Raw genomic sequence first — 113215 nt, 5'->3', positions numbered from 1 at the left:
GTGGGCTGGCGCTCGCCGAGATAGTCGCGCGTGACCTCCGCGACGGGACGGCCGCTGCCCTCCGCCATCCCCGCAATCTTGTTCAGGATGGCGGGCGTCGGCAGCGTGCCGGGGCAGAGAGTGTTGCAGGTGATGCCGCTGCGCGCCGTCTCGATGGCGACGGCGCGGGTCATGCCTGCGATCGCCGTCTTGGTGGTGACGTAGTCGATGCGGTTCTCGACCGCACGGCTCGAATAGATCGAGCCCATATTGATGATCCGGCCCCAGCCGCGCTGCTTCATCGCCGGCAGCGCCAGGCGGATGAGGTGGAACGGCGCCGACAAATTGACGGCCAGCGCCTCGTCCCAGCGGTCGGGCGGAAACTGCTCGATCGCGGCGAAATGCCTGACGACGGCGTTATTGACGAGGACGTCGATGGCGCCGCAGCGGTCGCGCAGATCCGTCATCATGGTCTCGATCGCTTCGCGGCGCGACAGGTCGGCGCCGGCTGCGATCGTCTCAATGCCGAAGCGGGCGCGCAGATCGTCTGCAGCCTGCTTCGGCTGAGCGAGGTCGTGCAGGACAATGTTGGCGCCCGCGCCGGCAAGGCCTTCCGCGACCGCAAGGCCGAGGCCTGCCGTCGCACCGGTCACGAGCGCCCATTTACCCTTCATCGCGAACCTGCTCAGCTACTTCTTGTCGAGCTCGGCGAAGACTTCCTTCGCGTTGCGGAAAGCATCGACGCCGGCCGGCACGCCGCAATAGATCGCGACCTGCATGAAGACCTCGCGGATCTCCTCCTTGGTCGCGCCGTTGGCGAGTGCGCCGCGGACATGAGTCTTGAGCTCGTGCGGGCGGTTGAGCGCGCACAGCATCGCGAGGTTGAGGAAGCTGCGCGTCTTTCGCGTCAGGCCCTCGCGGCCCCAGACGTAGCCCCAGCAATATTCCGTGGTGAGGTCCTGCATTGGGCGGTTGAACTCGTCGGCCGACGCGATCGCCTTGTCGACGAACTCGTTGCCGAGCACGCTCTTGCGGATTTCGAGGCCGCGGTCGTAGGTCGCCTTGTCCATTGTGGTCTCCGTTTCTTGTGGGGCGGATGTCAGCTTTTTGGCCAGAACGGCTTCGCCAGCGCGAGCTCCGGCGGAAACACCGTCACCGGCACGCCGGATTGCCACTGCACGATGGTCATGCCGGCGCCGACGCGGCGGCCCTTCTCGTCGAACTTGATCTCGCCTAGCGGATAGTATTTCGAGGGGCCGCCATCCATGGTGCGCAGCGCTTCGCCGACGGCGACCCGATCGGCTTTGCCGGCCTTTTCCAGCGCGTCCTTGATCACCCACATGTCGCCATAGGTGGAGATGGCGTTCTGCGTCATCCACGGCTCCTTGTAGCGGGTCTTCAACTCGGCGATCAGCGCCTCATGGCCCTTGGCGCCCCAGCTTGCGACGCAGGTCAGGACGCCCTGCAGCAGTTCTGGGCTGACGGTCTGCAGCATGTCCGGTTCGGCGATCGCGATGCCGAACGAGATCGTCGGGATCTTGCCCTGACCGAGGCCGAACTCGTTCATCTTCTCGAGCAGCAGTTTTGCGTCCGAGATCACCGTGGGCAGGAAGAACAGCAGGTCCGGCTTGGCGGAACGGATTTTCTGCACCAGCGAGGTCGCGTCGGCGAGCGGCGGCGTAAACGTCTCGTCGACGATCAGCTGCAGCTGGTTCTCCGCCAGCAGGCCCTCGCGCATGGCCTTGGCGGAGGCGATCGAGGCGCCGGTGTTGTCGGTGAGGATCGCGACCGTCTTCGGCCGCTTGCCCGCGGCCGTCTCCGCCAGCTTGATGATCTGCGGCAATGCTTGCCGTGCCTGCGACCCCGCGGTGGCGGCGGTCTGGAACACGTATTTGAACCCACGCTCGGTGATCAGGTCGGAGTAGGAGAGGGTGAGCATGGGCAGGTTGGCGCGCTCGGTCACCTCGGTGACCGCGAGCGTGAACGAGGACAGATAGGCGCCGCTGGCCGCGACCAAGTCGGTCTCCTGCGCCACCATGCGCTGCGCGGCGTTCTTGGCCTTCTCGGTGGTGTCGCCGGAATCGAGCACCACCAGCTTCAGCTTGGCGCCGCCGAGCGCCTTGACGCCGCCTTGCGCGTTGATGTGGTCGATCGCCATCTCGGCGCCCTCGCGCATCACCGTTCCCGGGCGGGCGTAGAGCCCGGAGATCGGCACCAGCAGGCCGACCTTCACCTCGGCAGGCTGCTGCGCCCAGGCAGCGCGGGATGCGATCAGCGTGCCGGAGGCGCCGGCCAGCAATGTTCGGCGAGAGATCGTGGTCTTGCTCTTTGCAGTCATGACAATTCTCCTCCCTGAAAAACCGCGCGACGCTTCAGGATTTTTTCGGCCAGAACGGCTGCGCCTGCGCGAGCTCGGGCGGATAAACGGTGACAGGCACGCCCGATTGCCATTGCACGATGACGACGCCGGCGCCGACGCGGCGGCCCTTCTCGTCGAACTTGAGCTGGCCGCCCGGGTAATATTTCGACGGGCCGGCATCCATGGTACGGAAAGCCTGCGCGACCGCATTGCGATCGGCCTTGCCGGCCTTCTCCAGCGCTTCCTTCATCAACCACATGTCGCCATAGGTCGAGATGACGTTCTGCGTCATCCAGGGCTCCTTGTATTTGGCCTTGAGCTCGGCGATCAGCGCCTCGTGGCCCTTCGAGCCCCAATTGGCGACGATGGTCATGATGCCCTGTACGGTCTCCGGGCTGACGCTCTGCAGCATATCGGGCTCGGCGATGGTGATGCTGAAGGACACGGTCGGGATCTTGCCCTGGCCGAGCCCGAACTCGCTGATCTTCTCGAGGCCAAGCTTGGCGTCCGACACGGCATTCGGCATGAACAGCAGCAGGTCGGGCTTGGCCGAGCGCACCTTCTGGATCAGCGGCGTCGCATCTGACAGCGGCGGGGTCCAGACTTCCTCGACGACGAGCTGGAGACCTTCCTGCGCGAACAGCTTCTCCTTGAGCGCCTTGGCGGTGGCGACCGAGGTCGCGGTGTTGTCCATCAGCATCGCCACGGTCTTTGGCTTCTTGCCGGAGGCGTTCTCGGCGAGCTTCATCAATGTCGGCAGGCCGAGCTCGGACTGGCGGCTCGCGGTCGCGGCGGTCTGGAAGATGTATTTGAAGCCGCGGTCGGTCAGAAGGTCCGAGTAGGACAGCGTCAGCACCGGCAGTTCGGCGCGCTCGGTCACTTCCGTGACCGCGAGCGTGAAGGATGAGAGATAGGCGCCGGTTGCGGCGACGAGGTCGGGCTCCTGTGCCACCATGCGCTGCGCCGCGTTCTTGGCCTTCTCGGTGGTGTCGCCGCAGTCGATCACGACCAGCTTCAGCTTGGCGCTGCCGAGCGCCTTGATGCCCCCCTGCGCGTTGATGTGCTCGATGCCCATCTCGGCGCCCATCTTCATCACCTGGCCGGGGCGGGTGTAGATGCCTGACAATGGCACGATCAGTCCGACCTTGATTTCTGCCGGGGCTTGTGCGCGCGCCACACCGGCGAGGCCGACGGCGGCGGCACCGGACAGCACGGTCCGGCGGGTCAGTCCGTTCGCCATCTTGCCTTTCGAAGTCTTGCTCATCTTGTTTGCTCCCAATTCCCTGTTTTTTCTTGGTCGTCACATGCCGAGATAGGCTTTGCGCACGCGGTCGTCGGCGCGCAGCGTGGCGTTGTTGCCCTGGAGCACGACGTGGCCGGCTTCGAGGACATAGCCGTGGTCAGCGGATTCCAACGCTTCCGCAACGCGCTGCTCGACCAGCAGCATGGTCAGCCCGGACTGGCGGCGGATATCGATCAGCCGCTCGAAGATGAAGTCCGCGGTCGAGGGCGCAAGTCCCATCGAGGGTTCGTCCAGCATCAACAGCTTCGGCGAGGAGGCGAGGCCTCGGCCGATCGCGAGCATCTGCTGCTGGCCGCCGGACAGCGTGCCGGCGAACTGGTTGCGGCGTTCCTTAAGCACGGGCAGCCAGTCGAAGATGCGCTCGATATTGGCCTGCCAGTCGCGGCGGCCGCTCTCCGTCATTGCACCCATCTCCAGGTTCTCCATCACGGTCAGTGACGGGAAGACCTGGCGTCCCTCCGGGACATGGGCGATACCGAGATGGGCGCGCTGCGGCGGCGGCACCGCGAGCAGATCGACGCCGTCGAAGGTGATCGATCCGCTGCTCGGCTTGACGATGCCGGAGATGGTCTTGAACAACGTGGTCTTGCCGGCGCCGTTGGGGCCGACGATCGCGACGAACTGACCTGCGCCGACATCGATCGACACGTGGTTCAGGACGGGCTTCGTCGAATAACCTGCGCTCAATTCCTCAATTCGCAGCATGGCCCACCCATTTCTTGCCGAGATAGGCCTCGATCACCCGACTGTCGCGCGTCACGACTTCGGGCAGGCCCTCGGTGATGACGGCACCGTGGTCGAGCACGAGGAAGCTGTCGACCAGGCGGACCATGGCCTGCATGGTGTGCTCGATGATCGCGATGGTCATGCCGTCGCGCGCGAGCTGCTGGATCACGGCGACGACTTCGTCCGCCTCGCCATGGCCGAGGCCCGCGAGCGTTTCGTCGAGCAGCAGGATGCGCGGCTGGCCGGCAATCGCGCGGGCCAGCTCCATCAACCGAAGCTCCTTGGTGGAGAGCTCGCCGGCGACACGGTCGGCGACGGCGGAGAGCCCGACGCGGGCGACCGCATCGGCCGCCAGCTTGCGGGCTTCGTCGTCGGTGCGTGCGCGCACATAGGCGCCGACCACCACATTGTCGAGGATCGACATGCGCAGGAAGGGCCGCATCACCTGGAAGGTGCGGCCGATGCCGGCCTCGCAGATCACGTGCGGCCGCTGGCCCGACATGTTGCGGCCGTCGATCAGCACCTCGCCCTGGCTAGGCTTCAGGAAGCCGTTGAGGAGGTTGAACAGGGTGGTCTTGCCGGCGCCGTTGGGTCCGATGATGCCCAGGATCTCGTTCTTGTGCAGCTTGAAGCTGACATCCTGCACGGCCTTGAGGCCGCCGAAGGAGCGCGACAGGTTTCTCACCTCGAGCATGACTTCGCCCTTGGCGGCGCGTTGCCGCGCGGCCGGCTTCAGCGTCGTGACGTTGGCGACAGCTTCCGCTGTATCGCTGGCCGAGGCCTTGGGTGCCGTACGCCTGCGCAGGAGATCGCGCAGCTTCCAGAACAGCCCCTCCGGCGCCATCAGGATGACGCCGACGATGGCGAAGCCGAAGATCACGCCCTGGATGCCGGGAAAGCGCGCGCCGGCTTCGGCGTGCAGGATCTCGGCGAGGGGGATCAGGATCACCGAGCCGATCACGGGTCCCCAGACCGTGCCGACGCCGCCGAACATCGCAACCGTCAGCGCCTGCGCCGACACCAGCATGCCGAACACCGATTGCGGCGTCACGACCAGTAGCACCTGGGCGTAAAAGCCGCCGATCGCGGCGGCGATCGCGCCGCTCAGCGTGATCGCGCGCAGCTTCCAGGCCAGCGTGTTGATACCGGCGGCCTCGGCTGCGGCCTCGTTCTGCTTGATCGCGAGCAGCGCCATGCCGAAGCGGGAGCGCTCGATCCATTGCGTCAGCATGATGGTGCCGAGCATGATGGCGAGGCCCAGCAACGTGTAGACGTGGGGATCGGTGAACTGCATGAAGGCGATCGGCGCGTCGCGCTTGATCGGAAGCGTGACCTCCTGGAAGCCGAGCCATTCGAACACGTAGAGAATGGCGAGCGGATAGGCGAGCATCGCCAGCGCGAAATAGTGGCCCTGCAGGCGGAAGGTCGGAAAGCCGATCAGAAGCCCGGCGATGCCGCCGAGCACAGCCGCGATCGGGATCAGTAGCCACGGCGAAATGTCGAAATAGATCTGGCCCAGCGCGGTCGCATAGGCGCCGATTCCGAAGAAGGCGGCGTGGCCGAACGAGATCAGACCGGTATAACCGCTGAGCAGATTCCACGACAGCCCGAACACCGCCCACACCGGCACCAGCGTCAGGATGAGCTGGTAGTAGGAATTGGTGACGCCGAGCGATACGACCGCGTAGGCAAGCGTGAAGAGCAGGGGAGGCAGAAGGGAGCGCATCCGGAGCATGGTCACGTCCTCTCCACCATGCGTCCGAAGAAGCCTTGCGGACGGAAGAAGATGATGAGGAGGAAGACGGCGAAGATCGCGGCGTTCTGCAGCTGCGTCGGCAGGATCAGGGTCGACATTTGCTGCACGAGACCGATCGTCATGCCGCCCCAGAACGCGCCGATGATGCTGCCCATGCCGCCGAGCACGACGCCGGCATACATGACGATGACGTATTCGAGTCCGACGAAGGGGTGGAACGGATAGTTGGTGGCTAGCAAGCCGCCGGCAATCGCGGTGATCCCGCAGCCGAGCGCGAAGGCGGTGCGGTGCGCGCGGTCGACGTCGATGCCCATATAGGTCGCCGCGGTCGGATTGTCCGCGGCAGCGCGTAGCGACTTGCCGATCCGGGTGCGCGTGATCAGGAGCGAGAGCAGGACCATGATCGCGAGCGACACGACCATGTCGATGCTGCGCGCCTTGTTGAGGAAGATGCTCATGTCGAAGAAGGGCCCGAGCTCCCAGGCCGAGCTCGACAGCGGCGTGCGGATCGAGGCCAGCACCGAGCCGAACACGATGAGGCCGCCGTTCTGCAGGATCAGCGCGATGCCGAGCGTGAGGATGAGCTGGGCGTAGTGGCCTTCGCCTTCGAGCGAGGCGGTGCGCGTGCCCGAGACGTGCGAGATCAGGGCCAGATGCACGAAATAGCCGAACACGGCGAGCACCGGCCCGGCCAGCAGGATGGCGACGAACGGCCCGACCGTGTTGCCGAACAGCGCCTGGACCCCGGCCGCGGTGAAGAGATAGAAGGCGGTGTACATGCCGAGCATCATGAAATCGCCATGGGCGAAGTTGATGACCCGCATGACGCCGAAGATCAGGCCGAGCCCGACGCACATCAGGCCGTAGACGCCGCCGATCAGAACGCCCGCGGCGAGCGCTTGCAAGAATCCTTCCATCAGCCCGGCCTCCGCGCAGCTGACGATCTCAAGCTGGTCTCCACCTCGACCATGTTTCCCCCATCTTCTTCGGCATTTCTCATGATGCCGATCGTAAAGCCCGTTCCGTTGCGTCCAGGCGGCACTGCGCGGCGATCACGCTGGCGTCGCCCAAATGTTCGCAGTCGCCGATAAGCTGTTCGAGCCGGTCCGCGCGGTCCTCGCCGAGAACCCGTGCGGCGGCAGCGCGGAAGCGCGCGCGGACATCCGAGGGCGTCGCGGCGATGACGTCGGGCAAAGCGTGCCGGATGGTCCGGCCGTCGCGCAGCCGCACGCTCACCTCCGCGCCCTGCTTGCCCGGGAAGGCGGCGGTGAAGCCGGCATCCGCCTTCAGCTCCGTGACCGCGACCAGGCGGATAATGTCGGCATCATCGAGCCCAGCGTAGTTCTGTTCCTCGATCTCGCCGCGCGCCAGCGTCGCCGCCACGCTGAACGGGATGCTCATCTTGGCTTGAAGCGCGTTGCGATAAGGGCCGAGGGAATCGCAGCCGGGATAGCGGACCGCGGCATCCGGCGCGCGGATGACGACACGATCGATCTCCTGGGGGGTGGTGAGCTCATGCGCGACGCGAAGCGCGGCTTGCGCGGCAGTCTGGGCGAAATTGCAGGCGGGGACCGGCTTGTTGTAGACCGCCATGATCTCGCACGCGCCGTTCGGGAACAGCGCGATGCCGTCAGGCGCGGCCTGGCGGCGGTAGGCGGCGAACAGGCCGGCTTCGCCTTCGATGATCGTCTCGGAGCCGAACGCCCCGGCGGCGGCAAGGCCGATGGCCCTGATCGCGTTGCCGGCGGCAAAGCCGGGATGGAAATACATGTCCGAGCCGCCGGCATGCGGCCATTCGTTGAGGCCGCCGCAGGTGTTGGCCGCGATCGCGATGGCGCTGGTGGCCTGGTCCTCGGACAGCCCAAGCGCATAGCTTCCCGCGAGTGCCGCGCCCAGAGGGGCCACGAGGCTGGTCGGGCGATAGAGACGCGCGAGGTCGGAGGTCAAAAGCGCGCGGCCGATCCGCGCGCCGGTCTCGTAGCCGACGATGGCAGCAGCGAGCAGCCTGGCGCCGTGCAGCGGCACCTGCTCGGACAGTGCAAGCAGAGCCGGCCAGATCACGACGCCGTGGTGTGCGATGCTGGCGGCATGCATGTCTTCGCGCACCAGGCCGTGCCCCATCACGGCGTTGGCGAACGCGGCGTCGGCCGGCGAGAAGAGCTGCGCGTTGCCGATGATGGTCGCGCTGCCGCCGACATGCGCGATCGCAACGGCCTGACGGCTCCAGGGATGCTGCCCGGCCTCGAAGGCACAGGACATGAAATCGAGCAGGCAGAGCTTGGCCTTGGCGACGACGTCCGGTCCGAAATCGCCGAGATCGACGGCAAGCGCGCGCCGCGCCATCTGGCGCGCGAGCGATACCTTGCCTGATCCGGTCGAGCCGATCGTCATCGCGGGTTTCTCTCCCTGACGGCTTGCGCGATCAGCCGCGCATCTCCACTCCGGCCCACTCCTCGAGCACTTTGGCGATCGAGGTGAAATCGGATGAAGCACCGTATTTGGCGTTGGTGATGGCGAGCATCTGCCGCACCACCGCGCCGCAGACCATTGGCACGCCCATAGCCTCGGCCTCGTCCACGCAGAGGCGAACGTCCTTGTAGGAGAGGCCAGTGGTGAAGCCGAAATCGAACGTGCCGGGCAGCACCGCGCGGGGGAATTTGTCTTCGGAGGCGCTGTTGCGGCCGCTGCTGGCATTGATGATGTCGATCAGCACCTTGGCGTTGACGCCGCCCTTGACGCCCATCGCGACGGCCTCCGAGGTGATCACGAGAGCCGCCGCCGCCATCAAGTTGTTGGCGAGCTTGGCGGTCTGCGCCACGCCCGGCTTGTCGCCGGTGTAGAACAGCTTGCCGAAGTTCTTCAGGATCGGCTGCACGGTCTCGTAGGTCGCCTGCGGGCAGGACACCATCACGGCCAGCGTGCCGTTGACCGCGCCCTTGATGCCGCCGCTCACGGGCGCGTCGACCAGCGTCATGCCCTTGGCTTTCAGGCCCTCCGCGACCAGCTTGGCCGCGCCAGGACCCGAGGTCGACAGGTCAACGACGATCTTGGCGCGGTTGCCGCTGCTGATGCCGTCCTGGCCGAGCGTCACCGCCTTGACGATGTCGGGCGTCGGCAGGCTCGCGAGCACGATATCGGCGCGCGAGGCGACGTCGGCCGGCGATTTGCCGAGCAGCGCGCCGCGCTTGACCAACGGTTGGGTGGCCTCGGCCTGCGTGTCGTAGACGACGAGCGAATAGCCCGCGTCCATCAATCGTCCCGCCATGGGGCCGCCCATGCGGCCCGTGCCGATCACGCCGAGCGTTTCTCCCGCCATCGTTCACTCCCTGTCGCGCAGATCCCGTGACGGGGCCCGCCTTCTTGATCTTGTCGGTCGTTTCGCGATCGCGCTCGTCGGCCGCAATCGTTGCGGCGAGGGCATCCCGCGCCAACGGGGCCGATTGTTATGATTGTCAGACAAGCTGTCAAGCATAACATTTGGGGTCGACAGTTTGCCGCGGATCGGCATAAGGTCGAACAAAACGAGGAAGACGCCCCGCGTGCCGCAAGATTCGATTCCGAGTGTGAGCAGGACGCTCGCTGATTTCGTCGCCGTCTCATCCTGGGTGGAGGTGGAAGGGCAGAGTCTGGAAGCGCGGCGGTCGATCCTCAATTTCTTCGCGACGGCGCTGCTCTCTGCGCGCGATCCTGTGGTCATTGCCGCGATGCGTACCTTGTCGCCGTTCAGCGGCACGGCGACCTCGACCGTCATCGGCCATTCGGAGCGGATGGATGCGATGTGCGCGTCGTTCCTCAACGCCGTCTCAGCCAATCTGCTCGACTTCGACGACACTCACCCCGACACGATCATTCATCCGGCGGCACCGATCGCAGCGCCCTTGCTGGCGCTGGCGGAGGCGCGCAGAACTTCGGGGCGCGAGGTGCTGACGGCGTTCATTCTCGGTGTCGACGTCGAGTGCCGGATCGGCAATGCGGTGTCGCCGCATCACTACGCGCGCGGCTGGCACATCACCTCGACCTGCGGAATTTTCGGCGCGGCGGCGGCGTGCGCGAAGCTGCTGGGCCTTTCGGAAGATGGGATTGCGAACGCGATCGGAATTGCGGCGAGCCAGTCGGCCGGCAATGTCGAGAATCTTCCGAGTGCTGCCAAGAATGTCAGCGTCGGCAACGCGGCGCGCAACGGATTGTTCGCCGCATTGCTGGCGCAGCAAGGCTATGAGGCCGCGCCCCTTGCCCTCGAGGGTCCGCTTGGGTGGGCGCGCACCATGGGAGACGAACTCGACCGCACGCGGCTGTTCGATGGTCTCGGCAGAACCTGGGAGATCGCGAAAAATACCTACAAGCCGTATCCCGCCGGCATCGTGTTTCACGCGGTGATCGACGCCTGTCTGCTGTTGCGCGAGCGAGTTGGCGGGCGCGTCGACCAGATCGAATCGGTGATCGTGCAGGGCTCGGCGCTGCTGCTGGCCCGCGGCGACCGCCCGGTCAACAACGCGCGCGATGCGCGCGTCAGCATCCATCATTGTGTGGCGTGCGGACTCTTCCTCGGAAGGGCCGGTGTCACCGAGTTCGAGCAGGAGACCGTGATCCGGCCCGATATCGCGCGATTGCGGGAAAATGTGAGGGCGGAGCTCGACCGCGAGATGCCCGACGGCGCCGCGCGTGTCACATTGCGCTTGTCGACCGGCGAAGTGCTCACCGAGACCGTCATTTCGCCGCGCGGCAGCCAGGCCGCGCCGCTGTCAGATCGCGACATCGAGGCGAAGTTGCGTGACGGCGTGCGCGCGGGCCGCAGCGGCTGGGACGCGGACCGTGTCATCGATGCGATATGGCGGCTCAATGCGGCCGATGACGTCGGCGCTCTCCTGCGATCGCTTCGGCCGCCGCCGGCATCGCACCACGCTACTTCAAACTAAAGCTCTCAAGACCTGAAAGGGACGATCATGAGCAAGACCGAACTGTTCGAAAAGGGCCTCAAGGTTCGTAAAGAGGTGCTCGGCGAGGACTACGTCAACAAGTCGATCGCCGGAGCCGATGAGTTCACGCGCACCATGGCGGAATGGTCGACCGAGTTCTGCTGGGGTGCCTTGTGGACGCGGCCCGGTGTCGACCGGCGCACGCGCTCGATCGTGAATCTGGCCATGCTCGGCGCGCTGAACCGTCCGCACGAATTGAAGCTGCACGTCAAGGGCGCCCTGAAGAACGGGCTGACCAAGGAGGAGATCAAGGAGATCCTGCTCCAGGTCGCGGTCTATTGCGGTGTGCCCGCAGGCATCGACGCCTTCCGCAACGCGCGCGAGGCCTTCAACGAGGTCGACGCGGCCGGCTCCTGAGCAATTGTCCCATGGCCGCCCCGGACTACGAACTCTTCGCCATCCGCTACGCTACGCGCGATGCCCAGCGCAGCGAGCACTTCATCGGCGGCGACCCGCATGACGGGCCGATGCCGATGGACTACTTTATGTGGCTGGCGCGGGGAGGCGGGCGCACCTTCGTCATCGACACCGGGTTCAACTCGGACGTCGCCAAGCAGCGCAGGCGGACTTTCCTGCGCTGCCCGGTGGAGACGCTGCGCGCTTTCGATGTCGATCCTGCCGATGTACAGGACGTGATCCTCACCCATCTGCACTACGACCATGCCGGCAATTTCGACCGGTTTCCGAACGCTCGGTTTCATCTCCAGGAGCGCGAGCTCGCCTACGCGACCGGCCGCTATATGCACTATCCCCGGCTGTCGCATTCCTTCGAGGTCGAGGATATCTGCGGGATCGTGCGGCTGAACTATGCGCGCCGGGTTCTGTTCTACGACGGCGACGCCGAGATCGCGCCCGGGCTGACGGTCCATGCGGCGGGCGGACATTCCGCCGGGCTGCAATTCGTCCGCATCAACACCCGCCGCGGCCCTGTCGTGCTCGCCTCCGACGTCAGCCACTTCTACGAGAACATGACGAGCGAGCGTCCGTTCACGACGGCGTTCCATATCGGCGACATGCTGGCCGGCTTCGACAAGCTGCGCGCCGCGGCGCCCAGTGCCGACCATATCGTTCCAGGTCACGATCCACTCGTCATGATGCTTTATCCGGCGCCGCGCCCGGATCTGGCCGGGATCGCGGTTCGCTTGGATGTGGCGCCGTCCGGGCCTGTTCATTCCTAGGACGGTGAGAGGACCACGCGCCCCCTCCTTGTCGAGCGTCTCTCCCAGGGTGAGGGACACATCTTTCGCTACTTGGCTCCGAAAGGATATCGATTGCTGGAGCTAGCCCAAATTTGCCCATGACGCATTGGAGCGTTAGACCTTGATCGAGATCTGGTCCGGTGTCGCCAGCGAGACCCGCGCCATCGTCGGCGCGGCGAGGGCGGTCGCCCCGCAAATTGCGGTTGCCTGCACCCGCAAGAACGTGTCGGGCACCAAGCGATTTGCAGTGGCGGCCGTCAAAGCGGGTGGTGCCGCCATGCATCGGCTCGGCCTGTCCGAGACCGTGCTGGTGTTTCCCGAGCACCGCGCCTTTCTCGGCGAACTGCCGCTGTTCCAGGCGGCCGAACGCTTGCGGCGGGCGGCACCGGAGAAGAAGCTCGTGATCGAGGTCAAGACGGCCGATGCCGCCCTGGCCGCGGCCGTCGCCGGCTTCGACGTGATCCAGGCCGAGAAGTTTTCGCCAGCCGAGGTCGCCGCCCTGGTCAAGCGCATCGCGTCCATGGCCTACACGCGCGCCCGTCCGATCATTGCTGCGGCTGGTGGGATCAATGCGGCGAACGCTGCGGCTTATGCCGAGGCCGGCGCCGATGTCCTGGTCACCTCATCGCCCTATCTGGCAAAACCCAGGGACGTGCAGGTGCGGATCGTGGCGACCGACGCAGCCGTGGTCCAGCCATGCCAAAGCCTCAACACGGAGGCGCCGATCGCCCGAATCCAGAGTCGAGCCTGATCCAGATCAATCCGGCGCGCACCCGATGGTCTATCTGTCGGTCGTATCTTGGAAAGACCACGACATGACCGACAAGCCGATCGATTGGACGCCGGATCTCACGCTGCCGACCTCGAAATCCACCGTGCAGCACTTTACCGCAAATGCCGGAGGCGACCGACTGGAGATCGACGCCACCCCTTGGGGCGAGGCCGATCTCACCGTCAACGGTCGATCGATCGCTCACATCGAGACGGCACGGAGCGCCGGGGATGCGTTTCGGGCGCTCGAGACGTTCGCTGAAGATTTCGAGGCCGGCAAGAAGGCTCGCGGTGATCGGCGCCTTGATCAGGCGATCGAGGATGACGAGGTTCGCCAACGGCTGGGCCTGACGCGCCTGGGAACCCGCACCTAGGAACCATCGCGCCGCGCACGAGTTGGCCGGTCGGGCAGGACGAAATCACGAGGCCGACCGTGCAGGAAGACGTGCGCGTGCGCACGACCGCGCAGATCGCGGGGCATCCCATTCATCCGATGCTGGTGCCGATACCTATGACGTGCTTCGTCGGGGCGCTCTTGACCGACATCGCCTATGTCGCCAGCGCCGAGATCATGTGGGTGAATTTCTCCGCTTGGCTTCTGCTCGCTGGCGTCGTCTTCGGCGTGCTGGCGGCGATCGCGGGCCTAACCGATTTCCTCGGCAACCGGCTGGTGCGGGCGCAGACGCCGGCCTGGCCGCATCTGATCGGAAATGCCGTGGCGCTGATCCTCGCGATCGTCAACACGCTGATCCATGCCCGCGATGGCTGGACCTCGGTGTGGCCGACGGGGCTCGTTCTGTCGGTGATCACGGTGCTGATCCTGCCCGTCACCGGCTGGCTCGGCTGGGCCATGGTCTATCGCCACGGCGTGGGAGTTGCGCGATGACATCGACGCTTACCCGCGCGCTGTTGTGCTCCTCGCTGCTGCTTCTGGCCGCCTGCGACGACGGCAGCGGCGATCCCCAGGCGCAGATCGGTGCCAACCCGAAGCTTCCCGACATCCAGCAATATCTGCTGCCGCCAGTCCACATCGCGCGCATTGTCGGCTGGAAGCAAGGCGAGACGCCGACGGTGGCGCAGGGCCTGCAGGTCAAGGCCTTCGCCACCGGCCTGCAGCATCCGCGTTTCCTCTACGTGCTGCCCAACGGCGACGTGCTGGTGGTGGAATCCAAGGCCCCGAAAGGGGCTGCGATCAAGCGGCCGAAGGAGCTCATCATGGGATTCATCGAGTCCTGGGCGACCTCCGGCGGCAACGATTCCGGGCCGGGTAACCGCATCACGCTGCTGCGTGACGGCAATGGCGACGGCGTGCCGGATACGCAAAGCGTCTTCCTCGACCATCTCAACTCGCCGTTCGGCGTCGCGCTGGTCGGCAACGATCTCTATGTCGCCAATACCGATGCGATCGTCAGATATCCCTACGCCGAAGGGGATACCAGGATCACCGCACCGGGCACGGTGCTGACGCCGCTGCCGGGCGGGCCGATCAACCATCACTGGACCAAGAGCCTGGTCGCCAGTCCGGACGGCTCGAAGCTCTATGCCGGCGTCGGCTCCAACAGCAACATCACCGAGAAAGGCATGGAGGCCGAGCACAACCGCGCCGCGATCCTCGAGGTCGACCGCGCCAGCGGGCGCTGGCGCATCTTCGCAAGCGGCCTGCGCAATCCGAACGGGCTCAGCTTCGAGCCGCAGACCGGCGCGCTGTGGACGGTGGTGAACGAGCGCGACGAGCTCGGTCCCGATCTCGTCCCTGATTACATGACGTCGGTGAAGGACGGCGGCTTCTACGGCTGGCCCTACAGCTATTTCGGCCAGCACGTCGATCCCCGCGTCAAGCCGGAGCGGCCCGATCTCGTCGCCAAGGCGATCGTGCCGGACTATGCCCTGAGCTCGCATGTCGCGCCGCTCGGGATGGTGTTCAACACTGGCTCCGGTCTGCCGGCCGCCTATCGCGGCGGCGCCTTCATCGGTGAGCACGGCAGCTGGAACCGGCAGGTGCTGAACGGCTACAAGGTGGTGTTCGTGCCGTTCAAGGACGGCAAGCCGAACGGACCGGCGCAGGACGTCGTGACCGGCTTCCTCAACGGCGACAACCAGGCGCGCGGGCGCCCGGTCGGCGTTGCCATCGACAAATCAGGCGCGCTGCTGGTCGCAGACGACAGCGGCAACACGGTGTGGCGCGTGACTGCCACGCATCCGCAGCTGACGCAACGTTAAGCCCGCCGGCGCGTTATCGGGGCAGACGGTTTCTGAAACTCAGGAGTTCGACATGGGCCTTGCTCAATATGCCATCGTGCCGGTGAAGGATGAATGGGGCGTGCTGCACGACGGCGACGTCAGGAACACCTATGCCACCAAGGAAGCTGCATTCGAGTCCGCAGTTGCCGCGGCTTCTCTCGCGCTGCGTGAGGGACATGAAGTCCAGGTCAGCGTGCCCGGCCGCGAGGCTGGCGGCAACGCGCTCGGCGTCCAGGACAACGCGTAAGAGGGACAACGCTTGAGAAGGAGACGCGATGACCAAGCCCCGTGAGCCCAACGGCGTCGAGCCATCCCGCTCCGCGGACGACATCCAGCGCGAGCAGCTGGGTCCTCGCGGCGTGCCCGGTGCGCCGGATCCGGCCAGGATGACCCCGCAGCGCGACAAGAAGACCCCGAAGCACGTTGATCCCGGCCACACTGCGTGATGCCGGCAGGCAAGCTCTCAGCTCTTTGAATCCGGCGCGCAAGACACCGCAGCGCTTCACGCTCGACTTACACGGCCGCGGTAATATCGGTCTGTGCAAAGTCATCGCCGACATAGAGCAGCGCGCAGCCATTCTCCTTGGCGACATCGTAGGCGAAGCAATCGCCAAAGTTGAGGCCCGCAGGATGGATTCCTCGGCCCCAGCGTGAGTAGATCTGCGCTACGCGCTCAGCGGAGGCTCGGGTCACCGAAATCACGTTGAAGCCGAGGTTTGCGATCAGATTCTGCATCTCTTCGTGCACGCCGCGGCGCGCAGCGACGATCAGGCTCTCGGCAGCGGTGGCGGCAGAGATCAGGATTTCGTCAGCGGTCTCCAGGGCAGCGATGCAGGCATTGGCTTGCGGCTCGTCGAGCACGATCGCCATCAGTGCCGACGTATCGACCGCGATCATTCCGGCAGTCCGTCGTCACCATAAAGAAAGTCTTGGCTGCGGGCCGCATCCGGGCCGGGAAGAGCTTTGGCTGCGCCGTTCTTGCGCGCAGCCTCGAGCACCGCGCGGCGGGTCGTAAGGTCCGGCGGAAGCTTGATCGGAACGAGCCGCACCGCAGGATGTCCGTGTCGCGTCAGGATCACCTCGTCGCCGGCTTCTGCCCGGCGGACGAGATCGGTCAATTGTCCCTTGGCCTCGGTGACGGAGACTCGCATCTCATTGTCCCTTTTGAACTTTCCATAAAATGGACCAGAGAATAGTCCGTGTCAATCGGGCGGCGCTTCCTGGCTCTGCGAATGCGGCTTCTTCCCATTCGGAACTTACATTCCTCGATCCTGCGATCTGCCGCTAAGAGATGTGAGCCGCGCGATCTGAGCCCGGCAGGCAGGCGACCTCCGGAATGCAATTCTTGAAATCTGACGGCAGGCTGATCGGTGTCCTGCTGGTGCTTGCCATCACGCAACTGATCGGATGGGGCACGATCGGGCTTCCTGCCATCGTCGGGCGCGATCTTGCCGCCGATCTCGGCATGAGCCTGCCGGCGGTGTTCGCCGGGACCTCCGTTCTCTACGTCGCGATGGGCTTGTGCGCGCCGTGGCTCGCCGCTTCGTTTGCGCGCCATGGCGCCCGGACGGTCATGATGGTCGGCACCATCGGCACCGCGCCGGGCTTTCTGCTGCTGTCCCTCGCGCGCGAGCCGATGCTGTATTTCGCCGCCTGGATCGTCCTCGGCGTCGCCGGCAGCGCCACGCTGTCGACCGGCGCCTATATCATGCTGAACGAGATCGCCGGGCGGCAGGCCAAGAACGCGATCGGGGCCTTGATGCTGGTGACGGGCCTGTCCAGCAGCATCTTCTGGCCGACCACCGCATTCCTGAGCGGCCACCTCGGCTGGCGCGGGACGTGCCTCGTCTATGCCGCGATGCTGCTCGTCGTCAGCCTGCCGCTTTACGCGTTCGTCGCGCCGCGCCGGAAGATCGTGGCGGATGATGCCGGCGAGCCGGTCAAGTCGTCACCGCCGCCCGCGATTTCAAGGAGCACGTTCGGCCTCGTCGTCACCGCGATCACGCTCAACGCCTTCGTCAATTTCGGCATCAGCGCCATCCTGATCGAGCTCTTGCGGGCCGAGGGGCTGGCGCCGGCGCAGGCACTCGCCTTCGGCTCGATGCTGGGCGTGATCCAGGTCAGCGCCCGCGGGCTGGATCTGCTCGGCGGCGGGCGGTGGGACGGGATCACGACCGGTCTCGTCGCCGGCACGGCGCTGCCCGCGGCCATGCTGCTGCTGATGCTGAGCGAGGGCGCGACCTGGGCGGTCGCGGCCTTCATCCTGCTCTACGGCGCCGGCAGCGGCGCGATGGCGGTGGCGCGGGCCACCATCCCGCTCGTGTTCTATGATCAGGCCGAGTTCGCCAAGGCGATGTCGATGATCGCGCTGCCGCTCAATCTCGCCTCCGCCATCTCGCCGCCGCTCCTCGTCGGCCTGCTCACGCAGTTCGGCAGCCGCGGCGCGCTCGGTCTCACCCTGGTATTTTCCTGCGCCACGGTGCTGATCCTGGTCCTGCTCGGACGGCGACGGCCGCGGGCGGTGGCGGCGCCCGTCACCTGAACGGATATTCGCGGCGCGGAAAGTGCTGATGGCAATCCCGTCGTGCCCGGCAGCAGATGGCCGCATGCCGCCAGTGCAGTGCTCAGGGCGCCAAAATGGTGGTATCGGCAGGAGCGCGGGCCGCTTCGGGCGGCCGCGCCAAAGATCAGTTCCCCGGAGGAAATCGACATGTCGGCCTTGCCGCTCTCAGGCATCAAGATCCTTGACCTCACCCGCGTGCTCGCCGGGCCCCTGTCGGCGCAGATGCTGGGCGATCTCGGCGCCGAGGTCATCAAGATCGAGCGGCCGGGCACCGGCGACGATGCGCGCGCCTTCGGCCCGCCTTACCTGACCGACCCCGAGGGCAAGGCCAACAACAACAATTCCTTCTACCTCTGCGCCAACCGCAACAAGAAGTCGGTCACGGTCAACATCGCCAAGCCCGAGGGGCAGGCGATCATCCGCGAGCTGGCCAAGGACGTCGACGTCTTCATGGAGAACTACAAGGTCGGCGATCTCAAGCGCTACGGCCTCGACTACGAGACCATCAAGGCGATCAACCCCGGCATCATCTATTGCTCGGTGACCGGCTTCGGCCAGACCGGCCCCTATGCGCCGCGCGCCGGCTATGACGCCATCCTGCAGGCCATGGGCGGCCTGATGAGCGTCACCGGCCATATGGACGGCGAGCCGGGCGAGGGCCCGATGAAGGTCGGTCCTTCGATCGTCGATTATATGACCGGCATGAACACCTCGATCGGGATTCTCTCCGCGCTGTACCATCGCGACGTCAATCACGGGCAGGGTCAGCACATCGACGTCTGCCTGTTCGACACCGTCATCGCGTCGCTGTCGCACTGGTTGCAGATCTACCTCGTCAACGGCAAGACGCCGCCGCGGCGCGGCACCTGGGGCAATGGCGGCATGCCGGCCGGCGTGTTCCGCTGCACCGACGGCGAATTGATGTTGGTGGTGGGCAATGATGGCCAGTTCCGAAAGACCTGCGCCGTGCTCGGCGAGCCGGAGCTGGCGAACGATCCGCGCTTCCTCAAGAACAACGACCGCGTCGTGCACGGCAAGGAGATCATGGCGATCTTCGCCGGCCTGTTCCTAAAGCAGCCGGTGGCCTATTGGCTGGAGAAGCTGGAGGAGGCCGGCGTGCCCTCGGGCCCGATCAACAATTTCGAGCAGGTGTTTTCCGATCCGCACGTGCAGTCGCGCGGCATGCGGGTCAAGACGCAGCACAAGTTCGAGCCCGAGCTCTCGCTGATCCGCAACGCGCTGACCCTCTCGGGCACCCCCATCACCGAATACCGCGCTCCGCCTCTGCTCGGCGAACACACCCAGGAGGTGCTCGGCGGCAAGCTCGGTTTTGACGCCGCGAAGATCGATGAGCTGAAGCAGCAGGGGATTATTTAGGGCGCCGTGCTGCGCTACCACGCGTAGCGCAGCGAGCCCTGGGCGGAGACGCCGCGTGCGCTCCCTCCCAATTCTCCGTTCAGCTGTGCGCCGAGCGTCACGTTGTTGACGAAGCGAAGCTCGGCGCCGGAGGACAGCAGGGCGGAATCCTTCGGCGCTGCCGCGCCGTAGACGGTGAAGGTCGATCCGGGCAGTGCCTGGAACACCTCGCCCACGGCCCGCTCGGTATTGGTGTCGTGCACCCATGCGAACTGCGAACGCAGGGACAGCGTTGCATCCGTGCCAAAGGCAACTGTCTTGTCGAACCGGCTTCCGAGCTCGGTCCGAAGCGTGCCGGTGCTGCGCGAGGCATAGGCGAGCGCGAATGCGCCCGTTCCCGATGCCGAACTCTCGCTGTAAGCCGGCGTGGAGAAGCTTTGTCCCTGCAAGGCGGCATAGGGAGTGATGCCGACGAGCTGCGTCGACATTCGGTAACCCGTCTCGATGCGTCCCGCGAAGGTCTGCCCGTTGACGCGCGCATTGAGCTGGTCGACGCCGGCGAGGTTGACACTGCGGTTCGTGCTGATGCCGTTCCAGGCATAGGCCAGCGCGGCGGACAGATAGGCAGCTCCGGCCTTGTGCGTGCCATAGGCGCCGATCTGAAACACGTCGCTCCGCCCGTTGCCGAGGCCGTTGCTCAGGCCCCAGTTCGTGCCGCCGCCACCCAAGGCGAATCCCAGCACCGTGTCCGCGCTGGCCCGATAATCGACGCCGGCAACCACGCCATAGGTTCGCGGCGTCACGTCATGCGAGCCGAGGACAACGCCTTCGCCGTTGACCTTGCCGGTGCTGCCATAGCTCCCGCCCCACACGGCCCAGCGTCGATCGATCGCGGATGCGGGGTCTCTCGAGGCGCGGGCCGGGGAGATTGCCGCATAGGCCGACGCAAATGCGGGCGGAAGGCGGGGTTCTTCGGTATAGCCGATGGCGCCGCCATGTGCGCCCTGGCCGCCGAAGGCGGAGCGGCCGGTGTTGGTGAGAAGCGAGACGAAGCCGTTCATGGACTGGAAGGCGGTCGTTGCAGCGCCCGTCGCCACCTCGCCGGACAGGCTGTCCAGCGCGGACGCGAGCGCAGGGCCCGTGAGCGAGAAGATCGGCGCGAAGCCGCCGGCGGGCGCGCCGCCGTTCAAGGCAGCGTCGATGCCGCCCGCCACGTTGCGCTGGTTGATGGTCCCGTTGGGGAGCGCGTCGGCGAGGGCCACCCGGTCCACCGTGATGAAAACATCGTTGGCGTCGTAATCGAGATGAGCCTTGATCGAGCCGGACAGGTCCAGTCCGCTGAACGTGCCGCTGAGGCCGCCGGTCGCCGTCAGGATCACGAAGTTCTGACCGACCACGAAGCCCCCGCCGAGCTGGACCGCGCGCACGATGCCGCCGGTCAGCGTCGCCGTGCCGTAGACGACCGTCTTGTCCGCTCCGCTGGAGGCCAGCTTGACCTGGTAAATGCCGCCGAGGCTAAGGTTTCCATCGATCGTGACGGTGCCCGTAGGAACGAAGGTGCCCGTGCTGGTGAATGCCAGCGTGCCGCTGTTGAACTGGGTGCCGTTGCCGGCGTTCAGGATGCCGGTGTTGGAAAAGGTCGTACTTCCAGCTCCGAAATAGTTGATGCCGGTCGTGTTCCAGGTCCCGGCATTGGTGATCGTATTGGATCCGTTCCCGAGCGAGATCAGGCCGTAGATGCTGCCGCTGTTGGTGATGGTGACGGGCTGCGAGCCGCTCGTGGCGAGGATCGCCGAGCGCGTTTCCGGCGCAGCCAGCGTACTCGCGATGATGCCGCCGGCGGCGTTGTCGATCGAGATCGTGCCCGTTGAGGTGGCCCGCACGACTGCGTCAGAACCGGCGCCGAACAGAGAGCCGCGATTGGTGATGGTCGAGGCACCGGAATTGGCGGTGCTGACGATGGCCGAGCCGTTCGTCGAGCGCACCACTCCGTTCGTTGCGATGGTGACACTTCCGTTGCCGCTCGACGCGGCACGGATGGCGGTCAGCGTCGCGTAGACGTCGGCCGTCGTGATGTCGATGGTGCCGGCGCTGGTGTGGGCGAGAATGCCGGTGCCGACGATCGGCGTGGCGGCAAGCCCGATCGAACCGCCGGTCTGGTACACCGTGGCATTGCACGTGCCTTGCTGATCCAGACTGAGACCGCCCTGTCCGAGATCGGTCGAGGAGAGCAGGGTGCCGCCGGTCATGTTGAAGGTGATGTTGCCCGAACCGCCGCCGTAGAGCGTAACCGCCGACGAGCGGCCGGACTGTGTCCCGCCCGTCACCGTGATGGTCTGGTTGCCGCTGGAGAAGTTGCTCGTCGAAATGGCCGCGCCGCCGCCGGCAGTGATGTCGTGTCCGGATGTAACGTTCACGGAGCCGGAGCCGCTCTCCACGATCGAGATGCCGAGGCCTGCGGCAGTGATGCTGGCGCCCGGCGTGATAGTGAAATCGTCCGAGCCGATCGCCAGCAGGCCGATTCGAACATTGCTGATGACCCCCGTCCCTGTGACGAAGACGCCACCGGTGCCGTTGCTCGCGAGGCTGATCCCGATATTGTTGCCGCCCGATCCGCCGGGACCCGTGATGGAGCCGGTATGATTGATCGTGACCGTGCCGGCGTTGGCACCATGGCCGACCTCGATGCCAGCGCCGCTGGGGTCGGTGTAGACGATGTCGCCACTGCCGCTGACCGTGATGTTTCCCGCCCCGCTGTTCGCAGTGGACGCAAAGACCCCGATGCCCGTGCGACCGGTGATCGCCGCGTTCCCGTCGACCAGTATGTCGACTGCTGCCTGGGACTGCAGCAGGACGCCGTAGCCCGAGCCGAGCGATCCGGTATTGGTGACCGTACCGTTCACATGGGCTGTGAGGGCGCCGGTCGCGGCACTGTCTTGCGAGAACAGCATCACACCGGCGACTGTGGTCGCGCCGACGACGCTCGTTGTCGAGCTGTCGTAGGTGATCGGACCGGTGCTGGAATAGAGTGCGATCGCGCCGGTGTTGAAGATCGAGGTCTGATTGACGGCGCCGTTGTTCGTGAACGTGATGCCCGCGCCGTTCTGCGATGTTTCGATCAAGAGACCGTAGCCGCCGACGGTGACGCCGTTGGCGATCTGGCCGGTGACGTTGCCGCCGGTGGTGAATTGCTGGGTGTCGTCGTTCGACGACGGGGTGGCTGCGTCGGTGTTGGTGTTGTGGACGGTCACGGTGTCGACGGTGCACGACACGGTGTTGGGAGACGAGGTGACGTCGCAATTGGCCGCAGCCGGGCTGGCGCTCCAGATCGTCGCCAGCGCCGTCATCGACAGCAGCGCGCCGGAGGGCCGGAAGCGCGAAACTTTATCTCTGTATACCAACGCGTCTCTTCCCTCTAATCCCACGGTACCGGAGGCTTGTGACCGGCCGGGTGAATCCGGGGCGACAACACAACACCGGAGGGACGGTCGCCATCGTGATTCGACGAACCGGGCCAAATCGTCGATGAATCGGCCTCGGGTTGGGGGACAAGGCAGCGCGCCCGGGATATCTTCCGGCTCAGGCTGTGGTGGATGATCGGGATGCGTTACTTCGGTTGGCCTGACGCGATGAGGGGGCAGCGCTCATGGCTCCTGGGAATCGTCGGCCTCTGCCTGCTGACGGCTCTTGGCACGCTGGTGCGCATGGCCCATTTTCAGGACTTCCAGCGGGCCTTCGTGATCAGCTTGCTGGTCGATCCGCTGACGCTGCCGCTCGCGCTTGCGTTCCGGCCGGTGCTCTTGCGCAGCACCTTCGAGGCCGGCTCCGACGTCGTCAGGACCATTCTCGTTAACACGCTGCTGTGCGTTGGCGCTGCGTTCCTGTTGACCTGCTGGGTCAGGTTGGTGACGGCGGTCACCGGCTGGCCTGTGCCGAATTGGGGGCCCCTCCAGTCGTGGGTTGCACCCTGGGTCTACTACATCATCGTGTTTGCGAGTTGGAGGTTTGCGCAGTTCTGGACCGCCGCGGAGCTTGCCGTCCACCACCAGAAGCAGCGCGTCATGGCAGCCGAGTACGAGGCTCTCAAGGCAGAGCTCCGTCACTTGCGTCATCAGCTCGATCCGCATTTTCTGTTCAACGCGCTGAACGGCATAGCCGTCGAGATACCGGATCGTCCTGACGCTGCGGTGGGTATGGTTCGTGAGCTGGCGGCCTATCTGCGCTATTCGCTCGATCAGCGCGACCGTACCGTCACCTCGCTCGCCTCTGCGCTCGACGCGGCTCGTTCCTATCTCGAACTGCAGAAGGCGAGGTTCGGCCCCGAGCTGGACTACAGGCTGGAATGCAGCGAGCCGGCGCGCCGGCTCATGGTGCCGAGCTTTCTGCTGCAGCCGCTGGTGGAGAATGCCGTCAAGCATGGCCTGAATACCGGGCGCGCGCCCGTCGATATCGCGATCCGGGCGGCGGTCGGTGATTGCGGCCTCCAGATATGTGTGACTGGCCCGGGGCTGTTGAGGCCCGACTGGGAGGTGGCCGGCAGTCCGGGCGTCGGTCTGTCGGTGCTGAACCGGCGGCTGCAATTGCACTATCCGGGCCGGCACGAATTCAGCCTGCGCCAGATCGGCGACACGGTGACCGCCGGACTGCAACTGCGGGGTGAGCCGTGCTCCGCGTAGCGATCGTCGATGATGAGGCCCTGGCCCGGCGTGGAATGCGTCGGCTGCTCGGTGGGTACAAGCAGCTTGAGATCGTTGGCGAAGCCGCTTCGCTCAAGACTGCCATGGAGCTGATACGCGCCGAACGGCCGGATGCGCTGTTCCTGGACATCGAAATGCATGGCGGCAGCGGGTTCGATCTGCTGCAGGATCTGCAGGAACGGCCCGACGTCGTCTTCGTCACCGCTCACGATCGCTATGCCGTGAAGGCCTACGACTTTTCCGTGCTGGACTATCTCTTGAAGCCGATCGATCCGGAACGACTGGCCGAGGCGGTGACGAAGCTGGAAAAGGCACGAGCTTCACGGCAGGCTCTTCTCAGGAGTCAGGCGCCCGCGCTTCGTCTCAGGACCAACACGCGGACGTTGATCCAGCGCGTCGATTGCATCGCCGCGATGCGTGCCGAGGGCGATTACACGCGCGTGTTCGTGGCGAACAGTCCGGCCATCCTCGTCGGACAGTCGCTCGGCAGGTTCGAGGCGCAGGTACCGACGCCTCCTTTCCTGCGCATCAACCGGTCCCTGATCGTCAATACCCACCGGATCCGAGAGATCGAGACCGTCGATCGTGACACCATGCACATCAGTCTGGACGGTTGTGCCGAGGCGTTCGTGGTCGGCCGGGCGACAGCGGCGAGGATCAGGAAACTCTATCCCGGACCGACCACGACCTGATCCCGGCCGCCATCCCCAGATAAGTCCGGTCCGTAGTCGCACCGGCTTCCGCTTTGAGCGCGACTCTGATTCGATCTCTCCACGGAGTTCGGGGAGGGAAGTGCATGTCCTACACGATCGGGTTTCAGGCCAAGAACCAGAAGTCCATTCTTGCAACCGAGGCGGCCACCGCCAATCAGGCCGTCGCCATCATTGCCGCGCTGCGGCAGAGCGCCGACGAAATAAAGTTCATCCGCTCGCCGCAGGAAGGCGAGATGGGCATCGAGATGCTGCTGCTGCTCGCCAAGGAAGAGGCCGAGGAGATGCCGCAGCGGGCATAGCTCGCCTAGCAATTATTCTTCGATCAGATAGACGACATCGCCTGACGTGAGGTGAATGACGCTTGCTTCACCTCTCCCCGCTTGCGGGGAGAGGTCGGATCGCTCCTGCGATCCGGGTGAGGGGGTACAGGTCTCCCGAAGACCGCACGTGTGGAGAGAGGCCCTCACCCCAGCCCTCTCCCCGTAAGAACGGGACGAGGGAGCGCACCGCGAATGCGGCTTCCAGTTCCGTTCCGTCAACGCCCATCCGCGCTAACGCGCCGCCACCTTTGATGGCGCCTTCGACTCCGCCCGCCCCGCCGTCAGTGCCATCGTCGCCACGCTGACCACGCGGGCAACGACGTCCTCGACGTCGTCGAGGTCGCATTTGCCTTCCGACAATTTGGTCAGCCGCTCGCTCTCGCGGATGGTGTGATGCGCCATCGCGAGCGCGAAATTGAGGCCCCAGTAGATGTCGACGTCGCTGCGCTCGGGCAGGGCGCGGCGCATGGCGCCGGCGAATTTCCGCAGATGGTCGATCTCGCGGTTCTTGATGCGGCGGATCGGCGGCACGGATTCGATCGAGGCGCGGATCATGAAGCGCGCCGCGGTCGAGCGCTGGTTCTCAGGGCCGAGGCAGCCGCGCAGCGTCGGCCCGACCAGCGCGCGCAGGATCACCTCGATCGGCGCGCGGCCGCCGCCTTGCTCTTCCGCCGCCTTCAATTCGCGCAGCCGCTCGCGGTTGGTGGCGATCGAGCGGGTGACGAATAATTCCGCGATCAATTCGTCCTTCGAGCCGAAATGATAGTTCACCGCGGCGAGGTTGACGCCCGCCTCCGCGACGATGTCGCGCAGCGTCACGTCGCTGAAGCCGCGATCGGCATAGAGCCGTTCGGCGGCGGTCAGAATGGCAGACCTCGTATGATCGCTGGCCATGGTTCTTTTCCCGTCATTCCGGGGCGACGCGAGGCGTCGCGTCCGGAATCTCGCACCACATTTCGAGATTCCGGGTTCAGCCCTGCGGGCTGCCCCGGAACGACGTCGTGAGCGAGGGAGTTGCAATTCAAACGCTTGTATGAAACTATCGTTTGAAGGCCGGACATGTCAATCCGCAATCGGGACTCGTTCGCAACTCGAGCCTGGTTCCGAAGCGTCCGCGAGCCCGCGCTTGCGGGCCGCACGCAACGGGAGGACAGTCCGGCGCAAACAGCCCGCGAAGCAGCAGGCTCGCACAAGAGAGACGAGGAGCGTCCCATGGATTTCGATCTGTCCCCCAAGCAGAAGGAATGGCTCGACCGCGTGCGGTCCTTCATGGCCAAGCACGTGCGCCCGGCGGTGCCGATCTACGACCAGCAGGATCACAGCGGTGAGCGCTGGAAGGTGATCCCGATCCTGGAGGACCTCAAGAAGAAGGCGAAGGCCGAAGGCCTCTGGAACATGTTCATGCCGCCGTCCGAGCATGAGGACGACGAATTCCGCGGCGCGGGACTGACCAATCTCGAATACGCGCTGCTGTCGGAGGAGATGGGCCGCATCAGCTGGGCCTCGGAAGTGTTCAACTGTTCCGCGCCCGACACCGGCAACATGGAGGTGTTCATCCGCTACGGCAGCAAGGAGCAGAAGCGCAAATGGCTGCGCCCGCTGATGGACGGCGAGATCCGCTCGGCCTTCCTGATGACGGAACCGGCGGTGGCGTCCTCCGACGCCACCAACATCGAAACCCGCATCGAGCGCGACGGTGACCACTACGTCATCAACGGCCGCAAATGGTGGTCGTCCGGCGTCGGCGATCCCCGCTGCAAGATCGCGATCCTGATGGGCAAGACCGATTTCAAGGCGGCCAAGCACCAGCAGCAGTCGCAGATCCTGGTTCCGCTCGACACACCCGGCATCAAGGTTGAGAAGATGCTGCCGGTGTTCGGCTTCGACGACGCCCCGCACGGCCACGCCCAGGTGCTGCTGGAGAACGTGCGCGTGCCGAAGGAGAACATCCTGCTCGGCGAAGGCCGCGGCTTCGAGATCGCGCAGGGCCGGCTCGGTCCCGGACGCATCCATCACTGCATGCGCACCATCGGCAAGGCCGAGGAGGCGCTGGAGAAGATGGTGAGGCGGCTGTCCTCCCGCACCGCGTTCGGCAAGAAGATCGTCGAGCACTCCGTGTGGGAGCAGCGCATCGGCGAAGCCCGCACCAACATCGAGATGACGCGCCTGCTCTGCCTCAAGGCCGCCGACATGATGGACAAGGTCGGCAACAAGACCGCGCAGGCCGAGATCGCCATGATCAAGGTCGCAGCGCCCAACATGGCGCTGAAGATCATCGACGAGGCGATCCAGGCCTTCGGCGGCGCCGGTGTCTCGGACGAGGCGGGTCTTGCCAAGGACTACGCCCACATCCGCACGCTCCGTCTCGCCGACGGTCCGGACGAGGTGCACAATCGCGCCATTGCCAGACTTGAGGTTCGGAAGTATGCCAACTCTCCCAATCACTAAGCGGGGGAGCCCTGCGGTGCTCCTGACTTGAAGAAACGACGGGACATGATCCAATTTCGGTAACCGCTTGACGCAAGTGCGTCAGCGGTTACCGATTAGGATCATGTTCGGACTGAAGAGGGAGCGTCATCGTGGCTGACGGCGTCAGGAAAGACGAAGAGTTTTCGGGCACCAAGCCCGTCGAGGAGCGGCATCGTTTCGACGAGCTGCGCCTCGAAGCGTGGATGCGCGAGCACGTCGAAGGTTTTGAGGGGCCGCTGGTGGTGCTCCAGTTCAAGGGCGGTCAGTCCAACCCGACCTATCGCCTCAACACGCCAAACCGCTCCTACGTGATGCGCCGCAAGCCGTTCGGCAAATTGCTGCCGTCGGCGCACGCGGTCGATCGCGAATACCGGGTGATCGCGGCGCTCGGCAAGCAGGGCTTTCCGGTCGCGCGCGCCTATGCGCTGTGCCAGGACGACGGCGTCATCGGCGCCGCCTTCTACATCATGTCGATGGAGGAGGGCCGCGTGTTCTGGGATCCGACGCTGCCGAGCCAGACGCCGGACGATCGCCGCAAGATATTCACCAGCAAGATCGAGACGCTGGCGAAACTCCACATGTACGATCCCACCGCGATCGGCCTCGGCGACTTCGGCAAGCCCGGCAATTATTTCGCGCGCCAGATCGACCGCTGGACCAAGCAATATCGCGCCTCCGAGACGCAGCACATTCCGGAATTCGAGAAGGTCGCCGAATGGCTGCCAAAGACGGTGCCGGAACAGGCGCGCGTGTCGATCGTGCACGGCGATTATCGCCTCGACAACATGATTTTCCACGCGACGGAACCGCGCGTGCAGGCCGTGCTGGACTGGGAGCTGTCGACGCTCGGCGATCCCATGGCCGACTTCACCTATCTGCTGATGCAGTGGATCATGCCGGGCCTTGACGGCGCCGATCTCAAGGCGCTCAACATCCCGAGCCTGGAAGAGGCGGCGCAGATCTATTGCAACGTCACCAAGATGACGGTGCCTGATCTCAACTGGTATTTCGCCTACAATCTGTTCCGTCTCGCCGGCATCACCCAGGGCATCGCAGGCCGCGTCCGCGACGGCACCGCCGCCAACGCCAAGGCGCTGGAATCCGCCAAGCGCACTGTGCCGCTGTCAAAGGCGTCATGGGAATACGCGCAGAAGGCGGGCGCGGTGTAAGACCAACGAAGGCGCGGCTGATGGCCGCGCCTTTCGCTTTCAGGAGTTCGTCATCCCGCACATTCGCTGTCATTGCCCGCGAACCGTCACTCAGCCTGTCACAGGAATTCACCTCGGAACCGCGCGCATGATCGACCACGCCACCCTCATTGCCTACATTCTGATCGTTCTCGGCTTCGTCTTCATTCCTGGCCCCGCGACGCTGCTCACGATGGCACGGGCTGCAAGCTCTGGAACGAAGGTCGGCATTGCCACGGGCGCCGGCATTGCTGCGGGTGACGTGATCCACACCAGCATGGCGATTGTCGGCCTTTCCGCCATCATCGCCACTTCGGCGCTGCTGTTCAGCCTCGTCAAATATGCGGGGGCGGGCTTCCTGATCTACCTCGGCATTCGCGCCATGATCGATAAGGCGCCGATCGGCCTTGATGGCGGCGCGCCGGCGATCACTGCGGGCCGCGCATTCCGGCAGGCCATGCTGACCGAGGTGCTCAATCCCAAGACGGCGCTGTTCTTTCTTGCCTTCCTGCCGCAGTTCGTCCGGCCGGAGCACGGTTCGGTCACCATTCAACTAGCGATACTCGGCATCGTCTTCGTGCTGCTCGGCTTACTTAGCACCGTCGTATTTGCCGTCGGCGCCGGCCGTCTCGGCAATCTCCTGCGCCGCCATCCGGCCGTCGTGAAATGGCAGGGCAAGGTGGTCGGGACCATCTATTGCGCCGTCGGCGTCCGGCTGGCGTTGCAGGAGCGCTGAGGCGTCGCGCCCGCGCTCGCTTCCGTGGGGTGGGCAAAGACGCGTAGCGTCGTGCCCACCAGCTCTCCGTGATCGCAGCGAATCGGTGCGCTCTTCGCGCTACGGCGGACAAGCCGCTTTGCCACCCTACGGCAACCTATGCCGCGGCCTTCGCACAATGCGCGATCAGTCTCTCCACGAAGCCTGCGCATTTCTCCAGTTCGGCCATCTCCACGAACTCGTCCGGCGTATGCGCCTGCGCGATCGATCCCGGGCCGATCACGACGGACGGGATATCGGCCATGCTCGCGAACAGGCTCGCCTCCGTGCCGAAGGCGACTTTGGCGTGGTCGTTGCGTCCGGCGAGGCTCTTGGCCAGCGTGACGATCGCGGCGTCCGGCTCGGTGTCGAGGGCGGGATAGTCGAGGATCTCCTCGAAGCCGATGCCGCAATCGGGATGCCGCGCCTTCATCGCCGGCTCGAGCTCGGCCTTGGCCCAGGCGACGATCGCATCCGTGACCTGGCGCGACTCGCTGATGCCGATGCCGCGGCATTCGAACTCGACCGCGCAAGTGTCCGGCACGATGTTCAGTGCGGCGCCGCCGTGGACGATGCTGGTGAGCAGCGTCGAATGCGGAACGTCGTAGAGGCTGTCCGTCGCGCGCGCGGCCGCAAGCTGTTCGGCACGGCGGCGGATCTCGACGATCAGATCGGCGGCGTACTCAATCGCATTGACGCCGTCGGGCGCGATCGAGGAATGGCGGGCAAGGCCGCGAAAGGTAGCGCGCACGCCGTGCTTGCCCTTGTGGCCGATGATCACTTTCATCTCGGTCGGCTCGCCGATGAAGGCGCCGATCGGCCTGATCTTCTTTTTCGCGACGACGCCGAGCATCGGCCGCACGCCGACGCAGCCGATCTCCTCGTCATAGGAGATCGCCAGGTGAATCGGCGTTGCAAGCCTGGCCTCCACCATCTCGGGCACCATGGCGAGGCACACCGCGACAAAGCCCTTCATGTCGGTGGTGCCGCGGCCGTAGAGCTTGCCGTCGCGCTCGACCAGCTTGAACGGATCGTGGCTCCAGTCCTGGCCCACGACAGGGACAACGTCGGTATGGCCCGACAGCACGAAGCCGGGACGGTCCTCGGGGCCGATCGTGACCCATAGCGAGGCCTTTTGCCCGGTCGGGTCGACGATGCGCTCGCCCGTGATGCCGAAGGAAGCGAGGTAGCTCTCGATATGTGCGATCAGCGGCAGGTTGGTGCGGTCGCTGACGGTGTCGAACGACACGAGGTCGGCGAGGAGTTTGCGAATACGGTCGGGTCTTGAGCTCGGCATTGTCTCATTCTGTCAGGGGATATGGAGCACGGAATGCTTGCAGGAACCATACCAACGCGATGGCGGGATGGGCAAATCAACATCTCGACCGTCATTCCGGGGCGATGCGCAGCATCGAGCCCGGAGACCATCGGCCCGCATCATCTGCTGCGAAATGGATTCGGGGTTCGCGCCTTCGGCGCGCCCCGCAATGACGACGGAGGCTACCAGCCCTTGCGGTGCCCGACGGGCGAAACACCCGAGCCCTAGGTCAACCGGCGCGGGCGAAAATATTCCGCTTTACCGAAATTCGGAAATGACGTATGTGTCGCGCAACCCGGCCCAAGGAAGAGGGCGTATCGTGATCGTCACGAACGCGGGCCGGGCGGCGGTGGACGCCGATGGCATCGGCGCGAAGGGTTCTTGCAGGGCGGGCAACCGTGAGCAAGGCCATCGCGCACACGACCGGTGCGATCGGCGTACGGCAAAATCGTGTGGTCCTGGCGCCCGGGGTCTGTGCGCCAAGTGTTGCGGTGATGTGGCGGCCCGACCGGGCCCGCGCATCGATCGTCCGCAAGGCGACGGGGGCAATAGTGCAACGCTCCCCGGGGAGAGCACGACATAAGCCGTTCCAACCACTGCGCAGGGAAGGCCGGGATGTCCCGGTTGCCCTATTCTCCGCTATGCGCAGCACACGCAGTCTGCTCTTGGCATGGCGGTCCACGGGAGCCACCGGCTCCCGGCCTTCCCTGCGCCTTCTTTCAATTCAGAGGGCGAAGCGATCAGGCAAAGCTCGGGCAAGCAAGCCGCGAGGATGCGATCCCATGTCAATCATTCACCGACGCTCGTGCCCCGGACGCAGCGCAGCACGAAGTGATGCGCTGCAGAGCCGGGGCCCATGTATCAGCGAGCGCTGCGGCTCGCCGGGTCCCGGCTCTGCGCAGCAGCGCAAGAGCGCTGCAGCGCGTCCGGGACACGAGACCTGGGCTAGACCGGCTTGCCCGTATACGGCATTGACGCGGTGAGGCCGCCATCGACCGGGAAGGCCTGGCCGTTGACATACGAGGCCTCGTCGCTGGCGAGGAACAAGCCCATCGCGGCGAGCTCGTGCGGCTGGCCGGGGCGCTGAAGCGGGTTGAGCTGGCCGATCTTGCCCTGCGTGCCGCGCTCCTTGGCGCGGTCGAAGATCGGCTTGGTCATGCCGGTCTCGATCAGGCCTGGGCACACCGCGTTGATGCGCACGCCGGTGCCGGTGAGCGAATAGGCGGTGGTCTGCACCAGGCTGATCACGCCCGCCTTGCTCGCCGCATAGGGATGCCCGCTGGCGCCGGCCTTGAGGCCGGCGACGGACGCGGTCAGCACGATCGCGCCCGACTGCTGCTTCACCATGTGCGGCATCGCATGCTTCACCGCGAGGAACGGCCCGATCAGATTGATGCGCAGGATCTCCTGCCAATGCTCCACGGTCTGCTCGGGAATCGGAACGAGGCCGCCGGAGATGCCCGCATTGGCCCAGATCACGTCGAGCCGGCCGTGCGTCGTCACGGCCTTGTCGATGACGGCAATGACGTCCTGTTCGGAGCCTGCGTCCGCCATCATTGCCTCGGCGACGCCGCCCGCTTTCTTGATTTCGTCGACGGTCTGCTTCACCGCCTCGGTGCGGTCGACCGCAATCAGCTTTGCGCCTTCCTTGGTGAAGAGGTGCGCGGCCGCGCGGCCGATACCGCTGCCGGCGCCGGTGATGATGACGGATTTGCCTTGCAGGCGGCCCATGCGTTTCTCCCTTAGGTGTCTCGCACGACGCTTGCCGCGCGACGGAATTTCAAACAAGATTTCAAACGGTAAAGTGTCTTGAGACGCGTTGCCTACTCACGTACAGCGACATCAAACGAGATGGAAGGGTTTCGATGGCAGGTGCAGACAAGCCCGATGTGGTCGTCACGCGATGGTGGTGGGTCCGTCACGCGCCGGTACGCAACGACGGCGGCAATATCTACGGGCAGAGCGATATCGCCTGCGACACCAGCGATACCTACGTGTTCAACGCGGTTGCCAAGGTGCTGCCACGCACGGCGGTCTGGTATTCGAGCAATCTGCAGCGCACGCATCAGACCGCCGAGGCGATCTGGGCGGCCGGCTTTCCGCGACCCGCATCGATGAAATGGGAGACGGACCTCGCCGAGCAAAATCTCGGCCGCTGGCAGGGCATGAACCGCGCCGCCTTCATCGCCAGCCGGCCGGTCGGCTCGAGCTGGTTCGCCGACGTCAACGAGCCCGCGCCCGGCGGCGAGAGCTTCATGGACCTCTACAACCGCACGCGCCGCACCATCGAGCGCATTACCAGCGAGGCTGGTGGGCAGGACATCATCGCGGTTGCGCATGGCGGCACCATCAAGGCGGCGATCGGCCTCGCGCTCGACGGTCAGGTCGAGCGGGCGCTGTCCTTCGACATCGACAATTGCTCGATCACGCGGCTGGATTATTTTGCAACTCCCGAGCTCAAGGTCTGGCGGCTGCCGATGGTGAACCAGCAGCCCTGGATCGCCGACGACGCGCACGCAGCGATGCATCAGCCGGCGGGACCTGAGGTCAAGAAGCTCGCTTGAGTTCAACCGCCGTTCCGGAACGGTCCGCAGAAAAACCGTAGAATCAGAAATGGGGCGGCTTAAATCTCACTCGCAAGGCCTACGATCCCGCAACTGGTCTATGATCTTCAATCACGCCGTAGATGGGGGGGCACGATGACACAAGATCAAGCTTACTCAGCGATGTTTATCTTTCTTGAAGAAGCTTGGAAGAGGACTCAGTCTGATGGTCTAGCCGAGATTCTTGGAGGTATGTCGCTCCTTGAAGATGGGACCCCAGCTGATCCAGCCGTTGTTGAAGATTGGAAGTCTGCTGTAGTGCGAGCTTTGGGTGGCGAAAGTGCTGGGCGCTTGGTGCTGTCACAAAAATTGGCATAAGGCAGGTTGCCGCAGAGAGGGCGTCGGGGTTGCGGCGCAGCAAGTTCCCTTGAGCCGAGCGTCGGTACCTACAACTATGCCGCGCTTGGTCGACCCGAAATCTCGAAATGAATACAAAGATCAATCATTGGGAGGAAACACATGACCTTGTTCGACATGAAGGGGAAAGTCGCCGTCATCACGGGATCGACGCGCGGCATCGGGCTTGCGATCGCCGAGCGCATGGCCGAGCATGGCGCCAAGGTCGTGATCTCCTCGCGCAAGGCCGACGTCTGCGAGCAGGTCGCCAAGGGCATCAACGACAAGTTCGGCAAGGGCACCGCGGTCGCGGTCGCCGCCAACATCTCGTCGAAGGAGAACCTGCAAAACCTCGTCGATGAGAGCAACCGCGCCTTCGGCAAGATCGACGTGCTGGTCTGCAACGCCGCCTCCAACCCGTATTACGGTCCGCTCGCCGGCATCTCCGACGATCAGTTCAGGAAGATTTTGGACAACAACATCGTCGCCAACAACTGGCTGATCTCGATGGTGGTGCCGCAGATGATCGAGCGCAAGGACGGCTCGATCATCATCGTCTCCTCGATCGGCGGATTGAAAGGCTCGACCATCCTCGGCGCCTACGCGATCTCGAAAGCCGCCGACATGCAGCTCGCGCGCAATCTCGCCTGCGAATACGGCCCGCACAACATTCGCGTGAACTGCATCGCGCCCGGCCTGATCAAGACGGACTTCGCCAAGGCGCTGTGGGACAATCCGGAGAACCTGAAGGCCTCGACCTCGCGCTCGCCGCTGCTGCGCATCGGCATTCCCGACGAGATCGCGGGCGCGGCGGTGTTCCTGGGATCGAAGGCCGGCGACTTCATGACCGGCCAGACCATGGTGATCGACGGCGGCGCGACGATCAGTTGACGCTGAGCTCTCGTGTCCCGGACGCGGTGTGGCACGCAGTGCCGGTCCGCAGAGCCGGGACTCACAAAGCCAAGGGCGAGATTGCAGAGGCATGGGCCCCGGCTCTGTACCGTTACGCGCTGCGTCGCGTCCGGGGCACGAGCGAGACCTCACTCCACCGCCGCGTAAACCAGATCCCGCACCAGCGTCCGCGTGTAGTCGCGCTGTGCCGGCCCCTGGCTCATGAACACCGCGAACAGATCCTCCTTCGGATCGATCCAGAAGAACGTGCCGGCGATGCCGCTCCAGAAATACTGGCCGACGCTGCCGGGGAACGGCGCGATGCCGGCCTCGCGGCGCACGGCGAAGCCGAGACCGAAGCCGTGGCCGGGCGAGAGCAGGGTGCCGTTGGTCTGAACGTGCGGCCCGAGGTGATCCGACGCCATCAGCTCCAGCGTCTTGCGCCCGATGATCCTGTTGCCGTCGAGCGTGCCGCCGTTGCGCAGCATCAGGCAGAAGCGAGCATAGTCCATCGTCGTTGAAACGAGACCGCCGCCGCCCGACTCCATCACCGGCTGCTCCAGCATGTTGAACAGCGCGACCTTGTCGCCGGTCCACGGATCGGCCGCGAACGGCTCGGCGAGCCGGCCGGCATTGGCCTCGGAGGTCGCGAAGCCGGTCTCGGCCATCTGCAGCGGGGCGAGCACGCGCTCGGTGAGGAAGGCGCCGAGCGACTTGCCGCTGACGACCTCGATGATGCGGCCGAGGATGTCGGTGGAGCGGCTGTAGTTGAACTCCGCACCGGGCTGGCAGACCAGCGGGAAGCTCGCCACCAATGCGGCATGCTCGGCGTTGCTGATCTTGCGGCTGCGGACGCGGGACTCCTGATAGAGCTTGTGCACGGGGCCGTCGCCCTGGTGCTCGTAGGTGAGGCCTGAGGTGTGGCGGAGCAGGTCCTGCACGGTCATGGGCCGCGCCGGGGGCACCAGCTCCAGCTTGCCGTCCTTGACGATGCCGACCTGCTGGCTGGCGAATTCCGGGATGAACTTGGCGACGGGATCGCTGAGCAGGAGGCGGCCGTCCTCGACGAGCGCCATGACGGCGACCGACACGATCGGCTTGGTCATCGAGAAGATCCGGAAGATCGAATCGCGGGCCATCGGCGCAGCGGCCGCCGGGCTCTGCTTGCCGAGCGCCTCGAACCAGCCGACCTGGCCGCCTCTCGCCACCAGCACGGTGATCCCGGGAACGGTTCCCTTGTCGATCTCGCGCTTGAAGGCGTCCGACATGGCCTGCAGGCGCGGACGCGACAGCCCGAGCGTCTCCGGGCGGGCCTCCGGCAGGGGCGGGGTCGATGGCGCGACGGTGGCCTGTGAGGCGGCTGAAGCGGTCGCTGTGGCGGTCATGGGCACTCCCGGTTGTTTCTTGATTATCGGCAATGGACTGTGGCCCAGAAGCCCCGGCACAAACAAGCGAAGCCGGCGCGGTTCACCCTTGCAAACCGGCCGCTCTCTGTGCTTGAAAGCGCGCCTGATCCCAAGGCGACGCGGGGTCTGTAGGAGTGTAGCTCAATTGGTAGAGCACCGGTCTCCAAAACCGGGGGTCGCAGGTTCGAGCCCTGCCACTCCTGCCAGATAATTCAATGGCTTAAGCGGCTCTTGTCTCGACAGAGGCCGACCTGGACTTCAGCCCTCGCCCAAATGGGTCAACCTCCCCAAGATTCCGGCAAAGCGATTGTTGACGATGGCCGTGATCGATGTGCCCGCGTGCACCTCGTCCAGGGAGCAGGGTGAGCTGGTGCCCCGAGCGAGGCCCGCCGGCTCCGGCGGGCCTTATCCATGCGGACGCTTGCCCTAGTAGCGGTCGTAATAGCCTGGCGGGTACCTGTGCCGGTGCGGCCGGTAATAACCCTCGGGGGCATAATGTCTCGGCGTCGGCCTCACATAGAGGCCGGGGGCGTGCTGGCCGTTGGGATAGCAATAGCCGTTCGAATAGTTGAAGTCATAGCCCCGCGGACACCAGCCGTTTCTTCCCGGGAACTGGACTTGTTGAACCAGAGGCTCCTGGGCGGGCGCGGCCGATACTGGTCCAAGGGTACTCATCGCCAGCACCACGGCTTGAATAAGCACAGTTTCTCTCCCTCTTTGGTCGATCCTGTAACGAAGGGCCAGGACGCGAGTTCCGGTAAGGGAGCTTATAGCGCCCTCACGCGCAACGGCTGTTGAACGGTATATTCACCTGCCGTTCAGGCGAGGAGCGCGGGCGAGGCGTCGCCTAGCGCGCCGAGACCCGCCCTGCGCCGCGGGGAACCTGGCTGAGATCGACGTCCCGGATGGGAACGCGGCGCAGCAGCGAGACGATGGTGCCGCCGAGCTCGAAATAGGTGCGCAGCCGCAGTGCACGGGATGACCCCTTCAGCTCCGCGTTCAGGCTCACGGGCACCTGCACGTAGCTGAGGCCGAGCTGGAGCAGCGAGATCAACGCGCAGATCTGATAACCGTAGCCGTCGGTCTTCACCGCGATCTGGCGCAGCCATTTCACGGGGTAGACGATCATGCTGTGGTAGTCGGACAGCCAGAAGCCGAACAGGCAATTCAGGATGAACCGCAGCGAATGCGACTGCAGCGAGCGGTTGACCGATCGGTCCGATTGGTTGTCGCGATGGGTAATGACGAGGTCGGCGGCGCCCGCCGCCTTGAACATCCGGGCAATACCTTCGTTCTGGAAGGCGTGATCGCCGGGAATGAGCGTGATGGCTTCGAATTTCGCGCGCGACAGGGCGTATTCGAAGCCTGCACCGACGCCCCGCCTTTCGGCGTTATGCTGCACGATGATGCGCGGATCGCCGGCGGCGAACTCGTCCATGATCGCGCCGGTGGCATCGGTGCTGCCGTCGTCGATCAGGAAGATTTCGAAGTCGTCGAGCAGCTCGCAGGCGAGCGGCAGGACGCCGCCAATGGTGTCGGCGATCTTGTCCTGCTCGTTCAGAGCAGGGATGACGATGGTAAGCCGCTTTGCCGCCCTGGAAGGTGTCATCTCTAGCTGCCTGTTGCCGGCCCCTTTCGACCGGCGGCCCCCAAACGCAACTCTAGGTCATAAGGCCTGGGCGAACAATAAGGCCCCCGCAGATTAGACCTGCACAACCGGCACGAAGCCGGTGATGTGTGTATTTCCCGCAACTAGTCGGAAAAATCGTAAAGACTGGTGTCGCCGATGCCGAAAGCGCGGCGCAGCCACCCGACGCGGGCTGCCATGGCCTGGCCGGCCGCCGTCGCAGCGAAGTGCGAGTCGAGCGGCTCGACCAGGCCGCCATCGACCAGGTTCCCTATTCGTCCCTGGAACAGAGCTGGAACCTGCCGTTCGGCGATGTCCGAAATCGGTGCGCTCCGCAGCGGCCGGTCGACGAGACCAAGCAGAATCTCCAGGGACACCGATTTGTACACTGCGCCAAAAGCGAAGACGTAAGCCATGACGCAAAACCCGAAGATCGACGCAGCGTCCCAATACCTGAATTGCGCGACGACGAAGATTCCGAGCACGACGCCCAGACCATGCGTGACGATTGCGGCGATCGCGAGCAGGGTTACGGGTGCAACCGTCCAACCGCGCGCGCGGGCTACCAGCTGCAAGGCGGGCGACAGCAGGGCGAAGCTAACCGCGGCGAGGAGTCCGACAATGAAGGACATCGCGGTCGCTCACCCAAGCCCGGTCGACAGGCGAACCAACTTGACGAGGCGCGCGACGGCGACACCTTTTGCCGTCGGAGCCAACTTGCCGTCCGCGGCGATCACCAGCCTCGCACCGACCAGGAGCTTCAGGCGATTGTGCGTGAAGGTGCCGAGATCGCCGCCTTGCATGTAGGCCACCGCCCATTGCTCGAGGGTCAGTGGACGGTCGGCCTTGACCAATGCCGTGAGCAGCGTCAGCGTGAAGCCCCAGGCCAGCAGGCTGAACAGGATGTAGAAAAACATCATCGCAGTCGCCAGCAGGAACAAGCCGCCAAGCACGTCGTCGAAATGGCGTTGCCCGGGAAGCGCGATACAGGCGATCGCGTAAAAGGCCATGATGCTGAGGCAGCCGAGCCGGAAGCGGCGACCTGATCCGCCGGTGGCGGCGATGCGCGCATAGCACAGCAGCAACAGCGGCAGCGCAAGACTGAGACCAATCGCAGCGGCTTGCGCGGGGCCCGGTACCATGTTCATTGCGGAAAATCGTCCCGGACGCCTCTCGGTCCAGCCAGTGCGAAGTTCTATAGGAGGTCGCATTTTTCCGGTCAAGGGAGCCCGTCGGCGCGCCCTTGCGGACCTCACCCGGGCGTGCGAATCCTTGTCGCGATACCGTTCCTCCCTCCGAGATGCCCCATTGCCGCGTGCGATCGTCGTCCTCCTTGCCGTTTTGTTGGCGGCGCATGCACCGATGCTCCTGAACGACGGTCTCTTCATGGACGATTGGCTGGTGCTCAAGCCGCGTCCGGACTATTTCATCGATATCGACTTCCTGCTGAACGGCGCCGGTCATCCGATCTTCTACAGCTACGACAAGTTCGCGAACTGGACGGGAGCACCGGTCGCGGTGATGGTCTCGCTGGCATTTGCCGGGATCGTCTTCGGTGCGACCTCGCTGGCGTTGACCGCAAGGCGTCTCGGTCTGCTCGACCGCGCCGAGGCGGTCGGTTTCGCGTTGAGCGTCTGGACCTATCCCGGCTACCAACTCTGGGCCGGCAAGGCGAACGCGGTCTACGTTTTCAGCTTCGGACTCCTGTTCGTCGGGGCCTGGTTGTTGACGCTGGCCTTCAGTGCCCGTGGTCCGCGGCGTGTGCTGCTTCGCCTCGCCTGTGCGCTCGCGTTCCTGCTCGGTTTCGCGCTCAACTCCACGATCGTGCTTTTTGCCTTCGTGATGCTGGGCCTCTTCGTTGCGATCTGGCGTGGCGGCAACGCGGCGGACGGCTTCGTTCGCCGCACCTGGCTCGCAGGCTGGCGTTGTGCCGCAGGTTATCCGGAGTTGATCGCGCTTCCCTTGATCTACTGGGGCACGCTCAACATCTGGTTCAAGCGGATGGGCGTGTACGCGCAGCACTATGACGCGCATTTCCCGGCTCTCGGCGAATTGGCGAGGGGATGGTGGGCATTTTTCGTCGCGGGTTACCGGGACGTTATGGCGAATGCGGTGCGCACGGCGATCACGGTCCCGACGCTTTTCATTGCGGCGGCGGTGCTCGCCGGAATCGCTGTGCTGCTGCTGCGTTCCGACACGAAGCCGGCTGCATCCAGGCTCGCGATCTTTCTGCCGCTCGTGCTTGCCGTCATGCTGTTCCTCGCATTGGCATCGCCCTATCTGATCGCCGGCCTGCGGCCGTCGTCCATGCATTTCTACGAGAGTCGTCATCTGCTGATGTTCGGCGTGCCGTCGGCGCTGGCGTTGCTCGCAGTCAAGCGGCTGGTCGAACGCTGGACCAGCCCTCGCTTGGCCTTTGCGGCCGTATTCGGGGCGGGGCTGATCGTGTCGATCGGCATGCTGTGGACCAACTACATCTTCATGCAGGCGAGAACGCTGAAGCAGGAGGCTCTGGCGCGCGATCTTGCCGGTCGGGCCCAGCCCGCGGCGACGGTCTATGCGCTCGACGACGGTTTCTTCGATTACCCCTCACGGCATGTGCCGTTCGGCCTCGCCGAAGTCACCGGCATGCTCCGCCTTGCCTGGGGAAATCAGCCATTTTTTGGATTTGCACTGCGCGCCGAACGGCCCGACATCCTGCGCAGCATGGACCAGGCGCGCAAGGCTCCGGGAAGCGCCTTCCATCATTTCGATCCGTCAGGACCGCAGGCGACGATCTCCTTCCAGCCGGGGCCGGGTGCAGCACCGAACCCGGTCCTGGTGCGGAAGTACTATGCGTGCCGCCTGCTGGCGCGTTGCGACGTTCCGGAGTTCCTGGCGCAGCTCGCGCAGGTCACCATCAAGCTTGGGCCGATCACGGGGATCCTGCCGATCGAGAAGAATGCCGCGCCTGAAGCGCGATGAGGATGATTCAGCCGCCAGCCCACTGTTTCCAAACCGTTTCCGCAAGCGCGATGTCGGTGACCGAATCCGCGCCGGAGGCCAGCGGTGTACCGTGCGTGGCGACATCGGAAACGAAGGCATCGGCCTGACGCCGGAAGGCCCAGCTCGCACCACCCGTCAACCGCGTGCGTTGACCGTCGCGATCGACAACCACCTCCGCCTCTTGCGCGGCAAAGGGTGGGGGCAGCTCCAGCGTCACCGCGCCGCGTTCGAACTCGATCGTCAGTCCCTCGCGCCAAGCTCCGTCCGACCCGCTGACGAGATCGAGCGTGCAGGCGGTGCCGTCGAAATCGAGAACGATGCGCCCGGCCCCCGAAGCCTCGATCGCGCTTGCGGCGACCGCGGGCGACGATCCCAGAAAATAGCGCGACAGGTTGATGATGTGGCTGAAGACGTTCAGAAAGTTGTCGTAGCCGGGACGTATCGCGCGCGGCATCCAGTCGGGGCCGTCCTGCCAGAGCTCGATTCCGTCCGGCCGCGCTTCGCCGGTCATCACGAAATTATCTTGCGACCGCCCCGTGTCGCCGCCGAAGCACCACCCCTTTGCCCGGACGATGCGTCCGAGCGAGCCGTCATGACGCAAGCGCGTCAGCACCTCAAGCGCCCGTGCCACGCCGGCGTCGTGACGCTTCATGTAGCCGATGCTGTAGACGAGGTTTTGCCGCCGTGCGGCTTCGGCCAGCGACATGGCCTGGGCGGTCGTGTAGGCCATCGGCTTTTCAGAGAGCACGTGCCGGCCGCTGTTGAGCGCGTCCAGCACGATCGGGCCAGTGGCACGGCGCTTGGTCACGACCACGACGGCGGATACCGCGCTATCGGCGAGCAGCTCCCGGTGCGAGCCGTAAGTTCGCGAGATGCCGAATTTCTGCGCGGCCGCAGCCGCCAGATCCGGCCGGAGGTCTGCGATCGCGACGACGCGACAAGCGGGATTGGCGGCGAAATTGGCGAGATGGCACATCTGGCCGATCATGCCCGTTCCGATGATGCCAATGCCTGGCCTCAATGGCTGCGCTCCCTCAGCGCTTCCGGATAGCGAGGAAATGCGCCGGCTGTCCCCAGATGTTGATGAATGCAGAATCCGAGCGGGCGAGGGCGGCGACGGCGGAGACGTCCCGTCGCCCGATCGCAGCAAAGATGCGATGGAAGCTGTCGAGAGTAGCCGTGATGGCTTCGATGTCGGCCGCGTCGTCGGCGAGAATGTCCGTGGTGCCGATCGTCTCGCGCAAGGAGGCAAGGCCCGCGACGACGCGCGACAGGCTTTCGCCGAAGGGATCGTCGATCATTGCATCGACGTCACGAACCAGCATCTCGATCGACGCGGAGATCGCCTGCACGGCATCGGCCTTGCCGACCAGATAGAGCTTTCGCCCGCCGAGGAAGCTCAGGCGGCTGCGATCGAGATGGCGCGCGGCGCGACGCAGCCTCTCGTCACCGGGCAGAACCTTCTTGTGCCAGTAGATGTCGAGGCTGTCGCGGTAGGCCGGCCATGCCGAATGGACGTCGAATCCCCTGTCGTGCGCGGCCGTGCACAACGCGGTCGCATCGAGGAAGTAGCGATGCCGGACGAACGGATTCTCCAGCACGTCCATCAGCCAGGATTCGAAGCTGCGGGTGTGCGGAATGCTGTTCCACTTCGCCTCGAACAGCATCTTCGCCGTATCGAGGGCGGCGTGACCGGTCAACGCCTTGCCCGCCGCATGCATCGCCTTGAGCGCGAGCTCGAAGAAGCCGCCATAGCGCTCGTAGTAGGAGACGACGGCGTAACCGTCGGGATTGAGCAGGCGGTGAAAGACGGCAAGCCACTTTTCGCTCGGCTGCACGGTGTAGATGAAACCCTCGGCATCGATGATGTCGAAACGGCGGTCGCTGCTGAAGCCCTCGACGTCGGCCAGCGCGAGTTCGCGAAGACGTCCGGTCAGGCCGAAACGGGTGAAATAGGCCTCGATCTTCGGGTGCGCGAGCCGGTTCGGTTCGGCGAGCGTCATGTTCGCGCCCCAGCCGGCGAACACCAGCGCATTCTCGCCGGAATCGGGGCCGAACTCGAGCACCTCGGCATCGCGGAACAGTCGCGGCGGCAACACCAGCTTGTCCGAGAACAGCTCGCGCCGCTGGGTGGCATAGGCCTCGAGCTCGCTGGACGATTTGAAGTTCCCGAACGTCGGCAGGACGTCCTGACGTTCGTAATAGTTGAAGAGCTTGTCGTCAGCCATGCCGCGACCCTGCGGCCGCCTCGAGACGATCGAGCTCGCTCCAGATGTCCGAGGGCGCGAAAATCGAGACGATCTGCAACGGCCGCTTCACGCTCTCGCGCAACCGGCTGCTGACCTTGGCTTCGTTCTCCTCGTTCACGGCGAGAAGACAGACCAGCGGCCCGGACTTGCCTGCGAGCTCCTCAGGCGCACGGATCGGAATGCCGGTGCCCGGCAGGAACAGTCCCTGGCGCTCCTTCTGGTCGTCGACGGAGAGATCGACGAGATCGGCCAGCTCGTGGGCGTTGGTGAAGGTGCAGGCGCGGCAGCCGGCGCCGTAGATGGCGATCTCCGCGCCGTTGGCGCGGGCCTTCGCCAAAATCGGGCGGAGACGCGCGCCATACTCTCTCGCGCGCTGACCGAATTTCTCGCCGACGCCGGACGGCGCGGGCGGCGGCGTCACTGCGCCCTTGGCACGGCGGGCCGCGACCGCGAGGCTGCCGCCGCTGAAATTGTATGTCTTCACCGACACTGCCTCGAAACCGTGGCGCGCCAGCAGGGCGAGGAGGGTCGGTTCGGTGAAATAGCTGACGTGCTCTTCCCAGAGCACCGAGAGGTCGCCCACGGCCGAGCCGGGCGCGAAATCGGGCACGTCGATGAACAGCAGCCCATCCTCCTTCAGCGCGATCTTCACGCAAGCGAAGAAGTTCTCGAAATCGACGATGTGCTCGAGCACCTGGCGCGATATGACGAGGTCGAACTTGCCGGACTGAGCGACCGCGTCGTGGGCCATGTCCGGGCTGAGCATGTCGGCATAGACCTTGATGCCGCGCTCGCGGGCGATCTTGCCCGACACCGGATTGGGCTCGACACCGACCATGATCGTGGTGCCGCGCTCGCGCAGCTTGTCCATGAACAGGCCGTCGTTGCAACCGATCTCGAACACGGATTGATGCTTGGAGAATTTCGCGATGGTGTCGAGCTCGTCGGCCTGATGCGGCTCCGGCTTCCAGCTGCTGAAATTGTAGTTGAACTGGCGATACAGAATTTCTGGATCGATCGGCTTGACGATCTGAGGCAGGCCGCAATCGCCGCAGGCCAGCACTTCGAACGGATACCGTTCCTCCTGCTCGTTTCGGCTATGCCGAAGGCGATGCGCGATCGGCATCAATCCGAGGTCGATGACCGGACGCAGGTTGGTCGAGTGGCAAAGGCGGCAATGGTCGGTCACTGGTCTGGCTCTTTGCAGGAACAACATGGGGGCAGAGCCCCGGGTGAAACTCCGAACTGGCTGAAGGCTATATAGTGGCTCAGCCTGCGCCACAATTCCTAAGTTGCCCTGTCCCTGCGCCACCCGCGGCCGGGACAGCGCCGCGCCACAACAGGGGCGGCTTCGATCGATGGCATCCGGCTCGTCGGGTTGCCGCGGCAGTTCCGTGCGGTTGCACCTCCTTCAGCTCCGCGCAATTACCGCTGATGGAGCGGTGGAGCAGTATCATCCGGTTTGGCGCCGTAAGTCGTACGCTCGGGCGCAAGCAGCCACACAGCGCCCCCGATGAATCCGACAATGAGATTGCCGAGCCCAAGCAGGATGGATATTGCGAGCGCCTTGTCGGATGCGATGCCGACAAGCCCGAGCGCGCCGACCATCGCTCCTTCACGAATGCCCCATCCTCCGATGGAAAGCGGGACGGCGGCCGCCATGATCACCAGCGGCACGAGGACGAATGCGTCGAGTGCGGACAACCCGGCGTCCAGCCCGATCGCCAGGGCATAGGCCGCCGCGATGGTCAGGAGATGAACGACAATAGCCGAACCGAACAAGGCTTCACGTCCTGCTCTCGCGAGTAGCGGAGCCTCGAGTAGCGCCGCAAACTGCATGACCCGGACGGGAAGAACAGCAGTCACTCGGGCCGACAACCGGCTCAACATCATGAGGACAATTGCGCCGGAATATGCGGCAGCGACGATCGCTGCGATGGCGAACAGCAAGACGTTGTCATGGATGCGCGAGATCAGGAACGGCATTCCCGCCAAGATGAGGAAGCCGAGGGTCAGAAGGCCGATGAACCGATCTGCGACGATGCTGCTCAGGGTCTGCGACCACTTGATTCCATGGCGCCGCAACATCCATATGCGGATCGCTTCGCCGCCGGAGGGCAACACCTGGTTGAACCAGGCGCTGGCAAGTACGATGCGCCATCCGGCCACCCAATCCAGGGACACGCCGATCGCGCGGAGGATGAGAATCCAGCGGTTGCACAGGGCAAACGTCTGCGCGAACAGCAGCAACATCGCCAGCGCGAGCATGTGTAATTCAACGGCGAGAAGGTCGGCCTTGAGTGACGAGAGATCGAGGTCGCGTGCGACCAGAACGATAATGCCCGCTGAGACCATGAACTTGGTCAGGACAATGATCGTCTTCTTGCCAGGAGGCATCGTCAGCCCGTTCCACCCGTCAGCAGCCAGTCCTTCCCGACGTCGCGCATCGGCTGGATGCGAGCGGCCGGAGGAGAGCGATCGGGAGCCATAGTATGAGCATTGCTTTGCCTATCGGGCCCCAAGGCCCGACTCTTCGCAGGACGGTGTGGGTAACGCCAGCAGCCAGGCGGTTCCGCGTACTCCGGGCCGGCGGCAAGGTGGCCGGTATTCAGCTCTTGCCAAAGGAATCGGCAGATTGTCCTTCAATTGCACGAGCTCGCCGCGACCTTGCGTGGCCGACGGCGCATCCTCGAGGACGGCCCTCATCAGTTCGAGGAATCTGATGCGATCGGGCGGCCGAATGCCGGGCGCAGCGCGGTAGCGCCAGGTCTCTCGGCGTGGGGGGCAGGGAAAGAACTCGAGGTAGGAGACGGTGCAGGCGTCGTTCCGAATAGCCCCGGAACTGTCGAAATCCCCACAATGATCCGTGTACACGAACGATCGCTCTCGATTTTCATCCCGCAGCATCATCTGAGCGACATTCATGTCGGGGGCGCCCAGGCAGCGGGAGCGATACGAGATCATGTGGGGATCCTCTATATGGAGCCTCACGACCTTTGGTTCGGGGTCAGCAAGCAAGGCAGCCCGAACTTGCCGCTGGAGATCCGAGTTGATCAGCCCGTCGTAGAGAAGCCGTTTGGAGTCCTGCACCATGGACAGCGCGAACACGGTGAGCAGGCCGCCAGCCAAGCCGGCGCGCAATCGTGCTCCCGGAACCAGCTGGATGAACGTCGCCATCAGCAACAAGACGCCGACCTGCGAGGGAAAGAGCAGTCTGGATTCCCCCCGCATCACGGCGCCATAAATTCCGGTGATGGCGTAAGGCATTGCCCCGAGGAGGGCGATTGCGGCTCCGAGCACCAACAGCAGCATCGCGTTGGCGGATGAGACTAAGCTCCTCAGCAGCCATGGAGTCCAGAATGCGCTCGCGGAGAGCAGAGCGGAGCCGACCATGGCGGCCAATGCCAGGACTGTGGAATTGCGGCTTCCCAGCAGCCCGAACCCGTGGGAATAGGCGTATTCCAGGCCGGTCCGAAAGGCCATGAAATGGGCAACCAGCGCTTTCCGGATGACGACAGGGTCGGACACGAAACTATATTGTCCGGCGTAGTGACCGCTCTTCCCCAGGATCGTCATCCGCAGCACAATGATGGTCGCGACGGCCAACCAAAACGGAGCGAGCCGCGCGAGTGTCCGCGTCCAACGTTCGCCGGGAGATCGGGCCAGCACGACCCGGAGCGGCTCGAGGGCGATCAAGGTCTCCAGCGACAATGAGAAGAACAGGCAGAACGGCGCGGCCCATCGAAGCGCCCGCACTTTCGAATAGGTCAGCTCGTAAGACAACAAATAGAAAAGCAGGAAGACGTCGTAGACGGCGTTCTGCGTGAGGCGAATGACGTAAAACGGGCTGAGCAGGAAGAGAGCCGCAAACAAGGCAGCTATCGGCTTCGTGTAGGGTGACCTTTGGAGGATGGAGTAGAGCAACACGCCGTTGGCGAGGTGGCAACCCAGACCTGCGAGGCGCGCAGCGACGTCCGGCATGTCGGGCAAGAGAACGACGAGCAGCGACATCGGCACGATGAAGCCGGCATGGGCCGCTTCATACAGCACGCGGAAAAGTCCGGGGAGGCCCTCAGTCCAGTAGGTGTAGTAAACGCTCCAATCGTCGCCGAAGACCTCGCGTGCGAACAGTGCGGGCAAGCTCGCGCCAAGGGCCAGAACCGCACCGACCCAGACATATCCGATCCCCATTCGCTCGCGCATATAGGAAAGCGCGGCGTGTGGGATCGTCTTCCAGCGGAAGCCGTTGGGACTGGCCGGCTCGATCATGGCCTCAGGCCCTCGCATCGCGGCCTTGATGTTCGATGACAAGCCTGCCGATCTGCGTGACGTAGTCGCGCACTTCGGCGGCGTTGCTGCCATCGGGCGCCCAGTCCGGAAAAACCGTCCGGGAGGGATCGAACGGACCGGCGGTGGTTTCGTGGAACACCAGCCATTCCGAGGTGATCAGGATCGAATGAAAGACCTTTTCCGGCATGCGGTAGTAGCAGCGCTTGCCCTGGCCGTAGGGCGCCATCTCGAGCACGTCGCGAATGCGGCCGTCATCCTCGAAGATCACGACCTGCGCGGTGCCCTCGATGACGTGAAACGATTCGGGTTTGCCGAGATGCTTGTGAGGCCGCACATAGGCCTCCCGGTGGTGCACGATCAGCATCTCGTGCAGGCCGGATGAGGGATCGGGGTGCGTGCACAGCCGGCTGCGCAGACGCGGGTTGCCGGCGGCGATGCGTTTCAGCTCTGCGATCGTGGCGTCATCCGCCGTGACGATGGCGTCGTCCGAATAATACACTTCGGGATTCTGCGCGCGCAGCGAGGTCGGCCGGCGCAGGCCCGTTGCCTCATTCGAAGAAGATGAACCCATGGTCGCCCCGGTACCCGCATTTGTCGTAGATCCACGCCCAGGTCTCCGGGCCGTGGAAGCTCAGGCAGGTGAGCTGCCAGTAGAGCAGATTGGCCTTCTCGCGCTCGTTGCGGAAGGATTCCACCATCAGGTATTTCGAGGCGCCGCGTCCGACGCGCTCGATCTCGGGCACCGCGCGGAACACGTCCTCGAGCGGAAGGTTGTGCAGCACGCCGAGCGACACCACGAGATCGAAGCTGTGATCGGGGTAGGGCAGCTCGACGGCGTTGCCGACCTGGAGCTGCGGCCGAATCTCCTCCTTGGCATTGGCGATGCCGTACTCGGAGATGTCGATGCCGGCGACCTTGACGCCGGGGACGAGCTGGGTGAACTCGTAGAGCAAATAACCCTTGCCGCAGCCGACGTCGAGCACGCTCATGCCGGGCTTGATGCCGTAGCGATCGATCAGGGTCTGCGCGAGCGGGCGCCAGCGTCCGTCATAGCGATAGCCGCCATAGCCGTAGCGCCGGTCGCCGTCCCAATAGTCGCGGCCCCATTGCCGCGCGACGGTGGCGGATTCCGCCTTGTCGTGCTCGACCACGCGCTGGACGTAGTTCCGCCTGGTCGAAGCGTGCATCGGCTGGAGCAGGTTGATCTCGCTCATGGGGCTCAACCGGTCCGCGGCATCGTCACAGGATGGTCGCGTATTTGTTGACCAGCAGGATGTCCTCGACGGCCTGGATGTCCCTCTGCGACGACAGCGTGATCTCCTCGACGGCTGCGTGGAGGTCACAGCCTTCGCGCAGCACACGGTCGTAGATTTCCCGCCGGCGAGCCTCGTCGGGCGGCAGCATGAAGATGCTGTAGAGAATCATGCCGCGCAGCTGCGGCAGCTCGTCGAGAATGTCCTCGAGCACCATGTAGCTGCCGGGCATGATGTGCTCGACGGCGCTGAGCAGGAATTGCAGGTTCTTCCGCCGCGCATAGTCGCGGATCACGATGTTCTGGACGTGCTGCGGGGTGCGGCTGCCGTTCAACGGCCGGGCGCCGATATAGCCGCGATGGCCGGCTCGCTCAGCCATGGAAGCCTCCCGGCAGCTTGTATTGCATGCCGACCCGGGTCGCCGGGCGCAGCAGGATCGGCTCGAAGAACTCGCCGAAGCGCTTGTCGGCGTAGGGCGACATGATGCTCTTGAAGCGGCAGTTCATGCTCCACCGCGTGCCGGGCTCTTCGTTGACGCGGTTGCCGTGCATCAGGGTCTGGTTGAACAGCATCACGTGACCGTAGGGAATCTCGATGAAAGTCGCGTGCGGCTTGATCGTCTTGTAAAGTTCCTCGGCGCTGCGCAGGCTTGCCATCCGATCCTGCATCTCGCCGTTCAGCGACGGCGGCAGCAGATACATCGCTTTGGTGCGGTGAACGTCGACCAGTGGCACCCACACCACGACCTCGAACGGCGAGTCGCCCGACCAGACGTCGGAATGGGTGGCGAGCAGCGAGGAGCTGTCCCCTGGCATCTGGATGCTGAGATTGACGCGGCGCTGCATGCAAAGCTCGTTGCCGACGATGGTCTCGATCGTCGAGCGCGCCAGGCGGAAATAGGTCGGCCGGAACCACGGCTCGGCATTGAGGCCGTTGAAGACGTGCAGCCGCAGCCCGTTGAGATCGTCCACGCTGACCCGCGTATGGATGCCGTCGAGCATCGCATAGGGATCGTTGCTGTGCGGCAGCTTCAGATAGTCCGCCGCAAGCTCCGCAGCGCGCCGCTGGATGCGGTCGAGCCCGGCGCGATCGTCGGCCGGCGTGGTGACGAAGCCGTCGTCGATGAAGCGCTGCGCCAGCGCCTGCTCGTCGGCCTGAAGGAAGTCCGTATCCGTCATGCAAAGTACTCCCGGGCGGTCGCGCAGATATAGCTGATATCGGCGGCCGACAGGAACTGGTTGATGGGAAGCGTGAGGATCTGGTCCGCCTGCCGCTCGGTCACCGGGAACGCGCCGCGGCCGTGACCCAGATGCGCCGCCGCCGGCTGCAGGTGGATCGGGATCGGATAGTGGATGGCGGTCTCGATGCCCTTGTCGGCCAGAAATTTCTGGAAGTCGTTGCGGCGGTCGGTCTGCACCACGAAGGTGTGGAAGGTGTTGAACTCGATGTTGCGGCAGGGCGGAATGAACAGAGGCAGGCCTTCGAGCTCGGCGCGGTATTGCGCGGCGTTGCGCCGCCGGCGCTCGATCACCGAGGGCAGGTGACGCAGGCGCACGCGCAGCACCTCGGCCTGCACCGTGTCGAGCCGTGAGACGATACCCCATTCCTGGACGTCGCTGCGATTGATCAGGCCGTGATTGCGCAGCCGGCGGATTCTGGCCGCGAGATCAGCGTCGGCGGTGACGAGGAAACCGGCATCGCCGGCCGCGTTGAGATTCTTCAAGGGATGGGCGGAGAAGCAGCCGAACGTGCCGATGGTGCCGCTCATCCGGCCGTCATAGGTCGAGCCGACCGCCTGGGCGCTGTCCTCGATCACCGCGAGCGCGTGCTTGTCCGCGATCGCCATCAGCGGCGTCATGTCGGCCATGCGCCCGGTCAGATGCACCGGCATGATCGCCTTGGTGCGCGCCGTGACCGCGGCCTCGACCGCGGCCGGATCGATGTTCTGGTCCGGCAGCACGTCCGCAAACACCGGCGTGGCGCCGACCGCGATGATCGCGGCGGTCGAGGCCACGAACGAATTCGGGGGCGTGATGACCTCGTCGCCGGGGCCGATGTCGAGCGCCCGCAAGGCGAGGATCAGCGCGTCGGTGCCGGAATTCAGCGTCACCACATGCGGCGAGCCGAGATAGGCCGACAATTCCTCCTCGAGCTTGCCGACCGCCGCGCCGCCGATGAAGTCGCCGCGCTGGAATACACCTTCCACCGCCTGCATGATCTCGGCGCGCTCTTCCTCGAATTGCGCGGGAAGATTGACGTAACCGATGCGCCGGCGGCCGGTGTCAGCGTCCATGGCAGAACTTCCTGACGGTCTCGATGACGCGGTCCTGCTGGGCGCGCGTCAGATGCTGGTCGACGGGGAAGCTGATGACCTCCTTGGCATGGCGGTCGGTGACCGGGAAGGTGCCGGGCGCGTAGCCGAGATGCTTCAGGCCTTCCTGCTGATACAGCGGGATCGGATAGTGGATCTTGGCCTCGATGCCGTTGTCCAGGCAGTACTTGTAAAGCTCGTCGCGGCGTTCGGCGAACACCATGTAGAGATGGTAGACGTGCTTCACGTTGGGCCGGCGCGGCGGGACGCGCAGGCCAGGCAGGCCGGCAAGGCCCGCGTCGTAATAGGCGGCATTCTCGATCCGGCGCCGCGTGATCTCGCTGGTCTGACCGATCAGCCAGTTGCCGACGACCGCCTGGAGGGAATCGAGCCGCGAATTGCAGCCGAGGATCGCGATCTCGTCGCGGTTCTTCATGCCGTGGTTGCGGATCAGGCGGAGCTTCTCGTTCATGCCGTCGTCATTGGTGACGACGACGCCGGCATCGCCCCAGACGTTGAGGTTCTTGAGCGGATGCAGCGAGAAGCCGGCCGCGACGCCGTGGGTGCCGGAGCGCTTGCCCGCAAACTCCGACAGGATGCCCTGGCAGGCGTCCTCGACCACGGGCAGGTTGCGACGCTTGGCGATCGCCATCAGCTTGCCCATATCGGTGACCTCGCCGGTCAACTGCACCGGCATGATCGCCTTGGTCTTCTCGGTGATCGCGGCCTCGACATGGTCGACGTTCATGCAGAAGGAATCGTCGCAATCGACCAGCACCGGCCTCGCGCCGGTTTCCGCGATCGCACCGACGGTGGCGATGAAGGTGTTGGCGGCGGTGATGACCTCGTCGCCATGACCGATGCCGAGCGCCTTGAGCGGCAGCTTGAGCGCGTCAGTCCCCGATCCGACGCCGATGGCGTGGCGCACGCCGATCAGCTCGGCAAAGCGCTTCTCGAATTCGGCAACGGGCTTGCCAAGGGTGAAGTCACCGGTCGCAACCAGCCGGCCGATCTCGGCCAGGATCGGAGCGGGGTCGGAGAATTGCTCGAGCAGATAGGAATATCGAACGTCGTACATGTGACCCGTCAGGTGGAATGAAGTTGAGGAGCGGAGCTGCGCGACGCCGCGAGCGCGTGCTCGATCGACGTCGCGATGGCGTTGGCGGACAGTCCGTGCTTCTTCAGCAGCGAATCCTGCGAGCCGTAATTGTGCATGAAGCGGTCCGGCAGCGAGAGCCGGAGCATGGCGGGAAAGCCGGAGCCGAGCCTGTCGATCAGCGTTTCGGCGACGGCGCTGCCGAGGCCGCCGGAGGGCACGTGCTCCTCCAGCGTCGCCACGAGCTTGGTGCCGCGCACCGCCTGGAGCAGCGCCTCGGCGTCGAGCGGCTTCACCGTATGCATGTGCAGGATGCCGGCGCGAATGCCCTGTGCGGCGAGCTGGTCGGCGGCGGCGATGGCGCGCTGGAGCATGATGCCGGTGGTCACCATGAGCACGTCGCCCGGCGGCCGCATCAGGATGGCCTTGCCGATCTCGAAGCCGTGCTCGGCCTTCGAGACGATGGCGTCGCCGCCCTTGCCCAGCCGGATGTAGATCGGCCCGGTCCAGTCGAGCGTCTTGTCCATCATGCGCGCGGCCTCGTCGGCGTCGCACGGGCAGATCACCGTCATGTTCGGCAGCGCCCGCATGATGGCGATGTCTTCGATCGCCTGGTGGGTGGGGCCGAGCGGCGCGTAGACGAGACCGCCGCCATTGGCGATCAGCCGTACCGGGAGGTTGTGCAGGCAGAGATCGACGGCGACCTGCTCGTAGCAGCGGCGGGTGAGGAATGTCGCGATGGTGTTGACGTAGGGCACGAAGCCCTCCATCGCGAGGCCGGCCGACATGCCGATGATGTGCGCCTCCGAAATGCCCTCGATCAGATGGCGCTTGGGAAACTCCTTGCTCATCGCGCGTAGCGTGCCGGCGCCGGGATCGGAGCCGATGTAGAGCACACGCTCGTCGCGCGCGGCGAGCTTGTGGACCATGTTCATCGCGGTGTTGCGCATGGGGAGCCGATCAAAAATCGCCGACGGCGACGCGAATGGCGTCGAGCTCGCTGTCGGTCAGCTTGTTCTTGTGATGCCAATCGGCGTTGGATTCCGCAGCCGGCAGACCCTTGCCCTTGACGGTATGGCAGATGATCGCGGTGGGTTTGCCCGGAACGGCCGGGACCTGCTTCAGGACGGTGCGCAGCGCGCCGATGTCGTGGCCGTTGAGCTCCTGCACGGCAAAGCCGAAGCTGCGCCATTTGTCCGCGAGCGGCTCCAGCGGCAGGACGTAATCGGTCGGTCCGTAGCTCTGGAGCTTGTTGTAGTCGATCATGGCGACCAGGTTGTCGAGCCCGTGCTTGGCCGCGCCCATGGCGGCCTCCCACACCGATCCCTCGTTGATCTCGCCGTCGCCGAGCAGGACGAAGGTCCGGTAGCTGCGCTCGCGCATGCGGGCGGCGAGCGCAAGGCCGACGCCGATCGACAGGCCGTGTCCGAGCGCGCCGGTCGAGGCCTCGACCCCCGGCACCATGCCGTATTCGGGATGTCCGCCCAGGATACTGTCGGAGCCGCAGAAGCCCTCGAGCTCCGACAACGGGAAGAAGCCGCGATCGGCGAGCAGCGCATAGAGCGCGAGACAACCGTGGCCCTTGCTCAGGATGGCACGATCGCGATTGGGATCGCGCGGATTTTGCGGGTCGATCCGCAGCACGTCGTCGTAGAGCACGCGGACCATCTCGATCAGCGACAGGGCCGGGCCGACATGGCCGCGTCCCGCGGAGCGGACAGAACCGAGGACCAAGCGGCGCAAGTAAAGGCTGCGCTCGTCCAGCGTGCAGGTGAGGGCGGCTTCAGCGTGGGGTGAGATCTGGATCACGTTGGCAAATCGTTTGATGAAGCCGGCGGGCTTTGTCGAGCTGGCCGGCAAGGCGGACCGTCAGATCGCCACCTTGCGCAGCCAGAGCGCGCCGGGAGCGGCTTTCGGGCAAATAGGCATTCAGGACAATCAGGCACCAAATCGCCCCGAACACAGGATACAGCACGTCACGGCGGATCGCAAACGCGTCATCCCCGGCTTCGAAAGCGCGCGAGAGCCTCTCGATCAATCGGTTCGCGCTGGCCGCGGGCAGATCGCTACCTGGGTGAATTGCGGTGTCGGACACGAGCTTGACCGGATCGTCCCACCCGAAATATTCGAAGTCGATGAAGCGCAGCCTGCCGTCCTCGGCGCGCAGCGCGTTGTGCAGCCCGAAGTCCGAGGGGCTCAATGCGCGATGAGCGGGCGGAAGGTCCGCTGCGGGATCCCGGCCGAGTTCCGCATAACGTCGATGGAGGCGTCGAACGGCGGCGGCGGTGCTGGGAACCAGGCTGCCGTCGATGAACGCACGCAGATCCGGATCATCGTCCGCGGCCCGCCTCAGTCCGTCGAGGCGCTGCTCGTACTGGGCGATGGCTTGCTCGGGCGAGAAGATGCTGGCCGAGGCGTTCCGCAGGGTCTGCGCCCCCTCGGCGTCGCGCAATTTCTGCAATTCGATCAGGAAATCGGCCAGCTGGTCGGCATCGTTCTCCTGGGGACGCAGCACCGCCGCATCACCGTCGAACCATTGATACAGCGCGCAGAATGCATCTGCGTCCTTTGCGATGGGCCTCGGCGTCGACGAGATGCCGTGGCGCGACAGAAATGTGAGCGCGTCGTATTCCTGTCCCAGGCGATCGCGCCCGTCGGACGGATAATGCTTGAGGGCGAGGGGCGGTCCCTTCGCCATCTCCAGCCGAAACACCCGGTTGTTGCCGCCGGACCGCGCCGGTTGAGCGGCCACGACCTGCGCGCCGGCCAGGCGGCTGCCGATCGAAATTACATCCAGCGCGTTCAGGTCCGGCTCGCTCATGGCGCGAACACCCCGCGGCTGATATCCGCCCAGCTCGTGATCGGCTCGCAATGGGCGGGATGAGGCGGCCGCGACTGCGTGAACAGGATCGATCGCGTCGCCTTCGGAAAATGCGGCTGCTCGAAGACGTCGACGAGATCGTCGATGAAGATATCGAGCTTCAGGCTCGCGAGCCGCTCGACCTTGGCCGCCAGCGTGTCCTCGAAATAGACATTGCCCGACGCCAGCGCCGCATCGGCGGCGTCGACGAGGCCTGCGGCTTTCAACCAGCCGCGCGCGGCCTCGCGCAAGTCGACGCGGTCGGGGTCCTGATGGCCGAACTGCGTCTTGTGGCTGACGATGTAGACGCTGGCGCCGGCCTTGCGACAGGTTGCGAGGAACTCGCGGACCCCAGGATAGATCTCGGCGCCGCTAATGCCCTTGCCGTAGACGAAGCCCTGCAGCCCCTGCCAGGCCAGCTCGCCGCCGGCACGGGACCGCAACAGGTCCCGGACCTCGCTCTTCAGCCCCTCCCAGCCCTCCGGCACCAGCCCACGCTGACGCGCGACGGCGGCAAAGACCTTGTCGTAGCAGATGATCGTGTTGTCGAAATCGATGCCGATCCGCACGCCGCTCACTTCAGGCTGATGTTCTGCATCATCTTGATGTTGAAATACCGGGGATCGTTGAGCGAGTTCGGCAGGCGGCCGGCCTTGAAGGCGTCCACGAGGCCGGACACGGCCTGCTCGATCGTGTGGGTCGGCGCAAATCCGAGCTCGCGGCGGATCTTCTCCGAGGACACGTGGTAGGAGCGCAGATCGTCGGTCGGCTCGACGGCGACGTCGACGTTGTCTCCGACCACCGACTTGACGATGTCGGCGATCTTCATCAGCGAGTGGTTCTCATAGCCGATGTTGTAGGTCTTGCCGTCGATCTTCGCGTCGTCCTGCTGCAGCAGGAACAGATAGGCCGCCGACATGTCCTGGATGTGCAGGTTGGGCCGCTTCTGCGTTCCGCCGAACACGCGGATGCGGCCGGTGTTGACCGCGAGGTTGGTCAGGATGTTGACGACGACGTCGAGCCGCTGCCGCGGAGCGTAGCCGCAGACGGTGGCGGGACGAACCGTGCAGGTGACGAAGCCGGGCGCCGCCTCTTCGGCGAGGTCGGTCTCGCACATCGCCTTGAACTTGGAGTAGTCGGTGAGCGGCTCGCAGGACAATTCCTCGGTCACCTCGGCCTCGTCCTTGATGCCGTAGACGCTCGACGAGGAGGCGTAGATGAAGCGCTTGATGCCGGCCTTCTTCGCCGCGCGCACCATCGGCCGGAAGCAGTCGTAGTTGATGGATTTGCCGAGTGCCGGGTCCAGCTCGAACGAGGGATCGTTGGAGATGCAGGCGAGGTGGATCACCGCGTCGTTGCCGCGCAGGGCCTCGTTGACCGCGGCCTCATCGCGGATGTCGCCCTTGATCAGGCGCAGGTTCGGATTGTCGCGAACGGCGTTGAAGACGTCGTCACCGTACATGAAGAGGTCGAGCACCGTGACCTTGTGGCCGGCCGCCAGCAACTGGGGAACCAGCACGCTGCCGACATAGCCGGCGCCACCGGTGACCATCACATTCCATTTCCGATCAATCACTGTCGTTCTCCAGATTTTCCGTTCGCGCTACTTCAACAACGCGGTGACGAACTTGACCAGCGGTGCCTTTTCGACCGAGTTGCGGTGACCGACGATGCCGACCTTGATCGCGCCCGCCGCATTGCCGATGAAGGCGACGTCCTCGATGTTGCCGCCGGCCGCCACCAGCGGAGCCGTGATCGTCAGGAAGGCATCGCCTGCGCCGACCGTGTCGACCACGGTCTTGGTGAAGGCGGGCACGCGCGCGACGCCGGTCTTCGACGAGAACGGGTAGCAGCCGAAGGAGCCGTGCGTGATGATCATGTTGTCGCAATCGATCTTGCGATGCAGGCCGTCCTCGATCACCGATGCGATGTCGCTGAACTTGTCGGTGGCGGCCAGCCGCGCTTCCGGCGCGTCGATGCAGATGTAGTCGGCCCGCGGATATTTCGTGATCAGGTTGTAGCCGTGGTTGCCGCTGTTGCTCTGGGCGTTGACCGCCAGGAACTTGGAGTTCGCGATCAACGCCTCGATCGTGCTGGACGCGATCATGCCGTGACCGAAATCGGTGACGATGACGACGTCCGCGGCGCGCACGCGCTCGGTGGTGACGCGGTCGATCTCCTTGCGCGTGGTCTCGTCGAGCGGCGTGTCGTCCATCGTATAGACTTCGAACAGCTTGTGCAGATAGCCCATCTCGACGTAGCGCAATTTGCGGGTCGTCGGACGGCCCTGAATGCGGATCGGCGTCAGCGTGACGTTCGGGCGGACATGCGCGCGAATGAACTCTTCAGGGTAGTCGTTGCCGCCCAGCGTCGTGACGATCTCGACCGACTTGCAGAAGCTCGCGACGTGGTTGGCCGCGGCGATGACGCCGCCGGCAAATTGCTCGCCGTTCTTGAGCAGGGTGGCGACGATGTTCTCCTTCGAAGCCTTCCCGAGCGCCGTGACGTATTGGTATTCGTCGATGATGGTATCGCCGACCAGCACGACGTGCATGTCCTGGATCTTGTCGATCAGCTTCAGCAGCCGCTCGGCGCCGCCGCCTTCGCGCACCTTCTGCAGGTAGTCGCGCAAAGGTGGATCGTAGATGTCGAAGTAGCGGTTCAACAGCGACGACGAGCTGAAGGTCACGTCGCGCGTGAAGACGATTCGCCCGCCATGACGTTCGACGGCCTCGCGCTCGATGGCGATCTTGCCGGTGACGTCGTCCTCGGGATTCTCGTAGTCCGAGCCCTTCACGTAGATGTCGGGGCGCACGGTATCGAGCACCGGCTCGGCGCTGGAGGTCTGGTTGATGCCGACCCAGTCGACCGTGCCGAGCGCGGCCAGCATCTCCGCGCGCATATTCTCCGGGAAGATCGGCCGTCCCGGGCCCTTGTTGACGAAACGGTCGGCGGTGATGGTTACGATGACGACGTCGGCCTCGTTGCGCGCCGCCAGGATGTGCCGGACGTGGCCGAGATGCACCAGATCGAACACGCCGTGGCAGAGCGCGACGGTCAGGCCCTTTGCCTGCGCGGCACGCGCCATCTCGCCGAGCTCCTCGATCGTCCTGATCTTGTCATGCGGTGCCGGATGGACGGCCGGCTTGTCTGTCGGAGGATTAGCCATATGAATTATCCAAAGCGCCGGTAGGTCTCAGATGGCCGCCCGGATATGATCGAATGGCGGCAACGATATCCGCGCACCTGTTCAAGAGCTTGCCTTCTGGGCTGAGCCGCCTTCGTCACCGAGATATTTGAACCAGTCCTTGGTGGCGTCGGCGATCTTGTCGACCGTCCACAGCGGCGCGTCCTTGTACTGATCCATCGATTTCAGCATCGTCGCAACGCCGTCCTCGAATTTCACCTTCGGCGTCCAGTTCAAGACCCGTTTGATCTTGGTAATGTCGGCGTAGGTGCAATCGGGCTCGCCTGGACGTTTGGGGATGTGGACCTTCTCGCCGCCGAGAAGCTCGACCAGCCGGTTGACGCTGTAGGTGTTGTCCGAGCCGACGTTGAATATCTCGTGCGAGATATCGGAGCGCGCGGCGGTCACAAAGGCGTCTGCGACGTCGCTGACGAAAGTGAAGTCGCGCGTCTGCTCACCGTCGCCGACCACCGTGAAGGGCTTGCCGGCGAGCTTCTGCGCCATGAAGACGCCGAACACGGCACCATAGGTGCCGGTGGTGCGATGGCGCGGCCCGTACACGTTGAAGAGGCGGAGCGCGACCGCGGGCAGCTTGTAGACCTGGCACCAATGCATGACGCACTGCTCGCCGAGATTCTTGGTAAGCGCGTAGGGGTACATCGGCCGGATCTCGGCGCTCTCCGGCGTCGGGTAGGCGTCGGGAATGCCGTAGCAGGACGACGATGCGGCATAGACGAAGCGGCGGACGCCGGCGTGCCGCGCCGCCTCGAGAACGTTGACCGTGCCGTCGACATTGGCGCGATGATACGGGATCGGGGACTCGATCGAGGGAACGATGTCGGCCAGCGCCGCGAGGTGGAAGACCCAGTCGATACCGTGGAAATACGGCCTGATCGAGTCGAGGTCGGTGACGTCCGCCCGCACCACCTTCAACCGGCTCGAACCGGCGCGCGAGGCCAGGTTTTCCGGGCGACCGATGACGAAATTGTCGAGCGCGACGACCTCGTGGCCATCGTCGAGGAGGCGATCGACGAGGTGACTTCCGATGAAACCTGCGCCACCAGTGACAATGCATTTCATGGGGAACATCCGTGACGCGAATGCCCAGCGAAACAGGCCGGCCAATGTTGAGTGAAACCCGAAAGCCGACTATCAGCCGCTCGCCGACTTTGCAAGCATTATACCTTTGCAATCCCTGGTGATAGCCGGTATCAGGGCATCATGTTGCAGTCGAGCCGCCAGCCCATGCCTGTCGAGTCCGTCGATCCCGATCACAAGGCTTTCCTCGTCGATTATGTCGGGCGCCTGCATCGCGCGACGGCTGTCGACGACGGCGTTTTTGCCAGCATCTCCGCCACCCGCGCCGTCTGGTTGCGCACGCGCGAGCAGGGCGGCCGCGTCATCTTCATCGGCAACGGCGGTTCGGCGGGCATCGCCTCGCATCTGGCGATCGATCTGGCGAAGAACGCAGCGGTGCCTGCGCTCTGCTTCAGCGACGCCAGCATGATGTCGTGCCTCGCCAACGATTACGGCTTCGAGGATTGGATCGCGCACGCCGTGCGATTGAGCGCGCGTGCCGGCGACTGCCTCGTCGCGATCAGCTCGTCCGGGCGCTCGAAGAACATCCTCAACGCGGTTGCGCAGGCGCGGACGATGAAGCTCGACGTGATCACGCTGTCGGGAATGAATGCGGACAATCCCCTGCGCAATCTCGGTGACATCAATTTCTTTGTCGACAGCCGCAGCTACAACATTGTCGAGACGACGCACCAGTTCTGGATGATGGCCGCGATCGACCTTGTCATCGGTCGCGCGGAATATCCGGCATCCTGAGGCGGGCACCCGATGCAGTCGCGGTTCAAGCAGGCGGCCCTGTTTTCGGTAAAGCTGCTGCTGTCGATCGCGGTGCTGGTCTACATCGCGCGCGGTCTCGACCTGCAACAATTGCGCAGCCATCTTGTCTCGGTCGATCCTTTCCTGTTCGTTCTCGCGCTGACGCTGATTTTCTTCCAGACCTTCGTGCTCAATGGCCGGTGGGAGCTGATCATGCGTGCGCTCGGCGTCTCGCTGGACTGGCTCGCGGGCTGGCGCATTCTGATGATCAGCCTCTGGTTCAATCAGGTGTTGCCGTCGTCGGTCGGCGGGGACGCGGTGCGGATCTGGCTGCTGCGCCAGCGCGGCGTGCAGTGGCCGGAGGCGGTCAAGGGCGTCGCGGCTGATCGTTTCACGGCCCTGATCGGACTGATCGTGCTGATGGTCGCCGGATTGCCGTTCCTCACGTCACGCGTGTCCAATCCGGCCGCGATCCTCGCCATCGGCGGGCTGACGCTGGCGGGCGTCGCCGGCACTGCTATCCTGTTGACGCTCGACCGTCTGCCCAAGCGCCTCGTTGCGCATCCGGCGATCGCAAGCTTCGTCCGGTTCGGAGCATTGGTCAGGTTCCTCCTCCTGCAATCGAAGAATCGCGCTTTGCTGTTCGGATCGGCGCTCCTCATCCATCTCGTGACCGCGGCGGCCTGCTACACCTTGGCGCGCGGTGTCGGCGCCCAGCTCTCGGTGACGGACGCCGGGGTCCTGATTCCGCCGGTGGTGCTGTTGACCGCGGTCCCGATCTCGATCAGCGGCTGGGGCGTTCGGGAGGGGGCGATGGTCGCCTGCCTCGGTCTGGCGGGCGTCCCTTCCGAGCAAGCGCTGTCGGTTTCGCTTCTGCTGGGCGCCATCAGCGTGATCATCGGGCTTGTCGGAGGTGTGATCTGGCTGGCAAGTCCGGAGCGCGGATCGTATTCCGCGGACAACGCCGCCAAGGCGGCGGCGGAGGCCCCCAGCTACGACGGGCTGGGCAGGGAAGTCTCGAGCCAGCCATGACCCACTTGAGACCATTGCTGCCGATGTGGTTTTCACGGGGTGGGATTGCCTCACCCGATCGCTTGTCTCAATTTTCGGTTCCACGATGAAAAATCTGTTCTACGTCCGCCAAACCTGCCGCCTCTGCCATTCGGACAAGCAGGAGCTGGTCGTCCCGATGGCCGGCATGCCGATCGGCACACCGAACTTCCAGGTCCCCGACGCCAGCGTCGACGATCCCGTGTTCCGCGCCGCGGTACCGATGGCACTGCATCTGTGCAGGGATTGCGGCCATCTGCAGATTCTCCATGTCGGCAATCCGGAGATCCAATACCGCAACTACGTCTACACCACCTCGCTCTCGCTCGGCCTGCGGGAGCACTTCGCGGGCTATGCCAACGACGTCGTCAGCCGCTTCGCCATCGCGCCGGGCTCGCTGGTCGTCGAGCTCGGCAGCAACGACGGATCGCTGCTCGGCTTCTTCAAGGAGCGCGGGATGCGCGTGCTCGGCGTCGATCCCGCCGTCGAGATCGCGCGGCGCGCGACGGAGGCGGGGATCGAGACCATCGGCGATTTCTTCACCGATGCGATCGGGCGTCGCATCCTGCAGAGCCACGGTGCGGCGAGCGTCGTGATCGCCAACAACATGATCGCCAATGTCGACAATCTCGATCCTCTGGTGATCGGCGTTCGCGACGTGCTCGCGCCGGACGGATTGTTTGTCTTCGAAACCCAATACGGCGTCGACGTCACCGAGAAGAACCTGCTCGACACCGTCTATCACGAGCACCTGTCGTATTTTAACATCAAGCCGCTGATCCGTTTCTTTGCCCGGCTCGGCATGGAGCTGATCGACGTCCAGCACATCTGGACCAAGGGCGGCTCGATCCGCGTGACCGTGCAGCGCGCCGGGGGCGCCAAGAAGCCGTCTGCGGAGGTCGCGCGCTTCGTTGCCGAGGAAGAGCGGCTCGGTGTCGATCAGCCGGCCTATTATGCGCCCTACGTGAAACGGATCGCCGCCATCCGCGACGAGCTGGTCGCGATGGCCGACGCCGCCCATGCGCGCGGTCAGCTCGTCGCCGGCTACGGCGTCTCGGTCGGCACCACGACCCTGCTGCCGCAGTTCGGCCTGGAGAACAAGATCGACTTCCTGGTCGACGACGACCCCAAGAAGGGGAACGTGATGGCCGGCCCGGGTTACGACATCCCGATCCTGCCGCCTGCCGCCCTTTACGAGCGCAAGCCGGCGTTCGTGGTCGTCTTCGCCTGGCGCTATGTCGACCCGATCCGGGCCAAGCACGCCCGCTATTTCGCCGAAGGCGGAAAGTTCGTGGTGCCGCTGCCGGGCGTTTCGATGGTCGACCGGGCCGACTGATACGCTGCGGAAGCCCGCGGTCTCGCCGTGCCGGGGCTGGGCGGATAGGTGGGGGCGGACAAGCCTTTGATCCGGCTTGGCTCTGCTCTCCCGCCTGGGGCGATCGGCTCGCCCGGGCAGCGGTCTCTATACCTTGACCTTTGGGCCTATCCGCAGTAGATACCCCGCACTCGCAGCCGGCCCGTTAGACGCGGATCTCCGGCGCGGCTTTGAAATCCCCGAACAATCGAGCCCGGTTTCCGGCTCATCCTTCGAGACAGAGGGCTGGGCCAACGGCGGCTGTTCGGATCCCTGAAATTCATTCGCGTCTGTCGACGGACGTTGGACATCAAAACGATGGCAGTCAGCCCGTTCAAGTTCTTGCAGGAAGTGCGCTCGGAGACCGCCAAGGTCACCTGGCCGACCCGCCGCGAGACCACCATCACCACCATCATGGTGTTCGTCATGGTCGCCGTGGCCTCGATCTTCTTCTTCGCCGCCGACCAGGTCATCCGCGTTCTCATCACCTTCCTTCTGGGCATTCAATGATGGCAACAGCAACCGCTCAACTGTCCGACAAGCGCTGGTACATCGTCCACGCCTATTCGAACTTCGAGAAGAAGGTCGCCGAATCGATCCGCGAGCAGGCCAAGCAGCGCGGGCTCGAGGAGCTGTTCGAGCTGGTGCTGGTGCCGACCGAGAAGGTCACGGAAGTGCGCCGCGGCCGCAAGATCGACGCCGAGCGCAAGTTCTTCCCCGGCTATGTGCTGGTGAAGATGAAGCTGACCGACGAAGCGTTTCATCTGATCAAGAACACGCCGAAGGTCACCGGCTTCCTCGGTGCGGAAAACAAGCCGATGCCGATCTCGGAGGCCGAAGCCATGCGCATCCTGCACCAGGTGCAGGAGGGCGTGGAGCGGCCCAAGGCGTCGGTGTCGTTCGAGATCGGCGAGAATGTGCGCGTGGCCGATGGCCCGTTCGCCTCGTTCTCGGGCGTCGTCGAGGAAATCGACGAGGCGCGCTCGCGCGTGAAGGTCGCGGTGTCGATCTTCGGTCGCGCAACGCCGGTCGAACTGGAATTCGGTCAGGTCGAGAAGGTCTGACCGGGTATTGCGCGAGACTTCGGTCTTGCGCAGCAAGAGGCGTGGGAGGACGAGGGCGGTTGCCAGCCGCCGTTGATCCCGACCACGAACCTGAAACCGCCGGCGGCATGCCGGCACAACAGGAGTGATACATGGCAAAGAAAGTGACCGGATACCTGAAGCTTCAGGTCCCGGCCGGTGCGGCGAATCCTTCGCCCCCGATCGGTCCCGCGCTCGGTCAGCGCGGTCTCAACATCATGGAGTTCTGCAAGGCGTTCAACGCCCAGACCCAGAAGGAAGAGAAGAACACCCCGATTCCCGTGGTGATCACGATCTACGCCGATCGTTCGTTCACCTTCGAGATGAAGACGCCCCCGATGTCGTTCTTCCTCAAGCAGGCTGCCAAGATCCAGTCCGGCTCGAAGGCGCCGGGCCGCGACAAGGCCGGCAAGGTGACCAAGGCGCAGGTGCGCGAGATCGCCGAGAAGAAGATGAAGGATCTCAATTGCGATTCCATCGAATCGGCCATGAAGATGGTCGAGGGCTCCGCCCGTTCGATGGGCCTGGAAGTTGCGGGGTAAGCGGTCATGGCAATCGGAAAGCGTTTGAACAAAGCCCGCGAAGGTGTTGACCGCGAAAAGCTTTACCCGCTCGCGGACGCCATCAAGATGGTCAAGGAGCGCGCGAAAGCGAAGTTCGACGAGACCATCGAGATCGCGATCAACCTCGGCGTCGATCCGCGTCACGCCGACCAGATGGTTCGCGGCGTCGTGACCCTGCCGAACGGCACCGGCCGTACGCTCCGCGTCGGCGTGTTCGCCCGCGGCGCCAAGGCCGATGAGGCCAAGGCCGCGGGTGCCGACGTCGTCGGCGCCGAAGACCTGGTCGAGAAGGTGCAGAACGGCTCGATCGATTTCGACCGCTGCATCGCCACCCCCGACATGATGCCGCTGGTCGGCCGTCTCGGTAAGGTGCTCGGCCCGCGCGGCCTGATGCCGAATCCGAAGATCGGCACCGTGACCATGGACGTCACCGGCGCGGTGAAGGGTGCCAAGGGCGGCTCGGTCGAGTTCCGGGTCGAGAAGGCCGGCATCCTGCAGGCCGGCGTCGGCAAGGCCTCGTTCTCCGAGGAGAAGCTGGTCGAGAACATCAAGGCCCTGGCTGACGCCGTCTCCAAGGCCAAGCCGGCCGGCTCCAAGGGCACCTACATCCAGCGCGTTGCGGTGTCCTCGACGATGGGCCCGGGCGTGAAGGTCGAGCCGGGCACCATTCTCGGCTAAGCCCGAAAATTGCATGAGTCGAGGGGCGGAATTGGGCAACCGATTCCGCCCCTCGTCGTTTGTGGCGGCGCTCAACGGAAGCAACAACAATGGCTGACAAGGTCCTGATCTATTCGCGCTTTCCCAAGACGATGATGGCGCGCTTCGCCGAGCGCTTCGAGCTGCTCGACACCGGCGGCAAGCCCGCGCGAGAGGTGTTTCCGGCCGAGGAGCTTGGCGGCATCCGCGCGCTGCTGACCGCCGGCAGCTCGCTACTCGGCGCGGAGGCGATGGACCTGTTCCCCAAGCTCGGTGCCATCGTCTGCTACGGCACCGGCTATGACGGCGTCGACCTGCAGGCGGCCGCCAGCCGCAACATTGCGGTCGGTCACAGTCCCGGCGCCAACGCGGCCTCGGTCGCCGACATCGCGATGACCCTGATGCTGGCGGCGACACGGCGGATCCTGGTCGCCGACCAATATGTCCGCAGCGGCGATTGGGCCGCCTCGAAGCCGTCGCCGATGATGCGCCCGCAGGCCGGCATGCCCGGCCGCCGCATCGGCATCTATGGCATGGGCGAGATCGGCCGCAAGATCGCGGCGCGCTGCGCCGCCTTCGAGAGCGAGATCGGCTATTTCAGCCGCACCCGATACGATCTGCCCTATCGATATTTCCCGTCGCTGGAGGCACTGGCCGACTGGTGCAGCGTGCTGATGATCGCGGTTCGGGCAGGGGCCGAGACCGAGCACGTCGTCAACGTCGACATCCTGAAGCGGCTCGGCGCGGACGGCTATGTCGTCAACATCTCCCGCGGCTCGGTGATCGATCAGGAGGCGCTAGTGGCGGCACTCAACGACAAGACCATCGCCGGCGCCGGCCTCGACGTGTTCGAGAAGGAACCGCACGCCCCCGACGCGCTGACCGCGCTGCCGAACGTGGTGTTCGCCCCCCATGTCGGCGGCCACACCCTCGAATCGCACGTTGCCATGCAGGCTTGCGTGCTGGCGAACCTGACCGCGTTCTTCGCCGGCAAGCCGCTGCCTTACGCGGTCAAACCGGGCTGAATCGGCCCTTACCGGCCCGTTCCAAGCCCCACCGGCAACGGATTGGAACTGGTGTGAATTTTGCTCTTGGCAAGCAAGCCCGGAGCGGTTAAAGAACCGCTTCCGGACGTGCCGGCCTCGGCTGGCGCGTTCGTGCACGCATTCCGAAAGCCCGACACGACAGGAGATCATTCCTTTTCAGGACGTCCGCGAGGATTTGCCCGAAAAGGAAGGAGAACCCGTCCGTTGGTGGAATGTGGGCAGGGGTCGGGCGGTTCGCCGACTGATCCTGTCCTGTCCAAGACTGCAGGCGCCTGCGGGAAATCTCGATTTCTCAACGGCTTAATCGCATGGCCTGCATAGACGGGTGAAGACCGGATTTCACTTCGCATCCAGCTTTAAGGGCTGGTCGCGAAACGGGTCTGGTTCGGACCTCGACACGCCGTGGGCGCCCTCAGGTGCTCCCGGAGGGCAGGCTTTGAATTGTCGTCTCGCCCGGCGCGTGTCCGAAGGGGATTTTGGCCCCGAGGTTCAGGTTTTGGGTGGGACGATGGGTGCAACCCGGCGGTCCCGCTTTCGCGATGACCGCCAACCGGAGAGAGCTTGCTGTGGAACGAGCGGCAAAAAAAGAGGCGGTCGAACAGCTCAATGAGGTCTTCAAGACCACGAGCGTCGCGGTCGTTGCTCAATATTCCGGCCTCACCGTCGCCCAGATGCAGAAGCTGCGCCAGCAGATGAAGCAGGCGGGTGCCGCGGTGAAGGTCTCGAAGAACCGTCTCGCCAAAATTGCTCTTGAAGGCACTGACGTCGTTGCCATCGGCCCCATGCTGAAGGGGCCGACCGTGATCGCCACTTCGAACGATCCGGTAGCGGCGCCAAAGGTCGCCATCGAATTCGCCAAGGCGAACGAAAAGTTCGTCATCATCGGCGGCTCGATGGGGAAGACCGTCCTGAATGTCGACGGCGTGAAGGCCCTTGCCTCGCTGCCGTCGCTTGATGAACTGCGCGGCAAGATCGTCGGCCTCATCGTGGCCCCGGCGACCAAGCTGGCTCAGCTCGCCAATGCGCCCGCGGGCAAGCTCGCGCGCGTCATCCAGGCTCATGCCTCAAAGGGCGAAGCGGCCTGACGCCCTTCGCAAAACTCAAACCCGAACCAGACTTACAGTTAAGGAAACTGAACAATGGCTGACTTGCAGAAGATCGTTGACGACCTCTCGAGCCTCACCGTGCTCGAAGCTGCTGAACTGGCGAAGCTCCTCGAAGAGAAGTGGGGCGTTTCGGCTGCCGCAGCCGTCGCCGTGGCCGGCCCGGCTGGCGGTGGCGCTGCTGCCGCCCCGGCGGAAGAGAAGACCGAGTTCACGGTCGTTCTCGCCAGCGCCGGCGACAAGAAGATCGAGGTCATCAAGGAAGTCCGCGCCATCACCGGTCTCGGCCTGAAGGAAGCAAAGGACCTCGTCGAGGGTGCTCCGAAGCCGCTGAAGGAAGGCGTGAACAAGGAAGAAGCCGACAAGATCAAGGCCCAGCTCGAGAAGGCTGGCGCCAAGGTCGAGCTCAAGTAACGCAAGTTACTTCAGCGAAATCCCGGGCTCGCGAAGCGAGGCCCGGGATCTCGTCCCAGGATCGTGGATGGCCGGGTCACGCCCGGCCATGATGATCGGAAAGACGGGCGTCTGATGCAAAAGCCGTGCGACGGAACGTCCCGACGCGGGCTGAACACGAAAAAGTGTGGGGATTTGAGGGGCTACCCCTCGAATCACCACTATTGTCGCCCCATATCGGGTCGGCAGCACGAAAGCGCGGTGGCGGGGGTCCCGGATCCCTGTAAGCCGTTGGGAGAGCAAGCTATTTCGGGCTTTTGCAGTCCGTGAAGACGATCGTTGTGACGGGCGGGCGCGCAGCAGCGCCCCGCGCGTCGTTTTGCGTTTTGAAGGTCTGAAGAACAGATTCAGGACATTCTCGCCTGAACCTGAGTCTGCGGCCCCCAAAACGGGTTCGAAAAATTCAACCCGGGGAGCGGTGGCAGCCGCGTCCTGGACGGCGCGCCCAGATCGGGCGACGAAAATGAGAGGCCACGATGGCGCAGCAGACATTCACCGGTCGCAAACGCGTTCGCAAGTTCTTCGGACACATCAAGGAAGTGGCCGAGATGCCGAACCTCATCGAGGTTCAGAAGGCGTCCTATGACCAGTTCCTGATGGTCGACGAACCCCAGGGCGGCCGTCTCGACGAGGGTCTGCAGGCGGTGTTCCGCTCGGTGTTTCCGATCTCCGATTTCTCGGGCACCTCGATGCTGGAATTCGTCCGCTACGAGTTCGAGCAGCCGAAATACGACGTCGACGAGTGCCGTCAGCGCGGCATGACCTTCGCGGCTCCCCTCAAGGTGACGCTGCGCCTCATCGTGTTCGATATCGATGAGGAAACCGGCGCGAAGTCGGTGAAGGACATCAAGGAGCAGGACGTCTACATGGGCGACATCCCGCTCATGACGATGAACGGCACCTTCATCGTCAACGGCACCGAGCGCGTCATCGTCTCGCAGATGCATCGCTCGCCCGGCGTGTTCTTCGACCACGACAAGGGCAAGACCCATTCCTCGGGCAAGCTGCTGTTCGCCGCCCGCGTGATCCCGTATCGCGGCTCCTGGCTCGACATCGAGTTCGACGCCAAGGACATTGTCTATGCGCGTATCGACCGTCGCCGCAAGATTCCGGTGACGTCGCTGATGTTCGCCCTCGGCCTCGATGGCGAGGCGATCCTGTCCACGTTCTACAAGAAGATCCTCTACAAGCGGACCAAGGAAGGCTGGCGCGTTCCGTTCGACGCCAACCGTTTCCGCGGCTACTCGACCGTCAACGACCTGATTGATGCCGACACCGGCAAGGTCGTGCTCGAGGCCGGCAAGAAGCTCACCGTCCGTGCCGCCCGCCAGCTCCAGGAGAAGGGGCTGAAGGCGTTGCGCATGTCCGACGAGGAGCTGGTCGGCAACTACGTCGCCGAGGACCTCGTCAACCCGAAGACGGGCGAGATTCACGCCGAAGCCGGTGAGGAGATCACCGACAAGCTGATGAAGTCGCTCAACGAGCAGGGCTACAAGGAGCTGCCGCTGCTCGACATCGACCACGTCAATGTCGGCCCCTATATCCGCAACACGCTCTCGGCCGACAAGAACATGACGCGCGAGGACGCGCTGTTCGACATCTACCGCGTGATGCGCCCGGGCGAGCCGCCGACGCTGGATTCGGCGCAGGCCATGTTCCAGTCGCTGTTCTTTGACGCCGAACGCTACGACCTGTCCGCGGTCGGCCGCGTCAAGATGAACATGCGCCTCGACCTCGATGCGCCGGACACCCAGCGCACGCTGCGCAAGGAAGACATCCTCTCCGTCATCAAGACGCTGGTGGACCTGCGCGACGGCAAGGGCGAGATCGACGACATCGACCATCTCGGCAACCGCCGCGTGCGCTCGGTCGGCGAGCTCATGGAGAACCAGTACCGCATCGGCCTGTTGCGCATGGAGCGCGCGATCAAGGAGCGCATGTCCTCGGTCGACATCGACACGGTCATGCCGCAGGACCTGATCAACGCCAAGCCGGCGGCTGCCGCCGTGCGCGAGTTCTTCGGCTCCTCGCAGCTCTCGCAGTTCATGGACCAGACCAACCCGCTCAGCGAGATCACCCACAAGCGCCGCCTGTCGGCGCTTGGACCGGGCGGTCTGACCCGCGAGCGCGCCGGCTTCGAGGTGCGCGACGTGCATCCGACGCATTACGGCCGCATCTGCCCGATCGAGACGCCGGAAGGCCCGAACATCGGCCTGATCAACTCGCTCGCGACCTTCGCGCGCGTGAACAAATACGGCTTCGTCGAGACGCCGTACCGCAAGGTCAAGGACGGCCGCGTCACCGATGAGGTCGTGTACCTGTCGGCGATGGAAGAGGGCCGCTACACGGTCGCGCAGGCCAACGTGCCGCTCGACCCGAAGGGCCGCTTCACCGAAGACCTCGTGGTCTGCCGTCATGCCGGTGAAGTCTTGCCGGTGACGCCGGACAAGGTCGACTACATGGACGTGTCGCCGAAGCAGCTGGTTTCGGTCGCCGCGGCGCTGATCCCGTTCCTCGAGAACGACGACGCCAACCGCGCGCTGATGGGCTCGAACATGCAGCGCCAGGCGGTGCCGCTGGTTCGCGCCGAGGCGCCGTTCGTCGGTACCGGCATGGAAGGCGTGGTTGCGCGCGACTCGGGTGCTGCGATCGCGGCGCGCCGTTCGGGTGTGATCGACCAGATCGATGCTACCCGCGTCGTCATCCGCGCCACGGAAGATCTCGATCCGACCAAGTCGGGCGTCGATATCTACCGCCTGATGAAGTACCAGCGCTCCAACCAGTCGACCTGCATCAACCAGCGGCCGCTGGTGAAGGTCGGCGACGTCGTCAAGAAGGGCGACATCATCGCCGACGGTCCGTCGACCGATCTCGGTGAGCTCGCTCTGGGGCGCAACGTGCTCGTCGCGTTCATGCCGTGGAACGGCTACAACTTCGAAGACTCGATCCTGCTCTCCGAGCGGATCGTGAAGGAAGACGTCTTCACCTCGATTCACATCGAGGAGTTCGAGGTGATGGCCCGCGACACCAAGCTCGGACCCGAGGAAATCACCCGCGACATTCCGAACGTCTCGGAAGAAGCGCTCAAGAACCTCGACGAAGCCGGCATCGTCTACATCGGTGCGGAAGTGCGCGCCGGCGACATCCTGGTCGGCAAGATCACGCCGAAGGGCGAGAGCCCGATGACGCCGGAAGAGAAGCTCTTGCGCGCCATCTTCGGCGAGAAGGCCTCCGACGTTCGCGACACCTCGCTGCGCGTTCCTCCGGGCGTGCAGGGCACGATCGTGGAAGTGCGCGTGTTCAACCGTCACGGCGTCGACAAGGACGAGCGTGCGCTGGCGATCGAGCGGGAAGAGATCGAGCGTCTGGCCAAGGACCGCGACGACGAGCAGGCGATCCTGGACCGCAACGTCTACAACCGTCTTGCCGAGCTGCTCGAAGGGCGGCAGGGCATCGCCGGTCCCAAGGGCTTCAAGAAGGACACCAAGATCACCCGTGCGGTGCTCGAGGAGTACCCGAAGTCGCAGTGGTGGCTGTTCGCATCGCCGAACGACAAGCTGATGGCCGAGATCGAGGCCATGCGGAAGCAGTACGACGAGTCGAAGAAGGGGCTCGAACAGCGCTTCCTCGACAAGGTCGAGAAGCTTCAGCGCGGCGACGAATTGCCGCCCGGCGTGATGAAGATGGTCAAGGTCTTCGTCGCGGTGAAGCGCAAGATCCAGCCCGGCGACAAGATGGCCGGCCGCCATGGCAACAAGGGCGTGGTGTCGAAGATCGTGCCGATCGAGGACATGCCGTTCCTCGAAGACGGCACGCATGCCGACATCGTGCTCAATCCGCTCGGCGTGCCCTCGCGCATGAACGTCGGGCAGATCCTCGAGACCCATCTCGGCTGGGCCTGCGCCGGCCTCGGCAAGCGGATCGGCCAGACGGTCGATGCGTACCTGTCGAAGCAGGACATCAAGCCGCTGAAGGAGACCTTGAAGAAGGTCTACGGCGACGACGAGACGATCAAGTCGCTCAACGACAATGAGCTGATCGAGCTCGGCCACAACCTGAGCCGCGGCGTGCCGATCGCGACGCCGGTGTTCGACGGCGCCAAGGAAGCCGACATCGAGGAGATGCTGAAGCTTGCCGGTCTGGACGCTTCGGGCCAGTCGACCGTCTATGACGGCCGCACCGGCGATCCGTTCGATCGCAAGGTGACGGTGGGCTACATCTACATGCTCAAGCTGCACCATCTGGTCGACGACAAGATCCACGCGCGTTCGATCGGTCCGTACTCGCTCGTCACCCAGCAGCCGCTGGGCGGCAAGGCGCAGTTCGGCGGCCAGCGCTTCGGCGAAATGGAGGTGTGGGCGCTCGAGGCCTACGGCGCGGCGTACACGCTCCAGGAGATGCTGACGGTGAAGTCGGACGACGTCGCCGGCCGTACCAAGGTGTACGAGGCGATCGTGCGCGGCGACGACACGTTCGAGGCCGGTATTCCGGAATCGTTCAACGTGCTGGTCAAGGAAATGCGCTCGCTCGGCCTCAACGTCGACCTGCACAACTCCAAGGTGGGACCGGCGCCGACGTCGGAAGCGGCCGAGTAATTCGACCTGTCATGCCCGGCCTTTGCGGCCGGGCACCGGCGCCCCGCCCGAGGCCTTGAGGGCAGGGCGCCTGCTTGAAGTGATTTTCGAATTTGCGGCCGGAGGCGACCGGCACGCGAGGAGAAGACGATGAACCAAGAAATTATGAATCTCTTCAACCCGACGACGCCGGCTCAGGTCTTCGACCAGATCCGGATCTCGATCGCGTCTCCAGAGAAGATTCTGTCCTGGTCCTACGGCGAGATCAAGAAGCCGGAGACCATCAACTACCGCACCTTCAAGCCCGAGCGCGACGGCCTGTTCTGCGCCCGCATCTTCGGGCCGATCAAGGACTACGAGTGCTTGTGCGGCAAGTACAAGCGCATGAAGTACAAGGGTATCATCTGCGAGAAGTGCTCGGTCGAGGTCACGCTGTCGCGCGTCCGGCGCGAGCGCATGGGCCATATCGAGCTCGCAGCCCCGGTCGCCCACATCTGGTTCCTGAAGTCGCTGCCCTCGCGCATCGGCCTTCTGCTGGACATGACGCTGAAGGATCTCGAGCGGATCCTCTACTTCGAATATTACGTCGTGCTCGAGCCTGGTCTGACCGCGCTCAAGGACCGTCAGCTGCTGTCGGAAGACGAGTATCTGAAGGCGCAGGACGAATACGGCCAGGACAGCTTCACCGCCATGATCGGCGCCGAAGCGATCCGCGAGCTGCTCAAGGGCATGGACCTCGAGAAGCTGGAGGCCTCGCTCCGCGTCGAGATGCAGGAGACCGACTCCGACATCAAGCACAAGAAGCTCGCCAAGCGCCTCAAGATCGTGGAAGCGTTCCGCCACTCCGGCAACAAGCCGGAATGGATGATCATGACCGTGGTCCCGGTGATTCCGCCGGACCTGCGTCCGCTGGTGCCGCTGGACGGCGGCCGCTTCGCGACCTCGGACCTCAACGACCTCTATCGCCGCGTCATCAACCGCAACAACCGCTTGAAGCGGCTGATGGAGCTGCGCGCCCCCGACATCATCATCCGCAACGAGAAGCGCATGCTTCAGGAAGCGGTCGATGCGCTGTTCGACAACGGCCGCCGCGGCCGCGTCATCACGGGTGCCAACAAGCGCCCGCTGAAGTCGCTCGCCGACATGCTCAAGGGCAAGCAGGGCCGCTTCCGCCAGAACCTGCTCGGCAAGCGCGTCGACTATTCGGGCCGTTCGGTGATCGTGGTCGGTCCCGAGCTGCGCCTGCATCAGTGCGGCCTGCCGAAGAAGATGGCGCTCGAGCTGTTCAAGCCGTTCATCTATTCGCGGCTCGACGCCAAGGGCCTGTCCACCACAGTGAAGCAGGCCAAGAAGCTGGTCGAGAAGGAGCGGCCCGAGGTCTGGGACATCCTGGATGAGGTGATCCGCGAGCATCCGGTGCTGCTCAACCGCGCGCCGACGCTGCATCGCCTCGGCATCCAGGCGTTCGAGCCGGTGCTGATCGAGGGCAAGGCAATCCAGCTTCACCCGCTGGTCTGCTCGGCGTTCAACGCCGACTTCGACGGCGACCAGATGGCCGTGCACGTTCCGCTGTCGCTCGAAGCGCAGCTGGAAGCGCGCGTCCTGATGATGTCGACCAACAACATCCTGCATCCGGCCAACGGTCAGCCGATCATCGTGCCGTCGCAGGACATCGTGCTCGGTCTCTACTACGTTTCGATCATGCGCGAAGGCCTGCCCGGCGAGGGCAAGATCTTCGGCGACATGGCCGAGCTCGAGCACGCCCTGCACGCGAAGGTCATCCACCTCCACACCAAGATCAAGTACCGGTGGCAGGGCATGGACGAGACCGGCAAGGTCTCGACGCGCTGGATCGAGACAACCGCCGGCCGCGTCATGCTCGGCAACCTGCTGCCGAAGAACCCGCGGATTTCGTACGAGATCATCAACAAGCTGATGACCAAGCGCGAGATCTCGGGCGTGATCGACCAGGTCTACCGTCACTGTGGTCAGAAGGAGACGGTGATCTTCTGCGACCGCATCATGGCGCTCGGCTTCTACAACGCGTTCAAGGCCGGCATCTCGTTCGGCAAGGACGACATGGTCGTGCCGCACGGCAAGTGGAAGATCGTCGACACCACCCGTACGCTGGCGAAGGATTTCGAGCAGCAGTACAACGACGGCCTGATCACCCACGGCGAGAAGTACAACAAGGTCGTCGACGCCTGGTCGAAGGCCACCGAAGAAATCGCCAAGGCGATGATGAAGGAGATCTCCTCGACCAAGAAGACGGCGAGCGGGGCCGATGCCGACATCAACTCGATCTACATGATGGCTCATTCCGGTGCCCGCGGTTCGCCGGCCCAGATGCGCCAGCTCGCCGGCATGCGCGGCCTGATGGCCAAGCCGTCGGGCGAGATCATCGAGACGCCGATCATTTCGAACTTCAAGGAAGGCCTCTCGGTGCTCGAGTACTTCAACTCGACCCACGGCGCCCGCAAGGGCCTCGCGGACACCGCGTTGAAGACCGCCAACTCCGGCTACCTGACCCGTCGTCTGGTCGATGTCGCGCAGGACTGCATCATCACGCAGAGCGACTGCGGCACCAAGCTCGGCATCAAGATGCGCGCCATCGTCGATGCCGGCACCGTGGTCGCTTCGCTGGGCTCGCGCATCCTCGGACGCACGGCCTGCGAAGACATCCGTGACAGCTCCGGCAAGGTGATCATCAAGCGCGACACGCTGATGGAAGAGAGCCATCTGGACGCCATCCAGCAGGGTGGCGTGCAGGAGGTGAAGATCCGCTCGGCGCTGACCTGCGAGCTCGTCAACGGCATCTGCGGCAAGTGCTACGGCCGCGACCTCGCCCGCGGCACGCCGGTCAACCACGGCGAAGCCGTCGGCGTCATCGCGGCGCAGTCGATCGGCGAGCCGGGCACCCAGCTCACCATGCGCACCTTCCACATCGGCGGTGCGGCGCAGCTCAACGAGCAGTCCTTCGTCGAAGCCAACTTCGACGGCAAGATCGTGATCAGGAACAAGGCTATCGCCCGCAACAGCGAAGGCCACCTGATCGCGATGGTGCGCAACATGGTGGTGGCGATCGTCGATGCCGACGGCACCGAGCGTGCGACGCACCGCGTCCAGTACGGCTCGCGCCTGCACGTCGACGAGGGCGACATGGTCAAGCGCGGCCAGCGCATCGTCGAGTGGGATCCCTACACCCGTCCGCTGCTCACCGAAGTCGAAGGTACCATCGGCTTCGAGGATCTGGTCGAGGGGCAGTCGATCTCGGAAACGCTCGACGAGGCTACCGGTATCGCCAAGCGCGTGGTCATCGACTGGCGCTCGACCCGCGGCGGCTCGGACCTGCGTCCGGCCATCGTGGTCAAGGGCAAGGACGGCAAGGTGCTCAAGCTCGCCCGTGGCGGCGATGCCCGCTACATGCTGTCGGTCGACGCCATTCTCTCGGTCGACGTCGGAGCCAAGGTCAATCCGGGCGACATCCTCGCCCGTGTCTCGACCGAAAGCGCCAAGACGCGTGACATCACCGGCGGTCTGCCGCGGGTGGCGGAGCTGTTCGAGGCACGGCGTCCGAAGGATGCGGCGATCATCGCCGAGATTGCGGGCACCATCCGGTTCGGGCGCGACTACAAGAACAAGCGCCGCATCTCGATCGAGCCGATGGACAAGACCGACGAGCCGCGCGAGTACCTGATCCCGAAGGGCAAGCACATCCACCTTCAGGACGGCGACGTCGTCGAAAAGGGCGACTTCATCGTCGAAGGCAACCCGGCGCCGCACGACATTCTCGCGGTCAAGGGCATCGAGGAACTGGCGGCCTATCTGGTCAACGAGATCCAGGAGGTCTACCGGCTCCAGGGCGTGCTCATCAACGACAAGCACATCGAGGTGATTGTCCGTCAGATGCTCCAGAAGGTGGAGGTCACCGACCAGGGCGATACGGACATGATCTCGGGCGAGCAGGTCGACAAGATCGAGTTCGACGCGCTCAACGTCAAGGCCAAGGAGGAGGGCAAGAAGCCCGCCACGGGAACGCCGGTTCTGCTCGGCATCACCAAGGCGAGCCTGCAGACCCGCTCGTTCTTCTCGGCGGCCTCGTTCCAGGAGACCACCCGCGTCCTCACGGAAGCGGCGGTCAACGGCAAGGTCGATCCGCTCGAAGGCCTCAAGGAGAACGTCATCGTCGGGCGGCTGATTCCGGCGGGCACCGGCGCCTCCATGGCCAAGATCCGCGAAGTCGCCATGAAGCGCGACAAGCTGATCCTGGACGAGCGCGAGAAGCAGGCGGCGGTCGTGTCGCCCGCGCCGGAAGCGGAGCTTCCCGCGCTGCCGCCCGCGGAATGATCGTTCATCCGTAGGACTACTGAGATAATGAAAAGGCCGGCGCAAGCCGGCCTTTTTGCTGCATTCCTTGCTTGCTTGCTGCGATGCGGGATCAGCCCTTGTTCATCTTTCCTTCAGGCGTAAAAGCGCTTCTGCTAGGAGAGTTTAGACCGGTGGTCCCGTCAGGGGGGCGGACCGGAGACCACGGAACTCATATGCTTGATCTCGCAATCGTAGGCGGCGGCCCCGGCGGGCTGATGAGCGCCTGGTACCTGAAGCGCAAGCTCGGCGATCTCTGTCGCGTCACCATCTTTGAGGCCTCCGACCGGCTCGGCGGCAAGATCGTCACGCGCAAGTTCGATGCCGCGCCCGCGATGTACGAGGCCGGCGTGGCCGAGATCTACGATTACTCGATGACGGGTCCGGATCCGCTGCGCGAGTTGATCCAGCATTTCGGGCTGCAGACCATTCCGATGGACGCCGAGCAGGTGCACCTCGGCGGCGAGCTGCTGAACGATGTGCCCGGCATGCGCCGCAAATACGGCGCCAAGACCGCCGCTGCGATCGAGGCCTTCCGCAAGCGCTGCACCGAGATGTTGTCGCCGGTCGAGTATTACGAGGGCGTCGGCGCGCACGACAACGAGAATCCCTGGGCCTACAAGACCGCCGAGCAGGTGCTCGACCAGGAGGTCGAGGACGAGACGGCCAAGCGATTCTTCAAGGTGATGGCGCGCTCCGACATCGCGACCGAGAGCCACAACACCAACGGCCTCAACGCGCTCAAGAACTACCTGATGGACGTCGACGGCTATATCGGCCTCTATTCCATCCAGAACGGCAACGAGCAGCTGATCGAGTGCCTGCAGTCGGAGGTCAACGCCGACATCCAGCTCAATCATCGCGTGCTCACCGTGGGCAAGGCGCCGACCGGCCGCTACCAGCTCAAGATGATGAACGGCAAGGGACCGGAGACCCGTGACTTCGACCTCGTGCTGGTCTGCCTGCCGCATTCCTGGCTGGCCACGCTCGGCTGGGAAGGCGAGCAGCTGCGCAAGTCGATGGTAAAGCACGTCTCCTATTTCGACCGTCCGGCGCATTACCTGCGCGTCTCGATCCTGTTCGACACGCCGTTCTGGGGCGGGAAGATTCCCGGCGCCTGGTTCATGTCGGAAGCTTTCGGCGGCTGCTGCGTCTACAACGAGGGCGCGCGCCATGACGTCGGCAAGCACGGCGTGCTGAACTGGCTGATCCCCGGCTCCGACGCGCTGGCTTTTGCCAATCTGTCGGATCAGGAGCTGATCGACGCCGCGCTGAAGTCGCTGCCGGCCTCGCTCGGCGATGCGCGTTCGCATTTCATGGAAGGCAAGATCCACCGCTGGCTGTCGTCGGTGAACGCCATACCGGGCGGTCTGCCCGTGCGCGACGTCATGACCAACCACCGGCCGGAGCCGAAGCAGCATCCGGGCATCGTGGTGGTCGGCGACTATCTGTTCGACTCGACGCTGAACGGCCTGCTCGACTCCTCCGACGCCGCCACCGACATCATCCTGACCGAGATGATGCGCCTGCGCCGGGAGCGCGCGCAGGAGGACAAGCCGCTCTCCGACAAGATCGATCGCGATTATTTCGAGAACTATCGCGGTCTCGGTCCCTACCACGAGGCGTGGCGCCACTTTACCGACCCCGATTATCTCACCAAGCTGCTCGGCATCGTCTGGGGCAAGACTAAGGGCTTCAAGCTGCTCGTCGCGGGCTCCGCCAGCGGCGAGCTGGTCGGCGCGCTGCGCGAGCGCGGCATCGATGCCTTCGGCATCGAGAACAACCGTGCCATCCACGCCAGGACGCCGAAGGCGCTGAAGAAGTACAACAAGCTCGGCTCGATCACCGACCTGCCGTTCAAGGACGGCGCGTTCGACTTCGTGTTCGAGACCAGCCTCTGCCACGTTTCCCCGAAGCAGGTGGTCCGCGCGATCCGCGAGCTCAACCGCGTGGTCAGGACCGGCCTCGTGTTCGGCTCGATCACCTCGGACATGGCTCCCGCCCTGATCGACCGCTACGACCTGCTGCGCGGGGTCAAGAAGCTCGGCACCTGGTGGGAATGGTCCGAGCTGTTCTTCGGCAACGGTTTCGATCTCTCGATGCACCGCAAGGACTGCACCGATGCGCTCTGGGAGGCGACGCTCGCTGCCAACAAGGGGCCAGGGCAGTGGTACGCCGACGCCGACAGCTTGCGCTATTCCTTCTTCGACAAGGTCGAGGACGAGGACGAGGACGAGGAATAGCCGCGGGACGCATCGAATTCGTCCAATTGTTTTGCCGAATTCATCTTGATCGCATAGAATCGGGGCCTTAGCGGTTGCCGCTATGTCCTGCGTTCTCTGCGGTCATGCCGGCCGTCAGCATCGGTTGGTTTCATGGCATCCAAGCCTCTCTCGCCCGACGACAAGCCTCTCTCGCCCGACAAACAGAAGCTCGCCGCAGACAAGGCGGCCGGGCTCGACGACAAGCTCACCGCTTCTGCCAAGCCGGATCTCGACGGCGAGGAGGACGACGAGGACGAGGCGGATGACGGCCTGGAACTCGACGACGACGATGAGGACGAGGACCTCGTCGTCTTTACCGCCCGCGAAGCCGCCGGCGCGCTTGCAACCATCCTCGGCTTCGTCAAGCCCTATCTGACGAACTACAAGCGGATGCTGTCGTTCGTCGCGTTCGGTGTCTTCGTCGAGACGCTGTTCAACGTCATCATGCCGCTCAGCCTCAAGTTTCTGATCGACGAGGCGCTCGGCGAGGAAGACTTCCAGGCGCTGTACAAGATCCTCGGCGTGCTCGCCGTCGCCGGCATCTTCACCTCGATTGTCGCGGTCTGGTACGAGCGCTGGGATGCGCGGCTGGCCGCCTGCGTCATCTCGGACGTCCGCAAACGCCTGTTCGAGCACGTCCAGGACCTGCCGGCGGCCTATTTCGGTCGTACCAAGCGCGGCGAGATCCTGTCGCGCTTCTCGGTCGACCTCTCCGCGTTCGAAGGCTCGGTGAAGACCTTCGCCAACAGCGCCGCGCTGCCGTTTCTGGAACTGGTCGCCGGCATCGTCCTGATGGTGTTCCTGAACTGGCAGCTCGCGGTGGTCGCGCTGCTCGTGTTTCCGATCACGCTGATCGGCCCGCGGATCCTGACCCCCAAGGCCGTGCAGGCCAATTACGAGCAGAAGCTCAACGAGAGCGCGTTGCTCGGCATGGTGCAGGAGAACGTGGCGGCGCAGGCCGTGATCAAGGCGTTCAGCCTGCAGCGCAAGATGTTCGGCTTCTTCGCCTTCCGCAACGACGAGACGCGCAACAAGATCGCATCGGCCGCGTTCCTGTCGACCATGGTGGAGCGGACCGTCACCATCTCGGTGCTATTGCTGCACCTCGTGGTGCTCGCGATCGGCGCGTATCTGGCGACCAAGGGCCAGATCACCATCGGCACCTTCGTCACCTTCGAGAGCGCATTCTGGGAGGTCTCCTACAACATCGCCCATCTGATGCATTTCATCCCGGTGTCGATCTCCTCGGCCGCCGCGATCCGCCATATCCAGGAGCTGCTGGACGAGCCGACCCGCGCCGCCGATCGGCCCGGTGCGCCCGATTTGCCGCGCATCACCAACGACATCACCTTCGATCGCGTCACTTTCCGCTACGAGGGCAGCCAGACGCCGGTGCTGGACAATCTCAGTCTCAAGCTCGACGCCGGCAAGCGCATCGCGATCGTCGGCCCGAGCGGCTCCGGCAAGAGCACGTTGCTCAACCTGATCCTGCGGCTCTACGTGCCCGATGAGGGACGGCTCACCATCGACGGTGTCGACGTCCGCAAGGTGACGCTGGATTCGCTGCGCCGGAGCATGGCGGTGGTGTTCCAGGAGAACATGCTGTTCAACATGTCGATCCGCGAGAACATCCGGCTCGGCAAGGAGGGCGCGACCGACGAGGAGGTGGAGGACGCGGCCAAGAAGGCCGAGATCCACCGCTACATCATGAGCCTGCCGCAGCGATACGACACGCCGGTCGGCGAGCGCGGCGACACCCTGTCGGGCGGCCAGCGCCAGCGCATCGCGATCGCGCGCGCCATCATCCGCAATCCGTCGGTGCTGCTGCTGGACGAAGCCACCTCGGCGCTGGACCAGACCACGGAAGCTGCAATCAACCGCACGCTGCTCAAGGTCGCCAAGGGCCGCACCATGATCTGGTCAACCCACCGTCTGACATCGGTGGTCGAGATGGACGAGATCATCGTGATTTCCGGGGGCAGGGCGATCGAACGCGGCTCTCATGCCCAGCTGCTCGCCAAGAACGGCACCTATCGCAAGCTGTGGAACGACCAGATCCACCAGCCGCACGGCGCGGCCGCGCCCTTCGACGATGGCAGAGATGAGGACGACGACGACGAGGATGACGAGGAGTGACCGGATCGCGATTCGGTGATTCCGGTGATCGGCATCGGCGCGGTCTGCTTGACGACGAGTTTTCGATTCGAGAGCTCGGTCGGATAGCTCTCATTCGAATTGGCCGTGAGCGTCGAAAGTCCTCGCGGCCGACGTCGCGGACTTGGTCGCGCGGCGACTTCGGCTGCTCCCGGTGGTGCCGATGACTGCCGAAGCGGAGAGATTAATGACCCTTAACGCACTCCGGGCAAGAAAAGGCCGTGCCGATCATTATAAAGTTGCTTTTTCCCCGGATATAAATAACAGCCGGGCTGGCGAAGTGGAGGCTGCCTTCCCATATCGAAGGAGCGCGGCGAGGGTGGCAAACGGCGATTTTGACAGGCTGCTGAAGCGCTTCGTGACTGTCGTTTCGCCTTGACTTGAGCGACTCTCACTTATAGAAAGCGCCTCACTTAACGACAGGCGGTGAGCATCGCCAGCGTCGGAACGGGCCACCCGTTAGATCTCCAAGGACCAGCTCCGCAAGGGATCGCTCAAGACGGGCACCAACCTCGACGAATGCCGCTCAAACGCTGTCGATCATAGCTAGGCAATGCCAGTGCGATTCTAGGTCTCTTGAGCAAGTTCTCTTGAGATCGAATTCGGATGCATGACCTCAGTGCGCAGGCCCTGGCTTACCGCCGACGGCCTCAATACTGCGGTCCTCTGTGGCGTCGAAGCGCTTTCCGCCCGTTGATGGGGTGGTTGGCGCGATTTCGCTTTGTGCGGATTGTTCCGCGGAAGGCAGCCTCGTCGGGCAGGTAGCTCGAAAGAATTTGCAGTTCCGGCAACGGGCTGCGGCAAGACAGCGGATCCGCAAGGGGCCGCGACAGAACAAAGGGTAAGGCCAGGATGCCGACGATCAACCAGCTGATCGCTCAACCGCGTGAAGTGCAGAAATCGCGCAAGAAGGTGCCGGCGCTGCAGCAGTCGCCGCAGAAGCGTGGTGTTTGCACCCGCGTCTACACCACGACCCCGAAGAAGCCGAACTCGGCGCTTCGTAAGGTCGCCAAGGTGCGCCTGACCAACGGCTTCGAGGTGATCGGCTACATCCCCGGCGAGGGCCATAACCTCCAGGAGCACTCCGTGGTCATGATCCGCGGCGGCCGCGTCAAGGACTTGCCCGGCGTGCGTTACCACATCCTCCGCGGCGTTCTGGATACCCAGGGCGTCAAGAACCGTAAGCAGCGTCGTTCGAAGTACGGCGCGAAGCGTCCGAAGTAAGCGGGAACCAGCTCTATGTCTCGTCGCCATTCAGCGGAAAAGCGCGAAGTCCTTCCCGATCCGAAGTTCGGGAACATCATCGTCACGAAGTTCATGAACTCGGTGATGTACGCCGGCAAGAAGTCGGTCGCCGAGGGCATCGTCTACGGTGCGTTCGGCATCATCGAATCCAAGACCAAGCAGAACCCGCTCGGCGTGTTCGAGCAGGCGCTCGAGAACGTCATGCCGACGATCGAGGTTCGCTCCCGCCGCGTCGGCGGCGCGACCTACCAGGTTCCGGTCGAGGTTCGCTCGACCCGCCGGCAGGCGCTCGGCATCCGCTGGCTGATCTCGGCCGCGCGCGAGCGCAACGAGAAGACCATGACCGAGCGGCTTTCGGCCGAGCTGCTGGACGCATCGAACAACCGCGGGAACGCCGTCAAGAAGCGTGAAGACGTGCACCGGATGGCGGAAGCCAACCGCGCCTTCTCGCACTATCGCTGGTAACGGCGACACACTCGGACTCGCAAGGAACCACCCATGCCCCGCCAACATGCCATCGAGGACTACCGTAACTTCGGTATCATGGCGCATATCGACGCCGGCAAGACCACGACGACCGAGCGCATCCTCTATTACACCGGCAAGAGCCACAAGATCGGCGAAGTGCACGAAGGTGCCGCGACGATGGACTGGATGGAGCAGGAGCAGGAGCGTGGCATCACGATCACCTCGGCTGCGACCACCGCGTTCTGGGCCGGCAAGCGCCTGAACATCATCGACACTCCCGGCCACGTCGACTTCACCATCGAGGTCGAGCGCAGCCTGCGCGTGCTCGACGGCGCCGTCTGCGTGCTCGACTCGAACCAGGGCGTCGAACCCCAGACCGAGACCGTCTGGCGCCAGGGCGACAAGTACAAGGTTCCGCGTATCGTCTTCGCCAACAAGATGGACAAGACCGGCGCCGACTTCTTCAAGTGCCTGTCCGACATCGTCGACCGCCTTGGCGCCAAGCCGATCGCGATCCAGCTTCCGATCGGCGCCGAGAACAACTTCAAGGGTCTCGTCGACCTCGTGAAGATGCAGGGCATCATCTGGAACGATGAATCGCTCGGCGCGAAGTTCGACTATGTCGACATTCCCGAGGATCTGGTCGAGCAAGCCAAGGAATATCGCGAGAAGATGGTGGAAGCCGCCGTCGAGCTCGACGACGACGCCATGGCCGCCTATCTCGACGGCAAGGAGCCGGACGAGGCGACGCTGAAGCGGCTGATCCGCAAGGCGGTGCTGACCGGCGCGTTCTATCCGGTGCTGTGCGGCTCGGCCTTCAAGAACAAGGGCGTGCAGCCGCTGCTCGACGCCGTCGTCGACTATCTGCCGTCGCCGATCGACGTGCCCGCGATCAAGGGCACCGACGACCGCGGCAACGAGGTCGTGCGCAAGGCGGACGACAAGGAGCCGCTGGCGCTACTCGCGTTCAAGATCATGGACGACCCGTTCGTCGGCACCATCACCTTCTGCCGCATCTATTCCGGCGTGCTGCAGAGCGGCACCGGCGTCGTGAACTCGACGCGCGAGAAGAAGGAGCGCATCGGGCGCATGCTGTTGATGCATGCGAACAACCGCGAAGACATCAAGGAAGCCTATGCCGGCGACATCGTAGCGCTGGCTGGCCTGAAGGAAGCGCGCACCGGTGACACGCTGTGCGATCCCGACAAGCAGGTGATCCTGGAGAAGATGGAATTCCCCGAGCCGGTCATCGAGATCGCGATCGAGCCGAAGTCCAAGGCCGACCAGGAAAAGCTGGGCGTGGCGCTGGCCAAGCTCGCCGCCGAGGATCCGTCCTTCCGCGTGTCGACCGACCAGGAGTCCGGCCAGACCATCCTCAAGGGCATGGGCGAGCTCCATCTCGACATCAAGGTCGACATTCTCAAGCGTACCTACAAGGTCGACGCCAACATCGGCGCCCCGCAGGTTGCGTTCCGTGAGCGCGTCACCAAGAGGGCCGAGGTCAAGTACACCCACAAGAAGCAGACCGGCGGCACCGGTCAGTTCGCGGAAGTGTCGATCGTGGTCGAGCCGAACGAGCCCGGCAAGGGCTACGAGTTCGAGTCCAAGATCGTCGGCGGTGCGGTTCCGAAGGAATACATCCCCGGCGTCGAAAAGGGCCTCAACAGCGTGATGAGCTCCGGCGTGGTCGCGGGCTTCCCCGTGGTCGACGTCAAGGTTCAGCTCGTCGACGGCAAGTATCACGACGTCGACTCGTCGGCGCTCGCCTTCGAAATCGCATCGCGCGCGGCATTCCGCGAAGCCTTGCAGAAGGGCAAGTCCGTCCTGCTCGAGCCGATCATGAAGGTCGAAGTCGTGACCCCGGAAGACTACACCGGCTCGGTCATCGGCGACCTGAATTCCCGGCGCGGTCAGATCCAGGGTCAGGACATGCGCGGCAACGCCAACGTCATCAACGCGATGGTGCCGCTCATGAACATGTTCGGTTACGTGAACAACCTGCGCTCGATGAGCCAGGGTCGCGCGACCTTCACCATGCAGTTCGACCACTACGCAGAAGCGCCGGCCAACGTGTCGGCAGAAGTCCAGAAGAAGTTTGCCTGATTGTCGTCGGTCTAAAGCTGACGATTGAACGGAGAGTCAAATGGCCAAAGCAAAGTTTGAACGTAACAAGCCGCACTGCAACATCGGCACCATCGGTCACGTCGACCATGGCAAGACGTCGCTGACCGCGGCGATCACCAAGGTTCTCGCCGAAGCCGGCGGTGCGACGTTCACCGCGTACGACCAGATCGACAAGGCGCCGGAAGAGAAGGCGCGTGGCATCACCATCTCGACCGCGCACGTCGAGTACGAGACGCCGAACCGCCACTACGCCCACGTCGACTGCCCCGGCCACGCCGACTACGTCAAGAACATGATCACCGGCGCCGCCCAGATGGACGGTGCGATCCTGGTCGTGTCGGCCGCTGACGGCCCGATGCCGCAGACCCGCGAGCACATCCTGCTCGCCCGCCAGGTCGGCGTGCCCGCGCTCGTCGTGTTCCTCAACAAGTGCGACATGGTCGACGATCCGGAGCTGCTCGAGCTCGTCGAGCTCGAAGTCCGCGAGCTGCTCTCCAAGTACGACTTCCCGGGCGACAAGATCCCGATCATCAAGGGCTCGGCGCTCGCCGCCCTCGAAGATTCCGACAAGAAGCTCGGCCACGACGCCATTCTCGAGCTGATGAAGAACGTCGACGAGTACATCCCGCAGCCGGAGCGTCCGATCGACCAGCCGTTCCTGATGCCGGTTGAAGACGTGTTCTCGATCTCGGGCCGCGGCACCGTCGTGACCGGCCGCGTCGAGCGCGGCATCGTCAAGGTCGGCGAGGAAATCGAGATCGTCGGTCTGCGCGCCACGCAGAAGACCACGGTCACCGGCGTCGAAATGTTCCGCAAGCTGCTCGATCAGGGCCAGGCCGGCGACAACATCGGTGCGCTGCTCCGCGGCACCAAGCGCGAAGACGTCGAGCGCGGCCAGGTGCTGTGCAAGCCGGGTTCGGTCAAGCCGCACACCAAGTTCAAGGCTGAGGCTTACATCCTCACCAAGGAAGAGGGCGGTCGCCACACCCCGTTCTTCACCAACTACCGTCCGCAGTTCTACTTCCGCACCACCGACGTGACCGGTGTCGTGCATCTGCCGGAAGGCACCGAGATGGTGATGCCGGGCGACAACATCGCGATGGAAGTGCACCTGATCGTGCCGATCGCGATGGAAGAGAAGCTCCGCTTCGCGATCCGCGAAGGCGGCCGCACCGTCGGCGCCGGCGTCGTCGCCTCGATCATCGAGTAACAAGCGAATAGGGAATGGTGAGTGGCGGATAGGGATTTCTGTTCGCTACTCGCTACTCGCCACTCTACTCAAAGAAAGCACGGCAATGAACGGCCAAAACATTCGTATCCGTCTCAAGGCGTTCGACCATCGTATCCTCGATACGTCGACCCGCGAGATCGTGAACACGGCGAAGCGCACCGGCGCGCAGGTCCGCGGACCCATTCCGCTGCCCACCCGCATCGAGAAGTTCACCGTCAACCGTTCGCCCCACGTCGACAAGAAGAGCCGCGAGCAGTTCGAGATGCGCACTCACAAGCGCCTGCTCGACATCGTCGATCCGACCCCGCAGACCGTCGATGCTTTGATGAAGCTCGACCTGGCCGCCGGTGTCGACGTCGAGATCAAGCTCTGAGCATGCCCCGAGAAGTGGGCACCGGTCTTCGGATCGGGTCGTGCTCACTTACGAAGATTAGCTAGTCCGCAAGGACAGAAAGAACAGGAAGCAAGCCGATGCGCTCCGGAGTGATCGCACAAAAGGTCGGGATGACGCGGGTCTTTACGGAGGCCGGCGAACATATCCCCGTGACCGTGCTGAAGCTCGGCAATTGCCAGGTCGTAGGCCACCGTACCGAAGAGAAGAACGGTTACGTCGCGCTCCAGCTCGGTTCTGGCAGCCGCAAGACCGTTTACATGCCCAAGGCGGAGCGCGGCCAGTTCGCGGTCGCCAAGGTCGAGCCGAAGCGGCGGGTCGAGGAATTCCGCGTCTCGCAGGACGCGATGATCCCCGTCGGCGCCGAGATCCTCGCGGATCACTTCGTCGTCGGTCAGTTCGTCGACGTCACCGGCACCTCGGTCGGTAAGGGGTTCGCCGGCGGCATGAAGCGCTGGAACTTCGGCGGTCTGCGCGCCACCCACGGCGTGTCGGTCTCGCACCGTTCGATCGGTTCGACCGGCGGCCGTCAGGACCCCGGCAAGACCTGGAAGAACAAGAAGATGCCCGGCCACATGGGTGTCGACCGCATCACCACGCTCAACCTTCGCGTCGTCCAGACCGATGTCGAGCGCGGCCTGATCCTCGTCGAAGGCGCCGTTCCCGGCTCCAAAGGCGGCTGGATCCGCGTGCGCGACGCCGTCAAGAAGCCGTTGCCGAAGGAAGCTCCGAAGCCCGGCAAGTTCAAGGTTGCTGGCGACGCGGACGCCGCTCCGGCTGCGCAGGAGGCGTGAGATGGAATTGAAGGTCACCACCCTCGAAGGTAAGGAAGCCGGCTCGGTCCAGCTCTCCGACACCATTTTCGGCCTTGAGCCGCGCCAGGACATCATTGCACGTTGCGTGCAGTGGCAGCTCAACAAGCGCCAGGCGGGCACGCACAAGGCCAAGGGCCGCGCCGAGATCTGGCGCACCGGCAAGAAGATGTACAAGCAGAAGGGCACCGGCGGTGCTCGTCACGGCTCGGCCCGCGTGCCGCAGTTCCGCGGCGGCGGTCGTGCCTTCGGTCCGGTGGTGCGTTCGCACGCCACCGACCTGCCGAAGAAGGTCCGCGCGCTCGCTCTGAAGCATGCGCTCTCGGCCAAGGCCAAGGACGGCGATCTCGTCGTGATCGACAAGGCCGCGCTGGAAGCCGCCAAGACCAAGGCGCTGCTCGGTCACTTCTCGGGTCTGGGCTTGACCAACGCGCTGATCATCGATGGTGCCGAGCTCAACAACGGTTTTGCCGCTGCGGCCCGCAACATCCCGAACATGGACGTGCTGCCGATCCAGGGCATCAACGTCTACGACATCCTGCGCCGTCAGAAGCTCGTTCTGACCAAGGCCGCCATCGATGCGCTGGAGGCGCGCTTCAAATGACGAAGAACATCGAGGCTCGCCACTACGACGTGATCGTCGCGCCGGTCGTGACCGAAAAGGCGACGATTGCCTCCGAGCATAACAAGGTGCTGTTCAAGGTCGCCGCGAAGGCGACCAAACCGCAGATCAAGGAAGCGATCGAGAAGCTGTTCGACGTCAAGGTCAAGAGCGTCAACACGCTGGTCCGCAAGGGCAAGACCAAGGTCTTCCGCGGCAATCTCGGCTCGCAGTCGAACACCAAGCGCGCGATCGTGACCCTCGAAGAGGGCCACCGGATCGACGTCACCACCGGTCTGTAAGGTCGTACGACGATGGCACTGAAGAAATTCAACCCCACGACGCCGGGCCAGCGCCAGCTGGTCATGGTCGATCGTTCGGCCCTCTACAAGGGCAAGCCGGTCAAGGCGCTCACCGAGGGCAAGCATTCCTCGGGCGGCCGCAACAACACCGGCCGCATCACCGTGCGCTTCCGTGGCGGCGGTCACAAGAAGACGCTGCGCACCGTCGATTTCAAGCGCGAGAAGATCGACGTCCCCGCGACCGTCGAGCGGCTCGAGTATGATCCGAACCGCACCGGCTTCATCGCGCTGATCAAGTATCAGGACGGCGAGCAGGCCTACATCCTGGCGCCGCAGCGCCTGGCCGTGGGCGACACCATCGTCGCCGGCAACTACGTCGACGTGAAGCCGGGCAACGTCATGCCGCTCGGCAACATGCCGGTCGGCACGATCATCCACAACATCGAGGTCAAGATCGGGAAGGGCGGCCAGCTCGCCCGTTCCGCCGGCACCTACGCCCAGCTCGTCGGCCGCGACCAGGACTACGTCATCATCCGCCTGAATTCGGGCGAGCAGCGCCTGGTGCACGGCCGTTGCCGCGGCACGATCGGCGCGGTGTCGAACCCGGATCACATGAACACCTCGATCGGCAAGGCCGGTCGCAAGCGTTGGATGGGCCGTCGCCCGCACAATCGCGGTGTCGCGATGAACCCGATCGACCATCCGCACGGCGGTGGTGAAGGTCGTACCTCGGGCGGCCGCCACCCGGTCACGCCGTGGGGCAAGCCGACCAAGGGCAAGAAGACCCGCACCAACAAGTCGACAAACAAATTCATTCTCCTAAGCCGCCACAAGCGGAAGAAGTAAGGAACGCCGGACATGGTTCGTTCAGTCTGGAAAGGCCCGTTCGTCGAGGGTTCTCTGCTCAAGAAGGCAGATGCCGCGCGCGCGTCCGGCCGTCACGACGTCATCAAGATCTGGAGCCGTCGCTCGACGATCCTGCCGCAATTCGTCGGCCTGACCTTCGGCGTCTACAACGGTCAGAAGCACGTGCCGGTGGCCGTCAACGAGGAAATGGTCGGTCACAAGTTCGGCGAGTTCTCGCCGACCCGGACCTTCCATGGCCACTCCGGCGACAAGAAAGCCAAGAAGGCTTGAGGATTAAACGATGAGCAAACCTAAGCGCGAACGGAGCCTCGCCGACAACGAGGCCAAGGCGGTCGCCCGGATGCTGCGGGTGAGCCCGCAGAAGCTCAACCTGGTCGCCCAGCTCATTCGCGGCCGGAAGGCTGCTGCTGCGCTCGCCGATCTGCAGTTTTCGCGCAAGCGGATCGCGGTCGACGTCAAGAAGTGCCTGGAATCGGCCATCGCCAACGCCGAGAACAACCACGACCTCGACGTCGACGATCTCGTCGTGGCGCAGGCCTTCGTCGGCAATGGTCTCGTCATGAAGCGCTTCGCAGCTCGCGGCCGTGGCCGCTCGGGCCGGGTCTACAAACCATTTTCGCAGCTGACGATCATCGTTCGTCAGGTCGAAGCTGAAGCCGCCGCTTAAGGGCGCAGGAGAACACGATGGGTCAAAAGATCAATCCGATCGGTCTGCGCCTCGGCATCAACCGTACCTGGGATTCCCGCTGGTTCGCCGGCAAGCAGGAATACGGCAAGCTGCTGCACGAGGACGTCAAGATCCGTGAGATCCTGCACAAGGAGCTCAAGCAGGCGGCCGTCGCCCGCATCGTCATCGAGCGTCCGCACAAGAAGTGCCGCGTCACCATCCACTCGGCCCGTCCGGGCGTGGTGATCGGCAAGAAGGGCGCCGACATCGACAAGCTGCGCAAGCGGGTCGCGGACATCACCTCGTCCGACGTCGTCATCAACATCGTCGAAATCCGCAAGCCGGAGCTCGATGCGACGCTGGTGGCCGAATCGATCGCCCAGCAGCTGGAGCGCCGCGTGGCGTTCCGCCGGGCCATGAAGCGCGCCGTGCAGTCGGCGATGCGTCTCGGCGCGGAAGGCATCCGCATCAACTGCTCGGGTCGTCTGGGCGGTGCGGAAATCGCGCGTATGGAATGGTACCGCGAAGGTCGCGTGCCGCTGCACACGCTGCGCGCCGACATCGACTACGGCGTTGCGACCGCGTTCACGACCTTCGGCACCTGCGGCGTCAAGGTCTGGATCTTCAAGGGCGAGATCCTCGAGCACGATCCGATGGCCCAGGACAAGAGAATGGCCGAAGGCGAGACGGGCGGTAGTGGTGATCGTGGTGGCCGTCAGCGCCGCGACACGGCTGCAGCCTAAAGCCGCACAGGAATTTGAGGGCTCAAAGCCATGATGCAACCTAAGAAAACGAAGTTCCGGAAGGCGCACAAGGGCCGCATCCACGGCGTTGCGTCTTCGGGCGCGACGTTGGCGTTCGGCCAGTTCGGCCTGAAGGCGACCGAGCCTGAGCGCGTCACCGCGCGCCAGATCGAAGCCGCTCGCCGCGCGCTGACCCGCCACATGAAGCGCGCCGGCCGCGTCTGGATCCGCGTGTTCCCGGACGTTCCGGTGTCGAAGAAGCCGGCCGAAGTCCGCATGGGCTCCGGCAAGGGGTCGCCGGAATTGTGGGTCGCGCGCGTCAAGCCGGGCCGGGTGCTGTTCGAGATCGACGGCGTCAACACCCAGACGGCGCGTGAGGCGCTGACCCTGGCGGCCGCCAAGCTGCCGATCAAGACGCGCTTCGTCGAGCGCATTGCGGAGTAATGGCCATGGCCCAGATGAAGATCGAAGACATCCGCGCGATGAGCCCCGACCAGCAGGATGACGCCATCCTGAACCTGAAGAAGGAGCGCTTCAACCTGCGCTTCCAGCGCGCCACCGGGCAGCTCGAGAACACCTCGCGCCTGCGCGAGGCCCGCCGTGACATCGCCCGGATCAAGACCGTCGCCGCGCAGACGCGCGCCAAGAAGAAGTAAGAGGCTTACGAAGATGCCGAAACGTACTTTGCAGGGCGTGGTCGTCAGCGACAAGCAGGCCAAGACCATCGTGGTGCGCGTCGACCGCCGCTTCACGCACCCGATCTACAAGAAGACGATCCGCCGTTCGAAGAACTACCACGCGCACGACGAGAGCAACGAGTTCAAGCCGGGCGACATGGTGTGGATCGAGGAATCGAAGCCGATTTCGAAATTGAAGCGCTGGGTCGTGATCCGGGGCGAGCACAAGAAAAGCGCCTGATCTGTTGGCTTTAGCCGACTGACTTCAGGGAAATGTTGAGCGCCGGCTGGGCTGGCGCAAAGAGAAGAGGACGAGGTGCATCAATGATTCAGATGCAGACCAACCTCGACGTGGCCGACAATTCTGGCGCACGCCGTGTCATGTGTATCAAGGTGCTCGGAGGCTCCAAGCGCCGCTACGCCACGATCGGCGACATCATCGTCGTCTCGATCAAGGAAGCAATTCCGCGTGGCAAGGTGAAGAAGGGCGACGTGATGAAGGCCGTCGTGGTGCGCGTCCGCAAGGACATCCGCCGCGCCGACGGTTCGGTCATCCGCTTCGACCGCAACGCCGCCGTGCTGATCAACAATCAGTCCGAGCCGGTCGGCACCCGTATCTTCGGGCCCGTGCCGCGCGAGCTGCGCGCCAAGAACCACATGAAGATCATCTCGCTCGCGCCGGAGGTGCTGTGATGGCTGCGAAGATCCGCAAGGGCGACAAGGTCGTCGTGCTGACCGGTCGCGACAAGGGCCGGACCGGCGAAGTATTCGAAGTGCGTCCCGACGCCGGCACGGCGCTGGTGCGCGGCATCAACATGGTCAAGCGTCATCAGAAGCAGACGCAGGCCCAGGAGGGCGGCATCATCTCCAAGGAGTCGCCGATCCAACTGTCCAACATCGCGTATGTCGGCAAGGACGGAAAGCCGACCCGCGTCGGATTCAAGATTCTGGCGGACGGCAAGAAGGTCCGCATCGCCAAGAGCTCGGGAGCTGAGATCGATGGCTGAGGCCGCTTACACCCCGCGCCTGCGCGCGGAATACGACGCGAAGATCCGCACGGCTCTGACCGAGAAGTTCGGTTATGAGAACGTCATGCAGGTTCCGCGCCTGGACAAGGTCGTGCTGAACATGGGCGTCGGCGACAGCGTCAACGACCGCAAGAAGGCCGAGACCGCCGCTGCCGAGCTGACCCAGATCGCCGGCCAGAAGGCGATCGTGACCTATTCGCGGATCGCGATCGCGACCTTCAAGCTGCGTGAGAACCAGCCGATCGGCTGCAAGGTCACGCTGCGCAAGGCCCGCATGTACGAGTTCATCGATCGCCTGGTCACGGTCGCGCTGCCGCGCGTCCGCGACTTCCGCGGCCTGAACCCGAAGAGCTTCGATGGCCGCGGCAATTACTCGCTCGGCATCAAGGAGCACATCATTTTCCCCGAGATCGACTTCGACAAGGTCACGGAAGCCCGCGGTATGGACATCACCGTCTGCACCACGGCCAAGACCGACGAAGAGGCGAGGGCCTTGTTGACCGCTTTCAATTTCCCGTTCCGGCAGTGAGACGCTGACCTAAAGCCTCTCAAACGCGGATACCCAGGAGCCAAGCATGGCAAAGAAGAGTTCAGTCGAGAAGAACAACCGGCGCAAGCGGATGGTGAAGAACGCCGCCGCCAAGCGCGAGCGGTTGAAGGCGATCATCGCCGACAAGACGCTGCCGATGGAGGAGCGGTTCGCCGCGACCCTGAAGCTGGCGGAAATGCCGCGCAACTCGTCGGCGACCCGCATCCGCCTGCGTTGCGAGCTGTCGGGTCGTCCGCGCTCGAACTACCGCAAGAACAAGCTGTCCCGTATCGCGCTGCGCGAACTTGGCTCCAAGGGCATGGTCCCGGGCCTCGTGAAGTCCAGCTGGTAAGGAGGGTCGTTTAGATGTCCACGCACGATCCAATCAGCGATCTGATCACCCGTATCCGCAATGCGCAGATGCGCTCGAAGAGCAAGGTCTCCACGCCCGGCTCGAAGATGCGCGAGAACGTGCTCGAGGTCCTCAAGACCGAGGGTTACATCCGCGGCTACGCCACGCTCGAGCATTCCTCGGGCCGCAGCGAGATCGAGATCGAGCTGAAGTATTTCGACGGCGAACCCGTCATCCGCGAGATCGAACGTGTCTCCAAGCCCGGGCGCCGCGTGTACGCCTCGGTGAAGAACCTGCCGCGGGTCAACAACGGGCTCGGCATTTCGGTGTTGTCGACGCCGAAGGGGATCATGGCCGACCACAGCGCGCGCGACGCGAATGTGGGCGGTGAAGTCCTCTTCACGGTGTTCTGAGAAGGATTTTTCATCCATGTCACGTGTTGGCAAAAGGCCTGTGGCGGTGCCGTCGGGTGTTACCGCGACCGTCGATGGGCAGACCGTCAAGATGAAGGGGCCGAAGGGCCAGCTTCAGTTCGTCGTCCATGACGACGTCGAGGTGAAGCTCGAGAGCGGCCAGATCAAGGTTCAGCCGCGCTTCGAGACCAATCGCGCGCGTGCCCTGTACGGGACCGCTCGCGCCCAGGTCGCGAATCTGGTCGAAGGCGTCACCAAGGGCTTCGAGAAGAAGCTCGAGATCACCGGCGTCGGCTACCGCGCCGCGATGCAGGGCAAGAACCTGCAGCTCGCGCTCGGTTACAGCCACGACGTGGTCTATGCGATCCCGGAAGGGATCACGATCACGGTGCCGAAGCCGACCGAGATCACGGTGTCGGGCAGCGACATCCAGCGTGTCGGCCAGGTCGCGGCCGAGATCCGCAGCTATCGCCCGCCGGAGCCCTATAAGGGCAAGGGTGTGAAGTATGTTGGCGAATTCATCTTCCGCAAGGAAGGCAAGAAGAAGTAACGGAGCCGGTCATGTCCAAAGCCAAGGTTACCAATGCCCGGCGCAAGCGGAGTGTGCGGCTGAAGCTGCGCCGCTCCGGTGGTGGTCGTCCGCGTCTGTCGGTGTTCCGCTCGTCCAAGCACATCTACGCCCAGGTCATCGACGACCTGAAGGGCGAGACGCTGGCCTCTGCCTCCTCGCTCGAGAAGTCGATGCGCGACGGCGGCAAGACCGGCGCCGACATCGATGCGGCGAAGGCGGTCGGCAAGCTGCTGGCCGAGCGCGCCGCCGAGAAGGGTGTCAAGGAAGTCGTGTTCGATCGCGGCAGCTACCTCTATCACGGGCGCGTCAAGGCTCTCGCCGACGCTGCGCGCGAGAGTGGGCTGAGCTTCTAACGGAATTTGAGGATTGAGGCGTAAGCCTCTGAAGGATTGGAAAAACCATGGCAGCTGAACGCGAACAACGTGGTGGACGCGATCAACGCGGCGGCGGACGTGAACGCAGGGAGCGCGAGGAGCGCGACAGCGAGTTCGTCGACAAGCTCGTCCACATCAATCGCGTGGCCAAGGTCGTCAAGGGCGGCAAGCGCTTCGGTTTCGCAGCGCTGGTCGTGATCGGCGACCAGAAGGGCCGCGCCGGCTTCGGTCACGGCAAGGCGCGCGAAGTGCCCGAGGCGATCCGCAAGGCCACCGAATCCGCCAAGCGCAACCTGACCCGCGTGTCGCTGCGCGAGGGCCGTACGCTGCATCACGACATCGCCGGCCGTCATGGCGCGGGCCGCGTTTACCTGCGTGCAGCGCCGGCCGGTACCGGCATCATCGCCGGCGGTCCGATGCGCGCCGTGTTCGAGACGCTCGGCGTCCAGGACGTGGTGGCGAAGTCGATCGGCTCGTCGAACCCCTACAACATGGTTCGTGCGACCTTCGACGCGCTGAAGCACCAGGACTCGCCGCGCTCGGTCGCTGCCCGCCGCAATATCAAGGTGTCCACCCTCCAGTCCCGCCGTATCGGTGGCGACGCCGAGGCGGCTGCCGACTAACGGAAGCTTTTCGGAGTAGACTCCCATGGCCAAGGCCGCAAAGACGATCAAGCTCGAGCAGACCGGCAGCGCGATCCGCCGCCATCACTCGCAGCGCTCGACGCTGATCGGGCTCAAGCTCAACAAGATCGGCCGCACCAGCGAACTGCCGGATACCCCGGCGGTCCGTGGCATGATCGAGAAGGTTCACCATCTCGTCCGCATCGTCGACGAGAAGTAAGCAAAGGCGCACGATCCCGAACGGCGGGCTACCCGTTTTCGGCGAAGATCAGGCGCAAGACACAAGGAGAAGGGCGATGAAGCTCAGCGATATCGCCGACAACGCCGGCTCGCGCAAGAAGCGTATGCGCGTCGGCCGCGGCATCGGTTCGGGCAAGGGCAAGCAGTCCGGCCGCGGCGGCAAGGGCCAGACCGCGCGTTCCGGCGTGCGCATCAAGGGTTTCGAAGGCGGCCAGATGCCGATGCATCGCCGCCTGCCCAAGCGCGGCTTCAACAACATCTTCCGCGTCGAGTTCGCCGAGATCAATCTCGACCGGCTCCAGGAAGCGGTCGATGCCAAGAAGATCGACGCCGGCAGCGTCGTGAACGTCGAGGCCCTGGTGAAGGGCGGCGTGCTGCGCCGCGCCAAGGGCGGCCTGCGGCTGCTCGGCCGTGGCGAGCTCAAGTCCAAGCTCAACATCGAAGTCCACGGCGCCAGCAAGACCGCGATCGAAGCGGTCGAGAAGGCCGGCGGATCGGTGAAGATTCTCGCCCCTGCCAAGGAAGAAGGCGAGGCGGCGTAACAACTGCGTCATCGGCCCGCGGCGCGCGGGCCTTTACGTATGTGGGACGATGGACTTATCGAAGCCGAGCCCCAGATAATGTCCGGTGTCCGGTATAATGTAGCCCGGCCGCGGGCATGACGGCGCGATAGGCGGCGGGAGAAAGTCCAAGATGGCCTCTGCAGCGGAACAACTGGCAGCCAATCTCAATTTCAGTGCGTTCGCCAAGGCTGACGAACTGAAGAAGCGCATCTGGTTCACCCTGGGTGCGCTGCTCGTTTATCGGCTCGGGACCTATATCCCGCTTCCGGGCATCGATCCCAATGTCTGGGAGCAGGTATTCCGCTCGCAGGCGGGCGGCATCCTCGGCATGTTCAACATGTTCGCCGGCGGCGGCATCCACCGCATGGCGATCTTCGCGCTGAACATCATGCCGTATATCTCGGCCTCGATCATCATCCAGCTCCTCACCACCGTCTCGCCGCAACTCGAGGCGCTGAAGAAGGAGGGCGAGTCCGGCCGCAAGCTGCTGAACCAGTACACCCGCTATCTCACCGTGATCCTGGCCGCGTTCCAGTCTTACGGCATCGCGGTCGGCCTCGAAGGCGCCGGCAACGTCGTCAGCGAGCCCGGCATGTTCTTCCGCCTCTCGACCGCGATCACGCTGACCGGCGGCACCATGTTCCTGATGTGGCTCGGCGAGCAGATCACCTCGCGCGGCATCGGCAACGGCATTTCGCTGATCATTCTCGCCGGCATCGTCGCCGAGTTGCCCGCGGCGCTCGCCAACATGCTCGAACTCGGCCGTCAGGGCGCGATGTCGACCGGCCTGATCCTGGTCGTCATCATCATGGCCGTCGCCGTGATCGCCTTCATCGTGTTCATGGAGCGCGCGCAGCGCCGCCTCCTGATCCAGTATCCGAAGCGCCAGGTCGGCAACAAGATGTTCGAGGGCCAGTCCTCGCATCTGCCGCTCAAGCTCAACACCTCCGGCGTGATCCCGCCGATCTTCGCGTCCTCGCTGCTGCTGCTGCCGACGACGGTCGCGAATTTCAACGCGGGCAGCGGGCCGGAATGGTTCCAGTGGATCACCACCCAGCTCGGCCACGGCCGTCCGCTGTTCCTGTTCATGTATCTGGCGCTGATCGTCTTCTTCGCCTTCTTCTACACCGCGATCGTGTTCAACCCGACCGAGACCGCGGACAATCTGAAGAAGCACGGCGGCTTCATTCCGGGCATCCGGCCCGGCGAGCGCACCGCGGAATATATCGACTATGTGCTCTCGCGCGTCACCGTGCTCGGCGCGATCTATCTGGCGATCGTCTGCTTGATCCCGGAGATCCTGATCTCGTACGCCTCGGTGCCGTTCTACTTCGGCGGCACCTCGCTGCTGATCGTCGTCAGCGTCACCATGGATACGGTGGCGCAGGTGCAGGGCTATCTGCTGGCGCACCAGTATGAAGGTCTGATCCGGAAGTCGAAGCTGCGCGGCCGCCGCCGCTAAAGGCGGCGTGCTCTGAAGGCGGCGCGAACCGCGCCGCCGATTCGCCGCGCAAGCAGCGCGCGGTCTCTGAGGCGACCGCTCGGTCGCTTCGGCAGAGCTGCTCTCACTGCTCTGCAATCACTGATTTCAAAGCCCTTCTTGGCGTCCACCCATCTGCTGCCCTATGGTAGGGTAGCGGTGCAGCGCCGATTGTGGTTTGCACTGTTCGCGATTTTTCAAACACGGGTGCGCGACGTATCGCTCACCAATCCGGGGGGCGTACGCCGATGAGAATTATACTTCTGGGACCGCCGGGGTCGGGCAAGGGGACGCAGGCGCAGCTGCTGGTGCAGCGCTACGGCATCGTCCAGCTCTCGACCGGCGACATGCTGCGTGCTGCGGTGGCGGCCGGAACGCCGGTCGGGCTGAAGGCCAAGGAGATCATGGCCAGCGGCGGCCTCGTGCCCGACGAGGTCGTGGTCGGAATCATCTCCGATCGCATCGACCAGCCGGACGCCAAGAACGGTTTCATCCTCGACGGCTTCCCGCGCACCGTGCCGCAGGCCGAAGCGCTGGACGAGCTGCTCAAGGACAAGCGCCTCAAGCTCGACGCCGTGATCGAGCTCCGCGTCAACGAGAGCGCGCTCCTGCACCGTGTCGAGACCCGCGTCGCCCAGATGCGGGAGCGCGGCGAGGAGGTCCGGCTCGACGACACGCCGGAGGTCCTGACCAAGCGACTCGCCAGCTACCGCAGTCAGACGGAACCGCTGATTCACTACTATTCCGAGCGCCGGAAGCTCTCCACCATCGACGGCATGATGGCCATCGACGAGGTCACCCGCGCCATCGATCGCCAGCTCCAGGCATTGGGCGCGGCTGACGCCAAGATGCAGGCCAAGGAAGCCACCAAGGCCAAGACCAGGAGCGCGGCCAGGGCCGCCCCCGCCAAGAAGGCCAAGGCGGCGAAGAAATCGGCCAAAAAGGCGGTGAAAACAGCCAAAAAGGCCGCCAAACCGGCCAAATCCGCCAAAAAGGCGGCCAAGAAGGCCGTCAAGGGTCGCAAGACGGCGGCCAAGAAGACCGTCAAGAAAGCGGTGAAGAAGGCCGCCAAGAAGACGGCCAAGAAGGCGGTCAAGAAAGGTGCCAGGAAGGCTGCAAAAAAGGTCACGAAAAAGCGAGCCAAGCGCTAGCAGCGGTTGACGAAAGCCCCCGGAATCCCCTAATAAGCCCCGCATCCAAGTCGGATAGTTTCAGACGATGCCGGGCCCCAGGAAGACCGGGGGAGGGCGTCGTGTTCGCGTTTGTGAACACCTGCCCGAGAACACAAGCACTTAAAGCCCGATCCTGACGAGGATCGGCAACAGGAGAGAAGGCCGTGGCCCGTATTGCCGGCGTGAACATTCCCACCAACAAGCGCGTGCTGATCGCGCTCCAGTACATCCATGGCATCGGTCAGAAGATCGCCAGTGAGATCCTGGAGAAGGTGAAGATCCCCGTGGATCGTCGCGTCAATCAGCTCAGCGACGCTGAAGTGCTCCAGATCCGCGAAGTGATCGACCGCGACTATCTCGTCGAGGGCGACCTGCGCCGCGAGGTCGGTATCAACATCAAGCGTCTGATGGACCTCGGCTGCTATCGCGGTCTGCGTCATCGTCGCGGTCTGCCGGTGCGCGGCCAGCGCACCCACACCAATGCGCGCACGCGCAAGGGTCCGGCGAAAGCCATCGCCGGCAAGAAGAAGTAAGTTTTCGAATCTAGTCGCGGCGTGCGGCGAACCGGGGATGCCCGTTCGCCGCGCGCCTTTCGTTCCACAGGTGTAGCCGCTGGCATTACGGCGGCGTTTGAGATCTTCAGGAAAGGGACTCAATGGGCAAGGAAGCCACCCGCGTTCGTCGTCGTGAGCGCAAGAACATCGCCTCCGGCGTCGCGCACGTGAACTCGTCGTTCAACAACACGACCATCACCATCACCGACGCGCAGGGCAACACGATCGCCTGGTCGTCCGCCGGCACGATGGGCTTCAAGGGCTCGCGCAAGTCGACCCCGTACGCCGCGCAGGTTGCCGCCGAGGACGTGTCCAAGAAGGCGCAGGAGCACGGCATGCGGACGCTGGAAGTCGAAGTCGCCGGTCCCGGTTCGGGCCGCGAATCGGCGCTCCGCGCGCTTCAGGCCGCCGGCTTCACCGTCACCTCGATCCGCGACGTGACCACGATCCCGCACAACGGTTGCCGTCCGCGCAAGCGTCGTCGCGTCTGATTTTTACGAGTTGCGGGCGCATCGGCGCCCGCAATGACTTTGCAAGAAGCCGTGGGTGCGACCTGCGGCCTTTCTCCAACGCCAGTGTCTGCAATGGCAGTTCGACTGGCCTGTATGGGTGAAACAGTGACGATCCAGAAAAATTGGCAAGAACTGATTCGGCCGAACAAGCTCCAGGTTACGCCCGGCAGCGATTCCTCGCGGTTCGCGACGATCGTCGCCGAGCCGCTCGAGCGTGGCTTCGGCCAGACGCTCGGCAATGCGCTGCGCCGCATCCTGCTCTCCTCGCTCCAGGGCGCGGCGGTGCAGTCGGTGCACATCGACGGCGTGCTGCACGAGTTCTCCTCGATCGCGGGCGTCCGTGAGGACGTCACCGACATCGTGCTCAACATCAAGGACATCTCGATCAAGATGCAGGGCGAAGGCCCCAAGCGCATGGTCGTGAAGAAGCAGGGCCCGGGCGTCGTCACCGCCGGTGACATCCAGACCGTCGGCGACGTCGTCGTGCTCAACCCGGACCTGCAGATCTGCACCCTCGACGAGGGCGCCGAGATCCGCATGGAGTTCACGGTCGCCACCGGCAAGGGCTACGTGCCCGCCGAGCGCAACCGTCCCGAGGATGCGCCGATCGGCCTGATCCCGGTCGACAGCCTGTACTCGCCGGTCCGCAAGGTCTCCTACAAGGTCGAGAACACCCGCGAGGGCCAGATCCTCGACTACGACAAGCTGACCATGACGATCGAGACCAACGGCGCGATCTCGCCGGATGACTCGGTGGCTTACGCCGCCCGCATCCTGCAGGACCAGCTCAACGTCTTCGTCAACTTCGAAGAGCCGCGCAAGGAAGTCGCCCAGGAGATCATCCCGGACCTCGCCTTCAACCCGGCCTTCCTCAAGAAGGTGGACGAGCTCGAGCTGTCGGTGCGTTCGGCCAACTGCCTGAAGAACGACAACATCGTCTATATCGGCGACCTCGTGCAGAAGAGCGAAGCCGAAATGCTCCGTACCCCGAACTTCGGCCGCAAGTCGCTGAACGAGATCAAGGAAGTGCTGGCCCAGATGGGTCTGCATCTCGGCATGGAAGTGCCGGGCTGGCCGCCGGAGAACATCGACGAGCTCGCCAAGCGCTTCGAGGATCATTACTGAGCGAATGGCGAGTAGGGAGTGGCGAATAGGGGAAGAAGATCTATTCGCTACTCACCATTCGCCACTCGCGCCCCAGGGCGAACGCAGGCAGCCCACCTGAAACCAGTCGCTGAACCACCGCGACACAATCGAGAAGGACTACTCACATGCGTCACGGCAAGGTTCATCGGAAGCTCAACCGCACGGCCGAGCACCGCAAGGCGATGTTCGCCAACATGGCGGCCGCGCTGATCAAGCACGAGCAGATCGTCACCACGCTGCCGAAGGCCAAGGAGCTTCGTCCGATCGTCGAGAAGCTCGTCACCCTCGGCAAGAAGGGCGGTCTGTCGCTGCGCCGCCAGGCGATCTCGGAGCTGCGCGACGTCGACATGGTCAAGAAGCTCTTCGACACGCTGGCGACCCGCTACAAGGACCGCCAGGGCGGCTACACCCGCATCATCAAGGCCGGCTTCCGCTACGGCGACAACGCCGCGATGGCCGTGATCGAGTTTGTCGACCGCGACGTCGATGCCAAGGGCCAGGATTCCGGCCCCGTGCAGGAAAAGGAAGCCGAGGCGGCGTAAGCCACTCAGCGGATATGGATTGAAAACGGCGCCCTCGGGCGCCGTTTTTGCGTCTGGGACCGGCGCAGATGCGCGGGACTATTCCTCCTTGATCCCCGACTTTTGCGCGATGTCCTTCATGTCGGCGGTCTCCTTGCCGATCGCTCCGGCCCAATCGCTGTAGCGCGCGAAGCCGGGCTCGAAGCCGACCTTGGCGAAGCGCTCGGCCACGGCGGGATTTTTGATCGTCTCCTCCAGCGTTGCAGAGAGCTTGTCGCGAACGGCCGGCGGCAGGCCCTTGGGAGCGACCACGGCGCCCCATGAGGCGAAGTCGATGTTGCCATAGCCGAGCTCGGCGAGTGTCGGCACGTCAGGCAGGAACGGCGTGCGCTTGGCCGAGAACGCGGCGAGCACCTTGACGGTCCCCGCCTCGATCTGCGGCTTGACCGCGATCACCGTGTCGACGTGGTACTGGATGTGCTTGCCGATGAGGTCGTTCATCGCCGGCGCGCTGCCCTTGTAGGGCAGGTGGACCATCTTGATCCCGGCCGCCGATTTGAACAATTCGCCGGCAAAGTGCGAGACGGTCGCGACGCCGAAGGATGCCAACGAGAGCTTGTCGGGATTGGCCTTGGCTTCAGCGACGAGCGCAGCCACGTCCTTGACCGGATTGTCCTTGTAGGTGACCAGCACCAGCGTGATCTTGCCGACCTGGCCGAGCGGCTCGAAATCCTTGGCCGCGTCGTAAGGCACGGTTTCCTTGACGGCTGCCGGCAGCGTGAAGCTCGAGTTCGAGCTGAAGAACAGGGTGTATCCGTCCGGCGCCGCTCGCGCGACTTCCTTGGCCGCAATCGTGGTGCCGCCGCCGGGGCGGTTGATGATGATCACGGGCTTGCCGAGCCGCGTCTCCAGCTCGCCGCCGATGATGCGCGCCACCACGTCGGAGGCGCCGCCGGGCGGGAAGGGGACGACCAATTGCAGGGCCTTGTCCGGATAGACCGCTTGCGCTGGCGCGAGCGAATTGCTGCCCATCAGGCCGAGCAACCCGAGCGCAACAGTGAGGGCGGTTCTCTTCATCGCTTGGTCCTTCCGTGTTCGCATGAGCGAAGATGCTCGGGTCTGGATTAGCAATAATCATTCCACCTGCGGTCGAGCTGGGGCGAGGGATCCCATTGCTGCCGGAACAGCGTCCGAGCGTCTCACTGATTGGTGAGCTCCGATTGCGGGCCGGTCCACCGCGACCGATATCCCCGTCATCGATCTGATGGAGATATTACATGAACATCGACCTTTCCGGAAAAACCGCCCTGGTGACCGGCTCGACCGCAGGCATCGGCCACGCCATCGCCAAAGGCCTGGCGGCCTCCGGCGCCAGCGTCGTGATCAACGGCCGCGGCCAGGACAAGGTCGATGCCGCCGTGCGCAAGCTGGAAGGGACGGGCGCCGGGGTTCGCGGCATCGCCGCCGACGTCTCGACCGCCTCGGGTTGCAAGGCGCTCGTGGCGGCGCTGCCGGAGGTCGACATCCTCGTCAACAATGCCGGCATCTTCGAGCCCAAGGACTTCTTCGACATTCCCGATGAGGACTGGAGCCGCTTCTTCGAGGTCAACGTCATGAGCGGCGTGCGGCTGTCGCGGGCCTACATGAAGGGCATGCTCCAGCGCAATTGGGGCCGCATCGTCTTCATCTCCTCGGAGTCCGGGCTGAACATTCCGGTCGAGATGATCCATTACGGCATGACCAAGACGGCGCAGCTCTCGGTCGCCCGCGGCCTGGCGCAGCTCACCCGCGGCACGGGTGTCACCGTCAATTCCGTGCTGCCGGGCCCGACCATGTCGGAGGGCGTCGAAACTTTCGTGAAGGATCTCGCCAGGCAGAACGGCCAGTCGGTGGACGAGGCCGCCGCCAATTTCGTCAAGCAGCATCGGCCGAGCTCGCTGCTCCAGCGCTTTGCCAGCGTCGACGAGATTGCCAACATGGTGGTCTACGTCGCCTCGAAGCAGGCGTCCGCCACCAACGGCGCGGCGCTGCGCGCAGAAGGCGGTATCGTCAACACCATTGCCTGAGGCCGCGCATGACAGCCTATGTGGTCTCTGAAGTCGAGATGCGCGACGCGGGCGGATTTGAAGCCTATCGCAGGCTTGCCGCGAAGACGATCGCACACTACGGCGGACGCTATCTCGTCCGTGGTGGCAAGGCCGAGCTTGCCGAAGGCAACCTCCCAGCGAAGGCGATCGTCATCGTCGAATTTCCGTCGATGGCGAGGCTGAAGGAATGGTACGCCTCGCCGGAATATGCCGAGGCGTTGAAGTTGCGCCGGACGGCGCTCGAACGGCGGCTGCTGTTCGTCGAGGGCATGCCGGAAGCGTGACTGCCGTAGGGTGGGCAAAGCGAAGCGTGCCCACGCACTTTTTGCGGCCGAGCGAGATGGTGGGCCACGGCGCAAGTGCGCCTTTGCCCACCCTGCTACGCGTTCGCCTACCATCCCTCCAGCACGATCTTGCCGCGCGATTTGCCGCTCTCGAGCAGCGCATGCGCGCGTTTGAGGTTGGCGGCGTTGATCGTGCCGAAGGTCTGGTCGAGCGTGGTGCGCAGCACGCCCTTGTCGATGAGGTCGGCGACGTCGTTCAGCAGATGATGCTGCGCGATCATGTCTGCCGTCTGGAACGAGGAGCGCGTGAACATCGATTCCCAGTGCACCGAGATCGCCTTGCCCTTGAACGTGCTCATGGTGAATTCCGGAGGATCGTCGATCAGGCCGAACTTGCCCTGCGGCGCCATGAAGTCCGCGATCGCCTTGTAGTGCTGTTCAGTGAAAGTGAGGCTCGCTACCAGCGCGACCGGCGGCAGCTTGAGCTTCTCGATCTGCTCCTTCATCGGCTTGCCGTGGTCGATCACGGCATGCGCGCCGAGATCGAGGCACCATGTCCGCGATTCCGGCCGCGTCGCGGTGGCGAGCACCGTGAGGCCGGTGAGGCGGCGGGCAAGCTGGATCAGGATCGAGCCGACGCCGCCGGCGCCGCCGGTGATCAGCAGCGTGCGCGGATCGACGCTCTTGCCAGGCACCGCGCCGAGCCGGTCGAACAGCAATTCCCAGGCGGTGATGGAGGTGAGGGGAAGGGCGGCTGCTTGCGCGAAGGACAGGCTCTTCGGCTTGTTGCCGACGATGCGTTCGTCGACCAGGTGGAATTCGGCATTGGTGCCCTGGCGCAGGATCGAGCCGGCGTAAAACACCTCGTCGCCCGGCTTGAACAACGTTACCTCGGGCCCGACGGCATCGACCACGCCGGCTGCGTCATAGCCCAGGATCTTGGTCTCGCCCTCGGGCGGGGCTGCGCGCTTGCGAACCTTGTAATCGACCGGATTGGCCGAGATCGCCTTTACGGCGACGCGGATGTCGCGCCCCTTGGGCTCCGGTTTTGCGGTCTCGAAATCGAACAGCGAATCCGCGTCCTCGATCGGAAGCGATTTCTTGTAGCCGACGGCCTTCATGGCTTGTCTCCATCAGATGGCATGCTCGCCTGCCGTCCTAACTGTCGCTCTGGCTCCGATTTGGCAAGTACTGTAAATTCGGGGATATAGTCCCTGTTTGGATACTATTGGGAAAGACGCATGAAACGGCGCAATTTTGCCCGTCGCCCCGGCTGCGCGGTCGAGGCGACGCTGGACCTGATCGACGGCAAGTGGAAGGGCGTGATCCTCTATCACCTGCAGAGCGGCACGCAGCGCTTCGGCGAATTGCGCCGCCGGATGCCCGGCATCACCCAGCGCATGCTGACAAAGCAGCTGCGCGCTCTGGAGGAGGACAAGCTCGTCATCCGCAGGGTCTATGCCGAGGTGCCGCCGCGGGTGGAGTACTGCCTCTCCGAGCTCGGCGAGAGCCTCAAGCCGGTCATCGACACCCTGAAGACCTGGGGCGAGAGCCATCAGGAGCGGCTGTCCTGCGCGCCTGAGCCGGTGGTGGTGAGGAAGCCGAGGCGCGCGGCGTAGTGAGTGGGGCGTCTGCCGCCAAGCTCTGGATGTCGTCCCCGCGGGGGCCCATAACCCCAGGGAGCAATTGTGGTGCGAGCCCGCAACTCCAAGTTTGCCAGATCACGTCCGCCTGTGGTTATGGGCCCCGGGTTCGCGCTGTCGCGCGCCCCGGGACGACACCGGGTTCAGAACGCAAACTGCGTGCGCATCGCGACCGCGTCGAACTTCGAGCCGACATCGGCGGTCGAGACCGGCGAGGCCTGTCGCGACACGGTGCCGTGCAGATAGTCCAGCATGAAGCGGACATTGCCGTTGACGTACCAATTGAGCGCCAGCGTGTAGACGGTCTGCCGGCCGCCGGCGACGCCGGTCGCGGTTGCAAGCTGATCGTTGAGGTCGACGGTCGAGAACCGTCCCGCGATTTCCCACGCGCCCCAGCCGCCGCCGTCGAGCGAGAACGGATGGGCCGGCTTGACGCCATGATAGGCGGCGTTCGCCGCATTGTAGGTTCGCCCTTCGCCCGTCAGCACGTAGCCGGCCTGCGCATAGCCGCCCTGGAATTTCAGGCTCGGTGCTCCCACCAGCGGCACGCCGGTGTTGGCGGTGCGGTCGACATTGTACCAGAAGTACTCGCCCTGGACGATGAGGGGTCCGTAGGTCGCCGCCGCCTCCACGCTGTAGACCTGCGCGCCAGAGGCATTGGCGATGGCGCCGGTGGAGATCAGCGTGGTCGGATCGAGGCGCAATTCCGGACGATCGCTGAGCGTGACCGTCTGGGTGTTGGCGATCAGATTGCGCGGCGGCTGAATCAGCCATTGCGCATTGGCGCCGATATGCACGGAGTAGTCCTTTGCGCTGATGGGATTACCGGCCACGCGGGCGACCGCGCCATATTGCTCGCTCGTGCCAGGGGGCGAGACACTCGAGGCGGAGTGGATCGCGCCGGTCGACGGTCCCGTGACATAGCCGCCGATCCAGAGCTGGTCATTGTACCAGCGCGCACCGGCTGCGGAACGGAAGTCGCCGGCAGCGATGTTGGTCGCGATCACACCCGGTGAGGCGCGCTCCATGAACATGATGTCGTTGGAGCTGGTGGCCTCGTCCATAGTGTAGGGCAGGTCCATGATGCCGGCCTCGATCGCCATCCGCCCGCCGAACGGTTTCAGGCCGGTATAGCTGAGATAGGCGTTCTCGACGCCAGAGAGGCCGCCGCCCGGTAGCGAGCCTGGCGCGGCGCCGCCAAATCCGTCGGAGGAGCCGCCGAAATCGTAGACAAGCGCGAAGTTCCAGTCGTTGAAGAACTTGCCGGTGACGCCGATGCGCGCACGGCGGACGTTCTGGCCGCTGTCGAGCTTCTGCGGCGCGGTCGCCGCCGTGTTGGGCCGATAGTCGTAGCCGCCGACATCCCAGTGCAGGCGGCTGGTGATGCCGACGCAATTGGCCTGGTCGGCGGTGCAGATCGTCGGGCGGTTGTTCGGCATCGTCACGACGACGCCGGATGCCGGGGCCGGCCCCTTGACGGGAAGCGCCGCATTGGCGTTGGCAACGACCGCCTTTGCCTCCGAGCGCGCCTCGGCCTTCGCTTCGGCCTTTGCTTCGGCCCTGGTTTTCGCCGCGGCCGCCGAGTTTGCGGCGGTTTGACTCTGGAGCTTGTCGAGCTTCTGCTCCAGCAGCTTCAACTGCTGCTTCAGCAGCGCGATCTCCTGCTCGCTGCTGCTTGCTGATTGGGCCTGGGCCTGCGAGGCGGCCAGTGCGCCGGCGAGGCCAATCGCCGTGGCTGCAATTCTTGTCCTGCTCACGTCATCACTCCATCGGTTGGACCAACTTCCCCAAGTCGTAGGCGCGGAGCCTAAGAGCGCTCGATGACTGCCCCGCGACGGCAAGCCTCGGTTGCGCTGGTTCCCGCTGATGCAAATTCGTCGCAACCGAATCCGCCGAGAGCGAGCATGCAAGATGATGCGTGTCATGCCAATCGGCCCCGCCGGCAAGTTGCCGTTTCGCACGCCTGGCTCGGGCCCGAGCCGTCGGAATGAGGCCGAATATTGCCACCCCGCGCCCTTCTATTGAGGGGCGAACGCGCCTATATTCCGGCGTCTTTTCCAAGAGGTAGGAATGTTTCGATCGATCTGGACCGCCGCCGTCACGGCCTTGTGCATAACCTTTTCCGCCCAGTTCGATCCGGCCTCAGCGCAGGACCGCCGCGTCCCGTCCTCGCAGGCCGAGCTGCGGCTGTCCTATGCGCCGATCGTGCAGCGGGTTCAGCCGGCCGTCGTCAACGTCTATGCCGCCAAGGTGGTGCAGAATCGCAATCCGCTGCTGGACGATCCGATCTTCCGCCGCTTCTTCGGCGTGCCGGGCCAGCAGCCCGAGCAGGTGCAGCGCTCGCTCGGCTCCGGTGTCATCGTCGATACGTCCGGCCTCGTCGTCACCAACGTCCATGTCATCGAAGGCGCCGACCAGGTGAAGGTGTCGCTGTCGGACAAGCGCGAGTTCGAGGCCGAGATCGTGCTCAAGGATTCCCGTACCGATCTTGCGGTGCTGCGCCTGAAGGATTCAAAGGAGAAGTTTCCGGCGCTCGAATTCACCAATTCCGATGAGCTGCTGGTCGGCGACGTCGTGCTGGCGATCGGCAATCCCTTCGGCGTCGGCCAGACCGTGACCCACGGCATTATCTCGGCGCTTGCGCGCACGCAGGTCGGCATCACCGACTACCAGTTCTTCATCCAGACCGATGCGGCGATCAATCCCGGCAATTCCGGCGGTGCGCTGGTCGACATGAATGGCCGGCTCGCCGGCATCAACACCGCGATCTACTCGCGCTCCGGCGGCTCGCAAGGTATCGGCTTTGCAATTCCTGCCAACATGGTGCGCGTCGTCGTCGCCTCCGCCAAGAGCGGCGGCAAAGCGGTGAAGCGGCCATGGTTGGGTGCAAAGTTGCAGGCGGTGACGCCCGAGATCGCCGAGAGCCTCGGCCTGCGCTCGCCGACCGGTGCGCTGGTCGCGAGCGTGGTGTCGGGCGGCCCTGCGGCGAAGGCCGGCCTGAAATCTTCCGATCTGATCACCGGGATCGACGGCCAGACGGTGGACGATCCCAATGCGTTCGATTATCGCTTCGCCACCCGTCTGCTCGGCGGCACGGCGCAGATCGACGTGCAGCGCGGCGGCAAGCCGCTGAAGCTGACGGTAACGCTGGAGACTGCGCCCGACACGGGACGCAACGAGCTCGTCGTCACCGCGCGTTCGCCGTTCCAGGGCGCGAAGGTTTCGACCATCACGCCGGCAGTCGCCGACGAGCTGCGTCTGGACGCCGACACCGAAGGCGTCGTGATCACCGAGCTCGCCGGCGACAGCGCGGCTGCGAATGTCGGATTCCAGAAGGGCGACATCATCCTGGCCGTCAACAACCAGAAGATCAGCAAGACCGGAGACCTTGAGAAGGCCGCAGCCGAGCGTGCGCGGATCTGGCGCATCACGCTGGTGCGTGGCGGCCAGCAGATCAACGTCACGCTGGGCGGATGAGTTCGAAGCGACCACAAGAGACGCCAACGCTCTTCGCCGCGGCGGGGCTCGACCACGATGCGCCGCATCCGCTGCCGGATCGCTTGCGCCCGCGCCTGTTGTCGGAGGTCGTCGGCCAGGACCATATCCTCGGCCCCGACGGTGCGCTGACGCGCATGCTGGAGACGCGCACGCTGGGCTCGCTGATATTCTGGGGACCGCCTGGCACCGGCAAGACCACGGTGGCGCGACTGCTGGCGGATGCGACGGACCTGCATTTCGAGCAGATTTCCGCGGTGTTCTCCGGCGTCGCCGACCTCAAGAAAGCCTTCGACGCCGCGAGCGCCCGCCGCGAGATGGGCAAGGGCACGCTGTTGTTCGTCGACGAGGTCCACAGATTCAATCGTGCCCAGCAGGATTCGTTTCTGCCGGTGATGGAGGACGGCACGGTGGTGATGGTGGGCGCCACCACCGAGAACCCGTCCTTCGAGCTCAACGCCGCGCTTCTGTCGCGCGCGCGCGTCCTGGTGTTCCGCTCGCTCGATGCGGCCGCGATCGAAAAGCTGTTCGCGCACGCCGAGGCGGTCGAGGGCAGGAAGCTGCCGCTCGACGCGGAAGCGCGTGCGGTGCTGGTGCGCATGGCTGATGGCGATGGGCGGGCCTCGCTGACGCTGGCCGAAGAGGTCTGGCGTTCGGCGCGGGCGGACGAGATCTTCAATGCCGCGCAATTGCAGGAGATCCTGCAGCGGCGCGCGCCGATCTACGACAAGTCGGCTGACGGCCATTACAACCTGATCTCGGCGCTGCATAAGTCGGTGCGCGGCTCCGATCCCGATGCGGCGCTGTATTATCTCGCGCGGATGCTGGACGCCGGCGAGGACCCGCTGTTCCTGGCCCGCCGCGTCGTGCGCATGGCGGTCGAGGACATCGGGCTGGCCGACCCGCAGGCGCTCGTCATCGCCAACGCGGCCAAGGACGCCTTCGACTTTCTCGGCCATCCCGAGGGCGAGCTCGCCATCGCGCAGGCCGTGGTCTATCTCGCCACCGCGCCGAAATCGAACGCGGTCTACACCGCCTTCGGCACGGCGATGCAGGTCGCCAAGCAGGCCGGCTCGCTGCTGCCGCCAAAGCACATCCTCAACTCCCCGACCAAGCTGATGAAGTCGGAAGGCTACGGCGCAGCTTACGAATACGACCACGACACCCCCGAGGCCTTCTCCGGCCAGGACTATTTTCCGGAAGCCCTGGGCCGCCAGACCTTCTACGACCCGCCCGAGCGCGGCTTCGAGCGCGAGATCCGGAAGCGGCTGGATTATTGGGCCAAGCTGCGCAAGGAGCGGGGCGGGAAGTAGCAGGCGGCTGCCGACGTGCGATCGGTCGGGTTAGGTCGTGAACTCCGGTTCTTTAACTGACCTGCGTCTAGTTATTCGTAGTTTATGGAGCCTACGGCCTGCCAACATCCAGGTGGCTCGTTGAGCTTTGTGAGGACATTCCCGTTAGCCGGTGTGAGCGTGCGTAGAGCTTTGAAGAAGTCCTCCTCAACTCCACGATCGTGGCGGTACCCGACGACCGAAGCGGCTGTGTCAATCGGGACATCGAAAACATAGTCCACTCCCCGGCCACCAGGTTTGTCGTGCGCGTCCTCTGCGCGTTGCTTCTTCATCGCCGTGTCGCAAAATTCCTTGAACGCGACAGGCAGGTCTCCGCGCGCCTCAAGATGCGAACGTCCCTGGCCGCTGTCGTGCCAAATTTCCCAGACCGGGTGGCCGCCTTGCCAAAGGCTTGCGTATGAGACCATCGCATGCTCGAGAACGACGCAGGTGATACATCGGGATTTTGCTGGAAGCCTAGTGAGCGGTGTCGGAGTTTTCCCGACAGTTGCGTCCATAACCAGCGTATATTTTGCGAACACAGCGCACCATCCCGACTTGAGGACAGCTCCTGCCAGGGGCACATAGCTGGTTCCTAAATCGTATCGATCGGGCATTTCTCCGGTTGGAGCGAGATCGAGGCAATCGTACAGAGCCTCTTCGGTGATCTCGTCGACCAAAATCCAGGACATGTTGTATCCCAAGCTTCACCTCCGGGCGTTGGGCGGGGCTTTCAACCACGAGCTGCTATCTAGCATAGCTAGGGCAACAGCTGCATCGTACTGATTTTGCGGTGACGTACGTCCGCTTTTAGGGTAGGCAGGCAACCATGAGCCGCCGCATCAAGAGAATGAACCCGAAGCCGCGCTCGCGTGACGAGCGCGATGAGTCGCGTCCGCATCAGGCGCGCGGCGCGAAGAAGGCCGGGCCGCGTCCGGGCGGCAAGCCTGGCGGTAAGCCGCCGCGCTTTGCCGGTGAGCGTGTTGAGCGGCGTGCGCCCGAACGGGTCGAGCGGCGCCCGCCTAATGCCGCCCTGGAACGGCCTGCGCCCGAAAAACCCGTCGAAGCCTTGCTGCCGACCAAGGTGCAGACCGTCAAGGTGACGGCGGACGAGAACAACATGCGCGTCGACCGTTTCCTCGAGGCGCGCTTTCCCGGCCTGTCGTTCTCCCATATCCAGCGCGTCGTCCGCAAAGGCGAGCTGCGCGTTGACGGCAAGCGCGTTGATAGCAAGGACCGCCTCGAGGAGGGGCAGAGCGTCCGCATCCCGCCGCTGAAGCTCGACGCGCCGAAGGTCGTCGGCGAGCTCTCGGACGCGGCGCAGAAGACGCTCAAGGCGCTGAAGGAGATGACGATCTACGAGGACGACGACGTCCTCGTCCTCAACAAGCCGGCCGGCCTTGCCGTGCAGGGCGGCTCGGGCATGACGCGGCACATCGACCAGATGCTCGAGGTGATGCGCGATGCCAAGGGCCAGAAGCCGCGCCTCGTGCACCGCATCGATCGCGAGACGTCGGGCTGCCTGCTGGTCGCCAAGACGCGCTTTGCGGCTTCGCATCTCACCGGCGCGTTCCGCTCGCGGTCGGCGCGCAAAGTCTATTGGGCGCTGGTGCCGGGCCTGCCGAAGCCGAAGCAGGGCCGCATCTCGACTTTCCTCGCGAAGGAGGAGAGCGAGGACGATACCATCATGCGCATCGCCCAGCACGGCGACGAGGGCGCCAGCCACGCGGTGACCTATTACGCGGTGGTCGAGACCGCCGGCAACAAGCTCACCTGGGTGTCGCTGAAGCCGGTGACGGGCCGCACCCACCAGCTGCGCGCCCACATGGCCCATATCGGTCATCCCATCGTCGGCGATCCCAAATATTTCAACATCGAGAACTGGCAGTTGCCGGGCGGCCTGCAGAACCGGCTGCATCTCTTGGCACGCCGCATCGTCATTCCGCATCCGCGCGGCGGCGTGATCGACGCCACCGCGCCGCTGCCGCCGCACATGCAGCAGTCATGGAACCTGCTCGGGCTCGATGCCAGCCGGTTTGATCCGATCGAGAACGCGCCGGAGGAATAGCCGGGTTGAACGTGCGCGGCGGAGGCACGACATGTCGCCCATGACACGGCTCTCGATCAGTCTTGTGGTGTTGGCCGCGCTAGGGGCGGGGCAGGCTGTCCACGCGCAATATGTGCTGCCGGGCGCCTCACGGCTCGCTCCACCGCTGCCGGCGCCGCCACCGCCGCCGAAGATCGAGGCGCCCAAGGTACCGCAGTTCGACGCACCGCCGCGCTACAACTACCAGCCGCTGCCGCGCAATTCGTTCAGCGACCGCGTCACAAAATGCCTCGACGACGCCGCAGCCGCGGGGCTGGGCCCGGCCGATCGCGGCACCTATGCCCGAAGCTGCGCAAACTAGCAGCACTGATGGACGTCATGGCGAAGCCATTGCGACCCAGGTAACTTGACGAACGACAGGGACCGAAAGACCGATGCGCGAATTGTTCGAAGAAGCAGCAAGCCAGCCCCCGCCGGATCCGCGGGAATCGGCGCGCGCCTCCGCGCGCACGCCGCTGCGCAAGCGCTTCTACAAGGAGGCCGGTGTCACTGACGCCGAGGGCGGTTTTGCCATCACGCTCGATGGCAGGCCGATCCGCACGCCGTCCGGCCGCCAGGTGGTGATCCCGGCGCGGACGCTCGCCGATGCCGTGGCCGCGGAATGGGCGGCCCAGGGCGAGAGCATCGATCCGGTGAGCATGCCGCTGACACGGATTGCCAACAGTGTGGTGGAAGGCGTCGTCGACCGCGTCGGGCTGGTCAGCGATGATCTCGCCAAATACTTCGAGTCCGACCTGCTGTTCTATCGCGCCGGCCACCCCGAAGGGCTGGTCGCCCGCGAGGCGGCGCATTGGGACCCCGTGCTGTTCTGGGCGGCGGAGGCGCTGGGAGCGCATTTCATCCTGTCCGAGGGCGTCATGCACGTGAAGCAGCCGGACGAGGCGCTCCGGATCGCGCGTGCCGCGCTGCCCGAGGACGCCTGGTCGGTCGCCGCGCTCCACATGGTGACGACCCTGACCGGTTCGGCGCTGCTGGCCTTGGCACTGGCCCATGGCGTGCGCGATGCCGGCCAGGTCTGGGCCGCCGCCCATGTCGATGAGGACTGGAACGCCGAGCAATGGGGCGTGGACGAGGAGGCGGCCGCCCGCCGGGCCACGCGCCTGCGGGATTTCGAGGCCGCCGTGACGGTATTGGCGGCGGCCAAGGCGCCATTGGCCGGAGGTCCTTAACGAGAGGTTTACGCCGCAGGCGTTAGGGTGGCGGTGTTCCTTCCCGTGCTCCCTTGGGCCCCCTGAGATGCCGACGCCGGTCACTTCCATCGTACGCGTCAGTGCCGCCAGCCCTGTAGCTGATGCGACCACGCCTGACCTCGCGCTTCAGGCCGGCAGCGTCGTGAACGCACGGGTCGTCAGCGTGATGGCCGACAATCTGGTGCGGATCGCGATCGCCAACCTCTCGATGGACGTGATGTCGGAAGTGGCGCTGACGCCGGGGCAGAATTTGCAGCTCGCGGTGTCGAAGAGCGACGGCACCATCCGCCTTGCAATCATGAGCGGTGCAGGCGAGGCGACGCCCGATCAGGTCACGCTGACGCCTCGCGCTGCCTCGCTGGTGGAAAGCCCGCCGCTCGCGCCGTCCGCGACGCGCAATACGCTCACGCCGTTGGAGCAGGTCGCCGTCAGCGCAGCCTCGGCCGAGGCTGCGGCAAAGCAGGGCAGCCAGGCGCCGCTGTTCGCCAATCTGGCGGCCGTCGTCACCGGCAGCGATTTGCCGGCGGGCCTGAAGCAGGCGGTGCTGAACGTGC

Annotated in this window: 116 protein-coding genes, 1 tRNA gene and 1 pseudogene (2 of these 118 cut by a window edge); 76 read left to right on the top strand and 42 right to left on the bottom strand. The window is 64.5% G+C overall.

Annotation, left to right across the window (positions count from 1 at the left end; all coding sequences use genetic code 11):
* The 9 genes from WI560_RS19160 to WI560_RS19120 all read right to left on the bottom strand — a co-directional run.
* Positions 1–653: the 5' portion of an SDR family oxidoreductase gene (locus tag WI560_RS19160; RefSeq protein WP_375304405.1), read on the bottom strand. Its footprint begins 118 nt before the window's first position; only the first 653 of its 771 coding nucleotides appear in the window; it begins with the start codon at positions 651–653; its stop codon lies off the left edge, out of view.
* A gap of 15 nt (positions 654–668) precedes the next feature.
* Entirely contained in the window at positions 669–1049 is a 381-nt protein-coding gene (locus WI560_RS19155) for a carboxymuconolactone decarboxylase family protein (RefSeq protein ID WP_028137140.1), read from the bottom strand.
* 29 nt (positions 1050–1078) lie between these two features.
* Entirely contained in the window at positions 1079–2317 is a 1239-nt protein-coding gene (locus tag WI560_RS19150; protein ID WP_257195954.1) for an ABC transporter substrate-binding protein, read from the bottom strand.
* Positions 2318–2351: 34 nt separating this feature from the next.
* A complete protein-coding gene (locus WI560_RS19145) occupies positions 2352–3602 on the bottom strand; it encodes an ABC transporter substrate-binding protein (RefSeq protein WP_375304404.1) in 1251 nt (416 codons plus the stop codon).
* 36 nt (positions 3603–3638) lie between these two features.
* Positions 3639–4346 (bottom strand): ABC transporter ATP-binding protein, encoded by a 708-nt coding sequence (locus WI560_RS19140; protein WP_375304403.1) that lies wholly within the window; start codon positions 4344–4346, stop codon positions 3639–3641.
* A complete protein-coding gene (locus WI560_RS19135; protein WP_375308867.1) occupies positions 4333–6102 on the bottom strand; it encodes an ATP-binding cassette domain-containing protein in 1770 nt (589 codons plus the stop codon). Before WI560_RS19135 ends, WI560_RS19140 begins: the two co-directional genes overlap by 14 nt.
* 2 nt (positions 6103–6104) lie before the next feature.
* A complete protein-coding gene (locus tag WI560_RS19130; protein WP_257195951.1) occupies positions 6105–7040 on the bottom strand; it encodes a branched-chain amino acid ABC transporter permease in 936 nt (311 codons plus the stop codon).
* A 79-nt stretch (positions 7041–7119) separates the two neighbouring features.
* Complete coding sequence (locus tag WI560_RS19125) at positions 7120–8514, bottom strand: MmgE/PrpD family protein (RefSeq protein WP_375304402.1); 1395 nt, start codon at positions 8512–8514, stop codon at positions 7120–7122.
* A gap of 31 nt (positions 8515–8545) precedes the next feature.
* Positions 8546–9439: an NAD(P)-dependent oxidoreductase gene (locus tag WI560_RS19120; RefSeq protein ID WP_375304401.1), complete on the bottom strand. Its 894-nt coding sequence runs from the start codon at positions 9437–9439 to the stop codon at positions 8546–8548.
* Between the two features lie 247 nt (positions 9440–9686).
* Between WI560_RS19120 and WI560_RS19115 the strand changes: the two genes are divergently transcribed.
* The 9 genes and pseudogenes from WI560_RS19115 to WI560_RS19075 all read left to right on the top strand — a co-directional run bounded on the left by WI560_RS19115 (position 9687) and on the right by WI560_RS19075 (position 15756).
* Entirely contained in the window at positions 9687–11039 is a 1353-nt protein-coding gene (locus WI560_RS19115; RefSeq protein WP_375304400.1) for an MmgE/PrpD family protein, read from the top strand.
* 27 nt (positions 11040–11066) lie between these two features.
* On the top strand, positions 11067–11456 hold the full coding sequence (locus WI560_RS19110) for a carboxymuconolactone decarboxylase family protein (RefSeq protein WP_008557256.1): 390 nt from the start codon (positions 11067–11069) through the stop codon (positions 11454–11456).
* A gap of 11 nt (positions 11457–11467) precedes the next feature.
* The gene (locus WI560_RS19105; RefSeq protein ID WP_375304399.1) at positions 11468–12277 is read left to right on the top strand and encodes an N-acyl homoserine lactonase family protein; all 810 of its coding nucleotides are present in this window, start codon (positions 11468–11470) and stop codon (positions 12275–12277) included.
* Between the two features lie 139 nt (positions 12278–12416).
* Positions 12417–13049, top strand: a pseudogene (locus WI560_RS19100) (ModD protein); the annotation flags it as partial.
* A gap of 64 nt (positions 13050–13113) precedes the next feature.
* Positions 13114–13443: a hypothetical protein gene (locus WI560_RS19095; RefSeq protein ID WP_375304398.1), complete on the top strand. Its 330-nt coding sequence runs from the start codon at positions 13114–13116 to the stop codon at positions 13441–13443.
* 59 nt (positions 13444–13502) lie between these two features.
* On the top strand, positions 13503–13955 hold the full coding sequence (locus WI560_RS19090) for a DUF2231 domain-containing protein (RefSeq protein WP_375304397.1): 453 nt from the start codon (positions 13503–13505) through the stop codon (positions 13953–13955).
* On the top strand, positions 13952–15289 hold the full coding sequence (locus tag WI560_RS19085; protein ID WP_375304396.1) for a PQQ-dependent sugar dehydrogenase: 1338 nt from the start codon (positions 13952–13954) through the stop codon (positions 15287–15289). The genes WI560_RS19090 and WI560_RS19085 overlap by 4 nt, the downstream gene beginning before the upstream one ends.
* A gap of 52 nt (positions 15290–15341) precedes the next feature.
* The gene (locus WI560_RS19080; protein ID WP_375304395.1) at positions 15342–15557 is read left to right on the top strand and encodes a hypothetical protein; all 216 of its coding nucleotides are present in this window, start codon (positions 15342–15344) and stop codon (positions 15555–15557) included.
* A 28-nt stretch (positions 15558–15585) separates the two neighbouring features.
* Positions 15586–15756 (top strand): hypothetical protein, encoded by a 171-nt coding sequence (locus WI560_RS19075; protein ID WP_375304394.1) that lies wholly within the window; start codon positions 15586–15588, stop codon positions 15754–15756.
* A 67-nt stretch (positions 15757–15823) separates the two neighbouring features.
* Here the strand turns inward: WI560_RS19075 and WI560_RS19070 are convergent, their stop codons facing one another.
* Together WI560_RS19070 and WI560_RS19065 are read right to left on the bottom strand one after the other, a co-directional pair.
* Positions 15824–16207, bottom strand: coding sequence for a type II toxin-antitoxin system VapC family toxin (locus tag WI560_RS19070; RefSeq protein WP_375304393.1), 384 nt, complete (start codon positions 16205–16207; stop codon positions 15824–15826).
* On the bottom strand, positions 16204–16461 hold the full coding sequence (locus tag WI560_RS19065; RefSeq protein WP_257195941.1) for a type II toxin-antitoxin system Phd/YefM family antitoxin: 258 nt from the start codon (positions 16459–16461) through the stop codon (positions 16204–16206). The genes WI560_RS19070 and WI560_RS19065 overlap by 4 nt, the downstream gene beginning before the upstream one ends.
* A gap of 185 nt (positions 16462–16646) precedes the next feature.
* Here WI560_RS19065 and WI560_RS19060 point away from each other — a divergent pair, with 185 nt between their 5' ends.
* Both WI560_RS19060 and WI560_RS19055 read left to right on the top strand, forming a co-directional pair.
* Positions 16647–17852: an MFS transporter gene (locus WI560_RS19060; protein WP_375304392.1), complete on the top strand. Its 1206-nt coding sequence runs from the start codon at positions 16647–16649 to the stop codon at positions 17850–17852.
* A gap of 168 nt (positions 17853–18020) precedes the next feature.
* Positions 18021–19250, top strand: a complete 1230-nt coding sequence (locus WI560_RS19055) for a CaiB/BaiF CoA transferase family protein (protein WP_375304391.1) — start codon at positions 18021–18023, stop codon at positions 19248–19250.
* Between the two features lie 14 nt (positions 19251–19264).
* Here the strand turns inward: WI560_RS19055 and WI560_RS19050 are convergent, their stop codons facing one another.
* Entirely contained in the window at positions 19265–22747 is a 3483-nt protein-coding gene (locus WI560_RS19050; protein ID WP_375304390.1) for an autotransporter domain-containing protein, read from the bottom strand.
* A gap of 75 nt (positions 22748–22822) precedes the next feature.
* On the opposite strand from WI560_RS19050, the gene WI560_RS19045 reads away from it, so the two are divergent.
* From WI560_RS19045 to WI560_RS19035, 3 genes are all read left to right on the top strand, one after another.
* Positions 22823–23905, top strand: a complete 1083-nt coding sequence (locus WI560_RS19045; protein WP_375304389.1) for a sensor histidine kinase — start codon at positions 22823–22825, stop codon at positions 23903–23905.
* 35 nt (positions 23906–23940) lie between these two features.
* Positions 23941–24618, top strand: coding sequence for a LytR/AlgR family response regulator transcription factor (locus WI560_RS19040; protein ID WP_375304388.1), 678 nt, complete (start codon positions 23941–23943; stop codon positions 24616–24618).
* Positions 24619–24722: 104 nt separating this feature from the next.
* Positions 24723–24938, top strand: a complete 216-nt coding sequence (locus tag WI560_RS19035) for a hypothetical protein (protein ID WP_028137066.1) — start codon at positions 24723–24725, stop codon at positions 24936–24938.
* A gap of 252 nt (positions 24939–25190) precedes the next feature.
* Here the strand turns inward: WI560_RS19035 and WI560_RS19030 are convergent, their stop codons facing one another.
* On the bottom strand, positions 25191–25853 hold the full coding sequence (locus WI560_RS19030; protein ID WP_375304387.1) for a TetR/AcrR family transcriptional regulator: 663 nt from the start codon (positions 25851–25853) through the stop codon (positions 25191–25193).
* A 318-nt stretch (positions 25854–26171) separates the two neighbouring features.
* Here WI560_RS19030 and WI560_RS19025 point away from each other — a divergent pair, with 318 nt between their 5' ends.
* From WI560_RS19025 to WI560_RS19015, 3 genes are all read left to right on the top strand, one after another.
* Positions 26172–27407, top strand: a complete 1236-nt coding sequence (locus tag WI560_RS19025; protein WP_257180580.1) for an acyl-CoA dehydrogenase family protein — start codon at positions 26172–26174, stop codon at positions 27405–27407.
* Between the two features lie 131 nt (positions 27408–27538).
* Entirely contained in the window at positions 27539–28597 is a 1059-nt protein-coding gene (locus WI560_RS19020) for a phosphotransferase family protein (RefSeq protein ID WP_375304386.1), read from the top strand.
* A gap of 127 nt (positions 28598–28724) precedes the next feature.
* Positions 28725–29351, top strand: a complete 627-nt coding sequence (locus WI560_RS19015) for a LysE family translocator (RefSeq protein WP_375304385.1) — start codon at positions 28725–28727, stop codon at positions 29349–29351.
* A 136-nt stretch (positions 29352–29487) separates the two neighbouring features.
* On the opposite strand, the gene argE is transcribed toward WI560_RS19015, so the two are convergent.
* Positions 29488–30666 (bottom strand): acetylornithine deacetylase, encoded by a 1179-nt coding sequence (gene argE, locus WI560_RS19010; protein WP_375304384.1) that lies wholly within the window; start codon positions 30664–30666, stop codon positions 29488–29490.
* Between the two features lie 966 nt (positions 30667–31632).
* The gene (locus WI560_RS19005; RefSeq protein ID WP_375304383.1) at positions 31633–32418 is read right to left on the bottom strand and encodes an SDR family NAD(P)-dependent oxidoreductase; all 786 of its coding nucleotides are present in this window, start codon (positions 32416–32418) and stop codon (positions 31633–31635) included.
* Between the two features lie 134 nt (positions 32419–32552).
* On the opposite strand from WI560_RS19005, the gene WI560_RS19000 reads away from it, so the two are divergent.
* From WI560_RS19000 to WI560_RS18990, 3 genes are all read left to right on the top strand, one after another.
* Positions 32553–33251: a histidine phosphatase family protein gene (locus WI560_RS19000; protein WP_375304382.1), complete on the top strand. Its 699-nt coding sequence runs from the start codon at positions 32553–32555 to the stop codon at positions 33249–33251.
* A 135-nt stretch (positions 33252–33386) separates the two neighbouring features.
* Positions 33387–33608 carry a hypothetical protein gene (locus tag WI560_RS18995; protein ID WP_375304381.1) on the top strand — a complete coding sequence of 74 codons (222 nt, stop codon included), beginning with the start codon at positions 33387–33389 and terminating at the stop codon, positions 33606–33608.
* 141 nt (positions 33609–33749) lie between these two features.
* Positions 33750–34517: an SDR family NAD(P)-dependent oxidoreductase gene (locus tag WI560_RS18990; RefSeq protein WP_025037031.1), complete on the top strand. Its 768-nt coding sequence runs from the start codon at positions 33750–33752 to the stop codon at positions 34515–34517.
* Positions 34518–34666: 149 nt separating this feature from the next.
* On the opposite strand, the gene WI560_RS18985 is transcribed toward WI560_RS18990, so the two are convergent.
* Positions 34667–35902, bottom strand: a complete 1236-nt coding sequence (locus WI560_RS18985; RefSeq protein ID WP_375304380.1) for a serine hydrolase domain-containing protein — start codon at positions 35900–35902, stop codon at positions 34667–34669.
* Between the two features lie 151 nt (positions 35903–36053).
* Here WI560_RS18985 and WI560_RS18980 point away from each other — a divergent pair.
* Positions 36054–36129, top strand: a tRNA-Trp gene (locus WI560_RS18980).
* 220 nt (positions 36130–36349) lie between these two features.
* On the opposite strand, the gene WI560_RS18975 is transcribed toward WI560_RS18980, so the two are convergent.
* The 4 genes from WI560_RS18975 to WI560_RS18960 all read right to left on the bottom strand — a co-directional run bounded on the left by WI560_RS18975 (position 36350) and on the right by WI560_RS18960 (position 38698).
* Positions 36350–36598 (bottom strand): hypothetical protein, encoded by a 249-nt coding sequence (locus WI560_RS18975; protein ID WP_375304379.1) that lies wholly within the window; start codon positions 36596–36598, stop codon positions 36350–36352.
* Between the two features lie 172 nt (positions 36599–36770).
* The gene (locus WI560_RS18970; RefSeq protein ID WP_375304378.1) at positions 36771–37532 is read right to left on the bottom strand and encodes a glycosyltransferase family 2 protein; all 762 of its coding nucleotides are present in this window, start codon (positions 37530–37532) and stop codon (positions 36771–36773) included.
* A gap of 143 nt (positions 37533–37675) precedes the next feature.
* A complete protein-coding gene (locus WI560_RS18965; protein WP_375304377.1) occupies positions 37676–38182 on the bottom strand; it encodes a hypothetical protein in 507 nt (168 codons plus the stop codon).
* 9 nt (positions 38183–38191) lie between these two features.
* Positions 38192–38698 (bottom strand): hypothetical protein, encoded by a 507-nt coding sequence (locus WI560_RS18960; RefSeq protein ID WP_375304376.1) that lies wholly within the window; start codon positions 38696–38698, stop codon positions 38192–38194.
* On the opposite strand from WI560_RS18960, the gene WI560_RS18955 reads away from it, so the two are divergent.
* Positions 38691–40514: a hypothetical protein gene (locus WI560_RS18955; protein WP_375304375.1), complete on the top strand. Its 1824-nt coding sequence runs from the start codon at positions 38691–38693 to the stop codon at positions 40512–40514. The genes WI560_RS18960 and WI560_RS18955 overlap by 8 nt on opposite strands.
* A gap of 7 nt (positions 40515–40521) precedes the next feature.
* On the opposite strand, the gene WI560_RS18950 is transcribed toward WI560_RS18955, so the two are convergent.
* The 18 genes from WI560_RS18950 to WI560_RS18865 all read right to left on the bottom strand — a co-directional run bounded on the left by WI560_RS18950 (position 40522) and on the right by WI560_RS18865 (position 58861).
* Positions 40522–41556 carry a Gfo/Idh/MocA family protein gene (locus tag WI560_RS18950; protein ID WP_375304374.1) on the bottom strand — a complete coding sequence of 345 codons (1035 nt, stop codon included), beginning with the start codon at positions 41554–41556 and terminating at the stop codon, positions 40522–40524.
* A gap of 13 nt (positions 41557–41569) precedes the next feature.
* The gene (locus tag WI560_RS18945) at positions 41570–42763 is read right to left on the bottom strand and encodes a class I SAM-dependent methyltransferase (RefSeq protein ID WP_375304373.1); all 1194 of its coding nucleotides are present in this window, start codon (positions 42761–42763) and stop codon (positions 41570–41572) included.
* Positions 42756–43973, bottom strand: a complete 1218-nt coding sequence (locus WI560_RS18940; RefSeq protein ID WP_375304372.1) for a class I SAM-dependent methyltransferase — start codon at positions 43971–43973, stop codon at positions 42756–42758. The genes WI560_RS18945 and WI560_RS18940 overlap by 8 nt, the downstream gene beginning before the upstream one ends.
* A 236-nt stretch (positions 43974–44209) precedes the next feature.
* Positions 44210–45181: a lysylphosphatidylglycerol synthase transmembrane domain-containing protein gene (locus WI560_RS18935; RefSeq protein ID WP_375304371.1), complete on the bottom strand. Its 972-nt coding sequence runs from the start codon at positions 45179–45181 to the stop codon at positions 44210–44212.
* 111 nt (positions 45182–45292) lie between these two features.
* Positions 45293–47053: a hypothetical protein gene (locus WI560_RS18930; protein ID WP_375304370.1), complete on the bottom strand. Its 1761-nt coding sequence runs from the start codon at positions 47051–47053 to the stop codon at positions 45293–45295.
* 4 nt (positions 47054–47057) lie between these two features.
* On the bottom strand, positions 47058–47645 hold the full coding sequence (locus WI560_RS18925; protein ID WP_257180563.1) for a WbuC family cupin fold metalloprotein: 588 nt from the start codon (positions 47643–47645) through the stop codon (positions 47058–47060).
* A complete protein-coding gene (locus WI560_RS18920) occupies positions 47623–48288 on the bottom strand; it encodes a class I SAM-dependent methyltransferase (protein ID WP_375304369.1) in 666 nt (221 codons plus the stop codon). The genes WI560_RS18925 and WI560_RS18920 overlap by 23 nt, the downstream gene beginning before the upstream one ends.
* A gap of 25 nt (positions 48289–48313) precedes the next feature.
* Complete coding sequence (locus WI560_RS18915; RefSeq protein ID WP_375304368.1) at positions 48314–48706, bottom strand: LIC12192 family sporadic carbohydrate cluster protein; 393 nt, start codon at positions 48704–48706, stop codon at positions 48314–48316.
* Positions 48699–49505 (bottom strand): sporadic carbohydrate cluster 2OG-Fe(II) oxygenase, encoded by an 807-nt coding sequence (locus WI560_RS18910; RefSeq protein WP_257195852.1) that lies wholly within the window; start codon positions 49503–49505, stop codon positions 48699–48701. Before WI560_RS18910 ends, WI560_RS18915 begins: the two co-directional genes overlap by 8 nt.
* Positions 49502–50620, bottom strand: coding sequence for a DegT/DnrJ/EryC1/StrS family aminotransferase (locus tag WI560_RS18905; RefSeq protein WP_375304367.1), 1119 nt, complete (start codon positions 50618–50620; stop codon positions 49502–49504). The genes WI560_RS18910 and WI560_RS18905 overlap by 4 nt, the downstream gene beginning before the upstream one ends.
* A complete protein-coding gene (locus tag WI560_RS18900; protein WP_375304366.1) occupies positions 50610–51716 on the bottom strand; it encodes a DegT/DnrJ/EryC1/StrS family aminotransferase in 1107 nt (368 codons plus the stop codon). Before WI560_RS18900 ends, WI560_RS18905 begins: the two co-directional genes overlap by 11 nt.
* An 8-nt stretch (positions 51717–51724) precedes the next feature.
* Positions 51725–52684: a transketolase family protein gene (locus WI560_RS18895; protein ID WP_028137043.1), complete on the bottom strand. Its 960-nt coding sequence runs from the start codon at positions 52682–52684 to the stop codon at positions 51725–51727.
* A gap of 10 nt (positions 52685–52694) precedes the next feature.
* Positions 52695–53543, bottom strand: a complete 849-nt coding sequence (locus tag WI560_RS18890; protein ID WP_257195848.1) for a transketolase — start codon at positions 53541–53543, stop codon at positions 52695–52697.
* The gene (locus WI560_RS18885; RefSeq protein ID WP_375304365.1) at positions 53518–54555 is read right to left on the bottom strand and encodes an aminoglycoside phosphotransferase family protein; all 1038 of its coding nucleotides are present in this window, start codon (positions 54553–54555) and stop codon (positions 53518–53520) included. Before WI560_RS18885 ends, WI560_RS18890 begins: the two co-directional genes overlap by 26 nt.
* The gene (locus WI560_RS18880) at positions 54552–55163 is read right to left on the bottom strand and encodes a hypothetical protein (protein ID WP_375304364.1); all 612 of its coding nucleotides are present in this window, start codon (positions 55161–55163) and stop codon (positions 54552–54554) included. The genes WI560_RS18885 and WI560_RS18880 overlap by 4 nt, the downstream gene beginning before the upstream one ends.
* A gap of 5 nt (positions 55164–55168) precedes the next feature.
* Positions 55169–56170 (bottom strand): NAD(P)-dependent oxidoreductase, encoded by a 1002-nt coding sequence (locus WI560_RS18875; protein ID WP_257180554.1) that lies wholly within the window; start codon positions 56168–56170, stop codon positions 55169–55171.
* A gap of 27 nt (positions 56171–56197) precedes the next feature.
* Entirely contained in the window at positions 56198–57763 is a 1566-nt protein-coding gene (locus WI560_RS18870; protein WP_375304363.1) for a PfkB family carbohydrate kinase, read from the bottom strand.
* A gap of 81 nt (positions 57764–57844) precedes the next feature.
* On the bottom strand, positions 57845–58861 hold the full coding sequence (locus tag WI560_RS18865) for an SDR family oxidoreductase (RefSeq protein WP_375304362.1): 1017 nt from the start codon (positions 58859–58861) through the stop codon (positions 57845–57847).
* A gap of 165 nt (positions 58862–59026) precedes the next feature.
* On the opposite strand from WI560_RS18865, the gene WI560_RS18860 reads away from it, so the two are divergent.
* The 45 genes from WI560_RS18860 to rplQ all read left to right on the top strand — a co-directional run bounded on the left by WI560_RS18860 (position 59027) and on the right by rplQ (position 100545).
* Positions 59027–59614, top strand: a complete 588-nt coding sequence (locus tag WI560_RS18860) for an SIS domain-containing protein (RefSeq protein WP_257180551.1) — start codon at positions 59027–59029, stop codon at positions 59612–59614.
* A 12-nt stretch (positions 59615–59626) separates the two neighbouring features.
* Positions 59627–60646, top strand: a complete 1020-nt coding sequence (locus tag WI560_RS18855) for a lysylphosphatidylglycerol synthase transmembrane domain-containing protein (protein WP_375304361.1) — start codon at positions 59627–59629, stop codon at positions 60644–60646.
* Between the two features lie 85 nt (positions 60647–60731).
* A complete protein-coding gene (locus tag WI560_RS18850) occupies positions 60732–62000 on the top strand; it encodes a class I SAM-dependent methyltransferase (RefSeq protein ID WP_141934308.1) in 1269 nt (422 codons plus the stop codon).
* A 336-nt stretch (positions 62001–62336) separates the two neighbouring features.
* Positions 62337–62528 (top strand): preprotein translocase subunit SecE, encoded by a 192-nt coding sequence (secE, locus tag WI560_RS18845; RefSeq protein WP_028137033.1) that lies wholly within the window; start codon positions 62337–62339, stop codon positions 62526–62528.
* Entirely contained in the window at positions 62528–63082 is a 555-nt protein-coding gene (gene nusG, locus WI560_RS18840; RefSeq protein ID WP_007602985.1) for a transcription termination/antitermination protein NusG, read from the top strand. The genes secE and nusG overlap by 1 nt, the downstream gene beginning before the upstream one ends.
* 131 nt (positions 63083–63213) lie before the next feature.
* The gene (gene rplK, locus WI560_RS18835) at positions 63214–63642 is read left to right on the top strand and encodes a 50S ribosomal protein L11 (RefSeq protein WP_006611824.1); all 429 of its coding nucleotides are present in this window, start codon (positions 63214–63216) and stop codon (positions 63640–63642) included.
* A gap of 6 nt (positions 63643–63648) precedes the next feature.
* Entirely contained in the window at positions 63649–64341 is a 693-nt protein-coding gene (gene rplA, locus WI560_RS18830; protein WP_028137032.1) for a 50S ribosomal protein L1, read from the top strand.
* Positions 64342–64430: 89 nt separating this feature from the next.
* Positions 64431–65384 (top strand): 2-hydroxyacid dehydrogenase, encoded by a 954-nt coding sequence (locus WI560_RS18825; RefSeq protein ID WP_375304360.1) that lies wholly within the window; start codon positions 64431–64433, stop codon positions 65382–65384.
* A 587-nt stretch (positions 65385–65971) separates the two neighbouring features.
* On the top strand, positions 65972–66490 hold the full coding sequence (gene rplJ / locus WI560_RS18820) for a 50S ribosomal protein L10 (protein WP_126258098.1): 519 nt from the start codon (positions 65972–65974) through the stop codon (positions 66488–66490).
* Between the two features lie 54 nt (positions 66491–66544).
* A complete protein-coding gene (rplL, locus tag WI560_RS18815; RefSeq protein ID WP_100177007.1) occupies positions 66545–66922 on the top strand; it encodes a 50S ribosomal protein L7/L12 in 378 nt (125 codons plus the stop codon).
* A gap of 515 nt (positions 66923–67437) precedes the next feature.
* Entirely contained in the window at positions 67438–71556 is a 4119-nt protein-coding gene (rpoB, locus tag WI560_RS18810; protein ID WP_375304359.1) for a DNA-directed RNA polymerase subunit beta, read from the top strand.
* A gap of 129 nt (positions 71557–71685) precedes the next feature.
* Positions 71686–75882 (top strand): DNA-directed RNA polymerase subunit beta', encoded by a 4197-nt coding sequence (gene rpoC / locus WI560_RS18805; RefSeq protein ID WP_375304358.1) that lies wholly within the window; start codon positions 71686–71688, stop codon positions 75880–75882.
* A 194-nt stretch (positions 75883–76076) separates the two neighbouring features.
* Positions 76077–78143 (top strand): FAD-dependent oxidoreductase, encoded by a 2067-nt coding sequence (locus WI560_RS18800; RefSeq protein WP_375304357.1) that lies wholly within the window; start codon positions 76077–76079, stop codon positions 78141–78143.
* A 132-nt stretch (positions 78144–78275) separates the two neighbouring features.
* Entirely contained in the window at positions 78276–80300 is a 2025-nt protein-coding gene (locus tag WI560_RS18795) for an ABC transporter ATP-binding protein (protein ID WP_375304356.1), read from the top strand.
* An 870-nt stretch (positions 80301–81170) separates the two neighbouring features.
* Entirely contained in the window at positions 81171–81542 is a 372-nt protein-coding gene (gene rpsL / locus WI560_RS18790; protein ID WP_007603006.1) for a 30S ribosomal protein S12, read from the top strand.
* A 15-nt stretch (positions 81543–81557) separates the two neighbouring features.
* Entirely contained in the window at positions 81558–82028 is a 471-nt protein-coding gene (rpsG, locus tag WI560_RS18785) for a 30S ribosomal protein S7 (protein ID WP_008136420.1), read from the top strand.
* A gap of 33 nt (positions 82029–82061) precedes the next feature.
* On the top strand, positions 82062–84134 hold the full coding sequence (fusA, locus tag WI560_RS18780) for an elongation factor G (protein ID WP_375304355.1): 2073 nt from the start codon (positions 82062–82064) through the stop codon (positions 84132–84134).
* Positions 84135–84174: 40 nt separating this feature from the next.
* Complete coding sequence (gene tuf, locus WI560_RS18775) at positions 84175–85365, top strand: elongation factor Tu (RefSeq protein WP_008136415.1); 1191 nt, start codon at positions 84175–84177, stop codon at positions 85363–85365.
* Between the two features lie 85 nt (positions 85366–85450).
* Positions 85451–85759, top strand: a complete 309-nt coding sequence (gene rpsJ / locus WI560_RS18770; protein ID WP_002712302.1) for a 30S ribosomal protein S10 — start codon at positions 85451–85453, stop codon at positions 85757–85759.
* A gap of 98 nt (positions 85760–85857) precedes the next feature.
* Positions 85858–86571 carry a 50S ribosomal protein L3 gene (gene rplC, locus WI560_RS18765; protein ID WP_257180542.1) on the top strand — a complete coding sequence of 238 codons (714 nt, stop codon included), beginning with the start codon at positions 85858–85860 and terminating at the stop codon, positions 86569–86571.
* Position 86572: 1 nt separating this feature from the next.
* A complete protein-coding gene (gene rplD / locus WI560_RS18760; protein WP_074116741.1) occupies positions 86573–87193 on the top strand; it encodes a 50S ribosomal protein L4 in 621 nt (206 codons plus the stop codon).
* Positions 87190–87492, top strand: coding sequence for a 50S ribosomal protein L23 (locus tag WI560_RS18755; protein ID WP_028137022.1), 303 nt, complete (start codon positions 87190–87192; stop codon positions 87490–87492). The genes rplD and WI560_RS18755 overlap by 4 nt, the downstream gene beginning before the upstream one ends.
* Before the next feature lie 12 nt (positions 87493–87504).
* Positions 87505–88338 (top strand): 50S ribosomal protein L2, encoded by an 834-nt coding sequence (gene rplB / locus WI560_RS18750; RefSeq protein ID WP_126258105.1) that lies wholly within the window; start codon positions 87505–87507, stop codon positions 88336–88338.
* A 12-nt stretch (positions 88339–88350) separates the two neighbouring features.
* Entirely contained in the window at positions 88351–88629 is a 279-nt protein-coding gene (gene rpsS, locus WI560_RS18745; protein ID WP_008136357.1) for a 30S ribosomal protein S19, read from the top strand.
* A 10-nt stretch (positions 88630–88639) separates the two neighbouring features.
* Positions 88640–89026 carry a 50S ribosomal protein L22 gene (rplV, locus tag WI560_RS18740; protein ID WP_028137020.1) on the top strand — a complete coding sequence of 129 codons (387 nt, stop codon included), beginning with the start codon at positions 88640–88642 and terminating at the stop codon, positions 89024–89026.
* Between the two features lie 17 nt (positions 89027–89043).
* A complete protein-coding gene (rpsC, locus tag WI560_RS18735) occupies positions 89044–89769 on the top strand; it encodes a 30S ribosomal protein S3 (RefSeq protein WP_018647246.1) in 726 nt (241 codons plus the stop codon).
* A gap of 30 nt (positions 89770–89799) precedes the next feature.
* Positions 89800–90213, top strand: a complete 414-nt coding sequence (gene rplP, locus WI560_RS18730; protein ID WP_008136349.1) for a 50S ribosomal protein L16 — start codon at positions 89800–89802, stop codon at positions 90211–90213.
* Between the two features lie 5 nt (positions 90214–90218).
* Positions 90219–90425 (top strand): 50S ribosomal protein L29, encoded by a 207-nt coding sequence (gene rpmC / locus WI560_RS18725; RefSeq protein WP_011088144.1) that lies wholly within the window; start codon positions 90219–90221, stop codon positions 90423–90425.
* Positions 90426–90438: 13 nt separating this feature from the next.
* The gene (gene rpsQ / locus WI560_RS18720; RefSeq protein ID WP_007603028.1) at positions 90439–90687 is read left to right on the top strand and encodes a 30S ribosomal protein S17; all 249 of its coding nucleotides are present in this window, start codon (positions 90439–90441) and stop codon (positions 90685–90687) included.
* An 83-nt stretch (positions 90688–90770) separates the two neighbouring features.
* Entirely contained in the window at positions 90771–91139 is a 369-nt protein-coding gene (gene rplN, locus WI560_RS18715; protein ID WP_007603030.1) for a 50S ribosomal protein L14, read from the top strand.
* On the top strand, positions 91139–91453 hold the full coding sequence (rplX, locus tag WI560_RS18710) for a 50S ribosomal protein L24 (protein WP_007603031.1): 315 nt from the start codon (positions 91139–91141) through the stop codon (positions 91451–91453). The genes rplN and rplX overlap by 1 nt, the downstream gene beginning before the upstream one ends.
* Positions 91446–92003, top strand: a complete 558-nt coding sequence (gene rplE, locus WI560_RS18705) for a 50S ribosomal protein L5 (RefSeq protein WP_018647250.1) — start codon at positions 91446–91448, stop codon at positions 92001–92003. Before rplX ends, rplE begins: the two co-directional genes overlap by 8 nt.
* A gap of 46 nt (positions 92004–92049) precedes the next feature.
* Entirely contained in the window at positions 92050–92355 is a 306-nt protein-coding gene (rpsN, locus tag WI560_RS18700; protein ID WP_028137018.1) for a 30S ribosomal protein S14, read from the top strand.
* 14 nt (positions 92356–92369) lie between these two features.
* On the top strand, positions 92370–92768 hold the full coding sequence (gene rpsH, locus WI560_RS18695) for a 30S ribosomal protein S8 (RefSeq protein WP_028137017.1): 399 nt from the start codon (positions 92370–92372) through the stop codon (positions 92766–92768).
* A 16-nt stretch (positions 92769–92784) separates the two neighbouring features.
* Positions 92785–93318, top strand: coding sequence for a 50S ribosomal protein L6 (rplF, locus tag WI560_RS18690; RefSeq protein WP_257195841.1), 534 nt, complete (start codon positions 92785–92787; stop codon positions 93316–93318).
* Between the two features lie 11 nt (positions 93319–93329).
* Positions 93330–93692, top strand: a complete 363-nt coding sequence (gene rplR / locus WI560_RS18685) for a 50S ribosomal protein L18 (protein ID WP_007603036.1) — start codon at positions 93330–93332, stop codon at positions 93690–93692.
* Positions 93693–93739: 47 nt separating this feature from the next.
* Positions 93740–94336 (top strand): 30S ribosomal protein S5, encoded by a 597-nt coding sequence (gene rpsE, locus WI560_RS18680; RefSeq protein WP_014494507.1) that lies wholly within the window; start codon positions 93740–93742, stop codon positions 94334–94336.
* Positions 94337–94361: 25 nt separating this feature from the next.
* The gene (rpmD, locus tag WI560_RS18675) at positions 94362–94556 is read left to right on the top strand and encodes a 50S ribosomal protein L30 (RefSeq protein ID WP_011088137.1); all 195 of its coding nucleotides are present in this window, start codon (positions 94362–94364) and stop codon (positions 94554–94556) included.
* A gap of 76 nt (positions 94557–94632) precedes the next feature.
* Positions 94633–95118: a 50S ribosomal protein L15 gene (gene rplO / locus WI560_RS18670; protein ID WP_028137015.1), complete on the top strand. Its 486-nt coding sequence runs from the start codon at positions 94633–94635 to the stop codon at positions 95116–95118.
* Positions 95119–95269: 151 nt separating this feature from the next.
* Positions 95270–96601, top strand: coding sequence for a preprotein translocase subunit SecY (gene secY / locus WI560_RS18665; RefSeq protein ID WP_375304354.1), 1332 nt, complete (start codon positions 95270–95272; stop codon positions 96599–96601).
* Between the two features lie 266 nt (positions 96602–96867).
* The gene (locus WI560_RS18660; protein ID WP_375304353.1) at positions 96868–97770 is read left to right on the top strand and encodes an adenylate kinase; all 903 of its coding nucleotides are present in this window, start codon (positions 96868–96870) and stop codon (positions 97768–97770) included.
* A gap of 185 nt (positions 97771–97955) precedes the next feature.
* On the top strand, positions 97956–98324 hold the full coding sequence (gene rpsM / locus WI560_RS18655) for a 30S ribosomal protein S13 (RefSeq protein ID WP_028137012.1): 369 nt from the start codon (positions 97956–97958) through the stop codon (positions 98322–98324).
* Between the two features lie 122 nt (positions 98325–98446).
* Complete coding sequence (gene rpsK, locus WI560_RS18650; protein WP_007603045.1) at positions 98447–98836, top strand: 30S ribosomal protein S11; 390 nt, start codon at positions 98447–98449, stop codon at positions 98834–98836.
* A gap of 114 nt (positions 98837–98950) precedes the next feature.
* A complete protein-coding gene (locus tag WI560_RS18645) occupies positions 98951–99982 on the top strand; it encodes a DNA-directed RNA polymerase subunit alpha (RefSeq protein WP_049820165.1) in 1032 nt (343 codons plus the stop codon).
* A gap of 146 nt (positions 99983–100128) precedes the next feature.
* A complete protein-coding gene (gene rplQ / locus WI560_RS18640) occupies positions 100129–100545 on the top strand; it encodes a 50S ribosomal protein L17 (RefSeq protein ID WP_025036979.1) in 417 nt (138 codons plus the stop codon).
* A 78-nt stretch (positions 100546–100623) separates the two neighbouring features.
* Here the strand turns inward: rplQ and WI560_RS18635 are convergent, their stop codons facing one another.
* A complete protein-coding gene (locus WI560_RS18635) occupies positions 100624–101601 on the bottom strand; it encodes a Bug family tripartite tricarboxylate transporter substrate binding protein (RefSeq protein WP_375304352.1) in 978 nt (325 codons plus the stop codon).
* Between the two features lie 200 nt (positions 101602–101801).
* Between WI560_RS18635 and WI560_RS18630 the strand changes: the two genes are divergently transcribed.
* Entirely contained in the window at positions 101802–102590 is a 789-nt protein-coding gene (locus WI560_RS18630; RefSeq protein ID WP_375304351.1) for an SDR family NAD(P)-dependent oxidoreductase, read from the top strand.
* Between the two features lie 8 nt (positions 102591–102598).
* A complete protein-coding gene (locus tag WI560_RS18625) occupies positions 102599–102895 on the top strand; it encodes a DUF1330 domain-containing protein (protein WP_375304350.1) in 297 nt (98 codons plus the stop codon).
* Positions 102896–103002: 107 nt separating this feature from the next.
* Here WI560_RS18625 and WI560_RS18620 read toward each other — a convergent pair whose 3' ends face one another.
* Positions 103003–104016, bottom strand: a complete 1014-nt coding sequence (locus tag WI560_RS18620; RefSeq protein ID WP_375304349.1) for a zinc-binding alcohol dehydrogenase family protein — start codon at positions 104014–104016, stop codon at positions 103003–103005.
* Positions 104017–104136: 120 nt separating this feature from the next.
* Here WI560_RS18620 and WI560_RS18615 point away from each other — a divergent pair, with 120 nt between their 5' ends.
* Positions 104137–104514: a winged helix-turn-helix transcriptional regulator gene (locus tag WI560_RS18615; protein ID WP_375304348.1), complete on the top strand. Its 378-nt coding sequence runs from the start codon at positions 104137–104139 to the stop codon at positions 104512–104514.
* Between the two features lie 167 nt (positions 104515–104681).
* Here WI560_RS18615 and WI560_RS18610 read toward each other — a convergent pair whose 3' ends face one another.
* Entirely contained in the window at positions 104682–106295 is a 1614-nt protein-coding gene (locus tag WI560_RS18610; protein ID WP_375304347.1) for an OprO/OprP family phosphate-selective porin, read from the bottom strand.
* A gap of 313 nt (positions 106296–106608) precedes the next feature.
* Between WI560_RS18610 and WI560_RS18605 the strand changes: the two genes are divergently transcribed.
* Both WI560_RS18605 and WI560_RS18600 read left to right on the top strand, forming a co-directional pair.
* Positions 106609–108015: a DegQ family serine endoprotease gene (locus WI560_RS18605; protein WP_375304346.1), complete on the top strand. Its 1407-nt coding sequence runs from the start codon at positions 106609–106611 to the stop codon at positions 108013–108015.
* Complete coding sequence (locus WI560_RS18600) at positions 108012–109346, top strand: replication-associated recombination protein A (RefSeq protein WP_375304345.1); 1335 nt, start codon at positions 108012–108014, stop codon at positions 109344–109346. The genes WI560_RS18605 and WI560_RS18600 overlap by 4 nt, the downstream gene beginning before the upstream one ends.
* Positions 109347–109417: 71 nt before the next feature.
* Here WI560_RS18600 and WI560_RS18595 read toward each other — a convergent pair whose 3' ends face one another.
* Positions 109418–110056, bottom strand: coding sequence for a hypothetical protein (locus tag WI560_RS18595; RefSeq protein WP_375304344.1), 639 nt, complete (start codon positions 110054–110056; stop codon positions 109418–109420).
* Between the two features lie 137 nt (positions 110057–110193).
* On the opposite strand from WI560_RS18595, the gene WI560_RS18590 reads away from it, so the two are divergent.
* The 4 genes from WI560_RS18590 to WI560_RS18575 all read left to right on the top strand — a co-directional run.
* A complete protein-coding gene (locus tag WI560_RS18590) occupies positions 110194–111432 on the top strand; it encodes an RluA family pseudouridine synthase (RefSeq protein WP_375304343.1) in 1239 nt (412 codons plus the stop codon).
* 31 nt (positions 111433–111463) lie between these two features.
* The gene (locus WI560_RS18585) at positions 111464–111772 is read left to right on the top strand and encodes a hypothetical protein (protein WP_375304342.1); all 309 of its coding nucleotides are present in this window, start codon (positions 111464–111466) and stop codon (positions 111770–111772) included.
* A gap of 73 nt (positions 111773–111845) precedes the next feature.
* On the top strand, positions 111846–112640 hold the full coding sequence (locus WI560_RS18580) for an ATP12 family chaperone protein (protein WP_375304341.1): 795 nt from the start codon (positions 111846–111848) through the stop codon (positions 112638–112640).
* Positions 112641–112707: 67 nt separating this feature from the next.
* Positions 112708–113215, top strand: the start of a protein-coding gene (locus WI560_RS18575; RefSeq protein ID WP_375304340.1) for a flagellar hook-length control protein FliK. The gene runs 1076 nt beyond the window's last position; only the first 508 of its 1584 coding nucleotides appear in the window; its start codon is at positions 112708–112710; its stop codon lies off the right edge, out of view.

Source organism: Bradyrhizobium sp. A11 (assembly GCF_042077125.1).
Taxonomy (GTDB): Bacteria; Pseudomonadota; Alphaproteobacteria; order Rhizobiales; family Xanthobacteraceae; genus Bradyrhizobium; species Bradyrhizobium japonicum_B.
The sequence above is the reverse complement of the archived record's forward strand: the minus strand, read 5'-3'. Positions and strand labels throughout refer to the sequence as shown.

Coding starts and splice junctions, on each gene's coding strand:
- WI560_RS19155 (WP_028137140.1), bottom strand. CDS start 1,049: ATGGACAAGGCGACCTACGACCGCGGCCTCGAAATCCGCAAGAGCGTG.
- WI560_RS19150 (WP_257195954.1), bottom strand. CDS start 2,317: ATGACTGCAAAGAGCAAGACCACGATCTCTCGCCGAACATTGCTGGCC.
- WI560_RS19145 (WP_375304404.1), bottom strand. CDS start 3,602: ATGAGCAAGACTTCGAAAGGCAAGATGGCGAACGGACTGACCCGCCGG.
- WI560_RS19140 (WP_375304403.1), bottom strand. CDS start 4,346: ATGCTGCGAATTGAGGAATTGAGCGCAGGTTATTCGACGAAGCCCGTC.
- WI560_RS19135 (WP_375308867.1), bottom strand. CDS start 6,102: ATGCTCCGGATGCGCTCCCTTCTGCCTCCCCTGCTCTTCACGCTTGCC.
- WI560_RS19130 (WP_257195951.1), bottom strand. CDS start 7,040: ATGGAAGGATTCTTGCAAGCGCTCGCCGCGGGCGTTCTGATCGGCGGC.
- WI560_RS19125 (WP_375304402.1), bottom strand. CDS start 8,514: ATGACGATCGGCTCGACCGGATCAGGCAAGGTATCGCTCGCGCGCCAG.
- WI560_RS19120 (WP_375304401.1), bottom strand. CDS start 9,439: ATGGCGGGAGAAACGCTCGGCGTGATCGGCACGGGCCGCATGGGCGGC.
- WI560_RS19110 (WP_008557256.1), top strand. CDS start 11,067: ATGAGCAAGACCGAACTGTTCGAAAAGGGCCTCAAGGTTCGTAAAGAG.
- WI560_RS19105 (WP_375304399.1), top strand. CDS start 11,468: ATGGCCGCCCCGGACTACGAACTCTTCGCCATCCGCTACGCTACGCGC.
- WI560_RS19095 (WP_375304398.1), top strand. CDS start 13,114: ATGACCGACAAGCCGATCGATTGGACGCCGGATCTCACGCTGCCGACC.
- WI560_RS19085 (WP_375304396.1), top strand. CDS start 13,952: ATGACATCGACGCTTACCCGCGCGCTGTTGTGCTCCTCGCTGCTGCTT.
- WI560_RS19080 (WP_375304395.1), top strand. CDS start 15,342: ATGGGCCTTGCTCAATATGCCATCGTGCCGGTGAAGGATGAATGGGGC.
- WI560_RS19075 (WP_375304394.1), top strand. CDS start 15,586: ATGACCAAGCCCCGTGAGCCCAACGGCGTCGAGCCATCCCGCTCCGCG.
- WI560_RS19070 (WP_375304393.1), bottom strand. CDS start 16,207: ATGATCGCGGTCGATACGTCGGCACTGATGGCGATCGTGCTCGACGAG.
- WI560_RS19065 (WP_257195941.1), bottom strand. CDS start 16,461: ATGCGAGTCTCCGTCACCGAGGCCAAGGGACAATTGACCGATCTCGTC.
- WI560_RS19060 (WP_375304392.1), top strand. CDS start 16,647: ATGCAATTCTTGAAATCTGACGGCAGGCTGATCGGTGTCCTGCTGGTG.
- WI560_RS19055 (WP_375304391.1), top strand. CDS start 18,021: ATGTCGGCCTTGCCGCTCTCAGGCATCAAGATCCTTGACCTCACCCGC.
- WI560_RS19045 (WP_375304389.1), top strand. CDS start 22,823: ATGATCGGGATGCGTTACTTCGGTTGGCCTGACGCGATGAGGGGGCAG.
- WI560_RS19040 (WP_375304388.1), top strand. CDS start 23,941: ATGCGTCGGCTGCTCGGTGGGTACAAGCAGCTTGAGATCGTTGGCGAA.
- WI560_RS19035 (WP_028137066.1), top strand. CDS start 24,723: ATGTCCTACACGATCGGGTTTCAGGCCAAGAACCAGAAGTCCATTCTT.
- WI560_RS19030 (WP_375304387.1), bottom strand. CDS start 25,853: ATGGCCAGCGATCATACGAGGTCTGCCATTCTGACCGCCGCCGAACGG.
- WI560_RS19025 (WP_257180580.1), top strand. CDS start 26,172: ATGGATTTCGATCTGTCCCCCAAGCAGAAGGAATGGCTCGACCGCGTG.
- WI560_RS19015 (WP_375304385.1), top strand. CDS start 28,725: ATGATCGACCACGCCACCCTCATTGCCTACATTCTGATCGTTCTCGGC.
- argE (WP_375304384.1), bottom strand. CDS start 30,666: ATGCCGAGCTCAAGACCCGACCGTATTCGCAAACTCCTCGCCGACCTC.
- WI560_RS19005 (WP_375304383.1), bottom strand. CDS start 32,418: ATGGGCCGCCTGCAAGGCAAATCCGTCATCATCACCGGCGCCGGCAGC.
- WI560_RS19000 (WP_375304382.1), top strand. CDS start 32,553: ATGGCAGGTGCAGACAAGCCCGATGTGGTCGTCACGCGATGGTGGTGG.
- WI560_RS18995 (WP_375304381.1), top strand. CDS start 33,387: ATGACACAAGATCAAGCTTACTCAGCGATGTTTATCTTTCTTGAAGAA.
- WI560_RS18990 (WP_025037031.1), top strand. CDS start 33,750: ATGACCTTGTTCGACATGAAGGGGAAAGTCGCCGTCATCACGGGATCG.
- WI560_RS18985 (WP_375304380.1), bottom strand. CDS start 35,902: ATGACCGCCACAGCGACCGCTTCAGCCGCCTCACAGGCCACCGTCGCG.
- WI560_RS18975 (WP_375304379.1), bottom strand. CDS start 36,598: ATGAGTACCCTTGGACCAGTATCGGCCGCGCCCGCCCAGGAGCCTCTG.
- WI560_RS18970 (WP_375304378.1), bottom strand. CDS start 37,532: ATGACACCTTCCAGGGCGGCAAAGCGGCTTACCATCGTCATCCCTGCT.
- WI560_RS18965 (WP_375304377.1), bottom strand. CDS start 38,182: ATGTCCTTCATTGTCGGACTCCTCGCCGCGGTTAGCTTCGCCCTGCTG.
- WI560_RS18955 (WP_375304375.1), top strand. CDS start 38,691: ATGTTCATTGCGGAAAATCGTCCCGGACGCCTCTCGGTCCAGCCAGTG.
- WI560_RS18960 (WP_375304376.1), bottom strand. CDS start 38,698: ATGAACATGGTACCGGGCCCCGCGCAAGCCGCTGCGATTGGTCTCAGT.
- WI560_RS18945 (WP_375304373.1), bottom strand. CDS start 42,763: ATGGCTGACGACAAGCTCTTCAACTATTACGAACGTCAGGACGTCCTG.
- WI560_RS18935 (WP_375304371.1), bottom strand. CDS start 45,181: ATGCCTCCTGGCAAGAAGACGATCATTGTCCTGACCAAGTTCATGGTC.
- WI560_RS18930 (WP_375304370.1), bottom strand. CDS start 47,053: ATGATCGAGCCGGCCAGTCCCAACGGCTTCCGCTGGAAGACGATCCCA.
- WI560_RS18925 (WP_257180563.1), bottom strand. CDS start 47,645: ATGGGTTCATCTTCTTCGAATGAGGCAACGGGCCTGCGCCGGCCGACC.
- WI560_RS18920 (WP_375304369.1), bottom strand. CDS start 48,288: ATGAGCGAGATCAACCTGCTCCAGCCGATGCACGCTTCGACCAGGCGG.
- WI560_RS18915 (WP_375304368.1), bottom strand. CDS start 48,706: ATGGCTGAGCGAGCCGGCCATCGCGGCTATATCGGCGCCCGGCCGTTG.
- WI560_RS18910 (WP_257195852.1), bottom strand. CDS start 49,505: ATGACGGATACGGACTTCCTTCAGGCCGACGAGCAGGCGCTGGCGCAG.
- WI560_RS18905 (WP_375304367.1), bottom strand. CDS start 50,620: ATGGACGCTGACACCGGCCGCCGGCGCATCGGTTACGTCAATCTTCCC.
- WI560_RS18900 (WP_375304366.1), bottom strand. CDS start 51,716: ATGTACGACGTTCGATATTCCTATCTGCTCGAGCAATTCTCCGACCCC.
- WI560_RS18895 (WP_028137043.1), bottom strand. CDS start 52,684: ATGCGCAACACCGCGATGAACATGGTCCACAAGCTCGCCGCGCGCGAC.
- WI560_RS18885 (WP_375304365.1), bottom strand. CDS start 54,555: ATGAGCGAGCCGGACCTGAACGCGCTGGATGTAATTTCGATCGGCAGC.
- WI560_RS18870 (WP_375304363.1), bottom strand. CDS start 57,763: ATGGCTAATCCTCCGACAGACAAGCCGGCCGTCCATCCGGCACCGCAT.
- WI560_RS18865 (WP_375304362.1), bottom strand. CDS start 58,861: ATGAAATGCATTGTCACTGGTGGCGCAGGTTTCATCGGAAGTCACCTC.
- WI560_RS18860 (WP_257180551.1), top strand. CDS start 59,027: ATGCCTGTCGAGTCCGTCGATCCCGATCACAAGGCTTTCCTCGTCGAT.
- WI560_RS18855 (WP_375304361.1), top strand. CDS start 59,627: ATGCAGTCGCGGTTCAAGCAGGCGGCCCTGTTTTCGGTAAAGCTGCTG.
- WI560_RS18850 (WP_141934308.1), top strand. CDS start 60,732: ATGAAAAATCTGTTCTACGTCCGCCAAACCTGCCGCCTCTGCCATTCG.
- secE (WP_028137033.1), top strand. CDS start 62,337: ATGGCAGTCAGCCCGTTCAAGTTCTTGCAGGAAGTGCGCTCGGAGACC.
- nusG (WP_007602985.1), top strand. CDS start 62,528: ATGGCAACAGCAACCGCTCAACTGTCCGACAAGCGCTGGTACATCGTC.
- rplK (WP_006611824.1), top strand. CDS start 63,214: ATGGCAAAGAAAGTGACCGGATACCTGAAGCTTCAGGTCCCGGCCGGT.
- rplA (WP_028137032.1), top strand. CDS start 63,649: ATGGCAATCGGAAAGCGTTTGAACAAAGCCCGCGAAGGTGTTGACCGC.
- WI560_RS18825 (WP_375304360.1), top strand. CDS start 64,431: ATGGCTGACAAGGTCCTGATCTATTCGCGCTTTCCCAAGACGATGATG.
- rplL (WP_100177007.1), top strand. CDS start 66,545: ATGGCTGACTTGCAGAAGATCGTTGACGACCTCTCGAGCCTCACCGTG.
- rpoB (WP_375304359.1), top strand. CDS start 67,438: ATGGCGCAGCAGACATTCACCGGTCGCAAACGCGTTCGCAAGTTCTTC.
- rpoC (WP_375304358.1), top strand. CDS start 71,686: ATGAACCAAGAAATTATGAATCTCTTCAACCCGACGACGCCGGCTCAG.
- WI560_RS18800 (WP_375304357.1), top strand. CDS start 76,077: ATGCTTGATCTCGCAATCGTAGGCGGCGGCCCCGGCGGGCTGATGAGC.
- WI560_RS18795 (WP_375304356.1), top strand. CDS start 78,276: ATGGCATCCAAGCCTCTCTCGCCCGACGACAAGCCTCTCTCGCCCGAC.
- rpsL (WP_007603006.1), top strand. CDS start 81,171: ATGCCGACGATCAACCAGCTGATCGCTCAACCGCGTGAAGTGCAGAAA.
- rpsG (WP_008136420.1), top strand. CDS start 81,558: ATGTCTCGTCGCCATTCAGCGGAAAAGCGCGAAGTCCTTCCCGATCCG.
- fusA (WP_375304355.1), top strand. CDS start 82,062: ATGCCCCGCCAACATGCCATCGAGGACTACCGTAACTTCGGTATCATG.
- tuf (WP_008136415.1), top strand. CDS start 84,175: ATGGCCAAAGCAAAGTTTGAACGTAACAAGCCGCACTGCAACATCGGC.
- rpsJ (WP_002712302.1), top strand. CDS start 85,451: ATGAACGGCCAAAACATTCGTATCCGTCTCAAGGCGTTCGACCATCGT.
- rplC (WP_257180542.1), top strand. CDS start 85,858: ATGCGCTCCGGAGTGATCGCACAAAAGGTCGGGATGACGCGGGTCTTT.
- rplD (WP_074116741.1), top strand. CDS start 86,573: ATGGAATTGAAGGTCACCACCCTCGAAGGTAAGGAAGCCGGCTCGGTC.
- WI560_RS18755 (WP_028137022.1), top strand. CDS start 87,190: ATGACGAAGAACATCGAGGCTCGCCACTACGACGTGATCGTCGCGCCG.
- rplB (WP_126258105.1), top strand. CDS start 87,505: ATGGCACTGAAGAAATTCAACCCCACGACGCCGGGCCAGCGCCAGCTG.
- rpsS (WP_008136357.1), top strand. CDS start 88,351: ATGGTTCGTTCAGTCTGGAAAGGCCCGTTCGTCGAGGGTTCTCTGCTC.
- rplV (WP_028137020.1), top strand. CDS start 88,640: ATGAGCAAACCTAAGCGCGAACGGAGCCTCGCCGACAACGAGGCCAAG.
- rpsC (WP_018647246.1), top strand. CDS start 89,044: ATGGGTCAAAAGATCAATCCGATCGGTCTGCGCCTCGGCATCAACCGT.
- rplP (WP_008136349.1), top strand. CDS start 89,800: ATGATGCAACCTAAGAAAACGAAGTTCCGGAAGGCGCACAAGGGCCGC.
- rpmC (WP_011088144.1), top strand. CDS start 90,219: ATGGCCCAGATGAAGATCGAAGACATCCGCGCGATGAGCCCCGACCAG.
- rpsQ (WP_007603028.1), top strand. CDS start 90,439: ATGCCGAAACGTACTTTGCAGGGCGTGGTCGTCAGCGACAAGCAGGCC.
- rplN (WP_007603030.1), top strand. CDS start 90,771: ATGATTCAGATGCAGACCAACCTCGACGTGGCCGACAATTCTGGCGCA.
- rplX (WP_007603031.1), top strand. CDS start 91,139: ATGGCTGCGAAGATCCGCAAGGGCGACAAGGTCGTCGTGCTGACCGGT.
- rplE (WP_018647250.1), top strand. CDS start 91,446: ATGGCTGAGGCCGCTTACACCCCGCGCCTGCGCGCGGAATACGACGCG.
- rpsN (WP_028137018.1), top strand. CDS start 92,050: ATGGCAAAGAAGAGTTCAGTCGAGAAGAACAACCGGCGCAAGCGGATG.
- rpsH (WP_028137017.1), top strand. CDS start 92,370: ATGTCCACGCACGATCCAATCAGCGATCTGATCACCCGTATCCGCAAT.
- rplF (WP_257195841.1), top strand. CDS start 92,785: ATGTCACGTGTTGGCAAAAGGCCTGTGGCGGTGCCGTCGGGTGTTACC.
- rplR (WP_007603036.1), top strand. CDS start 93,330: ATGTCCAAAGCCAAGGTTACCAATGCCCGGCGCAAGCGGAGTGTGCGG.
- rpsE (WP_014494507.1), top strand. CDS start 93,740: ATGGCAGCTGAACGCGAACAACGTGGTGGACGCGATCAACGCGGCGGC.
- rpmD (WP_011088137.1), top strand. CDS start 94,362: ATGGCCAAGGCCGCAAAGACGATCAAGCTCGAGCAGACCGGCAGCGCG.
- rplO (WP_028137015.1), top strand. CDS start 94,633: ATGAAGCTCAGCGATATCGCCGACAACGCCGGCTCGCGCAAGAAGCGT.
- secY (WP_375304354.1), top strand. CDS start 95,270: ATGGCCTCTGCAGCGGAACAACTGGCAGCCAATCTCAATTTCAGTGCG.
- WI560_RS18660 (WP_375304353.1), top strand. CDS start 96,868: ATGAGAATTATACTTCTGGGACCGCCGGGGTCGGGCAAGGGGACGCAG.
- rpsK (WP_007603045.1), top strand. CDS start 98,447: ATGGGCAAGGAAGCCACCCGCGTTCGTCGTCGTGAGCGCAAGAACATC.
- WI560_RS18645 (WP_049820165.1), top strand. CDS start 98,951: ATGGGTGAAACAGTGACGATCCAGAAAAATTGGCAAGAACTGATTCGG.
- rplQ (WP_025036979.1), top strand. CDS start 100,129: ATGCGTCACGGCAAGGTTCATCGGAAGCTCAACCGCACGGCCGAGCAC.
- WI560_RS18635 (WP_375304352.1), bottom strand. CDS start 101,601: ATGAAGAGAACCGCCCTCACTGTTGCGCTCGGGTTGCTCGGCCTGATG.
- WI560_RS18630 (WP_375304351.1), top strand. CDS start 101,802: ATGAACATCGACCTTTCCGGAAAAACCGCCCTGGTGACCGGCTCGACC.
- WI560_RS18625 (WP_375304350.1), top strand. CDS start 102,599: ATGACAGCCTATGTGGTCTCTGAAGTCGAGATGCGCGACGCGGGCGGA.
- WI560_RS18620 (WP_375304349.1), bottom strand. CDS start 104,016: ATGAAGGCCGTCGGCTACAAGAAATCGCTTCCGATCGAGGACGCGGAT.
- WI560_RS18615 (WP_375304348.1), top strand. CDS start 104,137: ATGAAACGGCGCAATTTTGCCCGTCGCCCCGGCTGCGCGGTCGAGGCG.
- WI560_RS18605 (WP_375304346.1), top strand. CDS start 106,609: ATGTTTCGATCGATCTGGACCGCCGCCGTCACGGCCTTGTGCATAACC.
- WI560_RS18600 (WP_375304345.1), top strand. CDS start 108,012: ATGAGTTCGAAGCGACCACAAGAGACGCCAACGCTCTTCGCCGCGGCG.
- WI560_RS18595 (WP_375304344.1), bottom strand. CDS start 110,056: ATGTCCTGGATTTTGGTCGACGAGATCACCGAAGAGGCTCTGTACGAT.
- WI560_RS18590 (WP_375304343.1), top strand. CDS start 110,194: ATGAGCCGCCGCATCAAGAGAATGAACCCGAAGCCGCGCTCGCGTGAC.
- WI560_RS18585 (WP_375304342.1), top strand. CDS start 111,464: ATGTCGCCCATGACACGGCTCTCGATCAGTCTTGTGGTGTTGGCCGCG.
- WI560_RS18580 (WP_375304341.1), top strand. CDS start 111,846: ATGCGCGAATTGTTCGAAGAAGCAGCAAGCCAGCCCCCGCCGGATCCG.